The sequence below is a fragment of the Mucilaginibacter sp. genome (assembly GCF_965225845.1).
Taxonomy (GTDB): Bacteria; Bacteroidota; Bacteroidia; order Sphingobacteriales; family Sphingobacteriaceae; genus Mucilaginibacter.
The window spans coordinates 2,476,917-2,592,259 of the sequence record NZ_CBDDBL010000002.1; the positions used below are offsets into that span (position 1 = coordinate 2,476,917).

Annotated in this window: 114 protein-coding genes (2 of these 114 cut by a window edge); 54 read left to right on the forward strand and 60 right to left on the reverse strand. The window is 39.2% G+C overall.

Going from position 1 to position 115,343, the window contains the following annotated elements:
* Together ACYZ0U_RS15270 and ACYZ0U_RS15275 are read left to right on the forward strand one after the other, a co-directional pair.
* Positions 1–84: the 3' end of an alpha-amylase family glycosyl hydrolase gene (locus ACYZ0U_RS15270; protein WP_461453403.1), read on the forward strand. 1,833 nt of this gene lie to the left of the window's left edge; the window shows 84 of its 1,917 coding nt (coding positions 1,834–1,917); its start codon lies beyond the left edge, outside the window; the stop codon is at positions 82–84.
* A 158-nt stretch (positions 85–242) separates the two neighbouring features.
* The gene (locus ACYZ0U_RS15275; RefSeq protein WP_461453404.1) at positions 243–1,586 is read left to right on the forward strand and encodes a sensor histidine kinase; all 1,344 of its coding nucleotides are present in this window, start codon (positions 243–245) and stop codon (positions 1,584–1,586) included.
* A 3-nt stretch (positions 1,587–1,589) separates the two neighbouring features.
* Here the strand turns inward: ACYZ0U_RS15275 and ACYZ0U_RS15280 are convergent, their stop codons facing one another.
* A complete protein-coding gene (locus tag ACYZ0U_RS15280) occupies positions 1,590–2,903 on the reverse strand; it encodes a zinc dependent phospholipase C family protein (protein ID WP_461453405.1) in 1,314 nt (437 codons plus the stop codon).
* A 215-nt stretch (positions 2,904–3,118) separates the two neighbouring features.
* Between ACYZ0U_RS15280 and ACYZ0U_RS15285 the strand changes: the two genes are divergently transcribed.
* The 13 genes from ACYZ0U_RS15285 to ACYZ0U_RS15345 all read left to right on the forward strand — a co-directional run bounded on the left by ACYZ0U_RS15285 (position 3,119) and on the right by ACYZ0U_RS15345 (position 13,134).
* Positions 3,119–5,347 carry an ATP-binding protein gene (locus tag ACYZ0U_RS15285; RefSeq protein ID WP_461453406.1) on the forward strand — a complete coding sequence of 743 codons (2,229 nt, stop codon included), beginning with the start codon at positions 3,119–3,121 and terminating at the stop codon, positions 5,345–5,347.
* Positions 5,348–5,767, forward strand: a complete 420-nt coding sequence (locus ACYZ0U_RS15290; protein ID WP_461453407.1) for a response regulator — start codon at positions 5,348–5,350, stop codon at positions 5,765–5,767.
* Positions 5,768–5,772: 5 nt separating this feature from the next.
* Entirely contained in the window at positions 5,773–6,135 is a 363-nt protein-coding gene (locus ACYZ0U_RS15295) for a response regulator (RefSeq protein WP_461453408.1), read from the forward strand.
* Positions 6,136–6,154: 19 nt separating this feature from the next.
* Positions 6,155–6,742: a biliverdin-producing heme oxygenase gene (locus tag ACYZ0U_RS15300; RefSeq protein WP_461453409.1), complete on the forward strand. Its 588-nt coding sequence runs from the start codon at positions 6,155–6,157 to the stop codon at positions 6,740–6,742.
* Between the two features lie 36 nt (positions 6,743–6,778).
* Positions 6,779–7,285 (forward strand): hypothetical protein, encoded by a 507-nt coding sequence (locus ACYZ0U_RS15305; protein WP_461453410.1) that lies wholly within the window; start codon positions 6,779–6,781, stop codon positions 7,283–7,285.
* 133 nt (positions 7,286–7,418) lie between these two features.
* Entirely contained in the window at positions 7,419–8,141 is a 723-nt protein-coding gene (locus ACYZ0U_RS15310) for an SDR family NAD(P)-dependent oxidoreductase (protein ID WP_461453411.1), read from the forward strand.
* Positions 8,142–8,723, forward strand: a complete 582-nt coding sequence (locus ACYZ0U_RS15315) for a hypothetical protein (protein WP_461453412.1) — start codon at positions 8,142–8,144, stop codon at positions 8,721–8,723.
* 7 nt (positions 8,724–8,730) lie between these two features.
* Entirely contained in the window at positions 8,731–8,997 is a 267-nt protein-coding gene (locus tag ACYZ0U_RS15320; RefSeq protein WP_461453413.1) for an acyl carrier protein, read from the forward strand.
* 5 nt (positions 8,998–9,002) lie between these two features.
* Entirely contained in the window at positions 9,003–10,349 is a 1,347-nt protein-coding gene (locus ACYZ0U_RS15325) for a beta-ketoacyl-[acyl-carrier-protein] synthase family protein (protein WP_461453414.1), read from the forward strand.
* 95 nt (positions 10,350–10,444) lie between these two features.
* Complete coding sequence (locus ACYZ0U_RS15330; RefSeq protein WP_461453415.1) at positions 10,445–11,257, forward strand: enoyl-ACP reductase FabI; 813 nt, start codon at positions 10,445–10,447, stop codon at positions 11,255–11,257.
* On the forward strand, positions 11,247–11,657 hold the full coding sequence (locus ACYZ0U_RS15335) for a holo-ACP synthase (protein WP_461453416.1): 411 nt from the start codon (positions 11,247–11,249) through the stop codon (positions 11,655–11,657). The genes ACYZ0U_RS15330 and ACYZ0U_RS15335 overlap by 11 nt, the downstream gene beginning before the upstream one ends.
* Entirely contained in the window at positions 11,654–12,475 is an 822-nt protein-coding gene (locus ACYZ0U_RS15340; protein WP_461453417.1) for an alpha/beta fold hydrolase, read from the forward strand. The genes ACYZ0U_RS15335 and ACYZ0U_RS15340 overlap by 4 nt, the downstream gene beginning before the upstream one ends.
* Entirely contained in the window at positions 12,472–13,134 is a 663-nt protein-coding gene (locus ACYZ0U_RS15345; RefSeq protein ID WP_461453418.1) for a lysophospholipid acyltransferase family protein, read from the forward strand. The genes ACYZ0U_RS15340 and ACYZ0U_RS15345 overlap by 4 nt, the downstream gene beginning before the upstream one ends.
* On the opposite strand, the gene ACYZ0U_RS15350 is transcribed toward ACYZ0U_RS15345, so the two are convergent.
* From ACYZ0U_RS15350 to ACYZ0U_RS15360, 3 genes are all read right to left on the reverse strand, one after another.
* Entirely contained in the window at positions 13,131–14,615 is a 1,485-nt protein-coding gene (locus ACYZ0U_RS15350) for a tetratricopeptide repeat protein (protein ID WP_461453419.1), read from the reverse strand. The genes ACYZ0U_RS15345 and ACYZ0U_RS15350 overlap by 4 nt on opposite strands.
* A 30-nt stretch (positions 14,616–14,645) precedes the next feature.
* Positions 14,646–15,617, reverse strand: a complete 972-nt coding sequence (locus ACYZ0U_RS15355) for a lipid A deacylase LpxR family protein (RefSeq protein ID WP_461453420.1) — start codon at positions 15,615–15,617, stop codon at positions 14,646–14,648.
* A 96-nt stretch (positions 15,618–15,713) separates the two neighbouring features.
* Positions 15,714–18,125: a TIM-barrel domain-containing protein gene (locus ACYZ0U_RS15360; RefSeq protein WP_461453421.1), complete on the reverse strand. Its 2,412-nt coding sequence runs from the start codon at positions 18,123–18,125 to the stop codon at positions 15,714–15,716.
* A gap of 174 nt (positions 18,126–18,299) precedes the next feature.
* Here ACYZ0U_RS15360 and ACYZ0U_RS15365 point away from each other — a divergent pair, with 174 nt between their 5' ends.
* Positions 18,300–19,169, forward strand: a complete 870-nt coding sequence (locus ACYZ0U_RS15365) for a carbon-nitrogen hydrolase (RefSeq protein WP_461453422.1) — start codon at positions 18,300–18,302, stop codon at positions 19,167–19,169.
* Positions 19,159–20,211: an agmatine deiminase family protein gene (locus tag ACYZ0U_RS15370; RefSeq protein ID WP_461453423.1), complete on the forward strand. Its 1,053-nt coding sequence runs from the start codon at positions 19,159–19,161 to the stop codon at positions 20,209–20,211. The genes ACYZ0U_RS15365 and ACYZ0U_RS15370 overlap by 11 nt, the downstream gene beginning before the upstream one ends.
* On the opposite strand, the gene ACYZ0U_RS15375 is transcribed toward ACYZ0U_RS15370, so the two are convergent.
* On the reverse strand, positions 20,208–20,927 hold the full coding sequence (locus ACYZ0U_RS15375; RefSeq protein ID WP_461453424.1) for a hypothetical protein: 720 nt from the start codon (positions 20,925–20,927) through the stop codon (positions 20,208–20,210). The genes ACYZ0U_RS15370 and ACYZ0U_RS15375 overlap by 4 nt on opposite strands.
* A 189-nt stretch (positions 20,928–21,116) precedes the next feature.
* On the opposite strand from ACYZ0U_RS15375, the gene ACYZ0U_RS15380 reads away from it, so the two are divergent.
* Genes ACYZ0U_RS15380 through ACYZ0U_RS15400 form a run of 5 tightly spaced genes read left to right on the forward strand, consistent with a single transcriptional unit; the run spans position 21,117 to position 24,675 of the window.
* Positions 21,117–21,494, forward strand: coding sequence for a LiaF transmembrane domain-containing protein (locus tag ACYZ0U_RS15380; RefSeq protein WP_461453425.1), 378 nt, complete (start codon positions 21,117–21,119; stop codon positions 21,492–21,494).
* A 32-nt stretch (positions 21,495–21,526) separates the two neighbouring features.
* Complete coding sequence (locus ACYZ0U_RS15385) at positions 21,527–22,402, forward strand: LiaF transmembrane domain-containing protein (protein ID WP_461453426.1); 876 nt, start codon at positions 21,527–21,529, stop codon at positions 22,400–22,402.
* A 20-nt stretch (positions 22,403–22,422) separates the two neighbouring features.
* A complete protein-coding gene (locus tag ACYZ0U_RS15390) occupies positions 22,423–23,457 on the forward strand; it encodes a sensor histidine kinase (protein WP_461453427.1) in 1,035 nt (344 codons plus the stop codon).
* Positions 23,454–24,203, forward strand: a complete 750-nt coding sequence (locus tag ACYZ0U_RS15395) for a LytR/AlgR family response regulator transcription factor (RefSeq protein ID WP_461453428.1) — start codon at positions 23,454–23,456, stop codon at positions 24,201–24,203. Before ACYZ0U_RS15390 ends, ACYZ0U_RS15395 begins: the two co-directional genes overlap by 4 nt.
* A 1-nt stretch (position 24,204) precedes the next feature.
* Entirely contained in the window at positions 24,205–24,675 is a 471-nt protein-coding gene (locus tag ACYZ0U_RS15400; RefSeq protein ID WP_461453429.1) for a hypothetical protein, read from the forward strand.
* Between the two features lie 2 nt (positions 24,676–24,677).
* On the opposite strand, the gene ACYZ0U_RS15405 is transcribed toward ACYZ0U_RS15400, so the two are convergent.
* Positions 24,678–24,872, reverse strand: coding sequence for a hypothetical protein (locus ACYZ0U_RS15405; protein ID WP_461453430.1), 195 nt, complete (start codon positions 24,870–24,872; stop codon positions 24,678–24,680).
* A gap of 470 nt (positions 24,873–25,342) precedes the next feature.
* Between ACYZ0U_RS15405 and ACYZ0U_RS15410 the strand changes: the two genes are divergently transcribed.
* The 7 genes from ACYZ0U_RS15410 (at position 25,343) to ACYZ0U_RS15440 (ending at position 32,444) form a co-directional block, all read left to right on the forward strand.
* The gene (locus ACYZ0U_RS15410; protein WP_461453431.1) at positions 25,343–26,356 is read left to right on the forward strand and encodes a fatty acid desaturase; all 1,014 of its coding nucleotides are present in this window, start codon (positions 25,343–25,345) and stop codon (positions 26,354–26,356) included.
* A gap of 137 nt (positions 26,357–26,493) precedes the next feature.
* Positions 26,494–27,405: a hypothetical protein gene (locus tag ACYZ0U_RS15415; RefSeq protein WP_461453432.1), complete on the forward strand. Its 912-nt coding sequence runs from the start codon at positions 26,494–26,496 to the stop codon at positions 27,403–27,405.
* A 99-nt stretch (positions 27,406–27,504) separates the two neighbouring features.
* The gene (locus ACYZ0U_RS15420) at positions 27,505–27,855 is read left to right on the forward strand and encodes a hypothetical protein (protein ID WP_461453433.1); all 351 of its coding nucleotides are present in this window, start codon (positions 27,505–27,507) and stop codon (positions 27,853–27,855) included.
* A gap of 217 nt (positions 27,856–28,072) precedes the next feature.
* The gene (locus ACYZ0U_RS15425; RefSeq protein ID WP_461453434.1) at positions 28,073–29,170 is read left to right on the forward strand and encodes a vWA domain-containing protein; all 1,098 of its coding nucleotides are present in this window, start codon (positions 28,073–28,075) and stop codon (positions 29,168–29,170) included.
* Positions 29,171–29,258: 88 nt separating this feature from the next.
* Positions 29,259–30,764 (forward strand): sigma 54-interacting transcriptional regulator, encoded by a 1,506-nt coding sequence (locus ACYZ0U_RS15430; RefSeq protein ID WP_461453435.1) that lies wholly within the window; start codon positions 29,259–29,261, stop codon positions 30,762–30,764.
* 175 nt (positions 30,765–30,939) lie between these two features.
* Positions 30,940–31,827, forward strand: coding sequence for a UbiA family prenyltransferase (locus ACYZ0U_RS15435; protein ID WP_461453436.1), 888 nt, complete (start codon positions 30,940–30,942; stop codon positions 31,825–31,827).
* Complete coding sequence (locus tag ACYZ0U_RS15440) at positions 31,827–32,444, forward strand: class I SAM-dependent methyltransferase (protein WP_461453437.1); 618 nt, start codon at positions 31,827–31,829, stop codon at positions 32,442–32,444. The genes ACYZ0U_RS15435 and ACYZ0U_RS15440 overlap by 1 nt, the downstream gene beginning before the upstream one ends.
* Before the next feature lie 102 nt (positions 32,445–32,546).
* Here the strand turns inward: ACYZ0U_RS15440 and ACYZ0U_RS15445 are convergent, their stop codons facing one another.
* From ACYZ0U_RS15445 to ACYZ0U_RS15460, 4 genes are read right to left on the reverse strand one after another with little or no spacing between them, the layout of a single operon-like run.
* Positions 32,547–33,527, reverse strand: a complete 981-nt coding sequence (locus ACYZ0U_RS15445) for a type I phosphomannose isomerase catalytic subunit (RefSeq protein ID WP_461453438.1) — start codon at positions 33,525–33,527, stop codon at positions 32,547–32,549.
* A 15-nt stretch (positions 33,528–33,542) separates the two neighbouring features.
* On the reverse strand, positions 33,543–33,884 hold the full coding sequence (locus ACYZ0U_RS15450) for a HepT-like ribonuclease domain-containing protein (protein ID WP_461453439.1): 342 nt from the start codon (positions 33,882–33,884) through the stop codon (positions 33,543–33,545).
* Positions 33,877–34,257 (reverse strand): nucleotidyltransferase family protein, encoded by a 381-nt coding sequence (locus ACYZ0U_RS15455; protein WP_461453440.1) that lies wholly within the window; start codon positions 34,255–34,257, stop codon positions 33,877–33,879. Before ACYZ0U_RS15455 ends, ACYZ0U_RS15450 begins: the two co-directional genes overlap by 8 nt.
* An 18-nt stretch (positions 34,258–34,275) precedes the next feature.
* Positions 34,276–35,505, reverse strand: a complete 1,230-nt coding sequence (locus tag ACYZ0U_RS15460; RefSeq protein ID WP_461453441.1) for an NADP-dependent isocitrate dehydrogenase — start codon at positions 35,503–35,505, stop codon at positions 34,276–34,278.
* Positions 35,506–35,774: 269 nt separating this feature from the next.
* Between ACYZ0U_RS15460 and ACYZ0U_RS15465 the strand changes: the two genes are divergently transcribed.
* Positions 35,775–36,197 (forward strand): hypothetical protein, encoded by a 423-nt coding sequence (locus ACYZ0U_RS15465; protein ID WP_461453442.1) that lies wholly within the window; start codon positions 35,775–35,777, stop codon positions 36,195–36,197.
* A 70-nt stretch (positions 36,198–36,267) separates the two neighbouring features.
* Here ACYZ0U_RS15465 and ACYZ0U_RS15470 read toward each other — a convergent pair whose 3' ends face one another.
* On the reverse strand, positions 36,268–38,088 hold the full coding sequence (locus ACYZ0U_RS15470) for a DNA polymerase III subunit gamma/tau (protein ID WP_461453443.1): 1,821 nt from the start codon (positions 38,086–38,088) through the stop codon (positions 36,268–36,270).
* A gap of 166 nt (positions 38,089–38,254) precedes the next feature.
* Between ACYZ0U_RS15470 and ACYZ0U_RS15475 the strand changes: the two genes are divergently transcribed.
* Genes ACYZ0U_RS15475 through ACYZ0U_RS15490 form a run of 4 tightly spaced genes read left to right on the forward strand, consistent with a single transcriptional unit; the run spans position 38,255 to position 43,144 of the window.
* On the forward strand, positions 38,255–39,496 hold the full coding sequence (locus ACYZ0U_RS15475; protein ID WP_461453444.1) for an acyltransferase family protein: 1,242 nt from the start codon (positions 38,255–38,257) through the stop codon (positions 39,494–39,496).
* 16 nt (positions 39,497–39,512) lie between these two features.
* Positions 39,513–40,889: an acetylxylan esterase gene (locus ACYZ0U_RS15480; RefSeq protein WP_461453445.1), complete on the forward strand. Its 1,377-nt coding sequence runs from the start codon at positions 39,513–39,515 to the stop codon at positions 40,887–40,889.
* Positions 40,890–40,904: 15 nt separating this feature from the next.
* On the forward strand, positions 40,905–42,221 hold the full coding sequence (locus ACYZ0U_RS15485) for an acetylxylan esterase (RefSeq protein WP_461453446.1): 1,317 nt from the start codon (positions 40,905–40,907) through the stop codon (positions 42,219–42,221).
* 56 nt (positions 42,222–42,277) lie between these two features.
* The gene (locus ACYZ0U_RS15490; RefSeq protein ID WP_461453447.1) at positions 42,278–43,144 is read left to right on the forward strand and encodes a hypothetical protein; all 867 of its coding nucleotides are present in this window, start codon (positions 42,278–42,280) and stop codon (positions 43,142–43,144) included.
* 15 nt (positions 43,145–43,159) lie between these two features.
* On the opposite strand, the gene ACYZ0U_RS15495 is transcribed toward ACYZ0U_RS15490, so the two are convergent.
* The 13 genes from ACYZ0U_RS15495 to ACYZ0U_RS15555 form a co-directional block, all read right to left on the reverse strand.
* Positions 43,160–43,354, reverse strand: a complete 195-nt coding sequence (locus ACYZ0U_RS15495; RefSeq protein WP_461453448.1) for a hypothetical protein — start codon at positions 43,352–43,354, stop codon at positions 43,160–43,162.
* Between the two features lie 89 nt (positions 43,355–43,443).
* Positions 43,444–44,826, reverse strand: a complete 1,383-nt coding sequence (gene glmM, locus ACYZ0U_RS15500) for a phosphoglucosamine mutase (RefSeq protein WP_461453449.1) — start codon at positions 44,824–44,826, stop codon at positions 43,444–43,446.
* 15 nt (positions 44,827–44,841) lie between these two features.
* Positions 44,842–46,761 carry a glucosamine-6-phosphate deaminase gene (nagB, locus tag ACYZ0U_RS15505; RefSeq protein WP_461453450.1) on the reverse strand — a complete coding sequence of 640 codons (1,920 nt, stop codon included), beginning with the start codon at positions 46,759–46,761 and terminating at the stop codon, positions 44,842–44,844.
* Between the two features lie 39 nt (positions 46,762–46,800).
* Positions 46,801–47,946, reverse strand: a complete 1,146-nt coding sequence (locus ACYZ0U_RS15510; protein WP_461453451.1) for a phosphotransferase enzyme family protein — start codon at positions 47,944–47,946, stop codon at positions 46,801–46,803.
* A 131-nt stretch (positions 47,947–48,077) separates the two neighbouring features.
* Entirely contained in the window at positions 48,078–50,093 is a 2,016-nt protein-coding gene (locus ACYZ0U_RS15515; protein ID WP_461453452.1) for an alpha-amylase family protein, read from the reverse strand.
* A gap of 10 nt (positions 50,094–50,103) precedes the next feature.
* Positions 50,104–51,129 carry a UDP-glucose 4-epimerase GalE gene (galE, locus tag ACYZ0U_RS15520; RefSeq protein ID WP_461453453.1) on the reverse strand — a complete coding sequence of 342 codons (1,026 nt, stop codon included), beginning with the start codon at positions 51,127–51,129 and terminating at the stop codon, positions 50,104–50,106.
* Positions 51,129–52,655 (reverse strand): DUF4832 domain-containing protein, encoded by a 1,527-nt coding sequence (locus tag ACYZ0U_RS15525; RefSeq protein ID WP_461453454.1) that lies wholly within the window; start codon positions 52,653–52,655, stop codon positions 51,129–51,131. Before ACYZ0U_RS15525 ends, galE begins: the two co-directional genes overlap by 1 nt.
* Positions 52,656–52,691: 36 nt before the next feature.
* Entirely contained in the window at positions 52,692–53,804 is a 1,113-nt protein-coding gene (locus ACYZ0U_RS15530; RefSeq protein WP_461453455.1) for an acyltransferase family protein, read from the reverse strand.
* 29 nt (positions 53,805–53,833) lie between these two features.
* Entirely contained in the window at positions 53,834–54,709 is an 876-nt protein-coding gene (locus tag ACYZ0U_RS15535) for a PKD domain-containing protein (RefSeq protein ID WP_461453456.1), read from the reverse strand.
* Positions 54,710–54,744: 35 nt separating this feature from the next.
* The gene (locus tag ACYZ0U_RS15540; RefSeq protein WP_461453457.1) at positions 54,745–56,229 is read right to left on the reverse strand and encodes a RagB/SusD family nutrient uptake outer membrane protein; all 1,485 of its coding nucleotides are present in this window, start codon (positions 56,227–56,229) and stop codon (positions 54,745–54,747) included.
* 50 nt (positions 56,230–56,279) lie between these two features.
* A complete protein-coding gene (locus ACYZ0U_RS15545) occupies positions 56,280–59,288 on the reverse strand; it encodes a SusC/RagA family TonB-linked outer membrane protein (protein WP_461453458.1) in 3,009 nt (1,002 codons plus the stop codon).
* A 364-nt stretch (positions 59,289–59,652) separates the two neighbouring features.
* A complete protein-coding gene (locus tag ACYZ0U_RS15550; RefSeq protein WP_461453459.1) occupies positions 59,653–60,297 on the reverse strand; it encodes a carbohydrate-binding family 9-like protein in 645 nt (214 codons plus the stop codon).
* Positions 60,298–60,374: 77 nt separating this feature from the next.
* The gene (locus ACYZ0U_RS15555; RefSeq protein ID WP_461453460.1) at positions 60,375–61,478 is read right to left on the reverse strand and encodes a substrate-binding domain-containing protein; all 1,104 of its coding nucleotides are present in this window, start codon (positions 61,476–61,478) and stop codon (positions 60,375–60,377) included.
* Positions 61,479–61,619: 141 nt separating this feature from the next.
* Between ACYZ0U_RS15555 and ACYZ0U_RS15560 the strand changes: the two genes are divergently transcribed.
* Positions 61,620–63,113: a cryptochrome/photolyase family protein gene (locus ACYZ0U_RS15560; protein ID WP_461453461.1), complete on the forward strand. Its 1,494-nt coding sequence runs from the start codon at positions 61,620–61,622 to the stop codon at positions 63,111–63,113.
* An 80-nt stretch (positions 63,114–63,193) separates the two neighbouring features.
* Here the strand turns inward: ACYZ0U_RS15560 and ACYZ0U_RS15565 are convergent, their stop codons facing one another.
* Positions 63,194–66,067: a TonB-dependent receptor gene (locus ACYZ0U_RS15565; RefSeq protein WP_461453462.1), complete on the reverse strand. Its 2,874-nt coding sequence runs from the start codon at positions 66,065–66,067 to the stop codon at positions 63,194–63,196.
* Positions 66,068–66,375: 308 nt separating this feature from the next.
* On the opposite strand from ACYZ0U_RS15565, the gene ACYZ0U_RS15570 reads away from it, so the two are divergent.
* Both ACYZ0U_RS15570 and ACYZ0U_RS15575 read left to right on the forward strand, forming a co-directional pair.
* Entirely contained in the window at positions 66,376–66,927 is a 552-nt protein-coding gene (locus ACYZ0U_RS15570) for a ferritin (protein ID WP_461453463.1), read from the forward strand.
* 120 nt (positions 66,928–67,047) lie between these two features.
* Complete coding sequence (locus ACYZ0U_RS15575; RefSeq protein ID WP_461453464.1) at positions 67,048–67,704, forward strand: START domain-containing protein; 657 nt, start codon at positions 67,048–67,050, stop codon at positions 67,702–67,704.
* Here ACYZ0U_RS15575 and ACYZ0U_RS15580 read toward each other — a convergent pair.
* Both ACYZ0U_RS15580 and ACYZ0U_RS15585 read right to left on the reverse strand, forming a co-directional pair.
* A complete protein-coding gene (locus tag ACYZ0U_RS15580) occupies positions 67,701–68,639 on the reverse strand; it encodes a D-2-hydroxyacid dehydrogenase family protein (protein ID WP_461453465.1) in 939 nt (312 codons plus the stop codon). The two genes, ACYZ0U_RS15575 and ACYZ0U_RS15580, sit on opposite strands and share 4 nt — an antisense overlap.
* Positions 68,640–68,724: 85 nt before the next feature.
* Positions 68,725–68,994 carry a DUF4342 domain-containing protein gene (locus ACYZ0U_RS15585; RefSeq protein WP_461453466.1) on the reverse strand — a complete coding sequence of 90 codons (270 nt, stop codon included), beginning with the start codon at positions 68,992–68,994 and terminating at the stop codon, positions 68,725–68,727.
* A 141-nt stretch (positions 68,995–69,135) separates the two neighbouring features.
* On the opposite strand from ACYZ0U_RS15585, the gene ACYZ0U_RS15590 reads away from it, so the two are divergent.
* Together ACYZ0U_RS15590 and ACYZ0U_RS15595 are read left to right on the forward strand one after the other, a co-directional pair.
* The gene (locus tag ACYZ0U_RS15590) at positions 69,136–69,915 is read left to right on the forward strand and encodes a M90 family metallopeptidase (RefSeq protein WP_461453467.1); all 780 of its coding nucleotides are present in this window, start codon (positions 69,136–69,138) and stop codon (positions 69,913–69,915) included.
* Between the two features lie 55 nt (positions 69,916–69,970).
* On the forward strand, positions 69,971–71,320 hold the full coding sequence (locus ACYZ0U_RS15595) for a MutS-related protein (protein ID WP_461453468.1): 1,350 nt from the start codon (positions 69,971–69,973) through the stop codon (positions 71,318–71,320).
* A 1-nt stretch (position 71,321) separates the two neighbouring features.
* Here ACYZ0U_RS15595 and ACYZ0U_RS15600 read toward each other — a convergent pair whose 3' ends face one another.
* A complete protein-coding gene (locus ACYZ0U_RS15600; RefSeq protein WP_461453469.1) occupies positions 71,322–72,863 on the reverse strand; it encodes an MFS transporter in 1,542 nt (513 codons plus the stop codon).
* A gap of 514 nt (positions 72,864–73,377) precedes the next feature.
* Between ACYZ0U_RS15600 and ACYZ0U_RS15605 the strand changes: the two genes are divergently transcribed.
* Positions 73,378–73,695, forward strand: coding sequence for a hypothetical protein (locus ACYZ0U_RS15605; RefSeq protein ID WP_461453470.1), 318 nt, complete (start codon positions 73,378–73,380; stop codon positions 73,693–73,695).
* A gap of 50 nt (positions 73,696–73,745) precedes the next feature.
* On the opposite strand, the gene ACYZ0U_RS15610 is transcribed toward ACYZ0U_RS15605, so the two are convergent.
* Genes ACYZ0U_RS15610 through ACYZ0U_RS15635 form a run of 6 tightly spaced genes read right to left on the reverse strand, consistent with a single transcriptional unit; the run spans position 73,746 to position 79,838 of the window.
* On the reverse strand, positions 73,746–75,092 hold the full coding sequence (locus ACYZ0U_RS15610) for a DUF58 domain-containing protein (protein WP_461453471.1): 1,347 nt from the start codon (positions 75,090–75,092) through the stop codon (positions 73,746–73,748).
* 3 nt (positions 75,093–75,095) lie between these two features.
* Complete coding sequence (locus ACYZ0U_RS15615) at positions 75,096–76,073, reverse strand: AAA family ATPase (protein WP_461453472.1); 978 nt, start codon at positions 76,071–76,073, stop codon at positions 75,096–75,098.
* Positions 76,074–76,077: 4 nt separating this feature from the next.
* Positions 76,078–77,250 (reverse strand): DUF4350 domain-containing protein, encoded by a 1,173-nt coding sequence (locus tag ACYZ0U_RS15620; RefSeq protein WP_461453473.1) that lies wholly within the window; start codon positions 77,248–77,250, stop codon positions 76,078–76,080.
* A complete protein-coding gene (locus ACYZ0U_RS15625; protein WP_461453474.1) occupies positions 77,247–78,029 on the reverse strand; it encodes a DUF4129 domain-containing protein in 783 nt (260 codons plus the stop codon). The genes ACYZ0U_RS15620 and ACYZ0U_RS15625 overlap by 4 nt, the downstream gene beginning before the upstream one ends.
* A gap of 2 nt (positions 78,030–78,031) precedes the next feature.
* Positions 78,032–78,883 (reverse strand): hypothetical protein, encoded by an 852-nt coding sequence (locus ACYZ0U_RS15630; RefSeq protein WP_461453475.1) that lies wholly within the window; start codon positions 78,881–78,883, stop codon positions 78,032–78,034.
* A complete protein-coding gene (locus ACYZ0U_RS15635; protein ID WP_461453476.1) occupies positions 78,867–79,838 on the reverse strand; it encodes a stage II sporulation protein M in 972 nt (323 codons plus the stop codon). The genes ACYZ0U_RS15630 and ACYZ0U_RS15635 overlap by 17 nt, the downstream gene beginning before the upstream one ends.
* 93 nt (positions 79,839–79,931) lie before the next feature.
* On the opposite strand from ACYZ0U_RS15635, the gene ACYZ0U_RS15640 reads away from it, so the two are divergent.
* Complete coding sequence (locus ACYZ0U_RS15640; RefSeq protein ID WP_461453477.1) at positions 79,932–80,681, forward strand: RDD family protein; 750 nt, start codon at positions 79,932–79,934, stop codon at positions 80,679–80,681.
* On the opposite strand, the gene ACYZ0U_RS15645 is transcribed toward ACYZ0U_RS15640, so the two are convergent.
* The 6 genes from ACYZ0U_RS15645 to ACYZ0U_RS15670 form a co-directional block, all read right to left on the reverse strand.
* On the reverse strand, positions 80,665–80,979 hold the full coding sequence (locus ACYZ0U_RS15645) for a DUF2752 domain-containing protein (RefSeq protein WP_461453478.1): 315 nt from the start codon (positions 80,977–80,979) through the stop codon (positions 80,665–80,667). The two genes, ACYZ0U_RS15640 and ACYZ0U_RS15645, sit on opposite strands and share 17 nt — an antisense overlap.
* A gap of 34 nt (positions 80,980–81,013) precedes the next feature.
* Positions 81,014–81,451 (reverse strand): DUF5684 domain-containing protein, encoded by a 438-nt coding sequence (locus tag ACYZ0U_RS15650; RefSeq protein WP_461453479.1) that lies wholly within the window; start codon positions 81,449–81,451, stop codon positions 81,014–81,016.
* Between the two features lie 136 nt (positions 81,452–81,587).
* Positions 81,588–83,216, reverse strand: a complete 1,629-nt coding sequence (locus ACYZ0U_RS15655; protein WP_461453480.1) for an ArnT family glycosyltransferase — start codon at positions 83,214–83,216, stop codon at positions 81,588–81,590.
* Positions 83,217–83,464: 248 nt separating this feature from the next.
* A complete protein-coding gene (locus ACYZ0U_RS15660; RefSeq protein ID WP_461453481.1) occupies positions 83,465–84,232 on the reverse strand; it encodes a hypothetical protein in 768 nt (255 codons plus the stop codon).
* A gap of 44 nt (positions 84,233–84,276) precedes the next feature.
* Positions 84,277–86,670 carry a glycoside hydrolase family 3 N-terminal domain-containing protein gene (locus ACYZ0U_RS15665; protein WP_461453482.1) on the reverse strand — a complete coding sequence of 798 codons (2,394 nt, stop codon included), beginning with the start codon at positions 86,668–86,670 and terminating at the stop codon, positions 84,277–84,279.
* A gap of 447 nt (positions 86,671–87,117) precedes the next feature.
* The gene (locus ACYZ0U_RS15670) at positions 87,118–87,684 is read right to left on the reverse strand and encodes an arylesterase (protein ID WP_461453483.1); all 567 of its coding nucleotides are present in this window, start codon (positions 87,682–87,684) and stop codon (positions 87,118–87,120) included.
* Positions 87,685–87,852: 168 nt separating this feature from the next.
* Here ACYZ0U_RS15670 and ACYZ0U_RS15675 point away from each other — a divergent pair, with 168 nt between their 5' ends.
* Entirely contained in the window at positions 87,853–88,230 is a 378-nt protein-coding gene (locus ACYZ0U_RS15675; protein WP_461453484.1) for a response regulator, read from the forward strand.
* A 132-nt stretch (positions 88,231–88,362) separates the two neighbouring features.
* The gene (locus tag ACYZ0U_RS15680) at positions 88,363–89,397 is read left to right on the forward strand and encodes an aldo/keto reductase (RefSeq protein ID WP_461453485.1); all 1,035 of its coding nucleotides are present in this window, start codon (positions 88,363–88,365) and stop codon (positions 89,395–89,397) included.
* A 36-nt stretch (positions 89,398–89,433) separates the two neighbouring features.
* Here ACYZ0U_RS15680 and ACYZ0U_RS15685 read toward each other — a convergent pair whose 3' ends face one another.
* The 3 genes from ACYZ0U_RS15685 to ACYZ0U_RS15695 all read right to left on the reverse strand — a co-directional run bounded on the left by ACYZ0U_RS15685 (position 89,434) and on the right by ACYZ0U_RS15695 (position 92,952).
* Positions 89,434–89,853: a BLUF domain-containing protein gene (locus ACYZ0U_RS15685; RefSeq protein ID WP_461453486.1), complete on the reverse strand. Its 420-nt coding sequence runs from the start codon at positions 89,851–89,853 to the stop codon at positions 89,434–89,436.
* A 21-nt stretch (positions 89,854–89,874) separates the two neighbouring features.
* A complete protein-coding gene (locus tag ACYZ0U_RS15690) occupies positions 89,875–90,186 on the reverse strand; it encodes a hypothetical protein (RefSeq protein ID WP_461453487.1) in 312 nt (103 codons plus the stop codon).
* Positions 90,187–90,297: 111 nt separating this feature from the next.
* The gene (locus tag ACYZ0U_RS15695; protein ID WP_461453488.1) at positions 90,298–92,952 is read right to left on the reverse strand and encodes a glycoside hydrolase family 2 protein; all 2,655 of its coding nucleotides are present in this window, start codon (positions 92,950–92,952) and stop codon (positions 90,298–90,300) included.
* A gap of 147 nt (positions 92,953–93,099) precedes the next feature.
* Between ACYZ0U_RS15695 and ACYZ0U_RS15700 the strand changes: the two genes are divergently transcribed.
* Positions 93,100–93,471 carry a hypothetical protein gene (locus ACYZ0U_RS15700; protein ID WP_461453489.1) on the forward strand — a complete coding sequence of 124 codons (372 nt, stop codon included), beginning with the start codon at positions 93,100–93,102 and terminating at the stop codon, positions 93,469–93,471.
* 14 nt (positions 93,472–93,485) lie between these two features.
* On the opposite strand, the gene ACYZ0U_RS15705 is transcribed toward ACYZ0U_RS15700, so the two are convergent.
* The 4 genes from ACYZ0U_RS15705 to ACYZ0U_RS15720 form a co-directional block, all read right to left on the reverse strand.
* The gene (locus ACYZ0U_RS15705) at positions 93,486–94,499 is read right to left on the reverse strand and encodes a glycosyltransferase family protein (protein ID WP_461453490.1); all 1,014 of its coding nucleotides are present in this window, start codon (positions 94,497–94,499) and stop codon (positions 93,486–93,488) included.
* Positions 94,500–94,718: 219 nt separating this feature from the next.
* Positions 94,719–95,081, reverse strand: a complete 363-nt coding sequence (locus ACYZ0U_RS15710; RefSeq protein ID WP_461453491.1) for a hypothetical protein — start codon at positions 95,079–95,081, stop codon at positions 94,719–94,721.
* 62 nt (positions 95,082–95,143) lie between these two features.
* A complete protein-coding gene (locus ACYZ0U_RS15715) occupies positions 95,144–96,694 on the reverse strand; it encodes a hypothetical protein (protein ID WP_461453492.1) in 1,551 nt (516 codons plus the stop codon).
* Between the two features lie 11 nt (positions 96,695–96,705).
* Complete coding sequence (locus ACYZ0U_RS15720; RefSeq protein ID WP_461453493.1) at positions 96,706–97,266, reverse strand: DUF1543 domain-containing protein; 561 nt, start codon at positions 97,264–97,266, stop codon at positions 96,706–96,708.
* Positions 97,267–97,327: 61 nt separating this feature from the next.
* Here ACYZ0U_RS15720 and ACYZ0U_RS15725 point away from each other — a divergent pair, with 61 nt between their 5' ends.
* Both ACYZ0U_RS15725 and ACYZ0U_RS15730 read left to right on the forward strand, forming a co-directional pair.
* Positions 97,328–98,404 carry an acyltransferase gene (locus ACYZ0U_RS15725; protein WP_461453494.1) on the forward strand — a complete coding sequence of 359 codons (1,077 nt, stop codon included), beginning with the start codon at positions 97,328–97,330 and terminating at the stop codon, positions 98,402–98,404.
* Between the two features lie 61 nt (positions 98,405–98,465).
* Positions 98,466–98,819 (forward strand): hypothetical protein, encoded by a 354-nt coding sequence (locus ACYZ0U_RS15730; protein ID WP_461453495.1) that lies wholly within the window; start codon positions 98,466–98,468, stop codon positions 98,817–98,819.
* Here the strand turns inward: ACYZ0U_RS15730 and ACYZ0U_RS15735 are convergent.
* The 4 genes from ACYZ0U_RS15735 to rpsF all read right to left on the reverse strand — a co-directional run bounded on the left by ACYZ0U_RS15735 (position 98,812) and on the right by rpsF (position 101,162).
* Positions 98,812–99,978 (reverse strand): MFS transporter, encoded by a 1,167-nt coding sequence (locus ACYZ0U_RS15735; protein ID WP_461453496.1) that lies wholly within the window; start codon positions 99,976–99,978, stop codon positions 98,812–98,814. The genes ACYZ0U_RS15730 and ACYZ0U_RS15735 overlap by 8 nt on opposite strands.
* A 94-nt stretch (positions 99,979–100,072) precedes the next feature.
* Positions 100,073–100,516, reverse strand: a complete 444-nt coding sequence (gene rplI / locus ACYZ0U_RS15740; protein ID WP_461453497.1) for a 50S ribosomal protein L9 — start codon at positions 100,514–100,516, stop codon at positions 100,073–100,075.
* A gap of 14 nt (positions 100,517–100,530) precedes the next feature.
* The gene (gene rpsR / locus ACYZ0U_RS15745) at positions 100,531–100,794 is read right to left on the reverse strand and encodes a 30S ribosomal protein S18 (RefSeq protein WP_067054791.1); all 264 of its coding nucleotides are present in this window, start codon (positions 100,792–100,794) and stop codon (positions 100,531–100,533) included.
* A complete protein-coding gene (rpsF, locus tag ACYZ0U_RS15750) occupies positions 100,794–101,162 on the reverse strand; it encodes a 30S ribosomal protein S6 (protein WP_461453498.1) in 369 nt (122 codons plus the stop codon). Before rpsF ends, rpsR begins: the two co-directional genes overlap by 1 nt.
* Positions 101,163–101,305: 143 nt before the next feature.
* Here rpsF and ACYZ0U_RS15755 point away from each other — a divergent pair, with 143 nt between their 5' ends.
* The 3 genes from ACYZ0U_RS15755 to ACYZ0U_RS15765 are packed head-to-tail and all read left to right on the forward strand — an operon-like array spanning position 101,306 to position 103,308.
* A complete protein-coding gene (locus ACYZ0U_RS15755; RefSeq protein ID WP_461453499.1) occupies positions 101,306–101,926 on the forward strand; it encodes a hypothetical protein in 621 nt (206 codons plus the stop codon).
* A 54-nt stretch (positions 101,927–101,980) separates the two neighbouring features.
* Positions 101,981–103,018 (forward strand): AI-2E family transporter, encoded by a 1,038-nt coding sequence (locus ACYZ0U_RS15760; protein ID WP_461453500.1) that lies wholly within the window; start codon positions 101,981–101,983, stop codon positions 103,016–103,018.
* A 50-nt stretch (positions 103,019–103,068) separates the two neighbouring features.
* Entirely contained in the window at positions 103,069–103,308 is a 240-nt protein-coding gene (locus tag ACYZ0U_RS15765; RefSeq protein ID WP_461453501.1) for a hypothetical protein, read from the forward strand.
* Positions 103,309–103,385: 77 nt separating this feature from the next.
* Here the strand turns inward: ACYZ0U_RS15765 and mnmL are convergent, their stop codons facing one another.
* The 4 genes from mnmL to ACYZ0U_RS15785 form a co-directional block, all read right to left on the reverse strand.
* Positions 103,386–104,345: a tRNA modification radical SAM protein MnmL/YtqA gene (mnmL, locus tag ACYZ0U_RS15770; protein WP_461453502.1), complete on the reverse strand. Its 960-nt coding sequence runs from the start codon at positions 104,343–104,345 to the stop codon at positions 103,386–103,388.
* Between the two features lie 84 nt (positions 104,346–104,429).
* Positions 104,430–104,627 carry a hypothetical protein gene (locus ACYZ0U_RS15775; RefSeq protein WP_461453503.1) on the reverse strand — a complete coding sequence of 66 codons (198 nt, stop codon included), beginning with the start codon at positions 104,625–104,627 and terminating at the stop codon, positions 104,430–104,432.
* Between the two features lie 18 nt (positions 104,628–104,645).
* A complete protein-coding gene (locus tag ACYZ0U_RS15780; RefSeq protein WP_461453504.1) occupies positions 104,646–104,891 on the reverse strand; it encodes a hypothetical protein in 246 nt (81 codons plus the stop codon).
* A 126-nt stretch (positions 104,892–105,017) separates the two neighbouring features.
* Entirely contained in the window at positions 105,018–105,305 is a 288-nt protein-coding gene (locus tag ACYZ0U_RS15785) for a hypothetical protein (protein ID WP_461453505.1), read from the reverse strand.
* A gap of 151 nt (positions 105,306–105,456) precedes the next feature.
* Between ACYZ0U_RS15785 and ACYZ0U_RS15790 the strand changes: the two genes are divergently transcribed.
* Entirely contained in the window at positions 105,457–105,879 is a 423-nt protein-coding gene (locus ACYZ0U_RS15790; protein WP_461453506.1) for a hypothetical protein, read from the forward strand.
* A gap of 355 nt (positions 105,880–106,234) precedes the next feature.
* The gene (locus ACYZ0U_RS15795) at positions 106,235–106,411 is read left to right on the forward strand and encodes a hypothetical protein (protein WP_461453507.1); all 177 of its coding nucleotides are present in this window, start codon (positions 106,235–106,237) and stop codon (positions 106,409–106,411) included.
* A gap of 69 nt (positions 106,412–106,480) precedes the next feature.
* Here ACYZ0U_RS15795 and ACYZ0U_RS15800 read toward each other — a convergent pair whose 3' ends face one another.
* Together ACYZ0U_RS15800 and ACYZ0U_RS15805 are read right to left on the reverse strand one after the other, a co-directional pair.
* Positions 106,481–107,170 (reverse strand): peptidase associated/transthyretin-like domain-containing protein, encoded by a 690-nt coding sequence (locus ACYZ0U_RS15800; RefSeq protein ID WP_461453508.1) that lies wholly within the window; start codon positions 107,168–107,170, stop codon positions 106,481–106,483.
* 115 nt (positions 107,171–107,285) lie between these two features.
* Positions 107,286–108,827: an acyl-CoA carboxylase subunit beta gene (locus ACYZ0U_RS15805; protein WP_461453509.1), complete on the reverse strand. Its 1,542-nt coding sequence runs from the start codon at positions 108,825–108,827 to the stop codon at positions 107,286–107,288.
* 100 nt (positions 108,828–108,927) lie between these two features.
* On the opposite strand from ACYZ0U_RS15805, the gene ACYZ0U_RS15810 reads away from it, so the two are divergent.
* Both ACYZ0U_RS15810 and can read left to right on the forward strand, forming a co-directional pair.
* The gene (locus ACYZ0U_RS15810; protein ID WP_461453510.1) at positions 108,928–109,830 is read left to right on the forward strand and encodes a Nif3-like dinuclear metal center hexameric protein; all 903 of its coding nucleotides are present in this window, start codon (positions 108,928–108,930) and stop codon (positions 109,828–109,830) included.
* Positions 109,831–109,937: 107 nt separating this feature from the next.
* Complete coding sequence (gene can, locus ACYZ0U_RS15815; RefSeq protein ID WP_461453511.1) at positions 109,938–110,606, forward strand: carbonate dehydratase; 669 nt, start codon at positions 109,938–109,940, stop codon at positions 110,604–110,606.
* 130 nt (positions 110,607–110,736) lie between these two features.
* On the opposite strand, the gene pruA is transcribed toward can, so the two are convergent.
* Entirely contained in the window at positions 110,737–112,374 is a 1,638-nt protein-coding gene (gene pruA / locus ACYZ0U_RS15820) for an L-glutamate gamma-semialdehyde dehydrogenase (RefSeq protein WP_461453512.1), read from the reverse strand.
* 95 nt (positions 112,375–112,469) lie between these two features.
* Positions 112,470–112,685 (reverse strand): helix-turn-helix domain-containing protein, encoded by a 216-nt coding sequence (locus tag ACYZ0U_RS15825; protein ID WP_461453513.1) that lies wholly within the window; start codon positions 112,683–112,685, stop codon positions 112,470–112,472.
* A 392-nt stretch (positions 112,686–113,077) separates the two neighbouring features.
* On the opposite strand from ACYZ0U_RS15825, the gene ACYZ0U_RS15830 reads away from it, so the two are divergent.
* The gene (locus tag ACYZ0U_RS15830) at positions 113,078–114,157 is read left to right on the forward strand and encodes a glycoside hydrolase family 53 protein (RefSeq protein WP_461453514.1); all 1,080 of its coding nucleotides are present in this window, start codon (positions 113,078–113,080) and stop codon (positions 114,155–114,157) included.
* Between the two features lie 70 nt (positions 114,158–114,227).
* Here ACYZ0U_RS15830 and gyrB read toward each other — a convergent pair whose 3' ends face one another.
* Positions 114,228–115,343, reverse strand: partial view of a DNA topoisomerase (ATP-hydrolyzing) subunit B gene (gyrB, locus tag ACYZ0U_RS15835; protein WP_461453515.1) — the 3' portion only. It continues 843 nt past the right edge of the window; 1,116 of the gene's 1,959 nt are visible here — the last part of the coding sequence; its start codon lies off the right edge, out of view; its stop codon occupies positions 114,228–114,230.

The following is a 115,343-nucleotide window of genomic DNA, read 5'->3' on the forward strand; positions in this document are numbered from 1 at the left end:
ATTAATGTCACATCAGCAAACATGAGTATGACACTTGCTCCGGGCGAATATCACGTTTATAGTAGTTCGCCGTTAAAGCAATAATAAAATATAATATTTAATATAAGGGCACTTTTATTTTATATAAAGGTGCCTTTTTTGTTAGGTAAATAAGTAATTATTTAATTTTTATATTACTTAAAAGGTAATATAATATTATATAAATTGCCTATCTTAGCGTAACCTTATTTAATTAAACACTAATGAAGATCTACTTTTTTAGCAGCCCTAATATAAGCGGCAGATCAGCATTTCGTTCTAATTATATCAGGCAAAATTTACGGGTTGTTAAATCAACAAGCCTTATATTTTTTATTCTCACTTTAGTTATCCGGTTCCTGTTTTCTTTTTATGGTATCGCCAATCAATCTTTCCATCATATAGATAATTATAACAACGCCAACTGGATAGCATTGGTTATTACGCCGTTATTTTATTTGGCAGCTACATTCACTTATAAATATTTTGCAGCTACAAATACTAAATATTTAAGCTTATCCCAATTTTTGGTATTTGCATTTGCTATGTTCGTTATAACTGCTGCCATGCGCGCTACATTCTTCAGTATGTACAACCCGCGTAATACCATGCTAATGTATATGGTTGGCTTAGTAATAGTTGGAACCTTTTTTACTTTCGAATATTTTGAAACATTAATAATTATAACTGCCACCGGTATAATATTTAGCACAATACTTCCCGCCTATCAAAGTTCGATAAATGAACTTATCCTAAACAATTTGGCATCAGCAATATTACTAACTGTATTCTTTTGCATATCAAGGTACTTTTTTTCCTATCGCGCCGAAAGCTTTTTTAAGATACTGGATATTGAAGAAAAAAATATTGAAATAGAAAATGCCAGCATTGCGAAAAACGAAATATTAGGCATTGTGGCACATGACCTCAGAAATCCGCTGGCTATAATTAAATCGGTAACCATGTTGATGGAGGATGAAGATTGCAGTGCCGAAGATTACAAGGAAAATATTGATATGATTAAAGGTGCTGTTGATAAAGCCACATCCATTATTCATGATCTGCTGGAAACCGCGCAAAACGAGGTTCATAACCACTTTGACTTGGAGAAAACAAAACTTGATGATTTTCTTTCCGGGATAGTTAACGAATGGCATAAAAATAAGAAAGGGCAGGTAAATATAATTTTTCAAAATCCGGATAAACCTATCTTTGCCAATATTCATAAAGAGAAAATGCAGCGTGTGATGGACAACCTCATTATTAATGCTATCAAATTCTCGAACCCAAATGGGAATATTGATGTATCCCTCTCGTACAGCAATGATGATATTTTCATTAAAGTCCGCGATTATGGAATAGGCATCCCTGATGATATGCTACCTTACATATTTGACCGCTTTTCAAAAGCCAGGCGTAATGGTATTCGGGGCGAGGCTTCGATAGGGCTTGGCCTCAGCATTGTACATCAAATTATTAAAAAACATTCTGGGGATATTGAAGTAAGCAGCGCGCCAAACGTAGGTACTACATTTACAATTAAATTACCGCCGTTGCAATCAGCCTAAATACTATTGCGTTATCAACTTGTAATTTATGCCTTTGTTATTTTTTAGGCTATCCGTTTTTACTGTATTAGCTTGTTCAACATTCTGCAAAGCCGTATAAGATTTTTTCCAGTCAGGGTCTTCTTTTGCAAGTGTAGTGGTATCTGGCTTACTGTAAAAATCCGCAATGTTAGTTTTTAATTTTTGTGTCAGATCATCAAACTTATTATGCTGTAGTTTAATCAATAGCTGATCGTATGTTACATCAGCCAAAGAATAATCGCCAAATTTTGTCGGCTCGCCAGTATCGTAATTAATATTAGGCAGTACAAGCGTTCCGTTATTTAATTGTTGTATTGCATTGGAGTAGTTAATTAATACCGCATTAAAGCTTTGTATAAAAAGCTTCTCTCCTTCCGGCCCCGGATATTTAAACTTAAATATCTTTAAAGGGCCTACTTTAGGTAATATGCTGATAAAAAAGGCCAATGCTCTATCACTAAAGCTTATTTTTTGTCGCTTTTTACCAAACTCCAGTTCGTAATCTCTGCGGCGAATTTTATAATGAAAACTTTTCGCCGTTGCGCTGGGAGTCATCTTTTTAATGTCATCGCGTTTTAATACCCAGGCCGCTCGTGTTACCGAAGGCATCAGGCTTTTTACTGCCCATCTGAAAGTACCCACCGCAAGGTCAAAATCGCCGAACACATCGTTCAGGTCCTGTCCGTAAACTTTAATAAAAGCTCGTTCCAAAACCGGTGTGGCAATATTAAATCCAATAAAGTCATGGTAGGATTGGGTTACATAGTTACCCCTCGCAACCTGCAAAACGTCAAAAGAAAGCTCGGTACGACTATGGGCAAGTTCATTTTCATCATATGTAACCACTTTACCATATTTTTTTTCTAACCTATGGTAAACCAACGGCACAACACGGTTAGTTGCTATGGAATGTCCGTATTTATCAGCCATGTAATGGCTTAATGCACCAATGGCATAAGCATATTCATTCAAGTTTTGTGCTTCATTTAATAATGCGCTTACAAAATCACCTGTACAAACGTAATGCGCCAGGTTAGTGAAATATTTGCTCCCGAACGGGCAATAACCCATATCTGCTGTTAAACAACCTCCGTAGGCATATGAATGGGCCACACGCAATTCACTATCGGTGGCCATTGGATAGCGCATTTTAAGCGCCGGTTTTATACTGCTTTCCCAGCTTGCATCTATAATTGCTTCGTGCGATAAAATAGAATATGCCTTTGACTGCGAAGGCCTCAGAGTAAATATAATAACCAATACCAAAAGGCATTTATTTAGGTTGAGCTGCTGCATTTAAATAGGAATTGTAACAAGCATATAATATCAAAAAACTCAAAATGTTTTCAGTTTCTATCGTATCACTTTTATTACAATTTTTATTAATTTCCGATCCTAAATAATCAGTTATAAATTATTTATTACTCAAACAATCTACGGTTGTAAGCATTTATTTCTATTAAAACACAATTTTTGTATTTTTCACGGTTCAAAATATTTAATAATTTCTAATGAGTTCATACCAGGTTGATCTAACCAATTGCGATAAAGAGCCAATCCACATACCCGGCAAAATTCAGTCACATGGCTTCTTAGTTGCCGTAAACAGTAAAACGCACGTAATCAATTATATAAGCGATAACATTTCGCAATTTATAAAGGATAAACCCAAAGATTTTCTGGGTAAAAAAATAGATGAACTTGAAAAAAGCTTGCCTATATCTTTTCTCCAACTAAAGTTGAGCCAGATTTTGCAATTGGGGCATACTAATCAATACTTTGAAAGTATCAATCCCTTCAATCTTGAACTTAATAGCAAACCTTATAACCTGATCATTTCAATCTCCGGCGACAACAAGATATTGGAATTTGAAACAGTTGAATCTGACCTGGATTTTGATATTCAAAAAACGATTGGGCGGTCGGTATCCGAGATCTTATCTGGTAAAAATCTGAACTCATTATTGGTAAATGCGGCACACGAGATCAAAAAGATCATTAATTATGATCGTGTAATGGTGTACCGATTCGGCGAGGACGGCCATGGCGAAGTTGTTGCTGAAGTAAAAAATGATGAACTGGAACCATTTTTCGGATTACATTATCCGGCATCCGACATCCCGAAACAAGCCCGTGAACTTTATAAAATAAACCTTACCCGAATTATAGCTGATGTTAACAGCGAAAGCTCAGGCATTATTACCCTTGAATCAGAAACTGCACCGCTTGATCTTACTCATTCCTCTCTGCGGGCTGTATCACCCATTCATATTCAGTATTTAAAGAATATGGGGGTTTATTCAAGTTTTAGTATATCACTAATTGCGCATGGCGAGCTTTGGGGTTTGATTGCCTGCCATAATTATTCGCCCCGATTCATCAATTTTAAAGCACGTGATGCTTCAAAACTAATCGGGCAAATATTATCTTCAGCACTTGAATTTCGCCAGGATGAGGAGAACGTTGAAAAGGCAGCAAAATTAAATGCTGCTGCCACCGAGCTTGCAGAATACATTGAAAAAGACAACTATATAACCGATGCATTAACCCGGCATTCAACAACTGTGCAGGATATAACAACTGCCAAAGGTGCGGTAATTGTTTTTGATAATAATATTACCACAATTGGGACTACGCCCTCTCTCTCTCAAATAAACGATATTGTAAAGTGGCTCAAGACCAATATGCATGATACAGTTTATTATACCCACCGTTTTCCTGAGATATTTTTCCCGGCAAAAGAGTATAGCGACGTTGCAAGCGGTATTTTAGCCTGCATCCTTTCAAAAGAATTATCAGAGCTCATCATTTGGTTTAAACCCGAGCAATTAGAAACTATAAACTGGGCAGGCAACCCTGAAAAGTCTGTTGAAGACAATGGTAATGGATTGTTACAGCTATCACCAAGAAAATCATTTGAAAGCTGGACACAGATAGTTAAAAACACATCTGAAAAATGGGGTAGCGAAGAAATTGGTGCAGTAATAAAAGTACGCGAACAGGTTATTTACGCTATTAACCGTAAGGCAAACGATATACGCGTTCTTAATGAAAAGTTGAGCCTGGCCTATGAAGAATTGGATACTTTTAGCTTCACCATATCGCATGATCTGCGTACCCCGTTATCGTCTATAAAAAGCTATGCTGAACTTTTAGTGACCAGCAACAAAAGCCTGGATGATAGCGCTAAAAAAATATTAGATCGCATAATTGCAGGTACCGATAAAATGAATTTCCTGATTAGGGAGATCCTGAATTACTCAAGAGTTGGCAGAGCTGACATGGAGTTTACCCCTGTTAAAATGGACAGGCTGCTTAACGAGATTAAGCGTGAAGTAATAGCAGCGCTGAACCCGCAGAATTTAGAATTTGAAATTGGCGCTACACCTGATATTTTGGGTGATATGGTGATGATAACCCAGGTTTTTACTAATTTAATTAATAATGCCGTTAAATATTCATCGCGCTCAAAACCGTCAAAAGTAAGAATTGAGGGTTTGGAAAATAATGATGAGGTTGTATATTCGATCAGCGATAACGGTGTTGGTATCGACGTAAATTATTACAGCCGTGTTTTTGAGTTATTTAAGCGCATGGATAATGTAAAGGATTTTGAAGGCACCGGTGTTGGCCTTGCCATTGTAAAACGAATTGTTGAAAAGCATGAAGCGCGGATATGGTTTGAGAGTACATTAGGAACTGGCACAATATTTTATATATCTTTTAAAAAAAATAGATAAGTGAGCACCCCGGATATATTTTACGTAGAAGACGATACTGATTTTGCATTCATTATGGAAAATGCCGTGCAGGAAGTTAGCAATGGCCTATCTATGAAAATCATTGAAAATGGTAAGGATGCTTTAATTGCCCTAAATGAACTAACTGAGGCTAAAATAAAACCAAGGCTTATTTTGTTAGACCTTAACCTGCCCGGTTTATCAGGCCTTGATTTGGTTAAAAAAATAAGAGAGATACCTTTTTTAAGATACGTACCCGTAATTTTCTTTTCCACATCTGATAACCCTAAAGATGTTAAGGCATCGCTTGAATTTGGCGCAAATGCCTATTTAACAAAGCCATCTGGTTATTTAAATCTTGTTTCTTGTCTGCAATCAATGCATGATTTTTGGTTTACCAAAAACCTGAATTTAAACTAATACTTGTGAAGAAAATTTTGGTTATAGAAGACGATCAGGATATTGCTGATATTGTTGAAATGGCGCTGAACGAAAAATACATAGTAAAAACTCAAACAGACAACGATTATATATTAGACGCTTTTGAGAATTTCATGCCTGATTTGATTATGATTGATAATCAATTGGGGCAAAAAAATGCGCCTGAAATTTTAATAGAGATTAAAAGTGTTGATGCCTATAAAAATATACCATTTGTTCTATTTTCAGGTCATCATGATATAAAGACCCTGGCTACTGAAATAGAAGCTGACGCTTATTTGGCAAAACCTTTTTCTTTGGTCGATCTTTATTCTTGTATCGATCTTACACTTACTAATTGTGCATAACGCACACAGCTCTTAATAAATGCTGCACGAAACGCTAAAATCAGCCACCAAACAAAACCATGACGAGCTTGAACGATTAATGTTTGTAAATGACATTATGAGTGGAACGCTAACTTTACAGCAATATAAACAAATACTTACCACCAACTACCTGGTGCATAAAGCTTACGAAGCCTTCCTGCTTGATAATTTAAGCCCCGAGGTAGCACAACAGCTTAATATTGGAAAGCGTCAAAAACTACCTGCTTTAATTGCTGATATGCAAGCGGTAAATATTGAACTACCCACTGTTCAAAATGAGGAAGAAACAGCTTTCGAAAAAAGTAATGCTTCAATTTTAGGGGCAATGTATGTTTTAGAGGGCGCTACACTTGGCGGTAGTGTAATTGTTAAAAGGCTTAAAACCAATCCCGAATTAAGCACTTTAAACCTTGATTTTAACTATTACCAGGTTTATGGCAGCGAGCTTATCCCCTATTGGAAAACATTTTGCGCGTTACTTGATCAACAAGGTGAAGACAGTTACGATGACGCTGTAAACAGCGCTAAAAAAATGTTCGACTGTATTGCTTCGGTACAACTTCAAAACAATAACCTGGTTGGATAGTTATTACAACCTGTAATGTTTAAACGACCTGTAAACATGAAACTTCACAATTTTAACTGCTTAAAACTTCTGTTTATTGTGCCTGTTATCGGCCTGATATTTTCCTGCAATCATGGGCAAAAACAATTATCTGATGATCAGATTCTGTCTGTAAAAAACAATGTATCAAATTTTGCTGTCGATATTTCTAACAATATTTCTGTTAAAGGCCCTATAGCATGGCTTAGCTATTTTGAAAATTCCCAGGATTTTTTCATGGCTTCTGACGGGCAGATCGTTTTTCATAATTACCTGTCTGCAAAAAAGTTCATACAGGATACATTGCTAAAAAATATAAGTAAGATAAAGTTGCATTGGAATAATATGCGTATTAACGTATTGTCAGCACGTGCAGCATCCATAGGTTGCGATTTTCATGAAGATATAACCATGGCTGCAGCTAACAATGTTGTCCCTATTGATGGTTATTTTACAGGTACCGCTGTATTAGATGGCAATAACTGGAAACTACGCAACCTGCACTGGTCAATCAAAAAGCATTAAAGTCAGTACAAAAACATATAAATAATACCGATTGGTATTATTTATAAAAACCATTATCTTTAACAATCGTTGTATTACATTAATTATAATATTTTTGCCGAATATTTAATCTGCCATACAGCTTATATTAAACATGACAAAGAAAAAGATACTGATAACCGGGGCAAGCAGGGGTTTAGGGCTGGCCATATCAAAAAAGTTATCGGCTGATTACTCTTTAATTCTGCATGCATCAAACAAAGATAGTTTTACTGATGTTGAACCCGGCAGTGAGCTGTTATGTGCTGATTTTAGCAACAGTGATGAACTGGCTGAATTTTGTAAGCAATTGAAAAAACAGCATGGCGATTCGCTGTACGGTGTGATCAATAATGCTGGTGTTACGTTTGATAAACCATTAAACTATCAGCCTGATAGAGAAATAGATGCGATGTTAAATGTAAATTTGCGCGCGCCTATTATGATTTGTAAAATAGCCATGAAAATTTTTGGTTTAAACCAAAGCGGTGTAATCATCAACATAAGCTCCGTAGTTGGCGAAACAGGCAATGCGTTTCAATCGGTTTATGCGGCAACAAAAGCGGGTTTGGCTTCATTGTCAAGATCATTAGCACAAGAGGCAGCGGCTTTGAACCAGGAGCATAGTATCAGGGTATTAAGCATCTCGCCGGGATTTATCCAAACGGATATGACAGATAATATTCCTGAAGCGATAAAAGATAAATACCTGGGCATGATACCCGCCAAAAGGTTTGGTAAGGTGGAGGATGTGGCCGATGCCGTTGCATTTTTAATATCAGACAAGGCATCATATATAAATGGTACAAATATTCACATTAACGGTGGATTGATTTAAATGGGGATAACTGATACTTCACAAATTAAGGATAGCCTGGTTGGCGAATTGCCTGAGGACTGGCTGATACATGGGCCGAAAAAGCGCTTGGTTAGTGCATTTCACTGGCATAAGCCTAACGTTGGTGTGGTAGCCAGCTATACACCTAACGCACACGACGTGGAGGACCATTTTGATATATTCCGCGGTGTGGATATGATCGAATCATTTGCGCAGGCTACTGTTGTCGCGGCAGCTACATTTCTGGAGTCGAAGAAACAGAATCTGGTTCCGGAGGTATTGTCAAAAATGCTGATCCCTACATTCATAAGTTTAGGAAATGTGTTTTTCCACTCGTATTTGGAAAAAGGGCAGACATTTGTTAACATTGGATTTATCAAGTTTTACAAATGGCGCCAAATGGTTTGCGAAGGAAGAATTTACCGTGCGCCTGTTGACCTTGATCTGGACGAATACTTTAAGGATTTTGATGAAGAGCGTTTAAGAAATTACGATATAGGAGAAGGATTTGTGCTGATTGCCGAGCTATTTGACATCACCGGCAGAGGAATAAAAAAAGAGATGTTTGAAAAATTACAATAACATAATAATGGAAAGACAAGAAATAATTGATGGATTGGTTGAAGTATTAAGAACAGTAAGAACGGTTGACCCGGCTAAATTAGAGCATGTAACCGAAGAAACTGATTTTTTAACAGATATGAATACGCCATCAACAGAGTTAATAAATATAGCTGCTAAGGTTGAACAAAAATTTAATGTGGAGTTTGAAGACGAAGACATTGATGAGTTAGGCTCAAAAGTAAAGGACATTGTTAACCTGATCATCAAAGCGAAAGAACGCGAAAACTCTTAATAACCATGTCGATAGCGGGTAGAAAAGTTGCGATAGTAGGTATGGGCGGGGCATTTCCCAACTGTGCCAACCTGGACGAGTTTAATGAAAAAATGTTCGCGGGTAAAAGTTTGATCAGGGAGTGGGAAAAAGCAACAGCTTACGGTAAACAGATCCGCTCAGTAGTTTCCGGTTATATTACCGAAGCTGAAATGGGTTTGGAAGTAGCTTACCCACCCGGAAGTGAATATCCGGAAGCATATATCGATACTTTGAACCGCATACCCGATCTTAACCTCTCTACTGCTGATGTAGGCAGCATTTGGGCAATGCTTGGTGCAATAGATGCTATCAAACAAGCAGGCTGGTCTGGCGAGGAAACTCAATCCGAAAAAACAGGTGTAATCATAGGTTCAGGCGGTGGCGGGCACGAAGTATTACGACATGCATGGCATGGTTTCTACGAATTAAAAAAGAAATCCCGCACAGCTGGTTCACATACGGTAGACCGTACCATGGCCTATCGTGAAGCAGCAAATGTTTCCTGCCTGATCAAAAATCGTGGTGTTTGCGAATCTATCATATCCGCGTGCGCTACAGGCCTGGGTAATATTGGCTATGCTTATCGTTTAATAAAATTCGGCATTCAGGACCGTGCAATTGCCGGTGGTGTGGAAGGCACAGCTTTGGAAACCTTTATCGGCTTTGATGGCATGCAGGTATTAAGCAAAGGTTTCAGCCCGGAACAAAGCTCACGCCCATTTGATTTGAATCGTAATGGTTTTGTATGTTCTTTCGGTGCAGGTATTGTTGCTTTAGAGGAATATGAAATGGCAAAAGCCCGAGGAGCAAATATATTAGCAGTGATTGATGGTTATTTTAATAATTCCGATGGTGACGGCAATATGTTCTATCCATCTTTCAATGGCCAGCAAAGGCTTTGGAAAGGCTTAATGAATGATACCACCATTAAACCTGATGTTGTTAAAATGCATGGTACAGCAACACCGGTAGGCGACATTATTGAGCTACTTAGCGTTGTTGATGCTTTAGGCGAAGATGGCTATCATGTATCGGCACCAAAATCACAATTTGGGCATATGCTGGGGGCAGCAGGATCTGTTGAGTTAATTACAGCGGTAATGATGTTGCAAAACCAAAAAGTATTAGGCTGCTTAAATTCAGATACCTTAAACCCGGAACTGGAAAATTTCCAAAAAGCAGATAGCTGGACAGGCCCAACCAAGCCGGTAGAAGCTTACAGGCACCTGATACCCAAGGAAACTTTTGCCAAAGAAATCAACCAGGTAGTTTGTCTAAATTATGGCTTCGGCGGAACGAACAGCGCCATGGCAATTTCAAGAGATAATTGATGTAACAAATAGACTTACGAAATTTTAAAAACTTCGTAAGTCTTATACAGATAATGTCATTGCTTTGTTCCTCACAATGACATAGGATTTTAAATATGATCGATAATAAAAACAAAGTTGCTGTAGTATTCGGTGTCCGTAATGACAGCTCAATTGCCTATGATGTGGCGTTAAAGCTAAGTCAATCGGGTTGTAAGGTAGCCCTAAGCTATGTTGCCGATACTAAGGACAATGTTTTATACCTGATGGAAAAAATGGGTATGGAACCGCGATACGCTGCCGAAGTTGATGTACGTAATGAGGAGCAGATTGCCGGTTTCCTGCAAACAGTTTACGACGGCTTAGGCCCTATCGATTACTTATTACACGGGGTTGCATTCGGTAACCAGGCGGTAATGTGTTACAGTATCCCCGGCAGTAAAGAACCTGCCTCATCTTACATAGATATTCCTTTCGAGGATTTCATGGATTCCTTTAATATCAGCGCCTACTCCCTGCTTCGTGTAGCCCGGGTTGCTGAACCTGTATTGGCGCCTAATGCATCTATATTAACGCTTACTTACAATGCCTCGCAAAGGGTATTCCCGCAATATGCAGGTATGGCTATCAATAAAGCGGCTTTGGAAAACATCATGATGTACCTGGCAAGCTATTTCCGTGATAAGCAAGTTCGCGTTAATGCTATTTCTGCAGGGTTGGTGATGACAACCTCATCAGGAGTGATCTTCGGTGTGCGCAAGCTGCGCAAGATGGGTAAATTCACTGCCCCCTTAGGTAACATAGAGGCTGGTGATGTGGGTGATACCGCATTATATTACTTCTCCGATCTTTCCAAAAAAGTTACAGGTAACATCCATTATGTTGATGGCGGCTTTAATATCATGGGTTTGGCAGTAGATGAACAGTAAGCTGTCACAATCGATCAAAGACCTGTCACTCGACCAAAAATTCGCTGTAGGTAATGACCTTGTCTTTTTGCCCGATTTTACCGCATCATTCAACGAACTATTTAAAAAGAAAATTTATACAGAAAACGAAGTGGCATATTGCAATCAGTTTGATGATGCCATGCTTCGATATGCATCAACCTGGGCAGCAAAGGAAGCAGTATATAAAGCTATCAAGCAGGTAGATCTTGGTACGTTTCCATTCAAAAAAATAGAGATCCTGCGCGAAAAACCACAGGGCCGTCCGCATGTTATCTTACACAAAAACCCAAACAAGTTTAATATCAGCTTAACCATATCACACGATGGTGATTATATTTGGGCTGTTGCATTTATTGAGATCAAGCCAAAAACAAATTGACCGACCATTATTTTGAAAACGACCTGGTTAAACTCCATTACTACAAATTTGGTAAAGGCGAACAGATCATGCTTTGTTTTCACGGTTATGGGATGCACGGTAAACAGTTTTTAAAACTGGAGCCCGCTTTGGGTGATAAATATACATTTATAGGCTTCGATCTTTTTTTCCATAAAGAAACAATACTTCATCAGCAAAGCCTTGATGACATCAAAAGCCCAATTACTAAACAAGCTTTCGGTAAGTTGATAGCTGATTTTTGTACACATGAGCATATCGATCGCTTTTCCATTTTGGGTTATTCTATGGGCTCACATTATGCAACGGCTGTAGTGGAAGAGTTAGGCAATAAGGTTGATGAGTACATTATTGCAGCGCCATCCAGTATCGAGCCCGGCAAGCTGGTTCGCTTTTTTGTGAAGAATAAATTAGGTAACCGACTATTGGAAAAACTCACCCAAAGCCAGAAAGCATTGATCAATATGCTTAACTTTAGTAAATGGCTGGGCCTGGTTGATGATGTAGGGCGTAATATCTTATACAAAGAAATCGACACACCCGAATTGCGCTTTAATTTCTATGCTTGTTTTACCTATTTGCGCCTGTTGGAAACTGACGAGGATAAATTAATCCAAACTTTAATCAAGCAAAACATCCGCAGCATTTTTATATTTGGAAAACGCGATATCATGTATCCGCCAAAAATTGGCAGGTCATTCTTCGCGAAGCTAAAAAAGGCTGAAGTGATTATTCTCGACCAGGATCATGAAATGATCGGCGAGGAACTTATTTCGGCATTATCGGGTTTACTACTATGATCATTAAAGCGAAACCATTACCACATTTTTTCTTCAGGATACTGGGATTTATCGCTGCCTCCGTATTTCGCACACGTACCAGGCGATTGGAAATTAATACCGTAAAACTAAAACCCGGTCATTCTTACATCCTGATGTGCAACCACTTTAGCTTTTGGGATGGCTTTTGGGCGTTTTATGTTTGCAACCGTTTCTTTCTAAAAAAAGGCATGAATAAACTCTATATCATGTCGGTTAAAAAACAAATGGAGAAAAATAAATGGCTCCGATATATGGGGAGTTTTTCAATCGACCCGGGTAAACGGTCTATTAAAGAAAGTTTTGGTTATGCTGCTGAAATATTATCTGAACCCGGCAACCTGCTGTTGTTTTACCCACAAGGAAATTTAGAGACCTGTTATATCCGCTATATTCAGTTTGATGAAGGTCTTTATGAGATCGTACCACAAATAAAAGGCGATTGCCAGTTGATCTGGAGTACTACGATGGTAGAGTATTTTGAAAGCTTAAATCCAACCATTACCACTACGATGTTGGATTGCGGCACCAATCACGATTTTAATTTTAATGAGCTGAAACTAAAAGTAAACCAGTTTCACATCCAAACAATCGAAAAAAACATCCGCTTTACCAACGAACCGATTACATACGATCTTTAATGGTTGATACGCTCTAAACCCTCTTTTGCCTGCGTATCAATGCTATTTTGGTATTCATGATGATGCATGCATAAAGCTTGGTTATAGTAGTTGGCAGCGAGGTTGTAATCCTTAATACTTTCATAAATATTCCCAATACACAAAGCTGCATTGGCCGCGAAATAATAGTTTGATGTTTTGCCGATAGCAATAGCGCGGTTATAACAAGTAATAGCTTCATTGTATTTATTCAATAATTGATAAACCCGGCCTAAACGATAGTTCAATTCGATCTTATCCCGTTGAAGTTTCAGGTCTGCTTCCTTTTTGCCTTGTAGTTGAGCTAACGCTTTTGCATAATATCCGCCATCAAAATAAAACCGTGCTTTTAGCAGATCATTATCCGGACGGGCATCATTTGCCTCTTTTAAAGCCTGCTGATCTTTTTCATCAGCTATATAACCCTTGCTCCTTACTAACTTTAAGTATGAATTGTATTTGTCCTCATCATTATTTAACAGGTAGTAGTAAGCTATCTTTAAATATGAGTCCTTAATGTAATTCTCGCCTTTATACTCATTGATGTAACGTAAAAAATATAAGTAAGAGTCAGTATCCATCCGGCAAAGCTTTGCGCATGCCAGCAAATAATCCGCAACTGGCAACTGAATATACTGGTTTGCTTTCGGCAGCGCTTGTAAATTAGCAATAGCGTCATCATTATGCCCTGTTTTGGCCGCCACGTAACCCTGTAGGTACATTCGTAACAGGCTTTTGCTATCCATATCATTCAGGTAAGCCGTAAGCTTACCGTAGCTATCTTTTTTATGCAATACGTCAATATTCATATAACATAAAAAGAAAACGATTTCCTCTTTATAAAAAGCATATTTGGTGCCTACAACCTGCGTACGTAATTTTTCAAGTTGGCTTACCCCACCTTCAATATTCCCCGCCATACCTAAAAAACGGGCAACACTTTTTAGGTTAGATGGCAACGCGCCAAATACAACGTTAATAAGGGCAAGGCATTTTTGATCGGGTAAAAAATCAGGGTATTTTTTGGCATTGTCCTCCAACAAGTTTCGGGCTTTTTTCAGATCTGATGCTGACGACATATAATCGCCAAACTTTCCTTTAAGCAAACCCCATTGCATGTACACTTCAGCTTGCGAATACAAGTAATAAGGTGATTCCTCCTCATTAGCCTCCAAAGCATCCAAACGGTTCGACCTTTGACCAAGCAAACGTTTATAATCGGCCTTATTGTCTGATGTTAACAGCGTGATGTAATCAACGTAGTTGTCCAACAAAACAGGGATACCATTTTGCGGGCTCAGCTGTTTTTCTTGTTGAATAAGCGATCTGGCCTCATTCAGTCGCAGGTCGAATATGGCCCGGTAAGCTTGCATGCAACGTGCATCAAAAGCGTAATTCGCGCTTGCAGTGAATGCACAGCTTACAAATGCTATTGTTAAAACTAAAATATACTTGTATCTCATCAAAATTAAAATCTGGATAAAGATGGGTTATTATCTAACCTTTCCAAAACGGTAAGCAAAGTTTAGCGCAGCCCATTGGTCACCCAGCGCCGTACTTTTAACTTCGCGTGTTTTAATAAACGCATCATAACTGAGCGACCAGCGAGATGAGGTATATTCAATTCCCAGTTGCTGAATAAAAACTTCATGATAAATACCAAACGTAGGGCCTGTTTCATGTGTAAACAAGCCACCTTGTATAGTCGCATTATAGGCCACATAACTAAATTGGGGTTCGGCAAAAAAGTAAAGTTCCTGTTTTTGTGATCCCTGGTCTGTGCTGCTTACCCGGCTATTTGTAGCAGCCGAATTAAAAAATTTGCCTAATTCACCAATCCTGATTTGTGCGCCTGCATCAACATACGTAAATGTATTACCTAATTCGGCATCAGGGTCAAAAGCAATATCAAACCAACCGGCATCATTACGGTATAAAAGCTGTTTGTAATCTAAATTTAAGTTCAAGCCGATGTCGTTTTTCTGGATGCCATACTTATACCAAGGGCCAACCGGGTAAAGCTTAAATAATTTATGAAAACCGGTCTGCACTTCTTCTCCTAACGACCATGGGCCTATGGTACCTAACTGAGCAGTGAATTTTAGTGCATCTTCGTTAGCATAGAGCCAATTAAGCGCCACGCTACCGAATAGATACCCGGTAAATGGCCTGTCGAATAAACTTGGTTTATAAATATGCGCCGTGCTTGGTGTGTAAATCTGCTGGCCAAGCTGATATTCTATGATCTTTTTTAGCAGCTTACCGGTATCCGCATGATGCATTGCATGTGTAAGTGTAAAAAAAGTACCGGCTGTATAATACCTGTCGTGGTAAGGATCAATGTATTGATCGTTATCTAATTCTAAGGTAAACTGATCCCTGTAGCTTTGGGCGTAGAGTGTGTGCAACCCTAAAAAACTAAATAACACTATAAAAAGAACACGTAAAAGTAGGGGTTTCATCATTAACAATAATTTGCAATTATAATCAATCTATAATATCAAATTACACCGATTTGTTTTACCAAATCGGCATATTGCAAAGCGATGATTAATTTTATGTTATAACGTTTTAACTATTAAATTTAACGGAGTACCATTCCATGTAAAATCAACCTCTTTATTGCCATTTGCATCAACTACAATCTTGTACGTTGTATTTTTTGAGAACGATATCGATTGCAATTGTTTATCTTCAACTATCAATCTAAAATTTTTTGTTTTATCTGCTAAATGTTTGGGCAATATAGTTATAGTATGTGTTTTACCCTTCCCTTCTGTTACAAAATTAACCAGATCATATTTTCCATCAGTTAATGATTTCGGATCTTTACCATCATCATAAAACCACTGGGATGTTACTGAAGCTGATAAATTACCCACAAAATATTTAAGGATAAGCGATTTGCCATCATATTGATCGGTATAAGTATATGGCGCTGCCATCGGGATAATGCTCCCTGCTTTTACAAACAATGGCAAACTATCAACCGGAGCATACACATCGGCAGAATCTTTATAAGACTTGTGGTCATTAAACCCGACCCACTCACCTTTCGGAAACAAAACCTTTTTCGTAGTTTGCCCTTTTACAATAACAGGCGCAACCAACATTTCATCGCCCCACAAATATTCATCGTTAACATTTGACAGGTTTTGATTTCCCGGTTCAAAATAATTCACACCTAATACGAGTGGCCTGCCTGTGGTTGTATTTTTATAAGCGAGTGAATAATTGTAAGGCAACATGGCGTATCGAAGTTTAATAAACTTAGTTACCCTTAACCGGGTAGTATCATCCCAGAAGATAGGTTCCGGAGAATAATGCCTGGCACCTGCGTGTGTGCGCATTACAGGTGCAAATGAAGCAAATTCTAACCAGCGCGAATATAATTCAGAATCTTTATTCACCTCATCTTCACCCGACCCGGTAAAACCACCAGCATCCGAGTGCATATAGCCAACGCCATTTAATCCCATACTGATGATGATCGGTATCTGCGCTTTCAACCCAGCAAACGAACGGTCAATATCTCCAGACCATGGGAAGGTCGAATAACGCTGCATCCCCGCAAAGCCTGAACGTGGCAAAAGCAAGAGCCTGCTCTCCGGAAAATCTTTGCGATATCCATCAAAAGCAAATTTGGCCCAGGTTAAAGCATAGGCATTGTGTACCTGTTTGTTAGTTCCATCAATATATTGCAGACTGTCATTATTCACTTCCGGTTCGCCCAGATCAAACCACCAACCGGCTGTACCATCTTTTATTCGTGCTTTATAAAAGTTCCAGTAAAATTGCTGTGCCGATGGTTTAAAAACATCAAGCAAGCCTGATGGCCCTGCCCAGAATTTATCGAATAGGTAAGGCTCACCTTTTTTGTTAATGTCTGTCGCAAATAAATGCTGATCGATGGCAGACTTATAATTTTCTGATTTTTTGGTGATGTAGGTTTCGCTGATCGTAACTACTTTGATGTGATTCTTCGCCAGGTTGCTTAACATTCGTTTAGGATCAGGAAAGCTGTCGGGTGCCCAATTGTAGTTCCCCATAAATTCAGCAGCCTTGTACCAATATAAATCGAATACAACCGCATCTATCGGGATTCCTGCTGCGCGTGTCCTATCTACTACATTAGTAACTTCGCGTTCTGATTTATAGCCGTATCTTGATGAAATATAACCCATTGTCCAGCGTGGTGGCAAAGGCTGCCGGCCAGTCAGATAAGTATAGTTCTTCAACACCCCATCCATTTTTTCACCACCAACAAAATAAAAGCTAACCAAACCCGACGTTGTTTTATAGCCTAAAACTTTAGCGTCAGTCTTACAAACATCAAAACTTCCTTCGGAAGCATTATCCAGGTACAAACCATAGCCACGGCTTGATACCATGAAAGGGATGGTAATATTGATGTCTGTTTGTCCGAAATGATAATCATAATGTGCCTGGTTGTTGTTCTGAAGTACTGTTCCCCGCCTGTTTATATAAATCGCTTTTGAACCTCCGCCATAAAAAGCCTCTTTGCCATCTGATTTAAAATTCACAGCAGAACTATCACCTGTTTTGGCATAATTAAATGCTTTTGATAATAAATGATTTTGATTATCCATAAAGCTGATTGAAAGATCACTTTTATCAACCAATACTTTTAATGCTGATGTTTTAATACCTGCAAAGCTTATATCATTAATATAGATAGCTTTTACAAGTGTTGGCTGCCCGACAGTTGAATAACTTTTTACAGCTTCATCTAACTTATGTTTGTAAGTAACATTGATCACATCCGCAGTATAGGGTGTTATTTCTATATAGCCAATTTTTGTGCTGATGATCAGTTTTTTTCCATTAAAAGCACTACCGCCGAAATCGTTCCCGGATTGAGCGAAAGAAAAAGCCGGCACGAAAACTGATAGCGCAATCATCATTAATAATTTGCCTGTATTGTTTTTGATAGAGTGATAAACTGACATCATGGGTAGCATTTTTGTATTTAAACTGGATTATATCTTACAAATAAGAAAACAAATGTATTATAAGATTTTTGAAGGACAATAACTCATTGCCGCTAATTTTAATTCAATGTCACCGGTATGTGAAATCAAAAAACTAATACGGCGTAATCCATTCAATAATATTAATTTTGCGGCATGAGTAATGTTAAAGTAGGATTGGTGCAAATGAGCTGCACTGCCAACAAGGAGCAGAATTTACAAAAAGCAATAAGCAAAGTACGTGAAGCCGCCCAACAAGGCGCGCAGATTGTTTGCTTACAGGAATTATTTACATCGCTATATTTTTGTGATGAAGAGAATTACGACAATTTTGCTTTAGCTGAAGCCATTCCCGGCCCCTCTACCGATACACTTTCATCTTTAGCTGCCGAATTAAATGTGGTGATTATCGCTTCATTATTCGAAAAACGCGCTGCGGGCGTTTACCATAATACTACCGCGGTTTTAGATGCCGACGGCGCCTATTTAGGAAAATACCGCAAAATGCATATACCGGATGATCCCGGATTTTACGAAAAATTCTACTTTACTCCCGGCGATTTAGGTTACAAGGTATTCAAAACAAAATATGCCACAATTGGCGTACTAATTTGCTGGGACCAATGGTACCCCGAAGCCGCCCGCATTACGGCGTTGATGGGTGCTGAAATATTATTCTATCCAACAGCTATCGGATGGGCAACCACGCAGGACAACGAAACCAATGTTGACCAATACAATGCATGGCAAACCATCCAGCGTTCGCACGCGGTTGCCAACGGCGTACACGTGGTTAGCGTAAACCGTGTAGGCCACGAAGCCGGTGTTGATTTTTGGGGCGGATCATTTGTAGCCAATCCTTTTGGTAAACTGCTTTACCAGGCATCGCATAATGAAGAAGAAATTATTATTCAAGACCTTGACCTGAATAAATCTGATTACTACCGCAGTCACTGGCCATTTTTACGCGACCGCCGTATAGATTCTTATCAGCCAATTACAAAAAGACTGATTGATGAAGATTAACACCACCGAATACGCTGCTGCGCAGGGTTTCCATTTTCCTGCTGAGTGGGAAAAACATACTGCCACATGGTTAAGCTGGCCGCATAAAGAAGAATCGTGGCCGGGTAAGATAGCATCGATCTATAAGCCATATTCAGAGTTCATCAAGATAGTATCTGAAGGTGAGATAGTACGTATTAACGTGAAGGATGAACAAATGGAGGCTTTTGCTAAAGAGCAATTAATTGCTGTTGGCGCTGACCTAAGTAAAATTGAATTTTACCAATTCCCGACTAATGATGCCTGGTGCCGCGACCACGGGCCCGCGTTTTTGATCAACCCTGATACTAAAGAAAAAGTGATCATCGACTGGGGCTATAATGCATGGGGCGGCAAATACCCTCCCTTTGACCTGGATGATGTAATCCCAACTAAAATTGGCGAACATTTCGGCCTGCCGGTATTTAACCCGGGTATTGTGATGGAGGGCGGTTCTGTTGAGTTCAACGGCAAAGGAACTATCCTTACCACAACTGCTTGTTTACTCAATGAAAACCGCAACCCGCATCTAACCAAAGAACAAATAGAGGGTTACCTGAAAAACTATTACGGTGCTGTGCAGATCCTTTGGCTGGGCGATGGTATTGTAGGCGATGATACCGACGGCCATATTGACGATATTACCCGTTTTGTAAACGAAGATACGGTTGTTACCGTAGTGGAGGACAATCCTAAAGATGATAATTACCACATCCTGCGGGAAAACCTCGACAAGCTAAAACTAATGCGCCTGCATAACGGTGAACCATTAAATATTGTGGAACTACCCATGCCAATGCCTGTTATTTATGATGGCCAGCGCTTACCGGCATCATACGCTAATTTTTACATCGCGAATGCGGCTGTAGTATTACCAACCTTCCGTTGCGACAATGATACAAAGGCGCTCGAGATCCTGCAAAAATGCTTCCCTGATAGAAAAGTGGTAGGCATCGATTCCACTGATATCATTTGGGGATTAGGCAGTTTCCATTGTTTAAGTCAGCAGGAACCGGCGGTTTAGTTTTTAACAACCACAAACCAGGGAATATGCAATAACCCTTGCTTAAAGTTTACCTTTACAGTATCTCCTATTTTGGTATGATTATATAACAGGCCATCAATCTCCTGCTGTTTCACCCGGGTCATTGGTCCCCATGGTGTCAAAGTAAAATAGTATGAATTGCTCTTGCCCTTATGTTCTGTTTTATTTAACACTACAGCATGATAAATTTGCGGAGCTGATTTATCGAACGTACAATTAATCTCCCTGGCCGCACCGTAGCCATATGCTATGGCCAGTATGTACATAAATATTGAGCTTGTGCCGTCCTGTTTTATCCCCGGTTTAATTCCGGTTTTAAATATCATTACTGATACAACTAAACTTGTAACTATAACAGGAAGCCAAAGGTTATTTGTTTGAAACAAAGTATACACATCAACAGAATTTAGACAAAGGAATACGATTGAAACCATGAAACCTGCGTTGATAGATTCTACAAGCCATTTTTTGCCATTATCAATCAGCTTAATATTCCCCCCACTAAACAAAGCTATAATTATACCCAAAAGTGGATATATCAAAACGATTATAACCCCACTCAGTTTATCACCAAAAAGCATATAGAAACCCGCCAAAAATCCTACAACGTTGTATATTACGATAATAGATTTGGCTGCATTTCCTGTTTCCTTTATATTATTATCCGGAAGTTTTAAATCTGTTTCTCGTGACATTGTATGTGGTTTATAATTGGCTTTAAATATAGAAAAAACTATTATTCTCTCATCCCTTATCATCTACCCAACTTTTTCACCGACTACTCTCCCCCATTCACCGACTTCTTAAACCACGCCACCTATATAATATAGGCTCGGGTATGTCCTCGCTATATATTTGATCTATTATTTAAAATACAATAGATCATGGAAAATCAAATCAACAATACTCAACATAAATATAATAAAAACACAACCTTAGGCTTCGGCTTGCTGTTATTTGGCCTGGCAATTTTGCTGCACCGCGCCAGCTTCTTCCTATTCCCGCATTGGGTTTTCAGCTGGCCGGTTATCATGATCGTGATTGGCTTATACATCGGTTCCAAGCATAATTTCACAAAATCCAGCTGGATTTTTATTACAGGCCTTGGCGTTCTGTTTTTATTACCTAATATTATACCTTCGTTAGGCATAGCCTCGCTATGGCCCCTTTTGTTTGTTGCTATCGGCATTAATATGCTGGCAAGGCACAACCAAAAATGGAACGGCCAGAACTGGGAAAAACGTAGCGGATCAATTTCATAATTTCGACAACAATATTTAATAAGATATAGATCATGAGTATCGATATAGAAAATCCTAATCAAAACAAACCCGGCAATGGAAAAATGCTGGTTGGTTTACTACTGCTGATTTTGGGTATAAGCTTTCTGTTCCAGCAATTAGATTTCTTTTTCATTCCTAACTGGTTATTCTCCTGGCCATCATGGCTGATCATTTGGGGATTATGGATTGGCGCAAAAAATAACTTTCGTAACTCGTCTTGGTTAATAATGGTGCTTATAGGTTTGGTATTTATATCAGATGATATATTCCCCGGTCACCGCATGCACAACCTGATATGGCCATTGGCAATTATTGGGTTTGGTATATGGCTCATCACAAAACGCAATAAAAGTTTTGGCCAAGATAAATGGGGACAAAAATGGGATGATAAATGGAGCAAAAAATATGGCACTAACCCTTTTGAACCGGTAATAACCCCTGTTACACCTGTTGAACCTACTATTGGCGAAACGACAAATACTACCGCCGGCTCATCTTCAACCAACATACCTCCCGTCGGTGGACCAACCGGGCATTCGCAATTTAGGGGTGATGATTACCTGGATGCCGTATCCATTTTTGGCGGGGTTAAAAAGATAATCCTTTCTAAAGATTTTAAAGGCGGTGAAATTGTGAACGTGTTCGGCGGTGCCGAGCTTGATTTTACGCAAGCTAACATCCAGGGTCGTGTTGTGATAGATATTACCCAAATATTTGGCGGCACCAAAATTATCGTACCCTCAAACTGGCAGGTAGTATCCGACCTTGCTGCGGTTTTCGCCAGTGTGGATGATAAACGCATTAACAGGGGCGCACTGGATAACGACAAAATACTGGTACTGAAAGGCGTATCCATATTTGCCGGTGTTGATGTTCGCAGTTATTAATTACAAATAAAACGTAAGCTTTGGCTACACCACAGTTAATATCATCAAGATTATACAGTCTGTTTATAGCCTGCGGCCTTATATGGGCCGGGCTATTAACTTACATTATACATAGTTTTGGTTTTATTTGGTACATAGCCTTAACCGATGGGATCGTTAACACTATACTGCTTGCCGCTGCTTGCTGGCTTATCAACAATAACCTGCGTTATTATCAGCCTGGCAAAGGCAGTTATATTAACCTGCTGATCTGGTGCATTGCTTTGGCCGGAGTTTGCACAGCTGGTTGTCGCTGGATAATCCCTTACCTGAGTTCGAGCGCGGCTTACATGATTTTTTTGACCAACTCTCTTACCATACGATTTTGTACCGATTTTTTGGCCGTTGGCTGGATGGCGATGATCAGCATGTTATGGTACTCCCAACTGGATCATAAAGAAACTGAGAAACGCCGTTCTGAAGCTGAGAAGCTTGCCCGCGACGCGGAATTATATAATTTACGCCAGCAATTACAGCCGCACTTTTTATTCAATAGCCTAAATTCTATAAATGCGCTCATCGGTTTTAAACCGGATGAAGCCCGCAAGATGATCCACCAGCTATCCGACTTTTTGCGCGGGACTTTAAAAAAGGACGATCAATTGTTAGTGCCTTTAAGTGATGAACTGCAGCATTTGAATTTGTATTTGGATATTGAAAAGGTAAGATTCGGTCACCGTTTGGATACCGAGATCAGCTGCGACAAGCATTGCGGCGAAGCTTTGCTGCCATCTATGCTGTTACAGCCTTTGGTTGAGAATGCTATTAAATTTGGTTTGTATGATACCACTGAAAAAGTAACCGTGAGCATTCGTGGCGAAATTGATGGCAATAACCTGGTGGTGATGGTTCAAAACCCATATGACCCGCAAACATCGCGACCAAAAGGAACTGGTTTTGGCTTACGTGGTGTACAACGAAGATTATATTTATTATTTGCAAGGAACGATTTGATGGAAACACATCAAAATGATAATATATTTACAACTATTATTAAAATTCCGCAGGTAATATGAAACGCGCTTTAGTTATTGACGATGAACCATTAGCACGTATGGTGGTGCTTGAATATTTGCAGCAATTCAGCGACCAGATTGAGGTTCTGCAGGAATGCAATGATGGTTTTGAGGGACTTAAGGCAATCCAGCAGCATCAACCCGACCTGATTTTCCTTGACGTACAAATGCCAAAAATCAATGGTTTTGAAATGCTGGAGTTGGTGGAGCAGCCGCCGTCAGTAATTTTCACCACCGCTTTTGATGAATACGCGATCAAAGCTTTCGAGGCACACGCAGTTGATTACCTGTTAAAACCCTTTAGTAAGGACAGGTTTAACAAGGCCATTGAAAAATACCTGGCGCAATCACCGGCCCCTGCACAGCAAACCAAAAAGACGGAAGATCTGCTTGAAGCCGTTGCCTCATCTCCTGCCCAGCACGAGCGCATCGTAGTAAAAACCGGTACCAAGGTAAAGATCATACCGGTACAGGATGTACAATACCTGCAAGCTGATGACGACTATGTAAGCGTATTCACACAGGAAGGTTCCTACCTCAAAAATAAAACGATGAATTTCTTTGAGCAAATGCTCGATCCCCGCTATTTTGTACGCGTACACCGCTCCTACATCATCGCCATACAGCAAATTACTCGTATTGACCCATACGAAAAAGACAGCCACCTCGCCATTCTGAAATCCGGCGCCAAGATACCAGTGAGTAAATCGGGTTATGTGAAGTTGAAGGGGGTTTTGGGGATATAATATGCGTTACTTAATTTTAATGTTCGCATTAAGTATTGTGGGATGGCCGTCACAAAAACCTATTCAAGGTACATATTCGCAATATTTTGGCAAAAAGACATCAAATGACGCTTATCAACTTTTAAAAGTACATTACTTTAACCAGGATAAGATATATTTCTATTTAGAAGCCGGGAAAGGAGCCCCTAGTTACGACTCAGGCGCGATGTATGGAAAACTTACTTTTAATAATGCAACTGGAAATTACGAGTATCTACCAAAAGATACAGCTAAGGATTGTAAACTCGTATTCATAAAAAAAGCGAATAAAATAATTATAAAAACCGTTAGCGGTGATTGTCAATTCGGTTTTGGCGTTTATGCCGATGGAAGTTATCCTTTACAAGATATTAAAAACCCTCAGTATTGCATAACCAGGACAGGTAAAAAGGTATATTTCTCTAAAACAACACCAGAAAATTTTAGCGACTAAGGTTACTCCCCATCCTTCATCACTTCCCAATACACCGTCCCTACAAAAATATTGTTCTTAATGGCTACCTGGGCTTTAACGTTGTCCAGCTCTTCTTTTACCTTATCCTCGGAGCGATCGCAATTCAAGGTGTGGTAATGTATCACGTATCCTGTTTCGCTGTTGATGAATTTATATTGTTTTTCAGCAGGTTTCATGATGATGAGTTATTGTACATTATAAACGCTTTTATAGCTAAATTGTTTTAAATTTCAGTTCAGATTAGCCTATTTTTAAATATCTTCCTGCGTAATAAAACAATTGTACTGACAAAACAGTGTCAGTACTTTATATTTATTAATTCTGTACCTTAGTAGTATTAATACAAGCTATCGCAAATACAATCTTTCTTCAGAATTAAAACAGATATTTATCGGTTGTATTTTAAGGTTGGTAATCATCAATACAAACAGTTTGTACAACATTGGCGTAAAAGTCTATGATTTTCTTATTTTATTAAGTGCAGGCACATTCAAGATGAAGTATTAAATTTTTAATAATATTTACAAAACAGCATTTTTTACCGATTTTTATATCTATTATTGAAACTCAACGTTAATAACAATAAACAACCAAAATCAACCATTCCAATCACGGTTTTAATTATAATAAACCATTTTAAAACTATATGATCAATAAGACCGATTTCGTTTACTCAGAAGCTTCAGAGCCGCACCGTATTCGTACAAAAAAAATCCTGAAACAGTTTCCGCAAATGCGAGACCTGATCGGAAAAAATCCTGCAACTATCTTTGCCATTACAGGCCTGGTAGCTTTACAAGTTGTTTTAGCCTGGGTTTTACGCGACCAATCCTGGTGGTGGGTTTTCGGAGCAGCCTATTTAATTGGTGCATTTGCTGACCACGCCTTGTTTGTAATGATCCACGAATGTGCGCACCAACTGTTATTTAAAGGTCGTTCGGCTAATCGCTGGGCAGGTATATTCGCTAATTTACCGCAAATTTTTCCAAGCTCAATTTCGTTTGAGCGCTACCATATTAAACACCACTCTTTCCAGGGTGTACATGAGCTTGACGCCGACTTGCCTAACCGTTGGGAAGCTAAACTGATCAACAACTCATTCTTCGGTAAAGCTATCTGGTTGTTATTTTACCCGTTGTTCCAGGTGTTCCGTTTATCCCGCTTACGCGAGTTGCAAACATTCGACTGGTGGGTTGTAGCCAACTTATTGGTACAAGTTGTGTTTACTACTGCCATTGCTTACTTTATGGGCTGGCACGCGCTGGCATTCTTATTGTTGAGCTTCTCTTTTTCAGTTGGATTACACCCGCTGGGTGCGCGCTGGGTACAGGAACATTACCTTACTCACAGCGTTGAGCAGGAAACTTATAGCTACTACGGCAACTTTAATGCAGTTGCATTTAACGTAGGTTTCCATAATGAGCATCATGATTTTCCTTCTATCCCGTGGAACAAGCTTCCGCAGATAAAGAAAACTGCTCCTGAATATTATGAGACTTTATACTATCACACTTCTTGGACGAAATTATTTTTCCGGTTCCTGTTTGATCGTGAGATTTCTTTATTTAATAGGATTTTACGCAGGGAGCGTGGTAAAGTAGCTTTAACGGATGTATCAAAACCTGATATGGAATTAGAAGTAGCAGCCGCGGCTGTTTAAAATTTGAGTTTATATTTTTTTTATGGTCGGCAAGTTGTGATTACAGCTTGCCGACCATTTTTTAAGGCAAGTTGCAATCAAAAATTACCACACAACCAAACGATATGCTTTTTGTACTTTTGCCGATATTGTAAGGCATGACTAACCCCACCAAGCTTAAAATTTTAATCCCAATACTAATTGTAGCCTTTTTTTGCGCGCATGCCTGGCACAAGCATGAGCAACGCGAAGAAACCATCACCGGAACTTTGCAGAACAGAGATATGGACGAAATATCCGGAATAGCAGCATCGGGGATTAATGATAATCTTTATTATGTGGAGAATGACAGTGGTGACACCAGCCGCGTTTTTACGATTGAACCAGATGGAAAAAATCATGCTACCATTTACTTTAAAGGCGACCCTAAAGAAAATTTAGGCGTAGCCGACTGTGAAGATATAGCCGTGGGCCCAGGCCCTGTTAATGGTAAAAGTTACTTATATGATGGTGACATCGGAGACAATTTTTCCACCAGGCCCTATTTAACTATTTACAGAATGGAAGAAGAAAAAAGCTGGGCAGATACCGGAATTAAACATGCGGAAGCAGTTCCTATCCATCTAAAATATCCTGACGGGCCAAAAGATGCTGAAACACTGATGATAGATCCAATTGAAAAATTGATATATATTGTTTCAAAACGCCGCGATTCTGTTGGCATTTACTCCACGCCGCTTATTTATAAACCTAATGACACTGTAACGCTTACCTTACATGGTAAATTATTTTTTAACGGTATTAAACCATTAAAATGGATAACAGCCGGAGATATATCCAAAGATGGAACGCAGATATTATTAAAAAGCTATGACAAGGTTTACTATTGGCAGCGCCCGTTAAATGAACCTGTTTGGAAGGTGATGCTCACTCAAAAACCTAAAGAGCTGCCTTATTATATGGAAAAGCAAGGTGAGGCCATTGGCTTTACTCCCGATGGTAAAGGCTACTATACCACCAGCGAAGGTGTTTATTCTCCTATCTACTATTACAACACCCCGGGGAAATAATAATTTAACGTTCGCTATCAATTACTTATGAAAATTTAACAGCTGGTTAATTCTCAGGTTTTATTGCCTTAGTAACTTTATCCCGATAAAAAAAACACCATGAAAAAAGCGTTTTTATTATCGATTTTGTTGTGCTTTGTGTTGGTAGCACTTGCAGCCACAAGCGCCCTTAACGGCCAATGGACAGGAACTTTAAGAACCGAAGACGGTAATCAGTATCCATTAAATTATAATTTTAAGGTTGATGGCGATAAATTAACCGGCACCGTTCGTGGCCCGCATGGCGATCTGCAAATCAACGATGGCCAGATCCAAGGAAATACTTTCAGCTTTGATGTGGCACTTGATAAAATGGTGCTGATCCACACTGGGAAAATCTATCCTGATTCAATAGGTTTGGATATTGAGTGTGACGATACTAAGGCGCATACGGTGCTGAAAAGGAATTAGTAATCCAAGAAATTATTATCATCTTATTCTGAGGAACAAAGTAATCGCGGACTTTGCGTAGTCCGTTATGCTAAATGCAATTGCTTTGTTCCTCTCAATTACATTTTGATTAATTTACACTCTCTTTTGTCATTCCTAACTAACAATTGAATATAATCGGGCCCAAGTCAAACTTTTGCGCAAAATATTCCGTTATTTTATAACAGAAAGGTACACTATGCGCGGTTTTGGATTTTCCAAGTTTCAACCCAATGAGATCCCTAAAGGGGGATTTGAAGAATTACTGAAGTTATTTCTTGAATTGCTTAATTATACATCGGGCGATGCAGGCGAAGCTTTGGCCTGGCTTAACGAGCTCGACAAACAATACAACATTACCAATGACGATTATGGTATGGGTGATTTTATTGACGAGCTTAAGCAAAAAGGCTATTTAGACGAAAATAAAGAGAACGGTGAATTTCGTATCACCGGCAAAACGGAACAAAGCATCCGCCAGGCTTCACTTGAGGAAATTTTTGGTAAGCTTAAAAAATCAGGTAAAGGCAATCATCGGTCACCTAACTCCGGCCAGGGTGATGAAAGAAATTCTGAGCGCCGGGAGTTTGAGTTTGGTGATAGCCTGGATCAGATCGATATGACACAATCGATCCATAATGCCCAGGTTAATCACGGTATCGGCGATTTTATGATGACCGAGCGCGACCTGGAAGTTGAGGAAATGGATTACAAAACCCTTACCTCTACCGTGCTGATGATCGATATATCGCATTCCATGATCCTTTACGGCGAGGACAGGATCACTCCCGCCAAAAAAGTAGCGATGGCTTTGGCTGAACTGATCAGAACTAAATATCCTAAGGACACTTTGGACATTGTAGTTTTTGGTAACGACGCATGGCCCATTACGCTAAAAGATCTGCCTTATTTACAGGTTGGGCCTTACCATACCAATACGTATGCAGGTTTGGAATTAGCTACCGATTTATTACGCCGCCGGAAAACATCAAACAAGCAAATTTTTATGATCACGGATGGTAAGCCAACCTGCTTAAAGGAAGGCACCAAGTATTATAAAAACAGCATCGGGCTTGATCGTAAAGTGGTTAACAAAACGCTGAACATGGCGGCTCAATGTAAAAGGTTAAAGATCCCTATCACTACGTTTATGATAGCTAAAGACCCTTACTTGCAGCAGTTTGTGCGCAAATTTACTGAGACTAATGGCGGCAAGGCATTCTACAGCTCATTAAATGGTTTGGGTGAATACATTTTTGAGGACTATATTAAAAACAGGAGAAGAACTGTTAGATGATTTGAGGATGCCCTTATTTGAAGATTTGAAATGTAATTATATTTTAATCTTCAGATTTTCAAATCAACAAAATTTCAAATTATAAAGAATGAGCAAACTACTTGAAATAACAACCCTTGGCCAGTTAAAAAAAACTGACTACAAAAGCCGTTCGGTTAAAGATGAATTAAGAACAAACCTGATTACCCAATTACAAAAAAGTGAAGGTGGTTTTGAGGGTATAATCGGTTTTGAGGATACGGTAATTCCTGATCTGCAAACTGCCATACTTTCGCGCCATAACATTTTGCTTTTAGGTTTACGAGGACAGGCAAAAACACGTATCGCGCGCTTGCTGGTAAATCTACTGGATGAATATGTACCTTATATTGAGGGATCAGAACTATTTGATGACCCATTGGCACCAATCTCTTGGTTTGGCCATAACGAGGTTTTAGCGAAAGGCGATGCGACACCTATCGCCTGGTTGCACCGTTCTGATCGTTATACTGAGAAACTGGCTACTCCTGATGTTACCGTTGCCGATTTAATTGGTGATGTTGACCCGATCAAAGCCGCTACGATGAAATTGACTTACAGCGATGAGCGCGTGATCCACTTCGGTTTGATACCACGTGCGCATCGCGGTATATTTGTAATTAACGAGTTGCCCGATTTGCAGGCACGTATACAAGTTTCGTTGTTCAATATCTTACAAGAAAGGGATATCCAGATCCGTGGTTTTAAATTGCGTTTACCATTAGATATCCAATTTGTATTTACTGCAAATCCTGAAGATTATACCAATCGCGGATCGATAGTTACACCATTAAAGGACAGGATTGAGAGTCAAATCTTAACGCACTACCCGCGTACTGTTGAAATTTCTCGCAAAATTACCCAACAAGAAGCTTTACTATCGCCGGAGCAAAAAACAACTATTGAGGCTGATGGCTTGGTTAAGAATATGATCGAACAGATCGCTTTCGAAGCGCGTAACTCTGAATATATCGATAAAAAATCAGGGGTATCTGCACGTTTAACCATATCAGCCTACGAAAATCTGATCAGTAATGCAGAAAGGCGCATGATAATCAATCGCGAGGCAAGCACATTTGTTCGTATCAGCGATTTTTTAGGCGTTATCCCGGCGATTACCGGTAAGATCGAGTTAGTTTACGAAGGTGAGTTAGAAGGCCCTGCAAAGGTAGCTAACATGCTTATCGGCAAGGCTATTAAAACCATGCTGGTACAGTTTTTTCCTGATCCGGAAAAAGCTAAAAAGGGAAAAGCACCAAATCCATATGCCGAAATTATCGCGTGGTTCAGCAACGGTAATAACTTGTCGTTGGTTGATGACTTATCATTAGTTGATTATAAAAAGAACCTGAATGCAGTAACTGGCTTAAAAGATTTGGTTAAAAAGTTGCACCCGCGTTTAAGCGAAAATCAGCAATTATTATTGATGGAGTTTGTTTTACATGGCCTGGCTGAATTCTCGCAACTAAATAAAGGATTTTTAGATAATGGCTTCGCGTTTTCAGACATGTTCAACAGCCTGTTTAATTTGGAACCGGATGATGACGATTTGGATATAGATGATGACCGCTATTAATTAGCTCCGTGTCATTCCAATCGAAAGCAAAGAATCTGTAAGTTGATTAACTGTGTACAGATTCTTTGCTTTCGTTTAGAATGACATTTTTTTTATCCCCTCTAAATATTAACAAAGATTGTTGCGATATTTGAACCTATCCGCATAAAACGCGTTCGCAACTTCAGCCCCATACATGAAAAAACTATTAAGTTCAATTGTTGATTTCACTCTTTTCAGCAATGTTTTCATGGCATTATGCGCAGTTGCGCAGGGATTAGTTACCTTCTACTTAATTGGTGCAAAGCCTATACCTGTTGTATTGGTTTTACTTTTTACTTCAACCTTAGGCATTTACAACTTCAGCATTTTCATCGGCAGGCCTAAAAAATTATTGAAATCCTCCACCATGCGCGAGGTTTGGTATTTTAAACATTACCGGTTAATGATCACCATGGCAATTGTTGCTATATTATCATTAGCCCCGCTGTTTTTCCAGATCTCAATGGAATCGAAGATCATGCTGATCTTTTTGGCGGTTATATCTTTTTGTTATAGCCTGCCCCTATTTACTTTGGGTGACAAAAAATTCGGGCTTCGCAATATTCCGGGCTTAAAGCAATTCCTCATCACGCTGGTTTGGTCCATGAGCACTGTTTTACTGCCGGTGATGGAATCATTGCACGCGCATACAACAAACATATCTTTAAGAGATATTACCATTCTTTTAGCCAAACGCTTTTTATTCATTGGCGCATTAACCATGCCTTTTGATATCCGGGATCTGTTTCATGATTATCAATTAGGCTTAAAAACCATACCAGTAATTTACGGCGAAAAAAAGGCCTACCTGTTTTGCCAGATCATACTGATTGGCTACGTAGTATTACTATTTTTGTTTAGGAACAACGGCTTTAATAATGACTTTTTCGCACTTACCATAACCGCGGTTCTGGCTGGTTGGCTCATCTTCCATTCAACCATCGAAAAAAACGATTATTATTATTTCTTCTGGATAGACGGCGTATTGATATTGCAATACCTGATACTGTTGCTCTTCAATTCTTTTAGCTTTAAATTATAATGGCCGCCAATTACAACAATTCCGCCTGGTTTTATGATGGCCTAGCGCGGATTGTTTATGGTAAAGCGCTGGTTAATGCCCAGGTCTATCTACTGAATCATATTCCGGATAACTCAAAGTTATTAATTGTAGGTGGTGGTACAGGCTGGATTTTGGAAGAATTAACACGTATTCATCCATCTGGTTTAGCGATCACTTATGTAGAGATCGCACCAAATATGATGGCGTTTTCTAAAAAAAGAAATACAGGAAATAATCAAGTTATTTTTATTAATGAAGCCATTGAAAATATCGAGTTGCCGGTAGATTTTGATGTAGTTTTAACACCTTTTTTGTTAGACAACTTCACCCAGCAAAACCTGGAAATTATCTTTAATAGCATCAATACACTACTCAAGCCAAACGGCTCATGGCTTAACGCCAGCTTTCAGTTAACCGGCAAATGGTGGCAGCAGTTGATGTTAAAGACGATGTTTATTTTTTTTAAAGTAACCTGCGGTATTGAAGCATCACAATTGCCGGGAATTGACGAGGTTTTTGAAACTAATGGTTATAAACTTATAGAACAGGAAAACTTTTTCTGCGATTTTATTGGTGGGAGGGTTCATAAGAAATAACGATTGGCATTTCGAGTGAGGAATGAAAAGAAATCTTCTTCGCTTGCAAAGTTCAATTGCATAAAAGAAGATTTCTTTCAATGGTCAAAATGACAAAGGCGTTTACTCAATATAACTTTCTAATATTTTAAAGCCCTTAATAGTTTCCAATTCAACATGATCAACTACTTTTGGAAGCAGGATACACTCCCCCATTTTCACTTCATAATCTTGATTGTTGTATTTCAATGTGTAAGCTCCTTCTACACAAACATGTATTACAAATGAATCCAGTTTTGAATAATCTTTAGATACGCCTTTATCAAAATCCAATAAGTTAGTAGTAAAGTAAGGGCAGGTCACCAAATGAACAGTTTCATCTTTTGTTGGTGTGTATTTGGTTTTATATTCAGGATAATGTTTGTAGTCGATAGCTGCCAGGGCTTCTTCAACGTGTAATTCACGCTTATTACCTTTGTCATCCACACGGTCAAAATCATAAATACGGTAAGTAATATCTGATGTTTGCTGAATTTCAGCGATCAACAACCCTTTGCCGATCGTGTGCACCCTACCCGCAGGTAAAAAGAAAACATCGCCTGCTTTTACATCTTCCTTATTCAGCACATCTGTTAAATGCCCGCTGTTAAATGTATCTAAATATTCCTGTTGAGTTAATTCCTTATTAAAACCGGCAATCAGCGTTGAACCCGGATCAGCTTCGATAACATACCACATTTCGGTTTTACCGAATGAGTTATGACGCTCTTTTCCCAACTTATCATCCGGGTGAACCTGGATAGACAGATCTTCATTAGCATCAATAAACTTCACCAGCAAAGGGAAGATATTGCCAAAGTGATCATATACCTTTTTACCCACTAACTGGTCTTTATATTGCTCTAACAGGTCAGCTAATGACTGCCCTTTCAATTCACCATCAGCAATTACTGATACATCAGACTTTACACCTGATATTTCCCAGGTTTCGCCGCAATTAGGCAGGTCACCGAAATCTTTATGCAGGTAAGTATTGATCTTGTGCCCGCCCCAGATCTTGTCTTTGTAAATGGTTTTAAATTTTAAAGGGTATAATGTTGACATGGATTGTAGTATATATTAGTAGTTATCTATTAAAGTTTGTATTTGATTTATTAATTTAGGTAAGTAATCCTCTTTAGTTGACCATATAATTTTATAATCCAAACCAAAGTAATTATGGACAATTCTGTTTCTCATCCCTCGTATTTTATACCAATCTATTTCAGTATAAATTTCCTTTATTTCGTCAGGCAATCTATTAGCTGCTTCGCCAATTATCTCAAAGTTTCTTGTCACAGCATCGATAGTTTTACTATCTGCTATAAAATCTTCATAAGTTAAGCTTTGAGTGTAATTAACAATTTTCTCTGCGCTCTCAAGTATGTCTGATAACAGAAGTTTTGGGTGACGCTCAGACATAAATTATTTGTGGCTCTATTACGTCGAAATATTTTTGCTTTATGCCACCTCTCGATACAAGATCGACTTTACGGTTAAGTTTTTGTTCGAGTTCTTCAGCTAAGGTTACAAATTCTATTCCTATTTTCCCGTTAAACTCTACAATAATATCAATATCGCTTTCTTCAGTGAAATCATCACGCACTATCGATCCGAATAAGCCCATAGAGGCAATAGGATATTTCAATAAAAGCTCCGGCTTCAAAACAGCCAGCATATTTTTTATTTTATCCAGATCAACCATAAAACAAATATAGAAATTATAGAACTGCTTACTAAATTCTATAAAATGAATTAACAAAAAAGTCCGCATATTATCTACGCGGACTTTCATTTTATACTTAGTGATAAGTTATTTACCTAACTTCTTTTTCAGGTTATCGTTAATCGCTTCTAAAAACTCTTCGGTGTACAGGTAATCAGTACCGTGCTCTACTTTTGGTTTTATGGTGATAGCCAAATCTTTGGTCATTTTGCCGCTTTCAACAGTTTCGATACAAACTTCTTCTAAAGCTTTGCAGAAATCGATAAGCTCCTGATTGTTATCCAACAAACCACGGAATTCTAAACCACGTGTCCATGCAAAGATCGACGCAATTGGGTTGGTTGATGTAGGTCTGCCTGCCTGGTGCTCGCGGTAGTGGCGTGTTACTGTCCCGTGTGCTGCTTCAGCTTCCATTACAGTTCCATCAGGTGTAACTAAAGTTGAGGTCATTAAACCTAATGAACCAAAGCCTTGTGCTACTGTGTCCGACTGTACGTCGCCATCATAGTTTTTACAAGCCCAAACAAAGTTACCGTTCCATTTTAATGCAGAAGCAACCATGTCGTCAATTAAACGGTGCTCATAAGTGATACCGGCATCAGCAAATTTTTCTTTGTAATCGTTTTGGTAGATCTCTTCAAAAATATCTTTAAAACGGCCATCATATTTTTTCAGGATGGTATTTTTAGTAGATAAGTATAAAGGCCATCCTTTCATTAATGCCTGGTTAAAGCAAGCATGCGCGAAACCTTTGATAGATTCATCAGTATTGTACATTGCTAAAGCAACACCATCACCTTTAAAGTTAAACACTTCAAATGATTGCTCAGGGCTGCCATCTTCAGGTGTGAATTTGATGGTTAATTTACCTTTTCCTTTAGTTAAAAAATCGGTGGCACGGTATTGGTCACCAAAAGCGTGACGGCCTATACATATCGGAGCAGTCCAGTTTGGTACTAAACGCGGTACATTGTTCATTACAATTGGCTCACGGAAAACAGTACCATCTAATATATTACGGATAGTCCCGTTTGGTGATTTCCACATTTGTTTTAAGCCGAACTCCTCAACACGGGCCTCATCAGGTGTGATAGTAGCGCATTTAATACCCACACCATATTGTTTTATAGCGTTAGCAGCGTCGATAGTAACCTGGTCGTTAGTTTCATCACGGTACTCTAAACCCAGATCATAATACTTAATATCAAGGTCAAGGTAAGGTACTATCAGTTTATCTTTTATGAATTTCCATATAATGCGGGTCATTTCGTCCCCATCCAGTTCAACAACAGGATTTGCTACTTTAATTTTTGACATTGTAGATGCTATTTATTTTTAATGGAGTCAAATATATAAAATTGAACTTACCTGTTTAACTAAAAAAAGGTAAACATCAATTTATTTACATTATTGTTGTTTTTTCAGGATTTGGCGATAATTTCATGAATAGACATACGTCATTCATCTGGCTAAATCAACAAAAATAATAACTATATAGGTGTGAACGAGCTATACTTTTAGGCTTTTTTAATTTGGTGATATTTTGGCAAGGTTTTGGTACATTTATATACATTAACTAAAAACCTATGATTAACGACAATACAGATCCCGTTTTTGAAGACGACAGCGTGGATAGGGACAGAACCCTTAAAGATGAACTTGGCGAGACAATTGACTCCGAGCAATTAAAATATAATGCCGAAGATAACAGCTATGAGTACGATGTGAAAAGTAAAAATCCGGATTATGACCATCCTGATCCTTATAAAACTACCGCTAAAAATGGTGAAGATATGAACTCGACCTATGATGAGGCCAACCCTTATGATACCAGCGATGAGTACATCCCTAATGAATCATTAGAAACTGATGTGGACCAACTGGGCATGCATATCGGTGGCGAGGAAGAAGTTGAAATTGACCCGATTGATGAAATATTATCGCGCACACCGGAAGATGATCGTGATGACCTTGACGAAGAAGGTTATCCAAAAAACGACCGAAAATAAACAACCATATCTATAAAAATAAACGGCCCGGTTTGCTATAAACCGGGCCGTTTATTTTTTAATTTATTTACTAATCAAAATCAAGGTTAAAGCGCTTCTTCAATTCAGCAAGTTGAGGATTTTTTGTTGCCATGTACTGGTACTTTTCCTGGTTGGTGTATGGTTTTTTTACAACAACCTGTTCATCTACCCTTACATTTAATTCAATAGCGAAATTCTTCAAGTTGCTGCGTAAAAAGTTAAGGATGTACGGTTTCTCGTTAAAAAAAAGGCTTTCCTGCACTTTGTTACCCACAACAATTTCAAATTGATAGGGCTTTAACATTACCGGTGTATTCACGTTGAAGGCACTCAGCACATTATGTTTATTTTCGGATTTTAGCTTAGCTGCATAGTCCGTCCAATACTTCAAAAAGCTATCCATATCAAAATCTTCCCGGCTATCGCCTTTTAAATAAGGATCTTCTTCTTCCTCAACCATCGTTTGGGATTGCTTACCCCAATCTTTTAACGAGGGAATTTTTATCGAGGTAGATGGCGTATGCAGGTTAGGGATAAAAACTTTGGGCTTTTCAACTGTGGGTAGCGGCGTTTCTCTTATTGGTTCGACCGGTTTTTCAGCAGCTGGTTTATTTGGAACATAAGCTGTTGGAGCCTCTGTTAATACAGGTATAGTAGCCTGTGACGGGGCTTGTTCCTCTGCAGCAGGTTCTGATTTTACTGCGGAATCAGGTTTTTTTTTTAATTGCCCCTCTGCTGATGGCATTGTGTTTAGCGGCGTAGCAGCCAAATTAAAGGCCGATACCAAATGGCACATCTTGAGTAAGGCCAGTTCAACCTGTAAGCGCTGGTTCTTGCTCAGCTTATAACTTAGGTCGCATTGGTTAGCAATATTCATTGCCGATAGAAGAAATGATACTGTTGATGCCTGCGACTGTTGCAAGTATTTGGCTTTGATGCCCTCACTTACTTCTAATAATTTAAGTGTTGCGGAATCTTTACCCACCAATAAGTTTCGCAAATGTTCAGATAATCCTGATATGAAATGCGCGCCATCAAAACCGTTGTTTAATATTTCATCAAATAGCAGGAGTGTATTGGCAGTATCCTCTTTTAGTAAGCTATCGGTTACGTTAAAGTAGTAATCGTAGTCTAATATATTCAGGTTATCAATTACCGAGCGGTAAGTTACATTTCCGCCGGAAAAGCTTACGATCTGGTCGAACATGGATAATGCATCCCTTAAACCACCGTCAGCTTTTTGTGCGATGATGTGCAGGCCGTCCGGTTCGTAGCTGATGCTTTCTTTTTGAGCGATAGAAGCCAAATGATTAGCCATATCCTCTACCCTGATACGGTTAAAGTCAAATATCTGGCAACGGGAAAGTATGGTTGGCAATATTTTGTGCTTCTCGGTAGTAGCTAAAATAAAAATGGCGTAATGCGGTGGTTCTTCAAGCGTTTTTAAAAAAGCATTGAAAGCCGCCTGCGACAGCATGTGCACTTCATCAATAATATAAACCTTGTAGCGCACACCCTGCGGCGGTATGCGTACCTGCTCAATCAAACTCCGGATATCATCTACGGAGTTGTTTGACGCTGCATCCAGCTCATGAACGTTAAAGGAGTTACCATTTTGAAAGGAGCGGCAGGAATCACAGGTCCCGCAAGCCTCGCCGTTTGGCTGAAGATTGGTACAGTTTATTGTTTTCGCCAGGATACGCGCACAGGTGGTTTTACCCACACCGCGCGGCCCGCAAAATAAAAATGCCTGTGCCAGCTGATTATTCTTAATAGCGTTTTTTAGCGTATTAGTTATATGCTGCTGGCCTACAACACTTTCAAATGTAGACGGACGGTATTTACGCGCCGAAACAATAAAATTCTCCACAAGTGCTAAGATAATGAGAAATTACCGATGTTAAAATAGCTGTTGGGAAAAGAATCAAACGTTAAAATAAGGAATCGAGGCCTTTGCTATTGTGTCTGCGCTTTGGCTTTATAATTGCAATTATAATTACGTAAAAAAACCTAATTTAGGACCAAATACCACCGTTTTGACTAAAAGAAGCGACTCTAATTATATTCCGGCGCTAACTGGGGTGCGTGCCATGGCCGCTTACCTGGTTTTTATATCCCATTATTGCTATGTATTTGATGCTAATTTTCCCCACATTGTGCAACGTTTTTTTGGAGAGTTCCATATTGGGGTATCCATATTTTTTGTACTATCAGGTTTCCTGATCACTTTTCGCTATTATGATAAATTTACCAACCTGTCTAAAGATTGGTTTTTGCAATACCTCAAAAATCGTGTGGCGCGCATCTACCCTATGTATTTTTTGCTTACGTTAGCTGCATTTTTATATTATTTCATCACTAAAGATCCTATAGTTGTTCAAAAAAGCACCATCAACCCGGTTCTGCTAATGGTTTTAAATATTACGTTTATACGTGGTTTCTTTTACCAGTTTTGGGATACCGGTATTGCACAGGGCTGGTCTTTAACTGTAGAGGAATGCTTTTATTTCTCGGCGCCGATTATCTTCCTCATTGCCAAACGATATAATAAATTTTATATCCAACCGGTAATTATTACGCTGTTTGCTGTACTTATGGTGTTTATCTTCAGTCATGTAAACTGGTATGGCTTTTTTGGCAATTTCCCTTTTGTGTTGCTATTTACTTTTTTCGGGCGGTGTTTTGAGTTTTTTGTAGGTGTGCAACTGGCCCGTATTATGCTCAAAAAAGGCTTTGAGCGTAAAACTAATCTACCTTTTACTTACGGCGGTTTAATATTGGTATTTCTTTGCGTGTTGGCGATGGCATTTCAACCTATCCCGGCAGGCTGGGCAGCAGGTTTAGAAAGTCCGGTTGGCATCATCACCAATAATTACTTTTTGTGCATAGCGGTTGCTTTGTTCTTCTATGGTATTTTAACTGAGGGCACTATTTTTAAAAAAATTCTTGCTTTGCCTTTTATAGAACTTCTGGGCAAAAGCTCCTACATTTTTTACCTGATACATCTGGGATGGATGGAGACTTTGATCCGTAATACTTGCGATTCATTAAACGACCACGTATTCAGCTTATATGACAAATGGGGCGTTAACTGGCACTCTCCTTTTGAATACGATTGGCTTAATTTGTTGTATGCATTTATCATTCTGAATATCATATCCGTAACCTTATTTAAGCTGATTGAGGAACCTTTGAACCATTTTATACGTAAATCAGATTTCCTGATCAAAAACAAGCCCAGGAACCCGGAAAATATCGCTCAAAAAATTAAATCCTAAATTGAAAAGATACACAGTGAAAAAAGTCATTAAATATTTAATTTTCCTAATTTGCTTTATAACCATCGCAGGCTTAGGTCGCGTTAGGGCACAGGTTATCCCCCCGGATTTGATGCGCCGCGATACTGCTAATCAAAAAGATGCTGAAAATGACGACAGTGATGTAGATAATAACGCCAACGACATATCAACCCAACTATTTGCGGGTGATAAAAATGCAATATTTGACGGCAAGGCCCAATATACCTATGTAGTAAAAAATCCGACCAACAAAAATCAGGTTGGTACAGTATCATATCAGGTACTTACCGAAACAGGTGCAAAGCTAAATCATGAATCATTTAGCGTAAATATTTCAAGAAAAAGCTCTGGAAGCTACACCTTCCAGATACCTGAATACAAGCCGGGCTTTTACAAAGTTAATTTTATGGTAAATGTGACCGATTATGACGATACTACCCGTCGTGCTTTTGGCATAAAACCTGACAATATAAGATCCGATTATGCTAAGCCTGGCGATTTTGACGAGTTTTGGAAAGAAACAAAAACAGAACTTGCCGAAGTAAGACCTGATTTTAAAGTGACCTTGCTTCCGGATTCAGCTAAAGATAACCGTAAAGTATACCTGTTCGAAATGAAATCCTTCGGGGGTTTAACCATTCGCGGTTATTTAACTGAACCAAACACCAGCAATAAACATAAAAAATTCGCGGTGTTATTAGGGTTACCAGGTTACCAGGTCGGACTGCATCCAATGTACGGAACAGATAATGACCTGGCTATCATTACGCTTAACGTTCGCGGACAGGGTAACAGCCGGGATGTAATCCATACCCTGCGCGATGAGTATATTTTTTATCATATAGAAGATAAAAACAGGTATGTGATGCGCGGTGTTATCATGGACTGTGTAAGGGCTGTAGACTTTATATTTTCACGCCCGGAGCTTGATCATGATAAGATCATGGTATCAGGCGGTAGTATGGGCGGATTTTTGGCTATCGCGACAGCAGCCTTGGACAAACGCGTGGCGTTGTGCTCGGCTCAAAACCCCATCCTGAGTGACGTTTTTAACCTGCAGGGCGAGGTAAATTGGCCCTTGGATGATATTAATCGATATATTAAAACAAAACCGGGATTGACCTTAAATAAGGTATTGCAAAATTTAAGTTATTTCGATACCAAAAACTTTGCTTCGGAAGTGAAATGCCCTACACTGATAGGAATGGGTTTGTTGGATCCTATTATTCCGCCAAATAATGTTTACGTGGATTATAACAATGTAACCGCTAAAAAACATTTGATCATATTCCGCGATTTGGGGCATGAAGTTGGCAGGGTATACAAAAATTACGAGGGCCGCTGGATGCGCGATACCTTCGGATTATTTTAACAAAAAAAAAGAAAAATGATAAGAATTGCAATGCAATCTCCGGGAAAGAAATTAGTGTGTGCGACAGTTTGCCTGCTACTCTTTATACTACCATCAACAATTGTAAAGGCTGATGATATAACCTTTACAGCGACGCCGACAAGTAAGGACGCATTGTTTAAAAGTGGAGAACCTATACAATATAATATCAGCCTTATAAACTCCTTACCAACTCCGGAGAACGGTAAGATTACCTACCGTATTACCAATATGAATGGTAAGTTTTTAGCCGAAGATTCTATTTCAATTAAACTTGCTGCCAATGGCGATAAACAATTGTTATTGAATATGCCATCACGCCAGGTTGGTTTTTACAAAATAAGGGTAATGATTAATGTATCTGATTATGACGATACCATACGTCGCGCTTTTGGTGTAGATGTTGACAGGATCAGGTCAGCCTATGCAAAGCCTGCTGACTTTGATCAGTTTTGGAATAATGCCAAAGCTGAATTAGCGAAGGTAAAACCAAACTTTAGGATGACGGAAATGCGTGATTCCATTACTAAGGATAACCGCAAGCTTTATTTGGTTGAAATGCAATCGCTGGATAATATCACTGTAAGGGCATGGCTAACTATTCCTATCTCTAAAAACAAGAACAAGAAATTTGCTGTACTATTAGGCTTACCCGGTTACCAGGTAAATTTAAAACCCGGATATGGCGATGACCCGGATATCGCGGTGATGTATCTTAACGTGCGCGGGCAAGGCAATAGTCGCGATGTGATCCATACAGACAGAACAGGTTTTATCTCTTACAATATTGAGGATAAAGATAAATATGTGATGCGTGGCGTAATAATGGATTGCATACGTGCCATAGATTTTCTTTACACAAGGCCTGAATTAGATAAAGACAAGATCATTATAACGGGTGGTAGTATGGGGGCTTATCTTGCCGCAGCTACAGCTGGGTTGGATCACAGAGTTAAAGTTTACTCTATTCAAAACCCTATTTTATGTGATGTACGTAACCTGCCTGTAAGCGAATGGCCAATGAAGGACATTATACATTATGCCACGATAAGGCCTGAATTAACTGCAGATAAAGTATATGATATTTTAGATTACTATGATGCTAAAAACTTTGCGCCAGGCATAAACGCTAATGTTTTAGTTGGCGCAGGTTTTCTTGATAATTTAGCACCACCACAAACGGTTTATGCTTTTTATAATAGCATTCAAAAAGATAAAAGAATTATGGTATATGACAATTTAGGCCATGAAGTTGGGCCAAGCTATGTCTTATACCAGGGACGTTGGAGCCGTGACCTATTTGGCATGTTTTAGCTCTATCGAACCGAAATAAAAAACTCAACGTATAACGCTCTCGAAACTCACAACAAATGATAACAACTTTTACCAGGTCTTTAAAATATGTAATTGTAATTGCGGTTTTAACTGTGCTTACGCAAAACCTGTCCTATGCGGGTGGTTTCCCGATAAGGCCGGGAAGACTGATCCTGTCACCATCAGTGACCTACTTTTTTGCTGATAAACAGTGGGACTCAACCGGGGTAAAAAAGTCATTTCCTGATAATGGCAAGTTTACCTCCATCAGCATTTCACTTTATGCTGAATATGGTATCTCCAGAAGATTTAGCGCGGTTGCATTAGTTCCATATGTAATCAACGAATTTAAACAAACTAACTACGATCAAAAATATTCCGGTTTAACTGACGCAGAAACAGGTTTAAAATATTACCTGGCGAATATTAATTACGTTTATTACTTCTCATTACAAGCCACCGCTATTACGCCAATGTACAAGAATCCAACTAATGGCGGTCCTTTGTTAGGTTATGGTACTGAGGGCGCTGAGCTTAAATTATCATTTGCAGGCAGCGGAACATTATTTGACAGGAGCTATTACTTTAACATAGATAATGGTGTAAGGCAATATTTTGGCACTGCCGGCCCACTGCAATATCGCTATAATGGCACATTCGGACTTACACTCGACAGGCAATTTAAGGAGCAGATTTCAGCCTCATTCGGCGGATTTTATTCGATAAGTACTGATAAGAATTTCAATGACCCGAACCCAACCTTAACCAAGAATTTTCAGTTTAGCCAGGTATCTATTAGCTACGGGCATGCTTTTAGCCACCAGTTGTCTTTATTCTTAACCGGCGGGCAGTTTGTTATAGGCAAAAACACCGGTGATGGTACCAGTGCCTCGTTAGCGTTTGTATATAGATTGGGAAATTAACAGTAGAGGAAGAAATTATTTCTTCAACCAGCCAAACACTGATGCAAAAACGATTACGGTAGCAATACCCATAATTATATCGCCTATTTCTGCGCTGTAGCGAAAATCAGCAAAACGCAGGTAAATACCTACAAGTCCAATAGCAACAGCAACTATAATAATTGCAACATTTGGTAATGATTTATCTTCGCTTTCGTCAATTAAGTTCATGCTTGTTTTTATTAAGTGAGCAAAAATATAAATGTTTAACGTAAATCTCTAATTTCTTTTCAAGAGATTAGAGATTTACCATGTTAACGTTATGCTATAATACGTTTAATGTCGGCAATTACCCTATCCGCCAGTTTAGCGGCATTTTCCATTGACTCTGCTTCCGCATAAATCCTGATCACCGGTTCTGTATTTGATTTACGAAGGTGTACCCATTGCTTATCAAATTCTATCTTTAAACCGTCAATGGTACTGTATGGTTGATGTTGGTATTTAATTTCCATTTGCTTTAATAAGCCATCAATATCCATGCCTTCTGTTAGCGTAATCTTGTTTTTGGAAATATAGTATGCAGGATATGTTGCACGTAATTCACTTACAGTTTTACCGGTTTTAGCTAAATAAGTTAAAAATAAAGCTATTCCCACTAAAGCATCACGGCCATAGTGTAATTCCGGATAAATTATTCCACCATTACCTTCGCCGCCGATAACCGCGTCGGTTTCTTTCATTTTAGTTACCACATTTACCTCACCTACTGCGGATGCATTGTATACGCCACCATTCTGCTCTGTAACATCACGTAAGGCGCGAGTTGAAGACAAATTTGATACCGTATTGCCGGGATTGCTTTGCAGGATGTAATCAGCAACTGTAACCAACGTATATTCCTCGCCAAACATAGCTCCGTTTTCGTCAACAAAACAAAGGCGGTCTACATCCGGATCAACCGCAATCCCTAAATTGGCTTTAGTTTCTTTTACTTTGGCTGATAATGTAACCAGGTTTTCCGGCAACGGTTCAGGATTATGCGGAAACTGGCCATCAGGCGTACAGTATAATTCTTCTATTTGTGTAACGCCTAAAGCATTCAGCAAAGCAGGCACAAATATGCCGCCTGATGAGTTTACGCAATCAATAACTACTTTAAAGTTCGCTTTACGAACAGTAGCAACATCAACTAAAGGCAAAGCCAGAATTTTGTCGATATGTTTTTGCAGGTAAGTATCATCAGTAGTTATTTTACCGATATAGTCTACTTCAGCAAAGTACAAATCGCTATCTTCTGCTATTGCTAATACAGCCTGGCCCTCAGCGTCACTTATAAATTCACCCTGGGAGTTCAATAACTTCAATGCGTTCCATTGTTTAGGATTATGGCTCGCGGTAATGATGATACCGCCGCCCGCCTTTTCATCAGGCACAGCAACCTCAACAGTTGGTGTTGTGGATAAGCCAATATCTACTACATTGATGCCAATGCTCATCAGCGTACCTATAACCAGGTTCTTCACCATTTCGCCCGAGATACGTGCATCACGCCCAACAACCACTTTGTTGATGCCGTTAGTTTGCAATACCCAACGCCCGTAGGCAGCCGTGTACTTAACAATGTCATTTGGGGTAAGGCCATCACCGGGCTTACCGCCTATAGTTCCCCTGATACCAGAGATCGATTTAATTAAAGTCATGGGTTAAAATTTTTTTTAGAATTTCCACCTTACAAATGCTTCCATAGCTTCATACTCGGCTAAGCCAAGCTGGTTATAAATTTTAGCGGTTTCACTGGTACGGTCTTCAGCACGTACCCAAAACTCACGGGCATCATCACCCGGGAAAACCGGCCTGTCCTTTTGCGATTGGTGCTTGAAGATAGCTAAGCGCTTGCGCTCCACTTCTTCAGGCGATAGCGGCACACACATCTCAATCTCGTATGTTTCAAACTCGAACCAGGCACCACGGTATAACCATAGCCAGCAATCTTTTACCCAATCCTCCGTTTTGCCCAGGCGTTTTAATGCCTCTAAAATAATATTGAAACAAGTTTCATGCGTACCATGCGGATCAGCAAAATCGCCCGCGGCATAAACCTGGTGGGGCTTTACTTGCTGCAATAAAGTCATGGTTTGCTGGATGTCATCTTCGTAGGATACTTTTTTGCTCACCTTGCGCCTATCGTAAAACGGCAGGTTTTGAAAATGGATATGATCATCGTTCAAACCAACAAAACGTGCTCCGGCAATAGCTTCGCCTTTTCGTATCAAACCTTTAATGGTTTGCAGTTCTTCAGTATCGGTTTGGTTAGGCTGTTTGGTATCAATGAACTCACGGGTATTGGTATAAAGTTTTTGCAAATCATCATAAGCTAAATTTTGTGACTTAGTGAAATCCACCGCAAATTCAATAAACCGTAACGCGTCATCATCCCAAACCGCGGAGTTGCCTGATGTTTGGTAAGCAACATGTACATCATGCCCCTGGTCTGCCAAACGTATGAAAGTGCCGCCCATTGAGATTACGTCATCATCCGGGTGAGGCGAAAATACGATCACCCGCTTTTTAGCCGGATTTGCACGCTCAGGGCGTTGACTATCGTCCGCATTGGGTTTACCGCCCGGCCAGCCGGTTATGGTATGCTGGAGTTTATTAAATATATGTATGTTAATGTTATAAACCGGTCCTTTTTCCGTAGCCAGTTGCGCCATGCCGTGGGTGTTATAATCATCCTCGGTAAGCTTTAATATTGGTTTATTTAGCGTTTTTGATAGCCAGATCACTGCCTTTTTGATTAATTGTTCTGTCCAGATGCAATCCTTTACCAGCCAAGGCGTATTAAAACGGGTTAGTTCTGATGCTGCTTCCGTATCTACAATAAACTCCACATGATCTGATAACTGCAGGTAGGTTGCCGGTACATCGGCAGAAATCTCACCTTCAACTGCTTTTTTAAGGATAGGCGCTTTTTTGGCGCTCCATGCCATCAGGATGATTTCACGGGCTTTGAAAATGGTACCGATGCCCATGGTTATGGCTTTGGTTGGCACGTTAGCTTTTCCACCAAAATCATGCGAAGCATCGCTGCGTGTTAATTCATCTAAGGAAATTAAACGTGTACCCGAATTTGGCGCGGAACCAGGCTCATTAAAACCAATGTGGCCGGTGCGCCCTATACCCAATATCTGTATATCCAAACCGCCTAAGCTCGAGATTTTTTGTTCGTAAGCCAGGCAATAAGCAGCGATATCTTCTTGTTTTAATGTACCATCAGGAATGTGTACATTGGTTGGATCAATATCCACATGGCCAAACAAATGCTCTTTCATAAAAGCATTGTAGCTTTGATTTGCCGATGGCATCATCGGATAATACTCATCCAAATTAAAGGTGATCACATTTTTAAAGCTCAATCCTTCTTCATTGTGTAAGCGTACCAGCTCATTGTAAACAGCAATTGGGGTTACACCAGTAGCAAGCCCTAAAACGGCATTTTCACCTTTGGCAGCTTTTTTTTGGATGACAGCCGATATGCGTTTGGCAACTGTTTTAGATGCGGTAAGTTTATCGGGGTATACCGTTACCGGTAGTTTTTCAAATCTTGTTTCTTCTAAAAGATTTAAACGTGGCATATATGTTTTTATTAGGTAGATGTATTATTTTCAGGCATTTTACTTTATCGAAGGCACATCAAATTTATTATAAAGCTTAGCCCATTCAGTTTGAACAATGTTGTCAAGCTGCGCTCTGTTTAACTCTAGCATTTTAAACAATTGCATCTGGGCACGAGTGCGCTGCAGGTTATGGCCCTCAAAGTAGGTTTTGTAATAAACATCCCCCTCTAAATAATCAGTTAAGAACCGGATAGATTGCATGTAGGGCAATAGTAATACGCCCATCATTAACGACATCAACTCGTAATCTGTTAAAAATGAATTAGTTTGACTCAGATAGCCTTTAGTAAATTCTTCAAAAAGAGGAACGTTTAACTGTACTTTATTTAAATCAGCCTCATCTTCAACAGTTGTATTAATTATACTGCGGATGGCGTCGCCAAAATCAAAGGCAACATAACCCGGCATTACGGTATCCAAATCAATTACACACTGAATATTATTTTGCTGATCAAGCAGGATATTGTTGAATTTGGTATCGTTATGGGTAATACGCACAGGTAACAAACCAGCTTTGCCAAGCTTGGGAATTTCATTCATTGGAACTTCCCAACTCTTCAGAAAATCAACTTCGGTTTTAACACTTGCTAATCTTCCAAGTTTATCGTCCTGAATGGCTTGCTTAAAATCTTTCTGCCTTTTCTCAATATTTAAAAAATCCGGAATAGTATCAATCAACAATTTTGGGTCAAGATCAGATAATAAATATTGAAATTTTCCAAAAGCTACACCGCCTTGCTCTGCCTGTTGGCGCGTAGTTACCAGGTCGTAACTTATCGTATCGTTTAAAAAGCAGGTCATACGCCAGTAGTTTCCTTGGTCATCTTTTATATAATACTTACCGCTTTTAGCTGGTATAAGCGTTAAAACCTCTTTATCAGGGTTACCGCCTGCCTTGCTTACTTTTTGTTTAAGATGGTTAACAACATAAAGCATATTGTTCATTAGCCCATCAATATCCTTAAAAACAAAACTGTTTATTTTTTGCAAAAGATATCCCGGATGTTCCCCTGTTTTACTTTTAACCAGGAATGTATCATTAATATGTCCCGACCCGAAATTACTAATTTCGAAATCCTCACCCTCGGTATTAAAATGTGCAATGATGTCGTTAAAATTATATGGCATTGCGTTGTTATTCATATCTATTAATATTCCTGTTGGCTCTATTTAGTGAATAATTTAAAATATAATACAAATATAATATATTTTTGCGTGTCCGTACACACATATTTTAATTTAACACACGTTTAATTATTTATCGTTTGTTTTAGCTATAAAGGTTTGGCGTTCATTACTTTCACTTCAAACGGAGCCAACTTTACTGTAAAGGTCTCCCCATTATATAATTGTGTATGCGTTTTGATCATTGCATTATAAAAAACATAGTTGCTGCTATAACCATTAGGTATATCCAACGCCTTTTTCACATTAACTACAAATGTTTTGCTATGCGATGTCGGATTGCGTAAAGTTAATACACCTTTTTCGCCCGACCAGCCAGCATATCCATATACCTCGCCTTTTGATGGATCGCCGCCTACCCAATGTGTATCGGCCAGTTGCTCTGCGTGTGCCTTTGACCAGCTGGAAGCATCACGGATGCAATCCCAATCTGTTGAGTTTAGCTTATGCGGATTCACATATAATTCCTGCAAACTGGTACCATTACCAAAAAATGCCCAAATCTCATCGCTGATGTCTTTATTATCAGTTTCTAATGTACCCGGTAAACCAAGGTCGGCAATACAAATACCGTGATACATAATGGAGTTTAATGGAAACAAAGGCGCCCTTTTTACAACATTTTTGTATGCCTGCTCATCTTTGTAAGTTATCCACTGCTGCCTTTTAGGGCCTTCACCATCTAATCCGGTATCGTCTCCTGCGCGCCAAATAGCATCGCCATATTTCAGCCAATAAACTGATGGCCAGGTACCAACCGTTAAGCTAAGGTATAAATCAGGTTTTTCACTACGTAATTCAGTTAACAGATTTAAAAAAGCTTCAATATCCTTTTGATATTTGATGCTTGCCCCACTGGCACCATTACCTGCACCTACCCCATCAAACTTAAATATGCTGATGTTATAATCCTTAATAAACGAAGTGGTTACGGATCTGAAACGTTTGTAATAATTAGGACCGGTTAATGAGAAGCCATTTTCATTTGTCTCAAATGGTGGGGTTTGTTTTGCACCGTAAGCCAATCTTTGTTTTTGATGCTCATTATATCCACCCCAAGGCGAAATCCATACACCGAGTGTTGAATTAGCATCTTTAGCCGCTTTAGCTTCCTTATGGAAACCCTTTGAGAAACCTGAGTTAAATTGCCACAAAGTTTTCGTATCATCCCAACCATCATCAAATAAAAATGCTTTAAGTTTTACCCCACGTTTGTCTATCAGGCTATCTTTAAATCCATTTATACGATCAAGGCAAACAGAATCATTCAGTTTACGATCATCCCAGGATATGTCAAACCAGGAGTTATAGTGCAAAAACTGCCTGTAAGGTACCGCCCGTTCGCGCTCAATATAGTATAAAAACCCACGACGCAATTGCCCGGCTGGTGTTGTACCCCAAACCGATGAAATTGTTAATGGCGCATTATTGTAAACCGCATTTAAACGCGGCAGGTAAATAGAATAGCTGCTTTTACCTTTATCAGTCTGGCTCATGGGGTGTTCTAATGAAAAGAACATATTGTTATGCACCAATGGCGAGCCATCAACAGTGCCCTCTTTTTTTATGCTGATGAAGGAGGGTAATTGAACTAGTGTTATCTTATCAATCTTTATAGAATCTGAAGCAATAAAAGTAAATATCTGGCGAACATAGTTCGCGCCATTCAACAGGCTTGCTTCCCAATGGATTTTGAGTCCAAGCGTTTTATTTTCCAGATCAGCAGTCAGCTTTTTGCCGGGTAAGTTGTTAGCTTCCTTAATAGCATCTTTATCGCCAACTATATCAGCAATGGTTACCGGACCAGCCAATTGAAAATCATTTGAATTAATGATTTCCCCTGCTATTGATAATGAAAACAATACATTTTTACCTACCGGTAAATTATCGTGGTTTTGCTTATCTTCAAAACCAACAATGTTTAGTTTACCGCCATTGGTTGAGAAACTCATGGCTAATGCATTGTCCAGTAAACTAACAGTGTTACCTATTTTCTTTACCGAAGCAATGCCGGGCTGATTGCCCGGGTAACCAACCCGGGCAAATGCTTTAGATCCGGCAATCAAACCAATCAATAAACAAAAACAAAAAATTTTCTTATACATGATAATTTTCTTAAAAAGGATTGTTATGAATATAATTTTCCCACGCCCAGGCAGATGACAGCATATTGGTTAAGCCGTTTTCAGCTTTCCAATTTAATTCTTTTTCTGCAAGGCTTACATCGCCCCATATTTTAACAATATCGCCATCGCGTGGTGGGCCTACACGATAATTTAGTTGTTTGCCGGTGACCTTTTCAAACGTATGGATCAGCTCCAATACCGAATATCCGTTGCCTGTACCAACGTTAAACACTTCGTAATTAGCTGCCATTTGTTTTGCTTCCATTCTTTTGATGGCAGCGACATGTGCTTTAGCCAGATCAACAACATGAATAAAATCACGAATGCAACTGCCATCCGGCGTATCAAACTGATCACCAAAAACAGTTAATTGCTCGCGTTTACCTATTGCTGTTTGGGTAATGAAAGGCACTAAATTTTGAGGAATACCATTCGGCAATTCGCCAATTAATGCTGATTCGTGAGCTCCAACCGGGTTAAAATAACGTAAGGCGATAACCTTTAAATCATCTGTAGCATTAGCTGATTCTTTTAATATCTCCTCGCCAATCTGCTTGGTATTACCATAAGGAGATTCCGCTTTCTTTATCGGCGCTTCTTCAGTTACCGGCAACACATCAGGTTCGCCATAAACGGTACATGATGATGAAAAAACAAAGTTCACTTGCTTACCTGACAAACTATTCAACAGGTTTACCAGCGTTGATATATTGTTATCGTAGTACAACAGCGGGTTTTTAACCGATTCGCTTACCGATTTTGAGGCCGCGAAATGAATCACGCCCGTGATATCTGTGTACTCGTTTAAAAAATCTATAATAGCTGTTTTTTTCCGTAGATCAAGTTTTACAAACTCCGGCTTTTTTCCTGTTATTGTTTTGATCTGATCTAATATTTTTATGTCAGAGTTCGATAGGTTGTCTATAATAACAACCTCGTACCCATTATTCTGTAATTCAACAACTGTGTGTGCACCTATGTAACCTGTGCCACCCGTAACCAATATTCTTCCCATTATTTTAAAGTGATGCTACCCTGTAATTTATTATAGCCTGTGGTTGGTTCCCAGGTTTTATTATTTGCCAATTGTATGCTGTAGTTTGGATTTGTGTTTAAAGTTGTCGCGTTATCAGGCATGTTTAACAGGACATCATAAGTGCCAGCGATAGCATCCAATGGAATAGTTAAAGTCTGCTGTAAATTAATCGCACCAGTATACCATTTACGAATGTCAGTAGTGAAAGTCATGGTTGATACCTTGCCTGTGGTTTGGTTACGCAATAGCAACTGCACTGGTCTTGGGTTAAACGGAGATGCATAACCTTCGTTATTGATGTTGATATTAACGCTCAGTTTCCCATTTACACTGGCCATCGCAGGCAATTTTGCTTTTTTAATTACAAAGCGATAACCCAATTTTTGTTTGATACTATCCATACAACCACCACTTACCCAGTTATTGTTTAGATCGAGATCATAAACCGCGTTTAAAAAGCTGTAGTGGAATTCCGCGAATTCTGATTTGGCGATGCCGGTTGGCTCACATTCATTTTTAGGTGTATAAGCATCGGTACAAGTTTCGCCGCCAACTGCTGTATATTTGGTATCATAGGCCTCATAATTCCTTAAAGCCGTTACGGCGTCAACTGCCGGGCTTGATGAATTACCGTAATCAAAATAAGTCCCCGCATCATCAGTGCTTGACAGGAAACAATCATTATGGAATCCTATCCTTGCCTTATCAGTTTCGGTAAAAGCTTCTGCATCCGTCATAGCAGCCGAATTAACATTGGCCTGTATGCCGTAAACATATCTTTCCTTCAATTGCGGAATTCGCACCTGTACCATCCTGTCTACAGGCACAGCAGCCAACATCGCTTTTAACACATCAATACGGTCTTGCCAGTTCTGGTCAAGCAGTTTGCCTTGTCCGTTAGCCGACGCATCGCCGAAATTATCTGTATAATAATTCTCACCATAAACACCTATAAAACCTAATTGCATTACCGCGATAACATCCTCATTTGCCTGTAAATGCGGCGCTAACTGACTGATGTGATTCAAAATTACAGCCTTTGTAGCATCGCCATAAGGCGGGCAAACACTTTGTGAGGGACATGTACCTGTATGCGTGGTATTGGTATACATAAAGCGCGGTATCAATTTTACACCTGCTGCCCTTGCAGTTGCGCAATCCTGATCAAATTTGCTGAGAAAATTTGCTGAGATTGGTGTTGTTACAAAGCTATCCAATACATATTCCACAAATATCAGGCTGCAAGATACTGTATAAGTGGCACCAGTTATACTTTGGGAATTACGATAACCTGCAAGTAATGATTGACTTAACGGGATGTAATTGCTGGAATGGATCTCAGCATATTGAAAAAATCCACGCTCCGGGTTTACTATATCAGATGTATTTTCTGTGTAGGTTGATGTAGTTGCTGTATCGGCGCTATTTTTAATGGCCATTTCCTTTTTGCTGCACGACGATAATGCTAACAATATGGCAGCAGCAATGACTATGTTTTTCATCATTAAATCTTAAGCTAATAATTGGTAATAATCGTACGGTTAAATCTTAATGAATACTTTATGCTTACTCAGAAAATAACACAGGTACCACTCAGCAAATAAGGTAACCAGTGAAGAAATCACAGCAATAATTGATATGGGCATACCGGTAAAAGCTAAAAATCCTTTTACAAAAACCCCTATCGCCCCGTTGAACCATTGTGCACCGACGGTTTCAAAAAACAGGTAAATAAATATGGAATTGACACCCACAGCAATACAGATCCAGGCGTATTTGTTTACCTGTTTAATATCGATCAGCCAGTATAGAAAGGCAAGAATAATCAATACCCAACCACCTGATGCGAAAGCAAAAGAACTTGTGCTGATACGCTTTATTATTGGGGTAATATTGGTTATATCTAACCCAAAACCCAGTATCAAGCCAAAAACTCCGGCTATTACAAGGTAAAGTATCTTTTTATTGGCAGATTCTTTAGAAATTAACAGTTTACCTGCCAATACTCCCCAAATGGTATGCGCAGCAGTAGGTATTATATTAATTGCTACCCAGCCATCAGGATTGATCTTACCCATTAAAACCGTATCCATGTAGGCACCAAAATTGTGGAACTCTGCATAAGGCTGATTGAAGCCCGGCATTAATATATTGCGGTATAATATGTCTGTGAGGATCAATAAAACAACAGAGAATCCTAATTGGAACCAAAACGACCTGTTAATAATCAAGTAAGCAATAAGCGATGTAAAAGCCAGCTGTGTTAACACATTCCATAGCTCAAAAACCAGTTTACCGGCGTAAATGCAATGCAGGCCCGTGCCCAGTATAAATAGTTTTAATGATCGTATAGCAATGTGTTTAAAGTTCTGCTGCCATGTTATTCCTTTATTCAGTTTTGAATGGTAAGAGATATACATTGCAGCTCCTGCCATCAGCATAAAAGCCGGTTGCACGCAATCCCAAAAATGAAGGCCATGCCATGGGTGATGAAAAAACTGATCAATAAAACCGCCGACTACACCTCCTAAATGCAGGGCATGCAAATTTTCATACACCAGGCAGCTTTCGCCGGCCAGCAGAATCATAATTAAGCCTCGCATTACATCTAAGGAGATGAGCCTGTTTGACGATTTTGGAATGATGCTATCCATTTAAACTAATTAACTATTGCTGATTTTTATTATTGACTAATATTAAGTGAAATTGGCGCCAAACCATTACCTGGTAGCCAACCTATATTGTTGTAGGCATCATCACTCACGATAATAGCTATTTTCATTCCTGAACCTGTTAATCCACCTATTTTACTACGTGATAAGGCCATTTCAAAGGTTGTAACCCCGTTTACTTCCTGCACTGTACCTAATGTATAAAATCCGGCAATACTCAAAGGATTAAATGAAAAAGCATTTTGAGCACCAGTGTGCTGGTATTGAACGAGCGGAGTACCTGTATTATCAAGCACCTGGCCTTCTAGCAAATAATCATAACCTCCACCGGGTATTGATCCTGTACTTAAACCTGTTGAAGCATCATTATCGGTATCCAGGTAAAAGTCAAATATATTTGCATCGGTAACATGCACTGCCAGTTTCATATAGATATAGATATTCTGACTATCATAATCAAATTTAGCTTCCTGCGCAACGCCACCAAGTGCTAACGACGGAGGTATTACCACATCTTTAATGGTGTCCCAGTCGGCCAAACTATTATCATTTAATAATATTGGTGAACTTTTGGATACGTGAATAATAGTTGAGCCGTTGATTACACTACCATTATTTAATGTAGCATACAAAGTAACTACGTGTTTGCCTTTCGTTTTGTAAGTATGTACCGGGCTTGTTGCGGTTGAGCTGGTGCTATCACCAAAATCCCACCTGAAAGATTTGGCATCGGTTGTGGTATTGTTAAATGTAACCGTATAACTTTTTACAGAATCTGTGAAAACCACCTCTTTCACTAAACGCTCCGGGTTTTTTTTACAAGCCTGGAAACCAATCGCAAGGCTCATTAGCAAAAGACCACTGAATATATATTTTAATTTTTTCATATCATTTTTATTAAAAGCAATTAATATTTAGATGACTATGGATTTTGAGTTGCTGCTGTATTAGCAAGTATTTCAGCTTCCGGTATATAATAAATGATCTTGGTACTGGTGTACGGGATGATCAAATTTGGATAGTTAGTTGGCTCAACACTTAAGTTGATATCCGCAGCCTGCAAGCCTAAAATATGGTATCCCCAATAGGTTCTGTCCATGTTCATTTTGTTACGATATACCGTAAATGTGCGGTCTGCCTCAAAAGCTAACTCCAGCCTTCTTTCCTGTATTACCACTCCTAAAGCAGTTTGACCAGCAGGTACAGTACCATTGTAAAGCGCACCCGACAAACCTCTATTCGATCTAATAAAATCTACGTCACTAAGCGCTGCGGTTGTTTGACCAAGGTTTGCCTCTGCTTCTGCCCTGTTCAGGTACATTTCTGATAGACGAAACATAATTGGTGAGCTTAACGACGGGCTACCTCCCTGGAATGAGAACTTAGTAACATAATAAATCGGAATTCCATTTTTATATTGCTGATTGCCTGATGAATCAACATCATCAATAATATATGAGGTACGTACATCAGCCGGATGTTGTGCATACAAGTCGCGCAATGGCTGTGAGGCAAACTCTTCACCATAACCTGAATTACCATTAGAATAATATTGAGATTCTATCGAACCGAGTTTTCCGTAATCATCCAAAGCATCAAATGCTATGCAGAAAATAGTTTCTTTGTCTGTTTGCGCATTTGCAAACAGTGTTTTATAATCGCTGGCTGTGGCCTCAGTAAATTTTCCGGAATTAATTACCATATTGCTATAGGTTATAGTACTTTGATAATCACCTTCATAAAGAGAAACTCTTGACAATAAAGCTTCTGCAGCTTCTTTAGTTGCGAAAGTAACTCCTCTTGAAGCAGCGTCAGTCATTAGTTGTGAAGCTTTAACAGCATCAGCAATTATTTGTGTATATGTATCTTTAACCGACGAACGTGCTTTTATAGCAGGATCGGTAGTTGATGTACGTAACACAATACCAGGCGCTGAAGGATCGATTGTATAAGGCTGTGCAAAAAAGCGTGCTAAATTAAAGTGGCAAAACGCTCTTAAAAAGTAACACTCGCCAATTAGCTGCTGTTGAGCAGCTGTTGGGTTGCTAATTTTTGCCCCGGCTTCAATAACAGTGTTGGCATCACTTATAATTTTATAAGATATGTACCAGAAATAGCTGGTATTTTCCTGGTTAGGCACATGTGCTAAAGTGAACGACAGGAAGAATGGATCTGTTGTTACTTGCGAACAAACCACATCATCAGAAGCAAAATCAGACAATTGGAAGTATTGGCGCAAATACATATTGTTTAAATCAGTGGTCCCTTGAAATGACTCATGATCTTTGAAAAGTGCATATGCACCGTTTACAGCGTTTAACAAACCATCGGATGTTGTTGCTAACGAGGCCGTAGTTACCGCATTAGTTGGGTTATCTTCAAGCTTACAGCCTGAATATATAAGCATTGAAAATGCTGCTGTTATAAATAATAATTTATTTTTCATCACCTGATCTTTTAAAATTTAATATTGATGTTCAGTAAAAACTGGCGGTTATCCGGATATTTGAAGTCGGCGACACCCGGCGTTACAAAGTTACCCGGTGTTATAGTCGTTGCCGGATCCTGGCCCAGATAACGGGTGAACGTGTAAACATTATCAGCACTTAATGATAAATTGATGTCACTTAACTTTAGGCGTTGAGCAAAACTCTTTGGCAACGAATAACCGAAAGCGATATTCCTTAAACTTAAATAACTGCCATTTTTCAGATATCTTGTAGATACTGATGTTGAGTTTGCGTTATTTTCAGGACTTGGCTCCGTAGCAATATCCCCCGGATGGCTCCATATGCTACTTCCTTTAGGTAAAACAATTTGATTTAACAAAGGTTCACTGCCATCATTCTCAACTTCAGAAAGGTTGGCATTGTAAACTTTATTACCATATTCAAAATAAGTATTAATCCTCAAAAAGAATTTCTTATACCTGAATTCATTATTAAAGCCTCCCTGGAATTTAGGCAGTGCTGAACCTTGTTCCTGGTATGTTGCAGATGCATAATTAGAAGTTACAGATGTTGATGTTACCTTACCACTGGCATCCTTATTTACAACAAGCCATTGTGGTGCACCTGTTTGTGCATTTACGCCTGCCCAGGTAGGCATATAAAACTCGTATAAATTACCGCCGTTACGATAAATTTGCGACACATTATCTTCACCCGTTGGGTTAGACGTTGAAGGAAGGTCTTGCAATTTGTTATTATTAAAGCTAATGTTAAAATCAGTGGTCCATTGGAAGTCTTTATTCTTAATATTTTGGCTGCTGATAGCAAACTCCAAACCATTATTAATCACCTCGCCGCTGTTTTCCCATTTAGTTTCAAAACCAACCGATAAAGGTTGAGGAACCAGCAACAGTAAATTTTTAGTCACATTGTGGTAGGCATCAACAGTAATATTAATACGGTGAAATAAACCGATATCAAAACCTGCATCCAATTGATGTTTGCTTTCCCACGTTAGGTTAGGGCTTTCCAATTGTAATGGTGTTGCACCCACTACAGAGTTATATTGACTGGTAAGTGAATATAAACCTAAATATCTTGCCGCGCCAATATCCTGTGTTCCGGTTATACCATAGCTCAAACGCAGTTTTAAGTTATCTACCGTATGGTTGTCTTTTAAGAAATCCTCATTACTTACCAACCAACCACCTGATATAGATGGAAACGAACCATATTTATTACCCGGTGCAAATGCCGATGACCCATCGACCCTGTATGAACCACTTAAAAAATAACGCTCTTCATAACTGTAATTCACCTGTGATAAATAGGACAGAATTGTAGGGCTATCAGATGAACCGTTTACAGCCTGGCTATTTGCTACAACGTCTAAAGACTGAAGGCCTATCGGTAATCCTTTCCCGGCAGCGCCGACCGTATTCATTTGGCTACCCTCAAACTCCACACCTGCTAAACCATTAATAGCACTTTTGCCAAATTTAAAATCAAATTTCAACAAGTTGGTTGATATGCCGCCGTAATCATAAGTACTTTGATCATTCAAATATCCAGTGCCATGATATACCCCTTCTACTTCAGGACTATAAAATGTAGAGCTATAAGCATAAGAAGCCGAGCCACGATTGGTACTGGTAAATGTTAACCATGATGTAATTGGCAAATTTAAAGCCAAGTCATAATTAATATCGAAACTTTTAAATGGATGGTCTGAATTATCTACAGTATTTACAGGATTTGTTTTATCCCTTGACCACCAGGTAAACTTAGAATTACCATCTACATAAATCGCATTATGATTTGCATCATAAGGATTATCCCAAGGCAAGTTTAAATAGGCGTAGTAAATATCGTTATAATCGTAGCTTTTACCTTCGCTGCCGCTAATATTAATGTTATTAGTAAGGGTGATCTTATCTGTAAAATGATAAGTATTATTGGATCGTAAATTAACACGTTTGTAGTCTGTATTTAAAAATGTTCCACCTTCGTCATAATAAGTTACGCCAAAATAGTAATCGTTTTTAGCGGTTTTACCCATGGCCGAGAAGTAATAATTCTCAACAGGGGCAGGTTTAAACATGGTAGTCAACCAGTTTGTATTAGTATTTAGGATAGATGCAGGACGTTCTGATTGAAACTGAACTAAATCAATTACATAGCTGTTTCCGGTTGTGCCGGGTATATAGTCACGGAATAATTGCTTTTGATTCTCATAAAGCTCGCTGCTGTTCATCATGGTCATGGTACCAAAATCAGGGGTTCTGAAACCGGTTACCGCCTGAAACTCATATTGAGTTTTATCTCCTTTAGCTTTTTTAGTGGTGATAATAATTACACCGCCGTTAGCTTGTGAACCATAGATGGCAGTTGCGCCTGCATCCTTTAATACAGTAACGCTTTCTACATCATTGGGATCGTAATCACCGCCGATAATACCATCTACTACAATTAAAGGAGCTTGTGCAGCATTTACTGAGGATACACCTCTCAGCCTGATCTCAGATACACTACCCGGCGCACCCGATGAGTTTACAACCTGTAAACCGGATACTTTACCTTGCAGCATTTCGCCAATATCATCAGAGGTGACATCTTTTAGTTTTTCTGCCGATACTACAGCAATCGCGCTGGTTAAGTTGCCTTTCTTTTGAGATGAATAACCGGTAACAACAACCTCGCCCAGTTGCCTGTTATCTTCAATCATCGCAATAGTAATATTACGCTGATCTGCCGGTATAACAATTTCGCGGGCAGTGTAACCAATTGAGTTAGCTTGAATAGTAACATCGCCTGCCGGCAAATTAATTGAGAAGAATCCGTCAGGACCAGATGCTACTGCACCTTTGGTAGTGCCTTTTAGTTCAATAACAACTCCGGGTAATGCGGAGCCATCCTTAGTGGTAACCTTTCCTTTCAATACCCTTTGCTGGGCATACAGGTTACAACAGCTAACTACCATGAAAATTAATAGTAAGAGTTTTTTCAAATTAGACATAGTTGAGTTTTTAGTGGAATGTTAACAGATAGGGTCATTATAGTTGATGTATTTGGGTTAAAAGCTTTAAAAAAATTAATATGTGTGTTCGGATACGCAGAATTTAATTGTGTATATACTACAATAAGCATCCGTTATTACGCTAATATTATCCTTAAACCAAATATAAGTAATTTATATGCGTGTTCGCACACATTAAATTAAACTTTTTTTAATAATTTTTAATTTTTACGATTTTGGTAAAATATCAATGTTATTTAGCGAAATGAGATCAATAAAATAATAGTTTATTAACAAATTAGTAACAATAACAAATTGAATATTTGCGCTTAGAGCTAAAGAAGAGATTTAACAATGCCTTTTGTTAAACAAATGTTACAAGGCCAAAAAAATTAGCTAAATGAAAATTTGGTTTGTTATGATCAATATTGTTCCAGCTAAGGAAGTGAGGTTCGGGAAGATCATCACCGCATTTATAGAAATTGGCTTTGCATTGCGTATTTTGCAAAGGGGATATTTGATTATGAATAAAAACTGCAAAGGGAATATACAAGGTAAGTTCCCAATTGTATAAGTCATCGTTGTAACCGCTATCAGCAAAACAGTGCTTTGTTTTCACAAGCCTGATAGTTTCTTCATCCAGATTATTCCTATCATTTTTACCTGATCCATAGGCAATTAAAGGCGTACCTATTAAATTAAATTCCAGATTGTAATAGTTACTACTATCTTCAAAAGCAACAAAAAACTCCACACAGGTATCTTTAAAAACAGGGTCATTAATTTCCTGATATGTTGCTTTTATATATTGTTCTGTAACATAATATTTAAGCAATATACCATCTAACGTATAGGCCATAGCGAATGAAACTTGTGGTTTATATCCGGTTACGCTCCATAGTAAATTATCAATGTATTGCTTTGGCTGATCATCAAGCAAAGCAGAAACGTTATCCACATCTCCTTCTGTCTTTTCAGCCGGAATATATGCGATACGCAGGTGTTTCATTTTGCAAAATTTAAACTGGCTAAATAAACGCGTGTTCGAACACGAATAAGTTTCAAAAAATAATGAAATCTGTGATTTTAGATATTAGTAAACGCAGGGTCCTTTTCGTCAAGGAAATAGTTCAGGTTCTCTTTTGTTACAATATCTAATGGCAGATACTTTAATATAGGCACTTCTTTTTTGAATACCAGGTGCTCGGCTAACTGATAGATACCCCAATACCCCTGCCCTTTTGGGTTTTGATTGATCAGGAAACTGATATTGCCTTTCTCCAGGTAATGAAGATTAGGTGGAATCAAATCATAACCTATTAATTTAATATGGGTAACATGACGCTGCTCCAAGTACTTGGCTACATCATAGGCTTGTGATGTAGTTACAAAAATTTGTTTCAGGTCGAGCGTTTGCTCAACAACCTCATCCAATTTTTTAATAAAACCCGACTGGCTTGACCTTTTTAACTCAACACGCAATATATTATATTGATGCTCCAGATTATTTTGGGCAAAGTAATTTTTAAAGCCCTGTTCCTTTTTAACTAAGTGCTGCGCGTTGCTTATTTCCTCATCAATGTGCGCTATCAGTATAGAGCACGGCTCAGGCTGGCCATAATGTACTAATTTGGCCGCAACCAAACCACTTTGATAAGAATCCTGCCCGATATAGCTTAGCGGGTCATAATCTGCTATCTGTGTATTGAATAGTACGAAGGGAATTTCTTCTTCGCGCCACTTTTCAAAAAACGTCAATGTCTCTTTATAATAGATAGGTGATAATAAAATTCCGTCAGGCTTTTTTTGCGTTATCTCGTTAGCTTTTGCAACATAAGAATCAACACTATGCGGATCAAAAACAAATTGTTCTACTGTAACGCCATATTGTTTCAGGTCCTGCTCTGCTTTTTCTATACCTAATTTAGGTGCAAGCCAAAAATTATCAAAGTTATGGTCGGGTAATAAGGCGGCAAAATGGTATGTTTTTTTTGAACCTAACATGCGGGCCATCATGTTTGGCTCGTAATTAAGTTCCTTTATAATTTTTAATACCCGCTCTTTTACATCATCTGCAACACGGCCGCGGTTATGGATAACCCGGTCAACAGTGCCTGTAGATACATTAGCTTTAACGGCGATGTCCTTAATACGTATGACGGAACTTTGCGAAGCAGGTTTTTTATTCATTACTGGATACAATATTACAAATTACATGGTAAAAATGCGTGCTTTTTTAAAAAACACACACAATTAAATCACACATAATAATTATATTATCGCAAGTTATCCGGATATAAACAAAATACTTAGTTTGCCGGTAATAAAAAAATGAGTAAAAGTATTTCCCTTGTTTTTCCGCACCAGCTTTTTAAGGATCATCCGGCAATACACAAATCGCGGCCGGTTTACCTCGTAGAGGATTTTTTATATTTTAATCAATATAATTTCAATAAGAAAAAGTTGATCTTACATCGTGCCTCTATGAAGTACTATGAAGATTACCTTATAAAAAAAGGGATTGTAGTAAATTATATAGAATCAAATAGTGAATTGTCTGATATCAGAAAACTAATACCATACTTAGCTCATCAGGGAATAGCGCAAATTTATTTTGCCCAGGTGGCTGATGATTGGCTGGATAAAAGATTAAAGCGCCAATGTGACGAACACGATATATTATTACACGAAAACAATACGCCAAATTTTTTAAATACCCTTAAAAATGTTACTGAGTATTTTGATAACCGAAAAAAATATTTTCAAACTGATTTTTATACCTGGCAAAGAAAATTACATAACTTACTGATTGAACCTAACGGCAAACCCATTGGCGGCAAGTGGACGTATGATTCTGAAAATCGCCTTAAGTTTCCAAAGGACGGAAGAGTACCATTGATAAATCCGCCACTTGTAAATAGTTTTGTAACCGAGGCAATAACCTGGGTTGATAAAGAATTCAAAAACAATTACGGTAACACTAAATCCCCTTTTGGTAACCTGGGAGGTTTTTACCCGGTTACACACAACGATGCAGAATTATGGCTCGACGATTTTCTGGACAACCGCTTTAAAAACTTTGGCATATACGAAGACGCTATGCTGGCTGATGAAAGTTTCATAAACCATTCCGTACTAACGCCTATGCTTAACGTTGGGTTGTTAAATCCAAAGCAAATAATTGATAAAGCTTTGTCTGCAGCAACTGAACATGATATTCCTTTAAATTCGTTAGAGGGGTTTATAAGACAAATTATAGGCTGGCGCGAGTTTATGCATATTGTTTATGAGCGCGAAAGTGTAAAACAACGCACAACAAATTTTTGGGGCTTTACCAGAAAGATACCGAAATCATTTTGGACCGCGCAAACCGGTATTATACCGGTTGACACAGTAATTAAAAAAGTACTGGCTACCGGTTATACCCATCATATTGAACGATTGATGGTGATGGGTAATTTTATGCTATTGTGCGAATTTAATCCGGATGATGTTTACCGTTGGTTTATGGAAATGTATATTGATGCCTATGATTGGGTTATGGTACCGAATGTTTACGGGATGACCCAATTTGCTGATGCTGGCCTGATAGTTACAAAACCTTACATCAGCGGCAGCAATTATCTGATGAAAATGGGTGATTGGAAAAAAGGCCCCTGGCAAGAAATATGGGATGGATTATTTTGGCGGTTTATGCATGTGCATCGTAACCTGTTTTTACAAAATCCGAGAATGGGTATGCTAATTAAAACGTTTGATAAGATGCCTGCTGAAAAAAGAGACAAGCACCTGGCTAACGCTGAAAAATTTCTTAACGATTTATAATTGTTTATAAAATAAAAGCTCCCGCTAATTAGCGGGAGCTTGATTAATAATAATGGTCAGTTAAATTATTAATACGATTTTTAAAAACGGAATGTTAGTTTGGTAAATAAGCGTGTGCCATTAAAACCCATTTGTACTGCTTCGTAAGGGCCACCAGATTCGCTATCGCCAAAAGAGCTTGTTCCTGATGTTGGGCTGGTAGAACCTTTTACCAAAGCTACGTCTGGATGTACATTAAACAAGTTATCTACGCCTAAAGTCCATAAAAATGCCTTGCTAACTTTTAACGATACATATAGATCGGTAGTTATTTTAGGTGAGAAATTAAATATTTCAGGCACTACCCCGCTACCATTATCTAAAGTTACATAAGGAAAGAACGGGTCAGGCGCATTTGCCGGGGCACTCGCTTCTCCAAAGCCCAATTCCTTAACATCGCCATAATGGGTAATGTGTGTACCGAAAGAGAACTTATTCACACCATATTCCATGCTAAGGGTGATTTTATCTCTTGGCGCACTTGCTTTCAGAAAATATTGCTCCCTATCATCAAAAAAGGTCGCGCTATCCGCAGCTGAGTGCTTAAAAGTTGACGGTATATTTATTTTGTTGATAGTTAAGCCTTGTACGTTGCCTGCTAACAAAGCTGTAAAGTGGCTTTTGTCCCAGTGTACATGATAGTTAACTACTACATCAACACCTCTATTGGTTGTATTAACAGCATTCGCGAAAAATTGCGCATCACCAATACCATTTGCAGCCAATATATTATTTAGTGGCGCACCCAGGGTAGGGTCACCGGCAGCATATAAACCTGAAATTACGATCCTGTTTTTTACGTCGATCTGGTAACCATCAACAGTAACTGATAAGTTGCTTGTTGGCTCCCATGCAAAACCTAAGCTGTAATTATCAGATGTTTCTTGTTTTAATTTGGGGATACCGGCAGTTTCTGCAACTTCGGAGTAATTAGGCACTAATTTAGTGTATACCAAATTACCACCGATGATAGAAGTATTAGTATTGCTAAAATTTAACTGTTGTAAGGTAGGTGCACGAAAACCTGTACTAATTGAGCCACGTAAATGAAAATTATCCGTAACCTTATAAGATGTTGCTAATTTGAAGGTACTTACACCACCAAAATCAGAGTAATGCTCAACACGTGCGGCTCCATCTAATAACCATGCATCAGTAATATTCAAAGCACCTTCGGCATATAATGCTTCATTACTACGATGGGCAATTACAGCATCAGATGGCTGGTAACCCGGGTATCCTTCAGAACCTGAAGCTTTCTCTGTACCGTCAGGCAAAGTTGCGCCACCATAAATGTACGAGTTTGGCTCACCTGCATATAAATGATAACGCTCATACCTGTACTCACCGCCGAATGACAATTGCAAGCCTTGTGCTACTCCCGCAAAATGCTTGGTTATATCGGCATTCGCTGTATTTTGTAAAAAGTTAAAGCCACCATCATCAAAGCGCGTTTGAATTGGCTGACCTGCTACATAAGGGATAGATGCATTGAACGTATTCTCTCCAAAATAATGAAAATCATTTCTGCCAATATTATTGCTTAAATCCCATTCCCAGTCACTTTCAGTTGTGCCCCTGAAGCCGAACGCACCTGATACATCTTTTATGTAAACATCTTCTTCAGGATCATAATACACATTGTTCGGATTAAAAGGAACACCGGCAGCGGCATCAACTTTCATAATGCCCGGAACAAATATCAAAGCTCCTGTTTTAGGATCGGTTGGATATTTTGTTTCGTTTGAGCGTAAAGTATCACCATTAACAATATAATTCCAGCTGCGGGTGTATGCATAAACTTGTGAGTGTTTATAATTGTAACCACCAAATGAATAGAATGTAGTCTTTGTTCCTGCGAGTGGAATTTCCATATTATACATTCCTCCACCAGACTCAACAGAACCATCGCCAAAAGCACGGCGTTCGCGGCTAATTGCCAAATCAGGATCATCCCTGAATGTTTTGCCCTGGTTTTCGTAATTGGCGCCAATATTAATAAAACCACCATTTTTTCCTATCGCCAAACCATCGTCAAGCCCAAGAGTAAATGTTTGGCCATCGAACTTTTTACCGGTATAGTAAGCATATGGATCAGAATAATTTAAAGTATTATGTGACTGATCATCATAGCCGCTAAAACCTGCATTTACAGTCAGGTGATTAATATCTTTTCTCAACACGATGTTAATTACACCGGCAATCGCATCAGAACCATACTCGGCAGAGGCACCATCACGCTCAATTTCCACGTGATCGATAGCTGCTTCAGGTATAGCATTTAAATCTGTGCCGCTGTTACCACGGCCACGGGTGCCTACCTCATTTACAAAAGCAGACAAGTGACGACGTTTACCGTTAACCAAAACCAAGGTTTCATCAAAACCTAAACCACGCAAGCTGGCAAAGTCGATCGCGTCTGATCCATCGCCACCACTTTGTTTATTGTAGTTGAATGATGGAACAGCCTGGTTAAGCTGGCTCATCAAATCGGGTTTAGCTGTTGTTTGATTAGTTTGGTTAATGCTGATCACATCAACAGGCACCGGCGAGTCCAGTTTTGAACGGGCGGCGCCACGGTTACCCAAAATCACCACCTCTTTAAGCGAAGATGTGACCGGGGCTAGGTCGGCATTTAAGGTTTGATTTTCTCCTGCAACCATTGTTACCGTTAATACTTGCTTATCAAAACCAACACCGGAAAATGATACTTTATAAGTACCCGGTTTAAGATTGAGGCTATACATGCCGTAAGCATCTGTTGAGGTACCTGCACCGGATGGGTAAGCGGTTACAGTAACACCTGTAGCGGGATTATTTACACTTGTTACCTTACCTGTGAGCTTTTGAGCAAAAACAGATGTAGTTAACAGTACAAAAAACCCAATAAATAATAAACTTAATTGTGAAATCATAAATTTTAGTTTGGGTTGAAAAATATTTTAAGTTAATTAATGACTAAATTAATGTTAATTTTTTATAAAAATCTATTTTTAATAACTAAAATGTTACAAAAGATTAAATTTTATTAATATAAATTACTGTTTAGTATAGAAATATAAATATTCGATATCATTTTTATTAAAAAAATCATAATAATAAAAAATATCTTTTTTTAAAATGAAAAATAGCTTATATTCTCAAACACAATTGCTAACTATCAAGTAATAAAGAGTAAAGAAAATTTTAAAAACCTTTAACCAGATAGACGGTTTTATAGCGTATGGAAACAAACCGATTATCACCAACACTTGCCGCTACGTTGAATGCGCAAATGACCAACGAGGCACACAACTCACAGATATATCTTGCTTATGCATCATGGGCAGATGATAAAGGTTACGGCGGTATTGCCAACTTTTTATTCAGGCATGCCAATGAGGAGCGTAACCACATGATGAAATTTTTAGAATACATTTTAAAACGCGGCGCTAAAGTTGTTATCACCGAAATTCCCGGCCCCGGAGCTGACCCGGTTAGTGTTAATGATTGTTTTGAAAAAGTGTTTAAATACGAAGTGGAGAACACAACCAAGATCTATGATATTGTAAACATGAGCATGGCAGAAAAGGACTGGGCGACCTGGAACTTTTTACAGTGGTTTGTGAAAGAGCAAACTGAAGAAGAAACTTTAGCACTTGGTTTATTAGATAAGATAAAGGTTGCCGGTGGTGAAAATGCCAAAGATGATGCACTTTATGTTTTAGATAAGGAATTGGCAACAACACCTGACGATGCTACACTTGCACAGGATGTTACCGTAGAAAAACCATAATAAATATAATTCATAAGATAACTTCTACCGATTAACGGTGGAAGTTATCTTAATGTAAAAAAATATACCTGGCATGTAAACTATATATTAACGGCAGCTGTTTTACCTACATTTGCCATTATGCCACCGGTTAGTTACAAAGCATTATTTTTATCCCTCTTATTTTCTTTAACCCACCTATTGGTTTCAGCGCAAAGCGATTGGAAACTGAGCAGCGATAATGATGGCATAAAGGTTTACACATCATTGGTGCCTGATTCCAAAATAAAGGCCATTAAAGTTGAGTGCGAATACAAAGCTACCCTATCACAGTTTGTTGCTGTATTAATGGATATTAAGAATTCACCAGAATGGTTATATCATACAAAATTTTGCAGGGTAGTCAAAGAAGTATCGCCGCAGGAATTATATTATTACTCCGAAGTTACACTGCCCTGGCCTGCTGAGAACCGTGATTTTGTTTCTCACTTAACAGTAAGCCAAAACCCGGAGACTAAAGTTATATTGGTTAATGGGCCAGCTGTTCCCGGTATAGTGCCTGTTAATAAGAATCTGGTTAGGGTAAGTCACTCCGGCAGCGTTTGGGAAATAACTCCCCTATCCAATGGTAATATAAGAGTTAAATATACACTTCATGTTGATCCCGGAGGCGAACTGCCTGCCTGGCTCATCAATATGTTTGGCACCGAAGCGCCAATACAGATCTTTAAAAACTTAAGAATAGAATTGCAAAAACCTGTTTACAAAAACGAAGTATTACCATTTATTCAAAATTAGCCCAGCCACTCTGCTACCGCTTTTACAGTATCGGTATAAAACACACTATAAGTTTCTTCAGTAACATAACCAATATGGGGAGTTGCCAGTACATTTTTCATTTTACGGAAGGGATGATCTGCAGGCAGCGGTTCTGTATCAAACACATCTAATATAGCTCTGGCAATTTTGTTTTGATTCAAGACAGCTATCAAAGCAGCTTCGTCAGCCAGCGGGCCACGGGATGTATTTACAAAGCAGGAAGTCGGCTTCATTAATTCTAATTCTTCATGACCTACTATTCCACGTGTTTTATCACTCAATACCATGTGAATAGTAACCCAATCAGACTGCTTAAATAATTCTTCTTTAGTAACTAAGGTTGCACCGGCATTTTTAGCCCTTTCTTCGGTAAGATTCGGGCTCCAGGCAATAATATTCATATCGAAAGCCTTCGCATAAGCCGCTATTTTGCTCCCAACCCTTCCAAGCCCTAAAATCCCGATAGTTTTTCCCTTAAAATCATTACCAATAGTAGTTTGCCAGCCACCTGCTCTAAAATTATTTACCTCGGTGGGGATATGCCTTGCCATCGCCATAATCAGGGCCCAGGTGTGTTCCGGGGCACCGCTTTCAACATAACGGGTGTGTTTTATAGTGATTCCTAATTCTTCAGCTGCTTTGGTATCGATAGATGCATTACGCATACCTGTCGAAACGATAAGTTTTAAGTTTGGCAATTTAGATAGGACATTTTGCTTCAACGGTGTACGCTCGCGCATTACACAAATGACCTGGAAAGGGAATAATCGCTCAATTACCTTTGCTTCATCAGCTATATGATCAGTAAAAATAGTTACTTCGGCTTTCGCAGTAATAGCCGACCAGTCAGCGAATTTAAAAGCGACCTGCTGGTAATCATCCAGAACAGCAATTTTTATCGGAGAATTGTTCATGAGGTAGTATAAATTGGTATTGCAAACTTAATTACATTACCTAAATAATACATGCTTCAGCTAAATAAGTTTCCGGCGATAGAAATTATAAGGTTTGTTCAGCTACGGGTTGCTCTTTGGTTTCATCGCGCTCCACCAAAATTTTGCATTCACCAATAATAGCAGCGATAGCGCCAACTGCAACTAACACCGGCATCAACAAAGCACCTACAACGCCAAATACCAGCGGAAAGCTTGCCACTTCTTTGTCGTGCCTGTCGAGGATGGTTATTTTGCGCACATTGCCTTCGGCTATCAGTTCTTTTACTTTCTTCAACAGGTTTTCGCCCGTTACGTGAAATGATTCTTTTGTCATGATCTTGAGTATTTATACAACAAAGATATTTACCACCCTAAGTTAAGCATTATACAAATCGGTGTGATATAGCATTTTGTCGGCGAAATCCGAAATCATTCGGTAATTAAAACATATCGCCCCAAATAAACTTATAACAGCATGACATCTGCCATCATTATTATCCTGCTTGTTATTGTTGCCGTTTACTTTGTGTTCCGCAAAAAAGGAAAGGTTACACCCGCAGTAATTGACCTGGAACCTACCGAGTACAAAAAGCTATTAACCGAACATGTAGCATTTTATGAGAAACTTAACAATACCGAAAAAGACAGGTTTGAGCAATGGGTAGCTGATTTTTTATCGGAAACGAACATCGAAGGTATCGGAACGGAAATAACCGACCTTGACCGTGTGCTCATCGCATCCAGTGCAGTGATACCCATCTTCGGTTTCCCGGAATGGAAGTATAAAAATTTGACTAACGTCATATTGTATCCGGATACTTTCGACAAAGACTTTCAATTTGAGGGGGAAAACCGCAACATTATGGGCATGGTGGGATCAGGTTATATGAATGGACAGATGTTGTTGTCGAGAGCTGCACTCATCAAAGGGTTTTCTAAGAACAGCGGTAAAGAAAATGCTGCCATACATGAGTTTGTACACTTATTAGATAAAGCCGACGGCGATACCGATGGTGTACCGGAAACCTTTATTCCTCATGAATATTCCGGGCCCTGGTTAAAAATGATGCACCAGGAAATGCACCGCATCAGTGATGGGCATTCAGATATCAACCCTTACGCACTCACCAACGAGGCGGAATTTTTAGCAGTGGCATCTGAATACTTTTTTGAGAAGCCGCAGGAGTTAAAAAATAAGCATCCGGAGTTATATACAGATTTAAGCAGGATATTTGGACAAGACCTGGCGCAGTAACACAATTAAATGTCAAAAAAGAAATTTATAGCTTTATCAACCTTTACAAGCACAAATGAACTTCAGTATAGATAAGCAAACGCTTGATGATTTAAGCATATTCCCGAGTGCAAATAATCACAGATCTGTATTTGCTCTGTTTAGCAATACCAAAACAATTGGCGCACAAGACAAGCTTGTAGAGCTATTTAAAAAGCCGCTTACTGATGCAAAAGAATTAAAAAACAGGATAGAAATTATAGGGTATTTTTTTAATTCCGACCACAATCTGAATATTGAAAAGCAATCCTGTGATTTTGCAGAATTCTATCTCAAGAGGCACTCCCCCAAAAGATCCTTTGCTAAAATAATCAGCTTGTTTGAAAAGGTTGTTTATTCGGTTGAGAAGATTGTATATACATTAAACAGCAATAATGATTATTACGTAACTCAGCAGGGCGTTGGTAATACCTTAAGCGTTTTAGCCACCTTGCTTGATTTTATCGATAAAGATTTTAGAGCTTCTCCTAAAATATTACAGGACTTCAAGAAAACCATTTCGGCTATATTTAGAACTGAAGATTTGGTCTTTATCAAAGGATTAATGGAGAAACCCAATATAAACCCCTTTGAACTATCCCGCGCAGATCAAATTTTTAAGCATACCGCTAAAGAAGAAATAATGATCATGCTGGATATTATTTATCAATTAGATCTTTATATCTCTGTTAGTAATACTGCCAAAAGCCTTGGACTCAGCTTGCCTGTAATTAAAAATGACGGGCAACGGCTTTTAATCATCAAAAGACTTTTCCATCCATTCATTAATAATCCGATAGCTAATGATGTAGCCTTTGATCGTAACCATAATTTATGTTTTGTAACGGGCACTAATATGGCAGGCAAATCAACTTTTTTAAAAAGTGTTGGTGTTTCCATTTACCTGGCGCACATAGGGTTTCCGGTACTAGCCGGTTATATGGAAACAAGTGTTTTTGATGGGTTGATAACTACAATTAACATTGATGATAACATCGACCAGGGCCATAGTCATTTTTATAGCGAAGTGTTGCGGGTAAAACACGTTGCCAATAAAATAAATGAGTCACAAAACATATTTGTAATTTTTGATGAGCTGTTCAGGGGCACTAACGTAAAAGATGCCTACGACGCTTCATTGGCTATTATCTCCGCTTTTGCAAAGGTGAGAAAGTGTTTTTTTATGGTATCCACTCATATTATCGAGGTTGCTAATGATCTTAAAAACATCGGCAATATCGATTTTAGATACATGGAAACCGTTTTTGAAAATGGCAATCCAACTTACACTTATAAGCTTAAGGAAGGAATTACTGAAGAACGCCTGGGTATGTGGATAGTCAGGAATGAAGGAATTGTGGAGATAATTGAGGGGGCAATAAAGTAAGTTAAGTCTTATTTAATTTAATAAACGTAGTTCGCACAAATAACACCGCCATCAGCGCCCCTAAAAAACTAAGTATTGCCGCTATCCGCATAATATTGGCATAAGCTTTTATGAAACTTTGGTGATAGGCTTTTTCAACTACTTTATGAGCTGAAATGTCTTGAGGAACTTTAGCATTACCTAAATTGGCCGCCTGTACCATTACTTCCTGTTTTTGTTTAGGATTTAGGTTGATGGTTTTTAATTGTTGTTGTAAAGCCCCGCTATAAAATAATACCGCCAAAGCACCAAATATCGCGATAGCAAAAACATTAGCAACGCGTGAGATGGCATTATTCACGCCCGAAGCGGTACCTGAGAAATGGTCACTTACCGAGGTCATAACCGCGGTGGTGAGCGGTGCGACTGTAAATGATATGCCTAAACCAAAAACAAGCATGCCGGGAAAAAATGAGGTCCAGTAATCCGCCGGGCCATTGGTTTGCTTGATAAAGGATAAGATCAGCAATCCCAAGCCAGCCGTTGCCGGGCCAAATATCAACAGCCATCGTGGGCCATACTTATCTGCTAAGCCACCTGCAAAACGCGCGAGCGTGATCATCATCAGCGTAAAAGGCAAAAACGTTAACCCTGATTTGAGTTGTGAATAACCCTGCACCTGCACTAAATCAAGCGACATGAACAGCATTCCCGCACCCAACCCTGCATACAAAAATAGGGTTAGTAAATTAGTACCAGCAAAAGTCTGATTTTTAAACAGTTGCAAAGGCATCATTGGGCTTTTACTTTTTGTTTCGATAATTACAAAAAGCGAAAGCGATACAATGCCACCGATAAGCGATAAATAAACCTGCCAGTTATCCATTCCGACTGCGGGCATCCGTAAGAAACCAAGAGTAACCAGTGCTAAGCCTAATGCGATAGTAACAGCACCGGGAAAATCTAATGAGCTATCGCTATCCTCATCCTTTATCTCATTTACCTTGAGCCCCAGCATTATGAGCGCAGCTATACCGATAGGCACATTGATAAAGAATATGTATCGCCATAAACCGGCATCGCCTAAAGCACCACCCAATATTGGGCCACCAATGGTTACTACAGTTGCAAATGCCGACCATGTACCAATAGCCTTTCCCCGCTCTTTTGGATTAATGGATGATGAGATAAGCGATAGGCTACCCGGGATCATCAATGCACCGCCGACTCCCTGTATCATTCTAAAAGCGATCAGGTAAAGTACAGTAGGCGCAAATCCGCATGCTGCTGATCCGCAGATGAAAATAAAAATACCCGCCATAAACACCTTTTTACGGCCAAGCTTATCGCCAATAGATCCACCGATGAGAATGAGTGAAGCCAGTATCAGTAAATAGGCATTAAGAATCCAGAAAAGATCGGGGCCTGTGGCCTGCAGGCTTTTTTGCAAGGAGGGTAAAACCACATTTAGCGCACTGCCATCAATAAAAACCATTGATGAAGCTAAAATGGAAGAAACTAAGATCCATCTGCCTGCCGGACTACGCAAGGCTACTGTAGCCATAATTTGAGGTTTACTATTTAGTAAAGCTACAAAAAACGAGTGGAATAACAGGACTTGATATATTACTTATCCAAGCCAATTTGTAAAAGTACTGACAAAACAGTGTCAGTACTTTTACAAATTACTCTCTGTAAATTTGGAGTATCCCACAATAACAATCAATTTAAATCCATTATTCGCTTGAGAAAGCGTACCGATAGTTCTTTGACATATTAATTTAGCTAATTATATGCTAGCGTATACAATTGGCTAAACGACTGATGAGTAATCCATACAATTGTGTATATGATGTATGTTTTAAAGCCAGTTTCAATAACCTCAACTACTTTTGCCGTGCTTTTAAAATAACTGAAGGCATTACCCCTACTTTATTCAAATCCTATTTGAAAATCAGCCACTTAAATTGATTTTAAACCTTTATATACGTAAATTGTCTAATCAACCGGTTAAAAATGCGGTATTTGTACCTTTTACGGCATTCTATTTGTTACTAATATGCTAAACAGGGCATATAATGAAAAACTTTAAAGAAAACGACGTAGTAATCTATACAGACAGAGAAGGTAACAGCTTTGATACTTTCGTAATTTTTGGTAATGATATCGATTCAGGTTTAGTGCATATTAACCACGAAAATTTAAAGGTAAGCCCCGCCTTTCTTGAGTTACATCCAAACGCGTTTTCTGGTAATGCAATGCCTTTTAGTGATGCTTATAGCTTTATGTTATTTAACAAGCTGAAAGAAAAATACGAAACAAAAGCCGAAGAAAAAGAAGCTGCCCCTTTATATTATCAAGAGCCTAAAAAACCTTTATTAGCCAAAGCATCCTAAGCTTAAAAAAAACTGTATGCAATGCCTGTTTATACGGGCATTTTTTTTGTCTATAACTTTTGATTTGCCTTTATTTCCAGGTAGCGATTAATTGTGTTTACGGTGACGTTTTGCGGCTCTGTTAAGATTGATTGGATACCGTGCCTTGCTAATTCCCTTACGATGAGTTTCTTTTCGTAAACAAACTTTTCGGCAATGGTTTTTATGTAGATTCCCTCTACATTTATTGCGGGTTCTTCGCTTAAGGCTTTCAATTCGGTATTTTCAAAAAACACCATTACCAATAAATGAAAGCGTGCTATCTTCTTTAAAAATGGCAATTGCCTTTGTAATGCGGAGGCACTCTCAAAGTTTGTAAAGAAAACTACCAGGCTCCGTTGCTTTAATGTGCTGCGAATGGTGCTATACAATAACTCCATATTAGTTTCCAGGTAACGTGTCTTTTCCCTGTACAAAACTTCCATTATTTTATTAAGCTGCGTAGGCCGTTTTTCAGCAGGTATGATTGATCCTTTTTTGTCGGAAATGGTAATTAACCCCGCTTTGTCTTCCTTTAACAATGCAACGCTTGAAAGCACCAAACTGGCGTTTATTGCATAATCCAGCAGACTTAAACCCTCGAAGGGCATTTTCATTACCCGCGATTTATCAATAACACAGTATACATGCTGCGATTTTTCTTCGGTAAAGGTGTTTACCATCAGGTTGCCCTGGCGCGCTGTGGCCTTCCAGTTTACAGTGCGGTAATCATCACCGGCAACATAGTTCTTAATCTGCTCAAACTCCATGCTGTTACCCAGTCGGCGAATCTTTTTAATACCGATCTCATTCAGCCGGTTTGAAATAGCCATCAGCTCGTATTTGCGCATCTGCAAAAAGGACGGATAAACCGGCAAAGTTTCACTTTGCTCGAAATTAAACCTGCGGCTAACCAGCCTTAACGGCGATTTTACATAAACCCTTATCAATCCAAATTCATACTCTCCGCGCTTGGTTGGCCTCAAGAGGTAATTCAACATTTTATGCTGCCGCGAAGTTAGGTTGGTTTTAAAAAGCACATCCCGCTTTTGAAACTGGTGCGGTATCTCATCAATAATCTCTACATCCACCGCGAAAGGATAATAGCTTTCAATATAAATGCTGATCTCATTTTCGTCGCCGTTGCTTAATCGCTCGGGGGTTATCCTGCGGGCGAACATGCTTTTACTTTGGCGGTACAACAACCAAATATCTATCAATAGCAATAAACAAACCGCGCTAAAGAATATCACCGGGATATCGCCCAGCCACGTAAAGAAAAACGAAAGCAAAAAAAGCACTACAGCGCAGCCCATGCCGATAAATAGGCGACTGCACAAGAACAGGTTTTTATAAAAGTTAGTGAATAGTGCTTTCAAAGTTTAGCGGGGAATTTCAATTTTTTGAATGATCTGGGCCACTACTTCATCAGGTGTAACGCCTTCCATTTCTTTATCCGGGGTAAGCATAATGCGGTGCCTTAAAACAGCCGGGGCTACCCAAATAATATCTTCAGGAGTAATAAAATCACGGCCCTTCATAGCAGCCAAGGCTTTAGCGCTGTTTACAATTGCCAACGAAGCACGTGGGGAACCACCCAGGAAAAGGGATTTGTTATTACGCGTTTCATGAATGATCTTAGCAACAAACTCCAGCAATTTAGGTTCAACATGCAATCCTCTAACCTGCGCACGTAACGCGATGATATCTTCTGCAGATAGTATTGGCGTTATATCCGCCAGTTGGTCGGTTGTTTTTTGCTGATGCTGCTGGCTGATGATCGCGATCTCATCTTCTAACGATGGGTATTTAACTTCTATCTTAAATAAAAAACGATCGAGTTGTGCCTCCGGTAAACGGTAAGTTCCTTCGTGTTCAACAGGATTTTGCGTGGCCAAAACCAGGAATGGTTCCGCCATTTTATGGCTGTGCCCATCGATAGTTATCTGGCGCTCTTCCATCACCTCGAACAAAGCCGACTGTGTTTTGGCAGGCGCCCGGTTAATCTCATCCACCAAAATAATATTGCCGAAGATAGGGCCCTGCTTAAAATCAAACTCTACCGTTTTCGGGTTAAATACAGTGGTGCCTAAAACATCCGATGGCATCAGATCCGGTGTAAACTGTATACGCGAAAATTTAGCGTTAATACTTTTAGCGATCAGCTTAGCGGTAAGCGTTTTAGCTATTCCTGGCACGCCTTCGATTAGAATATGCCCATCGGCCAGTATACCTGCGATCAACAGATCGATAGCATCATGCTGACCTACCACTATTTTGGCAATATTGGCTTTTATTTGCTCAACCGCGCTGTTTAATTTGCTAAGGTCGGTGCGTTGTTCAAAAAATTCCTGTTCCATATATTTAGCTGGATTGAGTATAAAATTGTTCGATATTTTGGTTTAAACTGATCAGATCATTATTACTAATTGGCGAAGGCACACGCACATAAACAACCTGTTGTATTAGCCTTTTAACAAGCTCCGGATCTGCGCCGCTTTTTCGCGTGAGCAAATCGACAAATTCATCGTCAAAAACGTTGGTTCGCATATTGTATTCAGCCCTGATGTGTTCCAGAAAATAAGCTACCTTTTTTTGCGCGATATTACTGTTATTACGTTGTTCATAATAAACCTGGCCCACCACATTCGCAAACTCAACCGTGGTATTAGCCAACGGCTCAATAACAGGAATAATGCGCTGGCGGCGTTTCATTTCATACAAAACAAAAACCACCATGGTAAAAAACGCGATGTAAAAAGCCCAACGCAACTGGTAATTATTAAGGAAAACCCGCATAGGTGATTCTCCACCTGCCCTATCCTGAGTATAATACTCATCCCATACAATCAACTTCTGATTTTTAAGATAAGATAAAGCGATTGAAGCATATGATGACCCCATATCCTGCAACAAACTATAATTGGTAAACATCATAGGGTTTGCATTCAGGTATAAATTACCTTTACCCATCGGGAATTTCAGGTAGTTAGCGCTTTGGTATTCATTTTTACCTAATACTATGGCTTTATTCCTGTTGAAATTGGCAAAAGTGCCGTCACTACAGCCTTTATCCACATCGTACAGATCAGTATTGATCTTTTTGTTTACAAAACCAATACGTGTTGCGGTACCGCTCCGGTACTCCGAAGATGCCGACACACCCAGTTCCTTAAATATTTCAGGGCCGAAAGATTCTGCCGCGATAAAAACATCATTGCCTTTTTCAATATATTTAGTAAGTACCTGGTAGTCAAATTTATTTAAATTAACCTGCTGGGCTATAATTATGTAGGCACTGTTATTTATATGCTCATCATTTATCACATTGTAAACAGGTTCACGGTACGTCGTAACCTTCGCTCCCGGAAAGATATCGTCAACCCGGTTATAAAGTATATATGTACCAAAAGGTATTTTATCGGTATTAACTAATGTTGTTGACCAATCAGTAGGTTTAGGTTTATTATACTGGGCTACAATGTAAAATACCAATAGCGCCGATGCTAAAAATATGTAAAGCTTCAGGTCCTTCATTTCAGCATCAGTTTAAAATCGTGAAATAAAGTATTGATGTTTTGATACAACTGCGCGTCTACCGGAAAATCGCCATACCAAACATACTCAAACTGACGGGTTAGTATACCAAAGGTTTGCTTTTGGTTAGCATCTTTTAACTCAATTAAATAGGCTGAATTTGTTTTTTCCAATTGCCATTCTATCAATTGCCTGTCGTTAAGTTGCTTTAACGTACTTAAGTATAGCAAACGAATAGCCAACCGATAATTATGCTGGTTAAGCGCTTTTTCAATTTCTTCTTCAAAAGTTATCTGGTGAATATTTTCAAGCGATTCGCTATATGGAACCTGGATATTTTTCGGCATCCGGTTAAATATGTTGGCTATATTAAGCCCGGCCATTTTAACAATCATAAATATAAGCAACCCTAAAGCTAATGCCCATATCACGTATTTCATGAAGGGTAGCGACGGCATTGCCGAAGATCCGCTATTAAATAGCTTTTCAATTAATGTCCAAAACCACAACCAAAGCCTCTCCCACCAGCTTAAGCCTGCTTTTTTTGTATTATCATCATATTGAAAATCAGGGTTATTACGATACTTGTTCAGGCTATCTGTATTAAAATTCTGCAGGTTTAATTTAGCTGTAGTATCCATCCGAAAAGAGTCAACAACAGGAATTTTAAGAACCCGCAAAGCTGATGGCTGGCCCGAAACAGGCTTTTTAGTACCTTTAGCTTCTGCCCTAAAAAAAACGCCAAAAATCAATACGAAAACAATCAGCAGTTTATACATACTTAATATTCTTCCGTTGTTTCCGGAGTTGAGCTGTTATCTGTTTTACCAATATTCATAATGCGTTGCAACAGGGTGCCTTCATCTTTTTGCTCTGCAAAACTAAAATAGGCAAATGCAATAGCGATGTATGGATAAACGTATAAAAACTGTAGTATGTGAGATATTATAACTGATGAATACAAATAAACATGCATACCATTTGCCTTAGTTAAAAATGTTGCAGTAAACACTACAATCCCAATTGGTATACCTACAGCCATAGTAGCAGCCATAATAATGATGAAACTTACAAAGGCGATTCCGAAAGTAAACCACCAATTATTTTTAATCAGCTGGAAACATCGGTTAAATGCATTGCTAAGAGTTGAGTTTTCAATAATTATAACCGGTATTAATAATGAAAATGCAATAGCCAGGTATATACCCGGAATTATGCAAAACACAGTGCCGATAATAACACCTAAAGTTAAAACAATGTAGCTGCCAAACACCCTAAAGAAATAGTACTTTACGAAGTTCCATACTTCAGATACAGTTGGTATTTCCTTATCTTTCTCTTTGTATAGGCTGATGTAAGAATATACAGTTAGAATTGTTATAATAAAGCTTACATACTCAAACAATAACGATAAAAAATAGGTAAATGTGAACATAGATTCACCTAACTCTGCTCGTTGCAAAGTGTTAATCTCGTTTAGCACGGCTATCACCAAACTTGCTATCCAAAAAAAACCACAGATGTATAAATATGATTTAAATAAAGGCTTCCAGTTTTGTTTAAAAAACAAAATACTGTCGTCAATTATTTCTCCAAAACCGCGTAATTTACTCAGTTCAACTTTTTCCTGCATTTGGGTTAGTATTTTTTAACTTTTTTGTTAATTGTATAGGGTATATGATCGCATACCAAATTATAAACAGTAATGATGCTGTTAAAATCAGTATGCTTAACCATATTGGCATTTCGGTATGGCGGGTTACAAAACTTTCAAATATTGCAGCCACAACGATTATGGGTAACACACCTATGGTTATCTTAAGCCCGTCTAAAGCTCCTTTTTTAAAGGATAATATCCGTTTATAGGTTTTGGGGAATAAAATACTGTTACCGAAAACGAGTCCGGCACCTCCTGCTATAATTAGTGACGAGATTTCCAGCGTGCCGTGTATAAAAATTACCAATACAGATTGTATCCCTAAACCATGGCTTACAAAAAGATATTCGAACGAGCCGAGCATAATACCATTTTGAAATAACATAACCAATGTTCCTAATGATACCAGTATGCCGGAAATATAATTAAGTACTGTTACATATAGGTTATTTGATACAATCATCAAAAACATCTCCGAAGAGTTTCCATCCTTATAAACGCCAAAAGGATCATGTTTAGCGATGTTGGCATTGGTCATATTTACATAATCATCGCCCAGTATTAGCCTCACAAAGTTTTTATCGTATTTGGCAGATATCCACCCAATAAAAAAGAACACCATAAAAAATAGAAAAGAATATAATAATTGCCTGTGATATTGCCTGAATAGTAGTGGCAATTCATGCTTCCAGAATTTAAACACCCGATTTCCGTGTTCTTTTTTGTTTTTATAGATAGATTGATGAAAGCCCGCGGCAAGGTTATTTAAATAACTGGTAGTTCTGGACTTTGGATAAAAGGTTTTTGAATAAGCGAGATCGTCAGTTATATTCACGAAGCGTTCGGCAATCTCATCCGGATCGCTTGCTGGCTTTGTTTCATATACTTTCCACTTATCAGCATTCTGCTTTATAAATAGCGATTCACGCATAAAAGTCCAGGTTGATTTTTTTTTGTTAAAATAACAACAAATATTTAAACGCTGTATATAAAATATCCAATCCTCAAATATATATTTGTTTACATGCAAACCATAAAAATCACAACCTCACAAAATATTGATATTGATTACGTATTAGCCGACCTCGGTACGCGTATTGTTGCCCGTTTAGTTGATTACGGGGTTTTTATGGGCTTATATTTAATTATATTTATAATACTTGGGGTTTTTGCCGGATTAGATAATTATTATTCAGGTACAGGTTTATTTATCGGCATTTTTGTAATTGCAGGTATATGGCTTTTGTTATACCTATTTTATGATTTGGTGTGCGAAATTTTCATGAATGGACAAAGCCTAGGAAAACGGGCCATGAAAATAAAAGTGATAAGCCTAAATGGGGTAAGGCCAACAGTTGGGCAATATTTGTTACGTTGGTTTTTTAGAATTGTTGATTTCGGGTTGACATTGGGAAGCGGCGCTTTGATCTGTGTGATTTTATCCGACAAAAAACAACGTATTGGCGATATGGTTGCAGGTACTACTGTTGTAAGTTTAAAAGCCAATGTTACAGAGCTTGTTTTTGGCGAACCACCGGCAGACTACGAACCTGTATATAATGAGGTAACCTTATTAACTGATAAAGATGTTGTTTTGATACATGATGTTATCCGCAACTTTAACCATACGCGAAACAGCAGCCTGGTATATAAATTAGCGGTTCAGTTAAAAAACTATCTTAAGGTGAATTATCCGGGAGATATAAATGAATACCAGTTTTTGGAAATAGTTTTGAACGATTATAACAGTCTTATAGCTAAAACTGTAGCATAAACCGATGACCGGTCATTTTTAAAACATAAGAGCCTGTAATTATCAATGCTGTAAAAACAAGCAATCCTCTTTTTAAAGATTCCTTTTTGGTAAAATTGAGTCGCATGTCAGCAATAAAAAATAATGTTGTAAAAATTAGTGGAATAGTTGCCGGGTAATAATATAAACTTTTGCTAAGATTGCCTTGCATAAGTTCGATAACAGAACGCTGGAATCCGCAACCCGGACAATCAATGCCGGTAAGTGCTTTGAAAGGACATGTTAATAAATGATTTTGCAGCCACACAACAATATTCATGTAGCTGCAAAATATCATATTTAATAGCATAAATTTAGTTTACTCCAAAAGGCTTTTCGTAGTCACCTGCGCCAAAAACTATTGGTGTACCACCCGGGCCTAAATAAGTATAATTACCGAAACCCAATATCGGCAAAAATATAAAGCCCAAAAACATTAGTCCTAAAGTAAAACCTACGCCCTGGCCAAAGCTTTTACTTAACAGGTTGTTTATCCATATCCAACCAATAATAAGGAAGATTAAGTTTGCGCATGGTATTAACACTAATAACAGCCACCACCAGGGTTTGCCCACTACCTCGAGCAATACGATAGCATTATAAATTGGAATAATTGCCGCCCAGCCTGGTTTACCGGCCTTTTCAAAAACCCTCCACATGCCAATAATGGCAATTATCGAATAAACTCCATAGAAACCCCATACTGCCGGCGATGGGTGATAGCCGTAATAGTAGCTTGTTGAATTGAACATTGTGATTTGTGTTTTAAGATTGTTAATGCAAATTATAAATTTAATTTGAAAATCCTAATAAATCTCAATTACAATTATTTACAAACAAAAAAGTCATTATCTCTAATAGCTCTTCTTTTTTATTATAATGCGACTTTTACTTCCCAAACGGCGGCCTGCCTGTTAACTGGTGATATACCGGCAGATCTTCGCGAGGTTGAGCCGGTACATGGAAACGGGTACAGTAGTAAACCTGCAAATGCAGCTCATCGCGACCGCCACGTACAATAATGATATCCGGCAATTGTTTTACGCTATCAAAAAATGGCGCTACATCATTTTTAACACTTGCCGGGTTGCCCTGGTCGATAACAATGGCATCTTCGCCCAAAAGTTTTTTAGGATTGATCAAAAACGCGATATTCCTTGGATCATCATTAAAACAAACAATATCTTTTTGGCCTTTTAGTACCCAATCCACTTTACCATTCAGCCACCAGCGGGTGGTACCGGCAAATATTTTATGATTATTTAACCAGCCTTCTTTCTCAAATCTCGGTAATATGGCATCATCATCAACACCTTGTATGGTTGGGTCAATTTCTTTGGCTTTTGCTTCAGGGGTTTTGTCAGCAAGGCTTACAAAATATTTAGGGCCATACCATTGCCAAAACCCGGTAACCTCGTGCAGGCAAAGTACGCCAATGGTAATAACGGTAAAGCAAGCTGAAAATATAAGCCAGCGGCGGGTTCCGCGTGCCCTGTTCGGATCTGATAAATGTTGATCGATGGAGTAGCCCAGCGGCATAAACAACATCATATAGCCGGGTGCCTGCCAATGAAAATGGTATTGCAGATCGGACCATAAAGTCACTATCGTAAAAAACACCAGTGGTAAAACCGACGTCCAAAACAAGAAGCTATAGGTTTGTGATTGGATACGTGATTTATATGATTTAATGAGCTGACCGATCAACGGAAACCAAAACCATGGTAATAGCCACAAACATTGGCCGCCAATGCTGCGTAGCAACCAAATCGGGTGTAAACCACCGCTTGAGCCCGCCCGCGATCCCTGGAAAACGAAGGATACCCAATTGTTATGTGCATTCCACCACAAAATAGGCCAGGCAAATATAAGCGCGATAATCATAGCGATATACGGACCGGGATGCTTTAACCAATGGCGCTGATTTTTGTTAACGCTTACAAATATCAATACCCCTAAGAACAAAAATATGGTATGATATTTACTTAGAATAGCCAAACCCATGCAGATACCAATGATGATCCACAATGAATATGCTTTGCCTGAATGCAACTTTGTACGTCCTTGGTTACTGATGGATAATACCTCTACAAAAAAGTAAGTACTTAATAGCCAAAAGAACATCAAAGGCGCATCCGGTTGAAACCAAACCGCGATGGGTATGGTAAATACCGCGCTTAAATTCATCACCAAAACAGCCCAAAAACCTGCTGATGCATTGAAAAGTTTTTTAGTAACCAGGAATAGTAACCAGCTTGTGCCCGCAAAAAGCAATACTGCCGGGAAACGGATACCTAAATTGGTCAATCCTAAAACTTTAAGACTTATACCACTCAACCAAAAAAATAATGGCGGCTGGTCAAAATAACTCAGGTCAAGATGCAACGCGCCACGGAAATAGTAAGCTTCGCCGATGCCCAGGCCGGTATATGCAGCAACAAAAAGGCGGATAACAAAGGTTACTATGATTAAAATGGCTGTATAAAGAGTGGCGTTGGCTTGCGTTATTTTCTTCATTTACTAAAAAATAAAACCCCGGAATATTGGGTCGAAAAGTTTTTCAAAATTATATATAATATTCAGGTTTTATGAAATAGGAGGAAAATTATCGGTTTTATAAGAAAACCAATACAAACTTGCCTGTTCAACAGTCACACTTGAACAAAACAATTAATTAAGTGTTACGCATAATTAACAATCTACTAAAAGCACACAAGCGTTGACATATGAATTGTTAAAAGTTGTAAGTTTTTACTTTATTAACATTAATGGGCATCCTTAAAGTAATCTTTAGGTTGGGGTTCTATTTTCTTTCGAAATATGTTCTTATGAGTTGTGTCAATCCTGCCCTTATCGTCAACAGGGAAACCTATTTCAAAACCTTTTTCAAAAGGATCAATATTTCCATATATCTTTCTGTTTTCTGCACGGGTTATATCACTGTCTAATCTAATACCATTAGGTGTAAATTTATAGTAAATTTTAGGTTCAAATGAAGTATATCTTTTTCCGTTTTGATCAAATTCTTCACCATAGAACCAATTTCCCGCACGAACTAATAAACCATTAAATATTTTCGGTGTGCTATCAAATGTTGGAACGGTATCTATTTTAATAATCTTATTTTCTCTAATTCTAAAAAGTATCAATTGATCCTTAAATGGGCGATTATTATACTCAATTAATAATTCAAAATAACCAGCATTTAATTTGTTTATTATAGGGTAAGGTTTTTCATAGAACTCATATTCTTCTCCAGTATCAGTTAATAGTTTAATATTATTACGCCAAATTTCTATATGCCTAAAAGTATTAAAATCGCCTAAATTAAACGCTGAATCAGCTTTTATATAAAAACCATAGTTTAATTTTAATATGTTAGAAGAATTCTTGTTTTGAGTTTTAGGTGATGTATGATTATTAGCAATTTTATTGGATTTACTTTCTATTTTACTGCGTCTATTATCGAATTTGTTTTGATTGCAGCTACAAAAAATTGAACAAATTAAAAAAATCCAAATTAGTGATTTCATAATAATGATTAGATTTTTGATAAATCTAATCAATTAGAATTTATTTATTCAACCACAAACTCCTTATTCAATACCAGATCTTCCGATGATCTGCCGATCATCACCTTGAATTTGCCCGGTTCAACCGTCCAGTTCATGTTCTTATCCAAAATAGCCAGGTCATCCGGATGCAGCGTAAAATGCACGGTCCTCTTTTCACCCGGAGTAAGATTTACGCGCGCAAATCCGCGCAGGTCATAATCATAAACTGTTACATCGCTTAATTCCTGTTTCAGGTAAAGTTCAACTACATCATCACCCTTGCGTGTACCGGTATTGGTTACATCAACTGTAACTTCCACATCGGCCTGCCCTTTTTCACTTTCAGGCGATACCTGCAAATTACTGTAATCAAACGTAGTATAGCTTAAACCATATCCAAACGGATACAATGGTCCATCTACACTGGTATGCCCCCAGCCGTTTTTACCGCTTTGTGGGGCTTGCGAGCTTGGTTTAAACGGAAAATTCATTTCAATTTGCCCGGTGGTTTTTGGGAAAGTGATAGAAAGTTTACCCCCCGGGTTATTATCGCCAAACAAAGTCTCGGCAATCACTTTACCGCTTTGCGGGGAAGGGAACCAAGCCTCCAAAATAGCAGGCACATATTTATTTTCCCAGTTGATAGTAAGTGGTTGGCCGTTTATCATCACCATAACTACCGGTTTGCCGGTTGCCTGTAAAGCCTGTACCAGTTTCAACTGCCTGCCGGGAAGATTTAATCCGGTGCGTGATAAACTTTCGCCAACCTGATCAACACCCTCGCCTACGGCAACAATTACAATGTCAGATTTTTTAGCTTCTTCAACGGCAGCGTTTATGTCATCCTGTTCTTTATCTGTAAGTGGTGTTTCAATGATCTCGCTTTCAGGCCAGGTTGCATCTACAATATCACAGCCTTTGGCGTAGGTTACTGTTGCACTATTACTCACATAATTCTTAATCCCGTCATAAACATTGGTTACCGGGTTGTGTGATGGCCCGTACCTGCTGATGGCATAGCTGGTTTCCATGGCCAACGGCCCGGCGACTAAAATATGCTTGTATTTGTTTTTATCTAAAGGCAACAGGTTACCCTCATTTTTCAATAACACCATACTCTCTCGGTTAATCTTCATGCTCATGCTGTCAGCTTCAGCATTATGAACTAATTTATCTGCTGCTTTCGGGTCTTTTACATATGGGTTGTCGAACAATCCCAACTCGAATTTCACCCGAAGTACATCTGCCACACGCGAATCAAGGGTTTTCATTGAAACCTTCCCTTCTTTGATCAATTCTCTCAAAGGCATAACATAGGTTTGAGGCATAGTAAAGTTGGTACGTACGTTCAGCCCTGCTTCAATAGCCATCCTCACAGCATCCTGCGGACTGCTGGCTACATGGTGCTTGCTGTATAAAAATTCAACCGCTTCACTGTCTGATACCACATAACCTGTAAAACCAAATTTTTGCCGTAATAATTCTGTTAAAAAGAAATAGCTTCCGGTTATCGGTTCGCCGTTCCAATCGTTATAGCTGCTCATCACCCCCATGGCATGTGCTTCCTGTATAACCCTGCGGAAAGGGTATAGATATAACTCGTACATTTCCCGTGGCGCAACATGCGGGTCGGTCCTGTCGGCGCCATCGCGGCCACCTTTGGGCACGCTGTAAACCGCGAAGTGTTTTAAGGTGGATGCGGCACCTTCTTCCTGTACACCCAGGCACATTTGTTTTCCTAATTCTGCTATCAGGTACGGATCCTCACCATAAGTTTCAACAGTACGTCCCCAGCGCTGATCGCGTGCAGGATCTAAGATCGGCGTATAAACATTGGTATAACCTAAGGCACGTGCTTCGCGACCAACAACGTCACCTGCAAGTCTTACTAACGGTTTGTCCCATGTGGAACCTATGCCGATAGGCGCAGGCAAAGGTGTCGCACGATCGTGATTCAGGCCGTGAATCCCTTCATTGGTAAAATCAACAGGGATCCCCATGCGGGTTTGCTCCACAAACCATTTTTGTATAATGTTAATAGCTGCTGCGTGTTTGCTGAAAGGAAAACTATATTGCGTTGGTGCCATATCGGTTTTAGAGGCCAAATTGTTTAGCTCTTCATCAATATTGGCTACACCATCTTTCCAAGTTTCGTTTTTCCAGGATTCAGCAGGCATTTCTTCCTTTAAAACCCTTTTATAACCATACAAGGTGGCTAACTGGCAGGTTTTTTCCTCAACTGTCATTTGACTTAATAAGTCGGCAACGCGTTTATCAATTGGTTGAGACGGATCTTCAAACACGTCCATTTTCCCGTTTTTGTTAAAATCTACCCATCCTTTATGGTAAATAGTTTTTTGGGCAAATGACAATTGTGCCAACGAGCTTAGCACTATAAGCGACAACATTTTTTTCATAAAATAATTGGTTAACATAGAAGATGGCCAAAGTTAAACTACGTGGTGATATTTGCATTCGTTTTACAGGATTAGCTATGTTATTTATTACTACAACGTTGTAGTTGATTTTTCGTAAAAATGAATAGATAATTTTTTTTTTAACATATACATATACAAAGTCATTATTTGTAGCTTACATTGGTATTATGCTTATAGTGAATAAGTTAAAATGTAAAATTCAACTTTATAGATGCCGACTATAAGGATACGTTGTTTAAACAATGTGTTAATTATTTACACCAACCTTCACCTCATTATTTTACCCTTCGCAAAAACAAATGCTCAAAGACTTTTTGAGCCTGGTTTTTACAACAGATAAATTACAGTATAAAGAATTCTATTACAGCAATAGATTTTACCAATTACGTTGTATAGTAACACAGCCTGGGCAAGTATTATGTATTATTACCAATCTTTTATCAATAGTGGTTTTATGACCGGCCATATCTTTTCAGCAATAACTTTATAGCCTTCGGCAGATGGGTGTAATCCATCGCGTATGTTTAAATGAATTTCCCCGGCAACACCATCCAAATAAAATGGAACGAAAGCCATCTGATGAGCATCAGCCAATCTCTTAAATATAGAATTGAAATTATCAACCGGCAAACCGGGAATCAGCGCAGGGATCTGCATACCCATTAATGCCAGTTTAATATTTGGATACTTCACCTTTACCTTATTAACGATTGCATTCAGGTTTTGGTAGATCTTAGCCGGGGATATATGCCTGCGAATATCATTTATGCCTAACTCTAAAATAAAAATATCTAAAGGCTTGTTCAACCAGTAATCTAATCTTGTTAATCCCCCGCCTGAAGTGTCGCCACTTAACCCACCGTTGATTACATGATAATCGTAGCCTTCGGCATTTAACTTTTGTTGTATCAGTGCCGGGCAAGCTTCTTTATGTGCATCTGCCAAACCATAACCGGCTGTAAGGCTATCTCCAAAAAACAGGATGTTTCTCATAACATCCAAATAACATAAGCGTACTATTTGTTTATTCCATTTTCATAAAAAATTAATGTAAAATTATCATCATAATTAAGAAATTATAAAAAATCGATGTTATTTTTGTGATGGTTAAAAAACATTAGATAAAATTTATCGTTTAATACCTACCAATTAAATATTTTCATGTCTAAAAACATCTTGATAGTCGATGATAGCAGTGATACACTCGACTTACTGAAAGAAGCATTGGAGCAAGAGGGCTATGATGTTACTGCATTGCCATATACCGAAAATATTATCGCCAGTATTTCGCAGTATCAACCTGATTTGGTAATGCTTGATTTCCTGCTTGCGGGTATAAACGGCGGCGAACTTTGCCATCAGCTTAAAACAAATCCTATTTCATCACACATCCCTGTGATCATGCTTTCGGGCTACCCGCGTGTGCTGGAGTCATTGGGAAATTACGGTGCAGATCAATTTATTGCTAAGCCATTTGATCTTAACCATTTATACGCGAGTGTAAAGCATTGGATTGAAGAAAGCGCGATGCACGCTTAGCTATTATCATTACTCTTTGTCATTCTTCGCTATGCTCAGAATGACAAAGAGTAATTTTTATCCTGAAAATCACCTGACAAATCTCTCCATTGTCTGTTGTTACTTTGGTAAAACATCATAACAATACCTATTATGGAATACAGACAATTAGGAGCATCTGGCTTAAACATACCTGTGCTAAGCTTCGGGACGGCCACTTTTGGCGGCGCTAACGAATTTTTTAAAGCCTGGGGCGATACCCAGCTTGATGAAGCAAAAAAATTGGTACAACTATGCCTTGATGCCGGTGTAAACTTTTTTGATACTGCCAATGTATATTCCCGCGGTACTTCTGAAGAAATTTTAGGCAAGGCAATAGAAGGCATTTCACGTGATAAGCTGCTGATATCAACAAAAGCAACCTTTAAAATGGGCGACGGTCCAAATGATTACGGCTCCTCACGTTTACACCTGATCAAATCATGCGAGGATAGTCTTAAACGCCTGCAAACCGATTATATTGATATTTACCATATGCACGGCTTCGATGGCAATACACCTGTTGAAGAAACATTACATGCTTTGGAAGATTTGATCACGAGCGGTAAAGTGCGCTACATTGCCTGTTCCAACTTTTCTGGCTGGCATTTAATGAAATCATTATCGGTATCTGAGCGTTATGGCTGGGCTAAATACATCGCCCACCAGGCATATTATTCATTGTTAGACCGGGAATTTGAATGGGAACTGATGCCATTAGGTATCAACCAAAATGTAAGTACCATAGTTTGGAGCCCGCTATCATCAAGCAGGCTAAGCGGTAAATATCGCCGTGACAAACCTATTCCAGAAGATTCGCGCATTAGCAAAGGCGGCGCGCATGGACCCGCAACTAATTTTGAGCGCCTTTATACTATTGTTGATGCTTTGGATGAAGTAGCAGAAGAGGTTGGTAAATCAGTAGCACAAGTAGCTTTAAACTGGCTTTTACAACGCCCTACTGTTGCCAACCTGGTTATAGGTGCCCGCAACGAGGAGCAGCTTAAACAAAACCTTGCAGCTGTTGGATGGAACTTAACCACCGACCAGGTTAAAAAACTGGATGCCGCCAGTGACATAGATCCGATATATCCATATTGGCACCAAAGGCAAAACACTACCTTAAATCCGCTGCCGAAGTTTTATTAAAAAAAGAGCCTTGTGAAAATCCACAAGGCTCTTTTTTTAGGCCACTTTTTTCGCCGTTTTTACAAATGCCTTTAGAAGGTTGGTAGTTATATGCCGGTTTTTATTAGCCAAAAAATCTGTGTTTGAAGGATCTAGGTAACCATTCAATTCCGTAAGATCTCCTGCATTTATTGATTTAAATCCCATTGCCCATTCGGGGAAATTCCTATGGTCAATATTACCACTTGCAATAATGGCTATTCCTTTATGCCGCTGATCGTTACTTATCCTGGTAAACACATTTTTAACATCCTGTTCCTCGCCTTCTAACAACTGGATAAAATTTCCTTCACTATATAATAGCAAGCCGGTTACATTGTCGCGTGGATTATTTTGATTGCTTACAGCCAGTATTTCAGTTAGTTCTTCTTCATTAAACCAATTAACTCCTGCGCTTAAATAAATTATGTAATACATTTTATTGTCAGCTTGTAAATATTATTCTTTATACTTTTGAGTGAAACTTTTACTTAGCAGCAGTGACATTGCTATAGCGCCAACAAAAAATATAATTTTGCCAATTTGATCATTTTCAGTTCTTATCCTGCTGTGTACCAACAATAAATAACCAACTACAATATTAAAAGCGGCCCATAATACATTAATGTAAGCCGGTGATAATCCTTTGCCGGGTGGCTTTGCAAAAGGGGTTGGAAATTTATCACCCGAAATACCATGTATAAAGTGAGGTACACTATTGGCTAAAAATGCACCAGCAAAAAATGCTGCTAAGTAATTATACCATTCCATATTATGTAAAATAGAGTTTAATTAATTTTTGTTTTTAATTAATTAAAAGTGCAAAAAAAATCTTACTAATTAACACAAAGGCGTTCAAATTAGTAAGATTTTTCAGGTAGGTTATTGGATAGCGACTGTCTGCGGGGACAAGTTCCAGCCACTTATACTTACCAATGGCATGTTTGGATATTGTGCGTTATCATAATCAATAACCACCGTTTTTTCTGTTCCCGGTAAAACCGATACATAGTTGTCGCTATAAAAAACAGGTAGTAAACGTTTATTGCTTTGGGCGTCAACCAATGACAAGCGATTAAAAAATGCCACCGCTGCATTAGCCGGATTAGTTAAAGTAATCGCGATCCTTCCAGCGGAGATTTGTTTAGCCGAAGTTTGAACCTGTGATGCGGGTAATTTCTGTATACCGCTATACTCCCCTTTATCATCCGCTAACCAGTAAATATTTTGGCTGATGGTTTTCTTGTCCTTATCTAAAAGTTCAAGATCGATAAACCCGCCACCATTTTTAGCAAGCGCATCCATATTTTCTTTGATGCTGAAGAACCTACGGGTAGTTGCAGGATTAACGTCTGAAAAAACCTGGCTTATCAATTCTTCTTTACCGCTTATGGTATAGCTTTTTACAACCAGCATCATATTAGTTTGCGCTTTAAAGGTATTGTTGGCAATCATCACCATCCCATCGGTCGGGTTGCACATCACATGTAAAGGTTCACTGCCATGGTGTAATCCATAAAGGCAGGCATTGGGGTCGAGGTAATAATCATACATCTGCCCACGCAGCGCCGTCCAGGGGTTTTGTGTTTTCCAGATAATCACGCCTGTATACCAATCCCACATGTGCGAGCTAAAGCCCTCCATTAAAGCGCGATACTGGTCATAATTTACCAGCTGTGCTTTTTCAGCAAAATCTTCTAAATTTTTAGCCTTGCCGTATTTGGTGATCGGTGCGTCATAGCCAATATATTTATGGTATTCCCATACCGAATCAGTTTTAGTCTTTCCTGTTGCTTCATCATATTCAGGGGCTTTCATATTGGTAGCAGGCATAAACCTTTTAAATGACTCGATATCATTTATCCCAACAGAACCTACCTCAGAGTTGAACGGAAATGTACGATGATCCCAGAAAACCGACAAGGGCTGTATCCCGTAAGGCCCGTCACCATTATCACCCAAAACATTGCGCGACATATCCTCGGAGTTAGAATAATCCACAAACCAGCGCGTATTATCAAGCTTCGGCATAATGGTATCGCGCAGTGCAAGTAAAATATCCTCTGGTGGGGTTATCTCGTTACCACCACACCATATCGCCAGTGATGGATAATTACGGATCATCTTTATTTGGTCAACTATCGATTTAACGTACAATTGATGATCATCGGGGTATTGACGGCGCGTCCATTGGTCATCCTTTTTCATCGGGTCCTGCCACCTACCATTACAATCACCCGATCCCCACATATCCTGGAAAACCAACATCCCATATTTATCGCAGGCAGCGTAAAACTCCGGCCTTTCAACCAAAGCGCCGCCCCAAACCCTTATCAGGTTCAGGTTCATATCATGGTGGAGACGCACCTCCGCATCATAACGCTTATCGCTAAAGCGCAGCATCTCGTCAGATACGATCCAGTCGCCACCCTTGATAAATATTTTTTGCCCGTTAACGTTTATTTGGCGACTCTCTGTTTTTTCGTTACGCTCGCTTGTTATTTGCCTTACGCCTATTTCAATATCATGTTTATCTGATACTTTATTAGCAGCAATAAATTCCAGTTTCAGATCATATAAATTCTGCGGACCATAACCGTTAGGCCACCAAAGTTTAGGATTTTTCAAGCTAAAATCACTCAGTTGAACTTGCTGTACCGAGTTAGGCTTCAAAGTAACTTGTTTAGTTACGGTTTGCCCATCAATAATATATTGCAACTTACCATTTACAGGTAAAGCAGTTGGGTTTTCTAATTGTGCTGATACCTGGATAATTGCGGGTTGTTGCGGACCGTCTGACTGACGCACGCCCGGAACTAAAGTAATCACATGTGGGTCTGTAATTCTTACTGCGCCGGTTTTTGTAATAGTAACCTTATCCCAAATACCGGTGTTACGGTCCTTTATAGGTTGTATCCAATCCCATCCCGCGGTGTATTGTATGCCAACACCGCGGGCAATTGTTCCGTCACCACCCTGGCCTCCGTTAGGATTACCAACAACATCCGGTGGATAAACGATTACTGCAAGGCGGTTATTACCATCCTTAGCCAACCATTTGCCAATGTTGTAGGTCGCCCTTAAAAACATACCCGAATGCAGTGTTGAATTTAACTGATGCCCGTTCAAATACACATTATAACTGTAATTTACCCCACGCAGATTTAAGTAAACCTGGTTATTGCCTTGTGGGGATAATTCTTTAAAATCCTTTACGAACCAATAGGTATAATAATCGCGGCCTATCCTATAAATATCAGGGATCTGCTCATTATTCATCCCAATGAATGGATCGGGAACTTGTTTGTTGTTAAGCTGTGTAGTTAAAACCGTACCTGGCACTGTCGCATTTTCCCATCCGCTTAAAGTGAAATCTTTTTTTGATAGTTGGCTGCCACTAATTGTTACCGCAGAAGCTTTTTGACACTTCCAACCGGAATTCAACTCATATTGTTCTTGTGCCGGTGCTTTGCTTTGAAGCATTAGTATTAACGCGGATGATAGCAGGGTGCAGGTAATGTATTTTTTAAAAAGCATAAGAATAACGGTGTTTTTTGGTTGAATGACGGAAATTAGAAAAAATAAAGCATCTACAAAAATCGTTTTAGCTAACCTATCTATATTTTTACTAAAATAAATCATTCCGTCTTATAAAATGTTAATTTCTATCAATAGCTTTATACCATGAAACGAATATTATTACTTACTTCGGTTGCCCTGTTATTTGCCTTTACCGCATCGGCACAGAAAATGATTGCTGTTAAGGAAGTTGCCCAGCATATTAATGAAAATGTTACCGTTTGCGGTAAGGTTTTCGGCACAAAATTGCTTGACGGGCCAAACATAACTTTTTTAGATATGGGCGCCGCGCATCCAAACCAATTACTAACTGTAGTGATTAAAAGCGAAGACCGCAGCAAATTTACCGGCAAACCGGAAGATGACTATAAAGACAAAAACGTTTGCGTAACAGGTACCATTATTGAATTTAAAGGCAAACCGGAAATTGTATTATCCGACCCGGCAAATATTAAACTGGATACCAACGCTAAATAGAAAAAAAATTTGCTTTAAATATTAGCAGGATTAAACGCACCCTGCCCATGTTTTTCAAACAACAGATCAAGTACGGCCTGGGTTGTATCCGGGTAATCAACCGGAATCACCCTGCCGTTATTTATCCAATCTAAAATAATATCGTTGTGTTTAGGCTTAAGGCTTTTTACAACCGGCACACCCATTTGCTTTAAAGCAGCTGCATTTAACTGTTGCTCATACTGGGTTTTCATTGGGATAACCAATAGCTTTTTCTTCATAAATAAAGCTTCTGCAGGTGTTTCAAAACCGCCGCCACAAAGTACAGCGGCGCTTTCAGCCATACTTTTAATAAATTTTTCGTTATCAATTGGCTGAACAGAAACATTTTTATGTTTGAATGTCTTTTTATTATGCTTGCTGAAAACATCCCATTTTACATCCTTAAATTCCGATAAGTATTTTACCAGCCTTTTATCATCATAAGCAGGCAGGTAAACCGTATAGTGCCCTTTGTTTTCGATCGTTTGATCGCGGACCTGCTGGCGGATAACAGGGGTAAAAATATTGGTATCGAACCGTGAAAAGTGAAAGCCGAATTGTGCTGATACCGGTGCATAGTTTTTGAGGATAAGCCTGCCCATCACATCAGTATCTTCAGGCTTGGGAGCATGCTCTGACAATACGGCAGCCTGGTGGCTTAAACCTATGCAAGGTTTGTTTTTCATATAACACGCCCAGGCTGATACCGGTTCAAAATCATTTATGATCAGGTCGTAATCTTCAATTGGCAGGGTATTTATTTCATTGATGAATTTGCGAAAACGGGACTTCAGGAACGAAGCCCAAATATCGACCCCTCCTTTTTTGCCAAATACAAAACCAAAGCCATGCAATACGTATTTAACCTGGAATGGTAACGACAGGTCGCCTTGTGTGCCACTAACAAGCACGTCAACATCACCCATTTTTTTAAGCAGGGGAACAATGTCCATTGAGCGGCTTAAGTGCCCATTACCAGTACCTTGTATAGCGTAGAGTATCCTCATATATTTGGTTAGTATAAAAAGCGGAGAGTAATAATTGATATAAAAAAATAAAGAGAGTATGAACTCTCCTTATCTTAACTAATAACTGATCTTATTTGGGAATAAAGAACGAGCTTGTAATAATATCGCCTAAATAATATGCCGCAAAAGTGCGATTAACATATTACCGTGATGTTAAGTTTTTATTATGAAAGGACGATGATAATATTAACCTACCAGCTATTTCTCCTTAGTGAAAGGATCTGATGTCCAGGCATTTTTGCGCTCGTCACAACTGTCAGAGATATCTTTTATAAATAACTTATCGCCTTGTAAGGAGAATTTAAGTGTGAAAGGCCCTAATTCACACGGGCTTTTTCCGTCGACTTTATTTACAGTTATCAGGCTGTCTTTTACTTTATACGTCATGCTTTCAACAGGCGATTCTTCAATATTAATGTACAGAGAGTCCTTTTTAAAAGAGAGTTCAACTTGTTGCTCGCTGGGTACCATCATAGTACCTGTCCATTTTGTATTGGCAAACTGAGCTTTGGAAATTAAAGAACCTGATATGAGTACCAGGGAAATAAGGAATGTTTTCATAAAGGTTTTTTATTAAAGATAGTTAATCCATTTTTCAAGAGCAACATATATACCAAAATTAATCAATTTACTTTCTCTACAAATACCGGAGTCTCGCTTACTTTAATCTTTAAATTATGATCAGTAGCAGTTGCTGTACTTTGTTCCATGCTAATACCTGATGGGTCGGGATGGTAAACAATGGCTTTTGTTGCGTTACCCAAATTCAATGCACAAATGCTCGTTTTGCCTTGCTCATCAGGAACGGTAAGTACGTATATGGTTTTACTACCATTTCGATAAACATCAACAATGGGGAAATTACTAATTGTACCCTTATAAGTATAGCTACCAAGCAAGTGCTTAGCCTGATAAATGTAATTGGCAGCCGGCCTTCGAGTCAATGGTATTTTATCAGCCAGGCCACTAGATGCATATTGCGTCGGATTAGCACTGTTATCATCAAATAGCTCATAATAAAAAACTTTGTTAATGCCGTGCCGTGCGTATAAAAGTGAGGTGCGCAATGTCCAGTCTGCTTGTGTTTGTAAAGCTGTTTTGTTGCCGATAGCTATAGCCTTTTGCGGACTCCCCTGGTTAACATCATAACCTGCCTCGGTTACCCAAACCGGCAGGTGATAACGTTTGCCTAATGCCACAAAGACCTCAGCAATTTGCCCTGCCTGTGATAATTCCGGCGCTACTCCTTCGGTACTCATATCTGTTGAACCGGGCCGGGCGTTATTGGCGTAATAATGATAGTTGATCACATCAAAGCAAAGGTTCACACTACCATCAGCCTTATAGCCGCGGTGCACACGGCACCAATCGATCATTGCTTGCACATAATTAGGATCAGGTTTGGCAAGGCCTGCCATTACTACTTTAATTGAAGGATCAGCGGTTTTAACTCCTACTCCTTTTCCGAGCCTGCCTTTGTCCCCATCATAAAATGCGGATAGGTTGGCGGCATATTCTTCGGCTGTTTGATGGGCCTTGTCGCCTTTCCACCATTTATCCCGTTCGTTATCACATTCAATATATTTGATATAGCCGAGGCCAATTTTAGGAATATTGATCGGGTCATTTGTCCAGCGTGGTTTATTATCAACTGTTACCAATGCCGGATTTATATTTTTATTAATGCCGTATCTTGCTGCAAATTGAAAGCCAGCCCTCGCCTGCTCAATATATGACGCGGGGTCATCCCGTTTTGCACCAAATGGCATTGGTATGTTTTCTCCATCGCGCAAGTTTAGCGGATAGGTTTCCAGCAACCAATCCGGGCAGCCCTTAATACAAGCCAGCACATCAATATTTTCCTGTTTGCAACGCTGGTAGATCACATCCAGGTTCCAACCGCCGTTATTCGTTGGGTTGAATGTGAAGCTGCCGCGTTTGGGCTCTATCTTTTGCCAGTCGAGGTAATGCCTGAAACCAGCGAAGGATTTGATGATCTCCATCTTGGGCTCATAAATCTTGCTTTGATCGTTAGGATTTTTAGGATCCTGCAAAAAATCCCATTCAAATGCATTGATGCCAAGCATATTATTAAAAGTGCTGGTATTTTTTTGCTGGGCGTTGGTTTTTAATCCAAACGTTAACAGCAACAGGAAGATGGCAAGTTTTTGCATAACGGATTTTTTTACTCCAACGAACTCAATTTTAAATAACCCAAGTGCAATTCATCTTCAACCAAATTATCGGCTGCAGCAACCTCAATCCGGTATTTAGCTTTTTGCGAAGCCGGTAGAATATCCTCTATCTGGTATAGATCATCAACATCTATTCCGTACTTATCATCAATATGCGAGGTTGCGCCCGCAAAATGATTTTGCTGGTAAAACAGGGTGTTTTTAGCTTCGGCTGTTGCCTGTGCTTTGTTATCCTTAATAGTAAGCACTACATAATGCTGCTCTTCAAACTTATAGGGCTGGTAGCCGCCAAGGTTAATGAAGAACAGCTTTTTTGTTTCTGCAGATGTAACGGGATCTTCTTTAGCAACGATATTTATTTTATAGCCTTCAACCGAGATTACCTCGCGCCAGGCATCAATGTGAATGCGTTCCGGCTCGGGCCAAAAGGTTTTAATATCAGGAACAATTTGGGTTAATGATTCACCAATGGCAAAGAAAATATCGTGTTGTTCAATGTGCCTGCCCGGCGGCACGCATCCCAGCATCAGCATAAAAAGTTTCAGTTCCATGCTACTAAAATACCATCACTAAACCTAATATTGCTATTTTTAAAAAACTTTTAACGGCTTAATGTCTACCACCGATCCAATTCCATCACCCAACAAACCCAAACAGCTCGACTGGATAAACCACTTGCGCATACTGGCTATGTTTTTGGTGATGATATTGCACACTACATCGCCCATGCTGATGGCCTACGGCAAGGTGCCTGACAGCTATTGGTTAATAGCCGACTTTTATAACGCCCTATCTCGTTTTGGTGTGCCGGTTTTTGTAATGATAACGGGAGCATTGCTTTTAAGCCGCGATTACGAGCTGGGTGATTTTCTGAAAAGGAGATTGTGGCGAATTATCCCGCCGTTCCTGTTTTGGAGCCTGGTTTACGTGGCTTACGCCTGGTTTGATGAAGATATTGCTTTTACCAGCGATGGTTGGATGAATGTGAAGATAGTGCTTCACCAGTTAAAGTTCGGGGCATCCTATCACCTTTGGTATGTCTACATGCTGATCGGTTTGTATTTCATTATCCCGATACTCAGCAAATTCGTTCGTAATGCTACCGAAACGCAATTGCTCTATTTCCTAATATTATGGTTGGGCGTGATGATCATTAACCAGCCCTATATGTCGCGCTATAACCCGCAGATAGATTTCCACTACATTACCGGCTACATCGGATATTTAGTTTTGGGTTATTACCTTTCAATTAAGCAATTCCCGGCTTGGCTTAACGCTAAACGGTTCGGGGGTTTATTTGTTCTGAGCCTGGCCATTATCATAGTAGGCACATACTTTGCCTGTTTAAATTCTAAAGGTTTAAGTACTTTATTTTATGAGCCGATAAGCCCGTTGATTGTTCTCTTGTCAGGCAGTATATTCATGGTATTCAGGTTAAGTACGGTCAGGTTATCATCCAAAATCAAAAAACTCATGAGTTTCGCCGGAACTTATACTTACGGGATCTACTTAAGTCATGCTTTTATATTAAACATTATCGGCGACCCTGATTATCACTTGAATATTGATTATAAATTATGCACGCCATTGATCAGCATACCATTTACCGCACTCATCTGCTATATATTGTCATTCTTATTAGTTTGGATTTTAAGTAAAGTACCCTTTGGCAGGTGGGTAGCGATGTAACGTTTAGCCGGGTATAAACAAATACTATTGAAATTTGTAGTTAGAGATATTATCATCGAACATGAAAAAGCTTCTACTTCTATTTATAATAATTGCGGCATTCGCTATCAAGTCTCAGGCCCAGCAAAAGCCAGAAAATTATAATGTTAACCAGTTTGTAAAGCATGTAGGCAAAAAGATCACGATGTGCGAAACGGTTTATTCCTTTAAAATATTGAGTGATACTGTTACCATGCTTAATATGGGCGGCGAATACCCTAACCAGCGGTTTACTGTGGTAGTTACCGGTAAAGAGATTGAATTAAATTATGATGGTTTGAAAGGCAAACATATCTGTGTAACCGGCGATACTTCATTATACAAAGGACACCCTGAGGTTTTGATTTATCATCCGGATCAGATAGTGTTTAAATAACTATAGGTTCGGCAGCGTCATTTTTGATTTTGGAAGCCATCAAAACAATTAACGCGCCCAGCGAGGCAATAATAGCGAACGACCAGCGCAGGTTAAACGCCTGGGCTACAAAACCAACTGTAGGAGGCACTATTAAAAAACCGAGGTAACCGACAGTTGATACCGCTGCGATAGCAGGGCCTTTAGCCATTGTTGTTGATTTACCTGCTACGCTAAAGCATAACGGTACTATGCATGATGTACCTATTCCTACTAAAGCAAACCCGATAATAGTAGTGGGTACGTAAGGAAAAAACACCGCGAGTAAAAATCCAACAAATATCAATAAACCACTACATTGCATTATTAGTTTCACTCCGTAACGGCTCACTGCTTTATCTCCGGCGAAACGGGATAAGGTAAGCATCGTCATAAACACCACGAATGTTGCTGTAGCAATTGCGTGCGTAGCATGTACTGCTTTATCCATATAGATCCCACTCCAGTCGTACATGATATTTTCGCAAGCCATGGAGGAGAAACAGATGAGCGACAGGTTGATCAGCGTTTTATCCGGAAGTGAAAAAAGAATTTTTTTTTCCAGTTGCTGCGGCGGCTGATTTAACGTAAACGGGAAGAAACAAATAGATAATGTTACCAAAGTTGTACTAACCGATAGTAGGTGCCAAACCGGCATTACGCGGGTAGTCACCATTAAATATCCAACGGCTGCACCTGCAAAGCCTGCGCAACTCCATATAGCATGAAAGGTGGTTATAATTGATTTTTTATATAATTTCTGTACGCTTACACCTTCGGTATTCATTGACAGATTGAGCAAGTTGCGTGATGAACCAAAACAAAGCAGTACCAGTATAAACTGCCAATAATGCACGGCATAGCCCAGCAGGCCAAGCATTATGTTAAACATTAAGGCGCCAAATAACATAATTCGACTGCTACCATAGCTTCGAAGCAAACGGCCTGTTAAAGGCATGGTGAGCAATAAGCCTACGGGTAAGGCGAATAAAGCTGTACCCAATTGAGCCTCGTTTAAACGTAGATCTCGCTGGATAGATGGGATGCGTGATGCCCAAGTGGTATAACCAAACCCTGAGATAAAGAAAAACGCGGCAGTAGCGATGCGTATGGTTTTTGGGGATTGGGATGATTTAATCACGAGGTTAAATTAACAAAAAAGGTGTTTAGCGAAAGCTAAACACCTTTTTAATTTTATAATTCTAAAATCCGAATCGAAATTCCGATATCCGAAATTACTCTGCTACTACTTCAAACGGTACGCGTACTTTTACTTCTTTGTGCAGGTTTACATTTGCAACGTATTCGCCAACAAATTTAGGCTCTGTATCAAAAGTAATACGACGACGGTCAACTTCAAAACCTTCTTTTTTCAAAGCATCAGCAAGCTGAATAGTATTGATAGCACCGAATATTTTACCGCTTTCGCCGGCTTTAGCACCAATGGTAAGTTTAACACCTTCCAAACGGGTAGCTATAGCGTCAGCATCTTTACGTATTTTTTCTTGTTTAAACTGAGCCTGTTTAAGGTTTTCAGCTAAAACTTTGCGGGCACTTACAGTGGCCAATATGGCGTAGCCTTTAGGTAAAAGGTAGTTACGGCCATAACCTGGTTTAACGCTTACTACATCGTCTTTATCGCCCAGGTTTTTTACATCTTGTTTTAAAATAACATCCATTTCTTAATCTCCTATTATTTTAATGAATCTGTAACGTAAGGTAATAAACCAATGTGGCGTGCACGTTTAACGGCTTGAGCCACTTTACGCTGGAATTTTAACGAAGTACCAGTTAAACGGCGAGGTAATACTTTACCCTGATCGTTAATGAACTTTAATAAAAAGTTAGCGTCTTTGTAATCTATATACTTAATACCATTCTTTTTAAAACGGCAGTATTTTTTACGGTTATCCTCCACCTTTGGAGCGGTAACGTATTTAATTTGATCGTTTGCCATTATCTTGCTGCCTCCTCTGTTTTAGCTGCCGGCTTTTTGTTAAAAGCACCGCTGCGTTTTTTGTCGTTGTAAGCAACGGCATGTTTATCTAAAGCAATTGTCAGGAAACGCAAAACACGCTCATCGCGCCTTAACTCAACCTCCAATTTGTTAATTAATTCACCCGGAGCCTTAAATTCAGTTAAGTGGTAGTACCCAGTTGTTTTCTTTTGAATTGGGTACGCTAATTTTCTCAAACCCCAATTATCCTCCTGGACAATTTCGGCTCCGCCATCAGTTAAAACTTTGCTGTATTTGGCAATAGCCTCTTTAGCAGTTTCTTCTGAAAGCAACGGGGTTAGAACGATAACGATTTCGTACTGTTGCATTATTAAATTGATTTTTAATTATTTACCCGGTATATCGGGGCTGCAAATGTAGGAAGAATATTTTATTTTTTCAAATGATTTATAATTGTAATTTAAGGCGTTAAAAAAATAAAAAACTTACACCACACACAATCCTGTTTTTCATGAAAAAAATACTGCTTCTATCCTTATTATTATTTGTATTAACACAAAAGCCATTTGCACAAACAACAGCTTCAGGCCCTGTTGAGCGCAAACTAACAGGTGCCTTGTGTAGCTGTATTGGCACCATCGATCAATCAAAACTAACTACTGCTAAAGAAGCTACAGATGCGTTTATGAAATGCTTTTTAGCGCAATCAGATTTGCTTGTTGACTTGGCGGCCGAAAAGCACGTTGATATGGAAGACAAGCAGGCGATGCATGAGCTGGGCGTTGAGATAGGGAAAGAACTGGTAAAAGAAAAGTGCCCCGGTTTTTTAACGTTAGCCGTAAAAATGAGCGGAAAAACTGATGATGATATACCGCCTGTTAATGCCATGGAAGGGACGTTTAAGAGAATAAACAATAAGGGCTTTAATTTTATTGTTTTGACAGACGGCAGCGGCAACGAAAAAACATTTCTTTGGTTAAGGCAATTCGCAGGTTCAGAGAAATTTATGGGCGAAACCACTAAATACATTGGTAAAAAATTAAAAATCAGCTGGCAGGATATCGAGGTTTATTTGCCGCAGGCTAAAGGTTATTATAAAGTTAAAGAGATAACCGGTATTGAGGTTTTATAAACACCTTAAAACAATTAGCTCTTTTACAATATTAGCATAATACCCCACCCTATTATGGCCGAAGAAAAAAAAGCAACCGAGATCATCAAAAAAGAATTGAGTTATATTCAAAAGGTATGGCATACGGTAGCGATTGTGGCATTGCTGATAGGCACCATTTTAATTGCCCGGGTCGCATTTAACGTACTCATGATGGCACTTGCAGGCTCATTGATAGCCATTTATTTTCATGGTTTAGGCGATGTGATACAGCGCTTTACCCATTTGCCGCGCGTATGGGCAATGGCTATATCTATTACGGTATCCTTTTTAATCCTCGGGGGCATGCTTTGGTTTATGGGTAACAAGATAGAGGTACAGATATCCCAGCTAAGCAATACGTTGCCCCATACCGTTAGTACCGCCAAAGCTAAATTATCCGAAACTACGCTGGGGCAAAAAGTATTGGAAAATTTCTCAGGTGATAATTCAGATAAGCTAATGGGAACCGTTCAAACATTTTTCAGTACAAGCTTTGGTGTGCTGGGCGATGTTTACATTATACTTTTGTTGGGTATATTTTTTACCTCAAGCCCATCAACCTATAAAAATGGCATTTTATTGCTTGTCCCAAAACCAAAAAAGGAATTGGGTAAGCACATCATCAACCGCATAAGCCTGTCGCTCAAAGGCTGGTTGAAAGGAATGATGGTATCAATAGTACTCATTACCATTTTAATTTACGGTGGATTAACCATTATGGGCATACCGGCAGCTATGGCATTGGCTTTAATTACCGGCTTATTGGAGTTGGTACCTAACATCGGTTCTTTAGTAGCCATGATTCCCGGGGTTTTATTGGCGCTTACCATAAGCACCAACACGGCTATTGTTGTATCACTCATATATATTGTATCACAAACAATTGTAGGCAACATTATAACCCCTCTTGTTCAAAAGAAAATCATCAATATGCCGCCTGCCTTAACGCTGATTAGTCAGTTAGTTATGGGTGCGTTATCGGGCGCTTTGGGTATTATACTGGCAGTTCCGCTGCTGGCAATTATTATAATTTTGATTGATGAATTATATGTGAAGGAAATAAATAAATGATAAATTGCGCATGATTTAAACTGCGAAAAACAAATCAAATTTTACCTTTTATGTTATTTACTGAACACGAAACTGCTACCATTGAGTTTGAACCGGTTACCTCCCTAATGCCTGGCGATGATGACGACATTGAAGATGACGACGCCGATACCGATGCCGGCTGGGATGATATCGAAGACGAAGATTTTGATGATCTTTTAGATGAAAAGGCCGACAAGCACGACATCGATCTTGAAGACAATATCCTGGATGAAGATGAAGATGATCATTTTCCGGATGATGACTTTTAATGTTGAAAATTAACATTGAATATCGAATGATGAAGCTTTATTTATTGTTCGATATTCAAAAAATCCGATCTCCATTTCTAAATTATCGGGCTGTACTTACTCCCCTGCACCACACCTCTTTCTAATATCTTTTGGTCGATATAGTACTGGATCTCGGACTTTTTAAGCTGCCAGTTTGGTGCGATAAGCAGATCGAGGTCACTTAAGCCAAACAAGCGCTGGATAATTACATCAGGCCTTAAAAGCGGCAAAAAATCACACAGAAAGTTGGCATATTCATCCAACGTAAAAAGCTTAAATGGCTGCTTTTTATATTTCACACCCATTACCGAACCTTCTACAATATGTAAATGATGCAGCTTGGTAAATTTTATTTGCGGGTGGCGGTTGATCTCATGCGCATAAGCCAGCATCTGATCATGGGTTTCCCAGGGGAAGCCAAAAATGGTATGTACACAAACATCAAGCTTGCTGTGCTCCAGCATCTTTAGCGCATTAATCAAATCATCATGATTGCAACCACGGTTGATCTGCGCAAGGGTATCGTTATAAATAGATTCCATACCCATTTCAACGTCTACATCAAAACGGTCGGTATAGGACTCTAATAAGGCAATTTTTTCAGGATCAATACAATCCGGGCGGGTACCTACGCTAAGTCCGACAATATCTTCAGTATGATAACTCAGCGCTTCATCATATAAAGCCTTGAGATAATGTGTTGGCGCATAAGTATTGGTATTGGGCTGAAAGTAGATGATAAACTTATCGGCCTTATTCCCTTTTCGGGCGCGCTCAACACCTGCTATCACCTGCTCTTTTATACCGGGATTATCGCGGGTTGGGGATGGAGTAAATGAATCTACATTGCAATAAGTGCAACCACCATAACCTTTGGATCCATCGCGGTTAGGGCAGGTAAAGCCACCATCAACAATTACCTTAAACACGCGCTGGCCGGGGTATTTTTGTTTAAGATATGGACCATAATTGTTATAGCCTTTCTCCCACGTGGCAATTGTTTCTGATGTTTGCATTGCTGCAAAGATACAACTTTGATTTTTGCTTTCACCCAATATCGTAAGCCGCTTAAGTTTGCCAACTTGATACCGATGCAGAATTTACATTTTTTTACCTGTATCTGCCTTGGCTGTGCTGTCTGGTTTTTTGGCCGTATCTGCTTTGGTACTGTCCTGTGTTTTTTTGGAAGAATCCAACAGGGCTTTATTTCCATCAGCAGCATTAGTAGCAGTGTGGCTACCGCAAGCGCTTAAACCCAATCCCGCACAAAATGCTATTCCTAAAAATATTTTTTTCATAAATTTAATATATAGTGATTATTGCTTACTGAATTTACCTGAGCCTGATGTATTTGTTACGGTATCAGTTGGCGCGCCATCCTTTTTGCCTACAGCTTGTGAGTCGGCATCTGCAGCGGTATGGGCAGAGTCATTAATAGTGCCTGCCTGGTCGGCTTTACCTGTCATCATAGGCGAGTCTGCATAAGCAGGTTGTGGTTTATTATTGCCATGGCATGCGGCTAAACCTGCGCATATAAATACGCCTAAAATTATCTTTTTCATGGTTTGTTGTGTTTTTATGAACTACAAAGCAAAAGGCAGGATGTTTGCAATAATATAAACTTGGCTTATCTCTAAATATTACAAGAGCAAGAAAGCTATTTGCCTTCCTGCTCTTGTAATTATGTATCATTTAACTGGAGGGGTCACCTTGCCGCCACCTGAAGTGGTACCGCCCATTGAACCTGAAGAGCCCATTGTACCAGTAGTGCCGGTTGAACCTGTTAAACCGGTTGACCCTACACTCCCGGTTGTTCCCATGATCCCTGTACCACCGGTATTGCCGTTAATACCCGTAATACCCATAGCTGGTGAAATATTTGACCCGTTTAATGTATAAGCGTTCGCTGTTTGATCTTTACTGGCGGCCAGCGCTATCCCTGCGCAAAGGCATATCCCTAAAATAAGTTTTTTCATGTTTTGATGTCTTTATTTTCCATTTAAGACATTTTAAATTACCCAATTGTTTAAATTATTTCTAAATGTGAAATTAGGATTTGCGATAAAATATTAATAACACAAACTAAAAACGTTGCTTTTGCTTTAGTAAACATATAATTGAATTACGATGAGATCTTTAAAGCCGAGTGAAAAAATGGATGCTATTTTGGGATATTTAAAAGATCATTCGAATGATGAACTTAGCATAAGAGCAATTGATGGATATATTAAATATTCAAAACCGGGTGCACTTGAATCCCGCGACCTAAAGCGTATTTTGAAAATACTAACTAATGATCATCATATCCAAGTAATCACTCCGGGCTTATACAAAGTCACTCTGGAGGGCATAATTTTTATGGAGAATGGCGGTTATACCATACAACGCAAAGAAAACCAGGTGAGGCGCCAGTATCTGAAATTTTCTAAAAAAGCCGGAAACGAGACTTCAAGCCTAACACTTTGGCTTATAGGATTTTTGATAATTTTTGGCGCTTACTTTCTTTTTCAATACGGATACCACCATTGGAATTGGAAAATACCGTTTTAAGACACTCTATCTAAAGGCATGACTATTGCATGGTTTATTAGAATGATAACGATCATTTTAATATTCAGTGTGCTTGTATCCTTTAACAATAAAAACTCGTTTCGCAAAGCAATTCGCTTTAGAGGGGATGAGATATTTTATTAGTAAAAAGCGCTGAATAGTCTTTCAATCAATTCAATTTAATTATTGTATATTTTAACATACATTTTTAACTTTATTTTAAATAAATACATTTAAAATAAAGTTAAATTAATCAAATTATATAATATTTTAACTTCAAATAAAGTTTTATAATTATTAAATGCCATTAAGGCTTGGTTATTGCCTTCATGAATATGAATTTAATTATAAAATTATGCATCATTTACTTATTGACATATTACACGTATTCGTGGTTGCGGCGATGTTATTTTTCATCGTGATGTGCACATTGGCTTCCACCGGAAGTTTTGATAACTGGGGAAAAAGATACAAAACCAAAAGACTTGTAAAGGTTCGTAACATTCGCAATGATTATCCCAACGCTGCTTAAACAAAGCAATAGAACTAGAAAAAAAAGCCGTTATGTTTAAAATAACGGCTTTTTTTGTTTAATACTTTCCTAATTGTCGGTTGATAATCGGTCCAATTTTCGTTTATTAGCAGGCAAAGCTTTAAATTTTTTGTAGCTATCATTAATATAAACTGCCATTGTTTGCGTATTGTTGTTATGTACAAATGAATAGGAAGGGCGGTAAAGTGTCATAAAATCCTCCAGGTCCTGTCCTCTTAACGGCACTAAACTACTTACATAAGCCGTGTTAAATACCTTATCAATTTCTTCCTCTTGTTGCTCCATTGTAAAATACCGCCTTAAGTGCCGTGCATCACGCGAATCTTTACCAAACCAGGTTGTGGGCGATAATATATATACTTTACTTTTTTGATAAACTTCCGGGTACTCTTCTTTAGGATCAAAAGCAGTACGCGTACCGTTTATTTTCACTTCGCGCAAAGCAATATTCATAATTTGCATTTTAACATGCTTAGGGTTCATATCCACCACATATAAAGTATCACTAATATAACCTGGTGAAGTAAATATCAATAAATGGCTTGGGGCCGACTTTATCTCGAAATTTCCATTTTTGTCAGTTAGGGTTAACTGTTTGTTAGTAACATCCTTAATAAAAACATTACTTAATTTTAAATTACTTCCTGTTTCTTCAACAGTGCCTTTTAAAGCATTTTGGGCATTGGCCACACCGGTTATAAAAACCAACAGAGCAACGGAGATAATTTTGAGTTTCATAGTATGTATAGGTTAGGATAAATCTACCGATTAAAATATATCCTTTCCGAATTTAACACATATTTAACACATTAGTTCTGTAATAAAACAGCTATAATCTAGTTACGGCTCAATTTTACAATGGAATGTTGCCATGCTTTTTGCGCGGATTATTTACCACCTTGTTTTCCAGCATCTTAAAGGCTTGTATGAGTTTTATACGCGTATCTTCAGGAACGATAACTTCATCAATAAAACCACGCTCGGCAGCCCGGTAAGGGTTGGCAAATGTGTCTGAGTACAGTTGTTCCATCTCTTTCCACTTGGCTTCGCTGTCTTCAGCGGCATTTATTTCGCGTTTAAAGATAATTTCGGCAGCACCTTTAGCGCCCATTACCGCAATTTCGGCAGTAGGCCAGGCAAAGTTCATATCGGCACCAATATGCTTACTGTTCATTACATCATAAGCACCACCATAAGCCTTTCGGGTAATCACTGTTATACGCGGCACGGTAGCCTCGCAAAAGGCATAGAGCAGTTTAGCGCCGTTAGTAATGATGGCGTTCCACTCCTGGTCGGTGCCCGGTAAAAAACCCGGTACATCTTCAAAAACTAAAAGCGGGATATTAAAGCTGTCGCAAAAGCGCACAAAACGCGCTGCTTTAGTTGAAGAATGAATATCGAGTACGCCAGCCAAAAAAGCCGGCTGATTAGCGATGATACCGATACTTCTACCCGCTAATCGTGCAAAGCCAACCACAATATTTTCGGCAAAATCTTTATGTACTTCTAAAAAACTATCAGCATCAATAACCTCGTTAATTACTTCACGTACATCATAAGGTTGAGAGGCATTCTCAGGCATAATGCTATTTAATACCGGGCGCAATTCATTTTGCATATCGTATGGAACTGCCGGCGCTTTATCCTCGCAGTTTTGCGGCATATAACTCAACAATTGTTTAATATGCTGGATAGCTGCGATCTCGTTCGCGCAAGCAAAATGTGTAACGCCTGATTTGGTTGCGTGGGTAGTAGCACCGCCTAATTCTTCGGAAGTGATAATTTCATGTGTTACAGTTTTTACCACGTTTGGACCGGTTACAAACATGTAAGAGGTATTTTCAACCATTAAAATAAAATCGGTAATAGCAGGCGAATAAACCGCACCGCCAGCGCATGGGCCCATAATGGCTGATATCTGAGGCACCACGCCTGATGCCATGGTATTGCGGTAAAATATATCGGCGTAACCGCCTAAGGAATTAACTCCCTCCTGTATCCTTGCACCACCGGAATCATTTAAACCAACCAAAGGTGCGCCGTTTTTGATAGCCAAGTCCATGATTTTGCAGATCTTTTCGGCATGTGTTTCGGATAATGATCCGCCAAAAACAGTAAAATCCTGCGAATAGGCATAAACCAGCCTGCCATTAATAGTTCCGTAGCCGGTAATTACGCCATCTCCCGGATAGTTTTCTTTCTCCATCCCAAAATCAATAGAACGATGCGAAACCAACATGCCAATCTCCTGGAACGAACCCTCATCCATCAAAAAGTGCAACCGCTCCCGCGCGGTTAGTTTTCCTTTTTTATGCTGACTTTCTATACGCGCCTCGCCGCCGCCTAAAAGGGCTTCGGCCTGTTTTTGTTTGAGTAGTTTAACTTTATTATCCACGGTACCGGTTTATAATATGCAAGATGCTAAAAATACTCGTTAAGCATCAAAATTGTTTAATGGTTTAATTACATTTGGTTTCCAAGTAATATAAACACCGATGACATCATCCAAAAATACAGGAAGAAGAAATTTTTTGAACAACTTAAGCATAGCAACTGCCGCAATTGCAGCTACACCATTATTAAGCAAAGCCGACAGCTTTTTTAAGTTTGATGAGGGCGTTACCGTTGGGCAAATTATGGATATGTTCATCAAAACTGTCCCTAATTCTCCCTTCCCTAATACAGTTGATACGTTAAAGGCGGGCAGCCGTGATATAGTAGTTACCGGTGTGGTTACGGCGATGTTTCCTACAGTGGATGTGATCCGCCAAACAATTGCGCTTGGTGCCAACTTTATCATTTGCCACGAACCTACTTTTTATAACCATGTGGATGATGTAAAGTGGTTACAGGGTAATGAAGTTTATCAATACAAAGCCGACCTGCTGGCCAAGCATAACATAGCCATCTGGCGCAATCATGATTATATACACAGCATTAAACCCGATGGCGTTACTACCGGGGTAGTTGCTAAATTGGGTTGGCAACAATATCAGCAAGGGCCGAATAGTTTTGTTTTGGATGAGATCACCCTGCATAGTTTAATAAACCAGCTAAAAGCCAAATTAGGAACGCCAATGGTGCGCTATATTGGCGACTTGACCCAACCTTGCAAAAACGTACTACTTATGCCGGGCGCTGCCGGTGGAATGTCGCAAATTAATGCGATTGAAAAACACAAGCCAGATGTTTTAGTGTGTGGCGAAATAAGCGAGTGGGAAACTGCTGAATATGTAAGAGATGCCCGGGCCGAAGGACAAAAGATTGCTTTAGTAGTTACCGGTCACATCCCAAGCGAAGAAGCAGGATCGGTATTTATGGCTGAATGGCTGGAGCAGCGGCTCAATCATATTAAAATAACCCATGTTGATTGCGGCAACTCCTTGTTATTCGCCTGATGTGCAATTAATTTAGCATTTTGTAATATGGCATTTCAGCTATAGATTTGCATCTGTTTGCCGATTAATTTTAGGCAGATAATATAAATTAATCTATAAAATATCCTATGTGCGCAAAAAAACAAGATCTGATACACGATACCAGCCATATCACTTACGAAACTTTGTTAGATGGCAACAAAAAGTTTATTGAGAACGCCATTGACGAGGATCCGGATTACTTTACAAAACTCGCCAACGGCCAAAAGCCACCAATTCTTTGGATAGGCTGCGCCGACAGCCGCGTGCCTGCCAACCAGATCACCAATACTAAACCGGGCGAAATATTTGTACACCGCAACATTGCCAATATGGTGATCCACTCGGATATGAACATGCTTTCGGTACTGGATTACGCTGTGAATGTACTGCAGGTAAAACACGTTATCGTTACCGGGCATTACGGCTGCGGGGGCGTTATCGCATCCATGAGCAACCAGCAGTTTGGATTAATAGACAACTGGTTATGCCATATTAAAGATGTTTACCGCCTGCATGCCAGTAAACTCGACCTGATAACAGATGAAAAAGAACGCTCTGATAAATTAGTGGAATATAACGTAGTTGAAAACGTTTACAACCTGTGTAAAACCTCCATCGTGCAAAATGCCTGGGCGAAAGGCCAGAATTTAGGTGTACACGGGTGGGTTTACAGCATTGAAACCGGGATAATAAAAGACATGAACGTTAGCACTTACGATAATGCTAATATGGGCAACGTATTCAAATTTAAATAGTGGGAAAGTAGATTCAAGAGTCAAGAACCAAGACAACTGCTATTAAAAATTTGATTATTATAAAAAGCGCCGGTAAATGTTATTTACCGGCGCTTTAATTTTGTTTTGAATCTTGGTTCTTGACTCTCCCTTATATTTCTTTGTTCAAAAACGGGTACTTGTAATCCTTTGGCGGATCGAAGGTTTCTTTGATCGTTCTTGGTGACACCCAGCGTTGCAGGTTCAATGCTGATCCGGCTTTGTCATTAGTACCTGATCCTCTTGCGCCGCCAAATGGCTGCTGGCCTACTACTGCACCTGTCGGTTTATCGTTAATGTAAAAGTTACCTGCTGCATTACGTAAAGCATAAGTAGCTTTAGCAATGGCATATCTGTCCTGTGATATAATTGAGCCTGTAAGCGCGTAGATCGAAGTTTTATCTACGATATCCAATAGCGCATCAAACTGATCATCCTCATAAACATAAACTGTTAATACCGGACCAAAAAGCTCTTCGCACATGGTCACATAGTATGGATCGTTTACTTTAAGTACGGTCGGCTCAACAAACCAGCCCTGGCTTTTATCGTATCCGCCACCGGCAACAACTTCAACGCTTTCATCTGCTTTAGCAGCATCAATATATTTAGCTAATTTATCGAATGAAGCTTCGGTGATCACCGCGTTCACAAAGTTGCCAAAATCCTCAACCGGGCCAATCTTGATAGAAGCAAGGTCGCGCTGTACATTTGCTTTAACCGCAGGCCATAACGAAGCCGGTATATAAGCCCTGCTGGCTGCCGAGCATTTTTGCCCTTGGTATTCAAATGCACCGCGGACTAAAGCGGTACTAACCACATCCACATCAGCACTTGGGTGCGCCAGTACAAAATCCTTACCACCGGTTTCGCCTACTATACGTGGGTAGGTGCGGTATTTATGAATGTTATTACCAATTGTCTGCCAGATATTTTGGAACACTTTGGTTGATCCTGTAAAGTGGATACCCGCAAAGTCAGGGTGATTAAATATAACATCGCCCGCAACCGGACCATCAACATAGATCAGGTTGATCACGCCATCAGGCAAACCGGCTTCCTTAAACACCTGCATTATAACGTTTGCAGCGTATATCTGCGGGTAAGCAGGTTTCCAAACCACAACGTTACCCATCATAGCAGCACTTGCAGGTAAATTACCCGCAATAGCGGTAAAGTTGAATGGTGTTAAAGCGAACACAAAGCCTTCTAATGGGCGTTGCTCTACCCTATTCCAGATACCTTTTGGGTTGATAGGTGGCTGTTGCGCATAGATCTCTACCATGTAGCTTACATTAAAACGCAGAAAGTCGATAAACTCGCAAGCTGAATCAATTTCGGCCTGGTAAGCATTTTTACTTTGACCAAGCATGGTAGCCGCGTTTATTTTGGCACGATATGGGCCGGCTAACAGGTCAGCGGCCTTTAAAAATATGGATGCCCTTTGTTCCCATGCTAATGCTTCCCACTCTGCCTTAGCAGCTAAAGCAGCATCAATAGCAGCATTAACTGTTGACGCGTCGCCTTCAGGAAAAGTGGCTAATAAGTGTTTATGATCATGTGGCGGGCGAATCTCCAATCGTTTACCCGTGTGGATCTGCTTATCACCAATATACATTGGTATTTCAATAACCTTTGAGCGAGCTTCTTCTAAAGCTGCCTTTAATGCCTCGCGCTCAACACTGCGCGGACCATAATTTAATACGGGCTCGTTCTGCGGTTGCGGAACGGTGAAAAATCCTTTAAGCATAATATATGAAGTCAGTTAAAACATTCAAATATAAGCATTATGCCGGGATGTGTGTTCACAAAAGTCTGCAAATAACTCTGCTATGACGATTAGCCTTAGTTAAGTTTAACTTCTTTATCATCACTTATTAGTGTGCAGGCATCAGTGTCTAACACATCGGCAATGGTTAAAAGTTTCTCAACGGTTACCTTGGTGCGGCCGAGCTCGATTTTGCTATAGGCATTTTGCGACACATGTAGTTTCGCGGCCAAATAATCCTGTGAATAGTTCCGGAATATCCGCATACTCCTGATCTTATTCGCTATAGTCATTAACTTGTTCATGATGGTTTGGAATGAAAATATTAGTCAATAACTATCGAAAGTAATTTTTGTTTAAACATGCTGTTTCAATTTTAAAACAGGTAAAAAACCTAACAATTTATTTACCTGCACATCAACAAAATAATTTAACCGTGGGTACAAAAAAAAATAATTTTCACTTGTACAAATAATGTAAAAACTTTTACTGTCATTTGTACAATTAAGGAAATCATTCCACATGCGGTCCTTATTTTTTTGTGTTAAAACCAATTAACCATATATATAACTTTCTGTAAATCTTTAATTATAGCTGTTTAATACGGCACTGATTATTATTACCCAGAAAGTTGCTCTTACTTATTGTCCACAACCAAATTTTAAACCAATAAAACCAATTAATCATGAAAAAAATTTCGGGTATTTTAACAATTTCGGCATTTTGCCTGTGCTTTGGCTGCCAAAAAGAGGGTTCCAAAAGTACTAACGTAATCGCTGTCAAAAATCTTTCATCTACAGCAAAAACTTATGCCACCACGGCTACAACTTCATTTGCCTATGGTTCCGATGTAAGCTGGGTTACACAAATGGAAGCCTCAAACCTAAAGTTTTATAATAGCAGCGGCAGTGCTCAGGATCTTTTTACTATTTTAAAAGGCCTGGGTATTAACGCTATCAGGCTAAGAGCCTGGGTAAACCCCTCGGCAGGCTGGTGTAATACAGCCGACGTAGTTGCTAAGGCAAAGCGAGCCGTAGCGGCGGGTATGAGCGTAATGATAGATTTTCATTACAGCGACACCTGGGCCGACCCAGGCGACCAAACAAAACCAGCGGCATGGGCAAGCGAGAGCACAAGCAACTTATATACATCTGAGTATAATTATACCATCAGCACCTTAAACAGCCTAAAGTCGGCAGGGGTTACACCAACTTGGGTACAGGTAGGGAATGAAACCAATGACGGCATGATGTGGCAGGATGGTCGTATATCGGTGGGCTCAACTAACGCGCTACAATTTACTTATATGGTAAATACCGGTTACAATGCCGTAAAATCGGTATTTCCGAATGCAAAGGTAATTGTTCATATAGCCAACGGTTATGATAATGCAGATTTTGAATATATATTTGACATATTGAAAGCCGATGGAGCAAAATATGATGTGATCGGCATGTCCTTATATCCAACAAGCAGCAACTGGTCAACTTACAATACCGAATGCCTTGCCAATATGAATGATATGGTATCGCGTTATGGTAAACAGGTAATGATATGCGAAGCCGGCATGAGCGAGGCGGATGCCAGTACTTGTGAATCATTTTTAAGCGATTTGATTACCAAAGTAAAATCGGTATCAGGAGGCAATGGATTAGGTGTTTTCTATTGGGAGCCAGAGGCATATAATAACTGGCAAGGCTATACTATGGGCGCATTTGACCCAACCGGTAAGCCCACCGTGGCTATGAATGCGTTTGCGCATTAAAAACCAAAGTGGCAGAGTACAAAAAAGCCCCGCTTTACAGCGGGGCTTTTCATATATTCATCGTTAATTCTTAAACGTCGATCTTAGCATACTTGGCGTTGCGCTCAATAAAATCACGGCGAGGGGCAACTTCATCGCCCATCAGCATGCTGAAGGTATGGTCGCACTCTGCAGCGTTTTCAATGGTAGCGCGTTTCAGGGTACGGGTTGCCGGGTTCATAGTGGTTTCCCATAATTGCTCGGCATTCATCTCACCCAAACCTTTATAGCGCTGTACGTGTACGCTGTCTTCCTTACCTGCACCTTTAAGGCGTTGTATAGCGGCATCGCGCTGTACATCATTCCAGCAATATTCAAATTCCTTGCCTTTTTTAACCTGGTAAAGTGGCGGCGATGCAATATAAACATAACCATACTCAACCAGCTCTTTCATATAACGGAAGAAGAAAGTAAGGATCAACGTGGTAATGTGCGAACCGTCCACGTCAGCATCCGTCATGATGATGATCTTATGGTAACGCAACTTGCTAAAGTTAAGTCCTTTATCGTCCTCCGGTGTGCCTACGCTTACACCAAGGCCGGTAAACATATTCTTTATTTCCTCGTTCTCGTAGATCTTGTGCTCCATAGCTTTCTCCACGTTCAGGATTTTACCGCGTAATGGTAAAATAGCCTGGTTTTCGCGGTTGCGGCCTTGCTTGGCGGTACCACCTGCCGAGTCACCTTCGACTAAATAGATCTCGCAAACTGCAGGATCGCTGTTGGCGCAATCGGCCAGTTTACCCGGCAAACCGGAACCACCCATTACACTTTTACGCTGCACCATTTCGCGTGCCTTGCGGGCAGCAGCACGGGCAGTAGCAGCCAAAATAACCTTATTAACGATCATGCGGGCCTCTTTCGGGTGTTCCTCCAGGTAATTACCTAAAATCTCGCCCACAGCCATATCTACCGCACCCATTACCTCGTTATTACCTAACTTGGTTTTGGTTTGCCCCTCAAACTGAGGTTCCTGCACTTTAACAGATATTACAGCGGTTAACCCCTCGCGGAAGTCATCACCGGTAATTTCTATTTTCATGTTCTTCAACAAGCCCTCTTTATCGGCGTAAGCCTTTAAAGTACGTGTTAAACCCCGACGGAAACCTGCCACGTGTGTACCACCTTCAATGGTGTTGATGTTATT

Bases quoted from the DNA above. Each gene is read 5' to 3' on its own strand.
- ACYZ0U_RS15275 (WP_461453404.1), top strand. From the start codon at position 243: ATGAAGATCTACTTTTTTAGCAGCCCTAATATAAGCGGCAGATCAGCA.
- ACYZ0U_RS15280 (WP_461453405.1), bottom strand. From the start codon at position 2,903: ATGCAGCAGCTCAACCTAAATAAATGCCTTTTGGTATTGGTTATTATA.
- ACYZ0U_RS15285 (WP_461453406.1), top strand. From the start codon at position 3,119: ATGAGTTCATACCAGGTTGATCTAACCAATTGCGATAAAGAGCCAATC.
- ACYZ0U_RS15300 (WP_461453409.1), top strand. From the start codon at position 6,155: ATGCTGCACGAAACGCTAAAATCAGCCACCAAACAAAACCATGACGAG.
- ACYZ0U_RS15305 (WP_461453410.1), top strand. From the start codon at position 6,779: ATGAAACTTCACAATTTTAACTGCTTAAAACTTCTGTTTATTGTGCCT.
- ACYZ0U_RS15310 (WP_461453411.1), top strand. From the start codon at position 7,419: ATGACAAAGAAAAAGATACTGATAACCGGGGCAAGCAGGGGTTTAGGG.
- ACYZ0U_RS15315 (WP_461453412.1), top strand. From the start codon at position 8,142: ATGGGGATAACTGATACTTCACAAATTAAGGATAGCCTGGTTGGCGAA.
- ACYZ0U_RS15320 (WP_461453413.1), top strand. From the start codon at position 8,731: ATGGAAAGACAAGAAATAATTGATGGATTGGTTGAAGTATTAAGAACA.
- ACYZ0U_RS15325 (WP_461453414.1), top strand. From the start codon at position 9,003: ATGTCGATAGCGGGTAGAAAAGTTGCGATAGTAGGTATGGGCGGGGCA.
- ACYZ0U_RS15330 (WP_461453415.1), top strand. From the start codon at position 10,445: ATGATCGATAATAAAAACAAAGTTGCTGTAGTATTCGGTGTCCGTAAT.
- ACYZ0U_RS15335 (WP_461453416.1), top strand. From the start codon at position 11,247: ATGAACAGTAAGCTGTCACAATCGATCAAAGACCTGTCACTCGACCAA.
- ACYZ0U_RS15345 (WP_461453418.1), top strand. From the start codon at position 12,472: ATGATCATTAAAGCGAAACCATTACCACATTTTTTCTTCAGGATACTG.
- ACYZ0U_RS15350 (WP_461453419.1), bottom strand. From the start codon at position 14,615: ATGAGATACAAGTATATTTTAGTTTTAACAATAGCATTTGTAAGCTGT.
- ACYZ0U_RS15355 (WP_461453420.1), bottom strand. From the start codon at position 15,617: ATGATGAAACCCCTACTTTTACGTGTTCTTTTTATAGTGTTATTTAGT.
- ACYZ0U_RS15360 (WP_461453421.1), bottom strand. From the start codon at position 18,125: ATGATGTCAGTTTATCACTCTATCAAAAACAATACAGGCAAATTATTA.
- ACYZ0U_RS15365 (WP_461453422.1), top strand. From the start codon at position 18,300: ATGAGTAATGTTAAAGTAGGATTGGTGCAAATGAGCTGCACTGCCAAC.
- ACYZ0U_RS15370 (WP_461453423.1), top strand. From the start codon at position 19,159: ATGAAGATTAACACCACCGAATACGCTGCTGCGCAGGGTTTCCATTTT.
- ACYZ0U_RS15375 (WP_461453424.1), bottom strand. From the start codon at position 20,927: ATGTCACGAGAAACAGATTTAAAACTTCCGGATAATAATATAAAGGAA.
- ACYZ0U_RS15380 (WP_461453425.1), top strand. From the start codon at position 21,117: ATGGAAAATCAAATCAACAATACTCAACATAAATATAATAAAAACACA.
- ACYZ0U_RS15385 (WP_461453426.1), top strand. From the start codon at position 21,527: ATGAGTATCGATATAGAAAATCCTAATCAAAACAAACCCGGCAATGGA.
- ACYZ0U_RS15395 (WP_461453428.1), top strand. From the start codon at position 23,454: ATGAAACGCGCTTTAGTTATTGACGATGAACCATTAGCACGTATGGTG.
- ACYZ0U_RS15400 (WP_461453429.1), top strand. From the start codon at position 24,205: ATGCGTTACTTAATTTTAATGTTCGCATTAAGTATTGTGGGATGGCCG.
- ACYZ0U_RS15405 (WP_461453430.1), bottom strand. From the start codon at position 24,872: ATGAAACCTGCTGAAAAACAATATAAATTCATCAACAGCGAAACAGGA.
- ACYZ0U_RS15410 (WP_461453431.1), top strand. From the start codon at position 25,343: ATGATCAATAAGACCGATTTCGTTTACTCAGAAGCTTCAGAGCCGCAC.
- ACYZ0U_RS15415 (WP_461453432.1), top strand. From the start codon at position 26,494: ATGACTAACCCCACCAAGCTTAAAATTTTAATCCCAATACTAATTGTA.
- ACYZ0U_RS15420 (WP_461453433.1), top strand. From the start codon at position 27,505: ATGAAAAAAGCGTTTTTATTATCGATTTTGTTGTGCTTTGTGTTGGTA.
- ACYZ0U_RS15425 (WP_461453434.1), top strand. From the start codon at position 28,073: ATGCGCGGTTTTGGATTTTCCAAGTTTCAACCCAATGAGATCCCTAAA.
- ACYZ0U_RS15430 (WP_461453435.1), top strand. From the start codon at position 29,259: ATGAGCAAACTACTTGAAATAACAACCCTTGGCCAGTTAAAAAAAACT.
- ACYZ0U_RS15435 (WP_461453436.1), top strand. From the start codon at position 30,940: ATGAAAAAACTATTAAGTTCAATTGTTGATTTCACTCTTTTCAGCAAT.
- ACYZ0U_RS15440 (WP_461453437.1), top strand. From the start codon at position 31,827: ATGGCCGCCAATTACAACAATTCCGCCTGGTTTTATGATGGCCTAGCG.
- ACYZ0U_RS15445 (WP_461453438.1), bottom strand. From the start codon at position 33,527: ATGTCAACATTATACCCTTTAAAATTTAAAACCATTTACAAAGACAAG.
- ACYZ0U_RS15450 (WP_461453439.1), bottom strand. From the start codon at position 33,884: ATGTCTGAGCGTCACCCAAAACTTCTGTTATCAGACATACTTGAGAGC.
- ACYZ0U_RS15455 (WP_461453440.1), bottom strand. From the start codon at position 34,257: ATGAAAGTCCGCGTAGATAATATGCGGACTTTTTTGTTAATTCATTTT.
- ACYZ0U_RS15460 (WP_461453441.1), bottom strand. From the start codon at position 35,505: ATGTCAAAAATTAAAGTAGCAAATCCTGTTGTTGAACTGGATGGGGAC.
- ACYZ0U_RS15465 (WP_461453442.1), top strand. From the start codon at position 35,775: ATGATTAACGACAATACAGATCCCGTTTTTGAAGACGACAGCGTGGAT.
- ACYZ0U_RS15485 (WP_461453446.1), top strand. From the start codon at position 40,905: ATGATAAGAATTGCAATGCAATCTCCGGGAAAGAAATTAGTGTGTGCG.
- ACYZ0U_RS15490 (WP_461453447.1), top strand. From the start codon at position 42,278: ATGATAACAACTTTTACCAGGTCTTTAAAATATGTAATTGTAATTGCG.
- ACYZ0U_RS15495 (WP_461453448.1), bottom strand. From the start codon at position 43,354: ATGAACTTAATTGACGAAAGCGAAGATAAATCATTACCAAATGTTGCA.
- glmM (WP_461453449.1), bottom strand. From the start codon at position 44,826: ATGACTTTAATTAAATCGATCTCTGGTATCAGGGGAACTATAGGCGGT.
- nagB (WP_461453450.1), bottom strand. From the start codon at position 46,761: ATGCCACGTTTAAATCTTTTAGAAGAAACAAGATTTGAAAAACTACCG.
- ACYZ0U_RS15510 (WP_461453451.1), bottom strand. From the start codon at position 47,946: ATGAATAACAACGCAATGCCATATAATTTTAACGACATCATTGCACAT.
- ACYZ0U_RS15515 (WP_461453452.1), bottom strand. From the start codon at position 50,093: ATGTATAAGAAAATTTTTTGTTTTTGTTTATTGATTGGTTTGATTGCC.
- galE (WP_461453453.1), bottom strand. From the start codon at position 51,129: ATGGGAAGAATATTGGTTACGGGTGGCACAGGTTACATAGGTGCACAC.
- ACYZ0U_RS15525 (WP_461453454.1), bottom strand. From the start codon at position 52,655: ATGATGAAAAACATAGTCATTGCTGCTGCCATATTGTTAGCATTATCG.
- ACYZ0U_RS15530 (WP_461453455.1), bottom strand. From the start codon at position 53,804: ATGGATAGCATCATTCCAAAATCGTCAAACAGGCTCATCTCCTTAGAT.
- ACYZ0U_RS15535 (WP_461453456.1), bottom strand. From the start codon at position 54,709: ATGAAAAAATTAAAATATATATTCAGTGGTCTTTTGCTAATGAGCCTT.
- ACYZ0U_RS15540 (WP_461453457.1), bottom strand. From the start codon at position 56,229: ATGCTTATATATTCAGGCTGTAAGCTTGAAGATAACCCAACTAATGCG.
- ACYZ0U_RS15545 (WP_461453458.1), bottom strand. From the start codon at position 59,288: ATGTCTAATTTGAAAAAACTCTTACTATTAATTTTCATGGTAGTTAGC.
- ACYZ0U_RS15550 (WP_461453459.1), bottom strand. From the start codon at position 60,297: ATGAAACACCTGCGTATCGCATATATTCCGGCTGAAAAGACAGAAGGA.
- ACYZ0U_RS15555 (WP_461453460.1), bottom strand. From the start codon at position 61,478: ATGAATAAAAAACCTGCTTCGCAAAGTTCCGTCATACGTATTAAGGAC.
- ACYZ0U_RS15560 (WP_461453461.1), top strand. From the start codon at position 61,620: ATGAGTAAAAGTATTTCCCTTGTTTTTCCGCACCAGCTTTTTAAGGAT.
- ACYZ0U_RS15565 (WP_461453462.1), bottom strand. From the start codon at position 66,067: ATGATTTCACAATTAAGTTTATTATTTATTGGGTTTTTTGTACTGTTA.
- ACYZ0U_RS15570 (WP_461453463.1), top strand. From the start codon at position 66,376: ATGGAAACAAACCGATTATCACCAACACTTGCCGCTACGTTGAATGCG.
- ACYZ0U_RS15575 (WP_461453464.1), top strand. From the start codon at position 67,048: ATGCCACCGGTTAGTTACAAAGCATTATTTTTATCCCTCTTATTTTCT.
- ACYZ0U_RS15580 (WP_461453465.1), bottom strand. From the start codon at position 68,639: ATGAACAATTCTCCGATAAAAATTGCTGTTCTGGATGATTACCAGCAG.
- ACYZ0U_RS15585 (WP_461453466.1), bottom strand. From the start codon at position 68,994: ATGACAAAAGAATCATTTCACGTAACGGGCGAAAACCTGTTGAAGAAA.
- ACYZ0U_RS15590 (WP_461453467.1), top strand. From the start codon at position 69,136: ATGACATCTGCCATCATTATTATCCTGCTTGTTATTGTTGCCGTTTAC.
- ACYZ0U_RS15595 (WP_461453468.1), top strand. From the start codon at position 69,971: ATGAACTTCAGTATAGATAAGCAAACGCTTGATGATTTAAGCATATTC.
- ACYZ0U_RS15600 (WP_461453469.1), bottom strand. From the start codon at position 72,863: ATGGCTACAGTAGCCTTGCGTAGTCCGGCAGGCAGATGGATCTTAGTT.
- ACYZ0U_RS15605 (WP_461453470.1), top strand. From the start codon at position 73,378: ATGAAAAACTTTAAAGAAAACGACGTAGTAATCTATACAGACAGAGAA.
- ACYZ0U_RS15615 (WP_461453472.1), bottom strand. From the start codon at position 76,073: ATGGAACAGGAATTTTTTGAACAACGCACCGACCTTAGCAAATTAAAC.
- ACYZ0U_RS15620 (WP_461453473.1), bottom strand. From the start codon at position 77,250: ATGAAGGACCTGAAGCTTTACATATTTTTAGCATCGGCGCTATTGGTA.
- ACYZ0U_RS15625 (WP_461453474.1), bottom strand. From the start codon at position 78,029: ATGTATAAACTGCTGATTGTTTTCGTATTGATTTTTGGCGTTTTTTTT.
- ACYZ0U_RS15630 (WP_461453475.1), bottom strand. From the start codon at position 78,883: ATGCAGGAAAAAGTTGAACTGAGTAAATTACGCGGTTTTGGAGAAATA.
- ACYZ0U_RS15635 (WP_461453476.1), bottom strand. From the start codon at position 79,838: ATGCGTGAATCGCTATTTATAAAGCAGAATGCTGATAAGTGGAAAGTA.
- ACYZ0U_RS15640 (WP_461453477.1), top strand. From the start codon at position 79,932: ATGCAAACCATAAAAATCACAACCTCACAAAATATTGATATTGATTAC.
- ACYZ0U_RS15645 (WP_461453478.1), bottom strand. From the start codon at position 80,979: ATGAATATTGTTGTGTGGCTGCAAAATCATTTATTAACATGTCCTTTC.
- ACYZ0U_RS15650 (WP_461453479.1), bottom strand. From the start codon at position 81,451: ATGTTCAATTCAACAAGCTACTATTACGGCTATCACCCATCGCCGGCA.
- ACYZ0U_RS15655 (WP_461453480.1), bottom strand. From the start codon at position 83,216: ATGAAGAAAATAACGCAAGCCAACGCCACTCTTTATACAGCCATTTTA.
- ACYZ0U_RS15660 (WP_461453481.1), bottom strand. From the start codon at position 84,232: ATGAAATCACTAATTTGGATTTTTTTAATTTGTTCAATTTTTTGTAGC.
- ACYZ0U_RS15665 (WP_461453482.1), bottom strand. From the start codon at position 86,670: ATGAAAAAAATGTTGTCGCTTATAGTGCTAAGCTCGTTGGCACAATTG.
- ACYZ0U_RS15670 (WP_461453483.1), bottom strand. From the start codon at position 87,684: ATGAGAAACATCCTGTTTTTTGGAGATAGCCTTACAGCCGGTTATGGT.
- ACYZ0U_RS15675 (WP_461453484.1), top strand. From the start codon at position 87,853: ATGTCTAAAAACATCTTGATAGTCGATGATAGCAGTGATACACTCGAC.
- ACYZ0U_RS15680 (WP_461453485.1), top strand. From the start codon at position 88,363: ATGGAATACAGACAATTAGGAGCATCTGGCTTAAACATACCTGTGCTA.
- ACYZ0U_RS15685 (WP_461453486.1), bottom strand. From the start codon at position 89,853: ATGTATTACATAATTTATTTAAGCGCAGGAGTTAATTGGTTTAATGAA.
- ACYZ0U_RS15690 (WP_461453487.1), bottom strand. From the start codon at position 90,186: ATGGAATGGTATAATTACTTAGCAGCATTTTTTGCTGGTGCATTTTTA.
- ACYZ0U_RS15695 (WP_461453488.1), bottom strand. From the start codon at position 92,952: ATGCTTTTTAAAAAATACATTACCTGCACCCTGCTATCATCCGCGTTA.
- ACYZ0U_RS15700 (WP_461453489.1), top strand. From the start codon at position 93,100: ATGAAACGAATATTATTACTTACTTCGGTTGCCCTGTTATTTGCCTTT.
- ACYZ0U_RS15705 (WP_461453490.1), bottom strand. From the start codon at position 94,499: ATGAGGATACTCTACGCTATACAAGGTACTGGTAATGGGCACTTAAGC.
- ACYZ0U_RS15710 (WP_461453491.1), bottom strand. From the start codon at position 95,081: ATGAAAACATTCCTTATTTCCCTGGTACTCATATCAGGTTCTTTAATT.
- ACYZ0U_RS15715 (WP_461453492.1), bottom strand. From the start codon at position 96,694: ATGCAAAAACTTGCCATCTTCCTGTTGCTGTTAACGTTTGGATTAAAA.
- ACYZ0U_RS15720 (WP_461453493.1), bottom strand. From the start codon at position 97,266: ATGGAACTGAAACTTTTTATGCTGATGCTGGGATGCGTGCCGCCGGGC.
- ACYZ0U_RS15725 (WP_461453494.1), top strand. From the start codon at position 97,328: ATGTCTACCACCGATCCAATTCCATCACCCAACAAACCCAAACAGCTC.
- ACYZ0U_RS15730 (WP_461453495.1), top strand. From the start codon at position 98,466: ATGAAAAAGCTTCTACTTCTATTTATAATAATTGCGGCATTCGCTATC.
- rplI (WP_461453497.1), bottom strand. From the start codon at position 100,516: ATGGATGTTATTTTAAAACAAGATGTAAAAAACCTGGGCGATAAAGAC.
- rpsR (WP_067054791.1), bottom strand. From the start codon at position 100,794: ATGGCAAACGATCAAATTAAATACGTTACCGCTCCAAAGGTGGAGGAT.
- rpsF (WP_461453498.1), bottom strand. From the start codon at position 101,162: ATGCAACAGTACGAAATCGTTATCGTTCTAACCCCGTTGCTTTCAGAA.
- ACYZ0U_RS15755 (WP_461453499.1), top strand. From the start codon at position 101,306: ATGAAAAAAATACTGCTTCTATCCTTATTATTATTTGTATTAACACAA.
- ACYZ0U_RS15760 (WP_461453500.1), top strand. From the start codon at position 101,981: ATGGCCGAAGAAAAAAAAGCAACCGAGATCATCAAAAAAGAATTGAGT.
- ACYZ0U_RS15765 (WP_461453501.1), top strand. From the start codon at position 103,069: ATGTTATTTACTGAACACGAAACTGCTACCATTGAGTTTGAACCGGTT.
- mnmL (WP_461453502.1), bottom strand. From the start codon at position 104,345: ATGCAAACATCAGAAACAATTGCCACGTGGGAGAAAGGCTATAACAAT.
- ACYZ0U_RS15775 (WP_461453503.1), bottom strand. From the start codon at position 104,627: ATGAAAAAAATATTTTTAGGAATAGCATTTTGTGCGGGATTGGGTTTA.
- ACYZ0U_RS15780 (WP_461453504.1), bottom strand. From the start codon at position 104,891: ATGAAAAAGATAATTTTAGGCGTATTTATATGCGCAGGTTTAGCCGCA.
- ACYZ0U_RS15785 (WP_461453505.1), bottom strand. From the start codon at position 105,305: ATGAAAAAACTTATTTTAGGGATATGCCTTTGCGCAGGGATAGCGCTG.
- ACYZ0U_RS15790 (WP_461453506.1), top strand. From the start codon at position 105,457: ATGAGATCTTTAAAGCCGAGTGAAAAAATGGATGCTATTTTGGGATAT.
- ACYZ0U_RS15795 (WP_461453507.1), top strand. From the start codon at position 106,235: ATGCATCATTTACTTATTGACATATTACACGTATTCGTGGTTGCGGCG.
- ACYZ0U_RS15800 (WP_461453508.1), bottom strand. From the start codon at position 107,170: ATGAAACTCAAAATTATCTCCGTTGCTCTGTTGGTTTTTATAACCGGT.
- ACYZ0U_RS15810 (WP_461453510.1), top strand. From the start codon at position 108,928: ATGACATCATCCAAAAATACAGGAAGAAGAAATTTTTTGAACAACTTA.
- can (WP_461453511.1), top strand. From the start codon at position 109,938: ATGTGCGCAAAAAAACAAGATCTGATACACGATACCAGCCATATCACT.
- pruA (WP_461453512.1), bottom strand. From the start codon at position 112,374: ATGCTTAAAGGATTTTTCACCGTTCCGCAACCGCAGAACGAGCCCGTA.
- ACYZ0U_RS15825 (WP_461453513.1), bottom strand. From the start codon at position 112,685: ATGACTATAGCGAATAAGATCAGGAGTATGCGGATATTCCGGAACTAT.
- ACYZ0U_RS15830 (WP_461453514.1), top strand. From the start codon at position 113,078: ATGAAAAAAATTTCGGGTATTTTAACAATTTCGGCATTTTGCCTGTGC.